We start from the raw sequence: 106,831 nt of genomic DNA, 5'->3' as shown, positions 1-106,831 counted from the left end.
GGTGGGATTAATCACCGGATCCTGGCCTGTTTCTGCCGGCGGCGGAGCCGGATTCCGGGTGCCGCTGCCACCGGCAGCGGCCGCTGCAGCTTCCTTCGCGGCTTCTTCGGAGGCCCGGGCTTCCTGCTGTGCGCGGTAGGTTTCCTCTGCCTGCAGTCCGCTCAACCGCTGCGCTTCGGCCTGTGCACTGCTGTCCCGCAGCTCGGCCAGTTGCTCCAGCAGCACGGCGCTGCGCTCCTCGGTGTCCTGCACTGCCTGGTCCGCTGCAGCCGCAGCTGTTTGTGCCTCAGCCGCCAGCCGCCGGGACGCAGCCACGGATTCTTCCCTGATGTCCAGGGCGGCAGCTTCTCGCTCCTCGAGGCTGCCGAGCACCTGCGCGGCCGAACTGGCCTGCAGCTGAAGGCTGTCAGTGCGGCCGGAGATGGTGTGCAGCGTGGTGAGGCGGTCCATGGCACCCACTGCGGCATCGGCATCCAGCATCAGGAGCAGGCCGGAGTCCATGCCGCCTGTCTTGTAGGTCTGCGCCGCGAGTGCACCCATTTGCCCGGCCAACTCCGAAGCCTTCCGGGACGCTTCCAGCCGCTGGGCAGCAAGGACGTCGATGGCGCGGCGGTTGATCCCGGCCTCGTCCACGGCACGCTGGTGATCGGCTGCCGCCTGGACAGCCCTGGTTCCCGCACTTCCCGCCTCGGCAGACAGTTCGCTAAGGAGGACCTCAATTTCCGCGGCCTGCGCTTGTTTGGCTTCAACGCTGAGCTTGGCCTGCTCCACCTGCTCCCAGGAGGGAAACCCGGTACCGGAGGCGGGGGCAGCACTAAAGACCGAGGCGGCAAGCACCCCGGCCAGCACGGCGGAACCCGCGGTAAGACGGGTGAACTTCTTCCCCGGCAGCAACAGAGTCAACATTGTGGCCCAGCATACGTCACTGCATCAGGTTTGCCCCGGGGTTTCTACCACTCATCCTCGGGGTGCGCTTCAAGCACATCGCCGATGATCTCGTTGACCACCCGGTATCCCACCGACGGAGGATATCCCTTGCGGGCCAGCATGGAGACCAGCCGCTTTGCCTGCTTATCCCGGGCCGCCCGGTCCGTGAGGTTCACTGACGACTGCAGCTTCCTCCGCGCCAGCGCGCGGGCCGCCTCCAACTCATCCTCGTCGCTGACCTGTTCCAGGGCTTCGGCTGCCAGCTCCCCCGAAATACCCTTCTCGGCAAGCTCCCGTTTCAGCGCACCCCGGGCGAGGGACTTGGAACGCGACCTGCTGTCCACCCACATGCGGGCGAACTCAGCGTCGTCCACGAGCCGGACTTCCTCAAAACGGTCAAGGACCGCCTCGGCGACGTCCTGCGGGATGTCCTTATCGGCCAGCTTCACTGCCAATTGATGCCGGCTCTTCGGGGCACTTGTCAACTGCCGCAGCACAATCGTGCGTGCAGCGCCGTACGGGTCGCGCATCTGCTCCCGCGGCGCTGCGTCCGAGTCCCCCGACGGTCTGTCTGCCGGGGGAAATCCGCTGGTTTGCTGCTGCATGATGCCTAGGAGTTCTTCGGAACGGCCTTGAGTTTCGCCTCGGCGGGAGTTTCCTCGCCGGCCGGTCCGCTGATGCCCAGCTTTTCACGCAGCCGGCGTTCCAGCTCATCTGTCAGTTCCGGATTGTCGCGCAGGAACTTCCGGGCGTTCTCCTTGCCCTGGCCCAGCTGGTCACCGTCATAGGTGAACCAGGCGCCGGACTTTTTAACGAAGCCGTGCTCCACACCCATATCGATCAATCCACCCTCGCGGGAAATACCCGTGCCGTAGATGATGTCGAACTCGGCCTGCTTGAACGGCGGGGCCATTTTGTTCTTGACGATCTTGGCGCGGGTGCGGTTACCCACGGGAACCGTACCCTCCTTCAGCGTCTCGATGCGCCGGACGTCGATGCGCACGGAGGCATAGAATTTCAGCGCCTTGCCGCCCGTGGTGGTTTCCGGGCTGCCGAACATGACGCCGATTTTTTCGCGGAGCTGGTTAATGAAGATGGCCGTGGTGTTGGTGTGGCTTAGCCGGCCGGCGATCTTGCGCAGGGCCTGGCTCATGAGCCGGGCCTGCAGGCCCACATGGCTGTCTCCCATGTCGCCCTCGATTTCGGCGCGGGGAACCAGTGCGGCCACGGAGTCGATGACCACCACGTCAACCGAACCGGAACCGATCAGCATGTCCATGATTTCCAGTGCCTGCTCGCCGGTATCCGGCTGGGACACCAGCAGCGAGTCCGTATCCACGCCGAGCCGTGCGGCGTAGATGGGGTCCAGGGCATGCTCGGCATCGATGAATGCGGCAATGCCGCCGCTCTTCTGTGCGTTGGCAACAACATGCAGCGCCAGGGTTGTCTTACCCGAAGATTCCGGGCCGTAGATCTCCACGACGCGGCCGCGGGGAAGCCCGCCTATGCCAAGTGCCAGGTCCAAGGCGATCGAACTGGTGGAGATGGTCTCCGCCGGAGCGCGGACCTCGTCTCCAAGCCGCATGATCGAGCCCTTGCCGTACTGCTTATCGATTTGGGCCAGCGCTGCTTCAAGTGCCTTTGCGCGGTCGACTGCTGCTGCCATTCTTCACCTCGGTTGTTGTGGTTTTACGTGGCCCGGAGGCCGGTTGTCCTGCTCACCTACGACCATATGCGGCGGCACTGACAAAACAGCGGAGCGGACTGCCGTGGGGATATCCGGGGCAGGTTTGCGGTCGGTCGGCCCCTGTGTAGGAGCTTAGCCTTATCCGAACAGGTATTCGAATATTCCCTTCGGCGTGTCTCCCGTTTAAGGCGGCCAGCCTCATTTCCGGGGTGGGATATCCCGCCCCAGCCGCCGTTCCGCCGGGACATCCTGGACATCGCAGACCGCCAGCCACACAGACTTGGGTTCCATTCCCCGGCTGAGGGCTTCCGTTGCCGTCCTCCCGCCCAGGGAGCCGAGAACGAGGTCCGCGGCAAGCACCCTGGAGTAGGCCGGCCCAAACTCATCATCCATGAGCCGCCAGAAATCACTGAGTCGCATCGCTTAATCTTCTCATGACCGTGCGCCTCTAGAATGGAGTCCATGACCGAGCAGGAATCCTCCCCAGAAGCAGGGCGCCACGAAGCGGCCATCGACACCTTGGAGCAAGCCCTGTCAGTGCTGTGGCGCCGGGCACGGTCCAACTCCTACAAGGTGGCCCGCCAGGTGCATCCGGATATGGAACCGGCAGCCTACGGACTGCTGGTCCTGCTGCAGAAGCAGCAGGACATGAGACTGACGGACATTGCCGCCAGTATCGGCATCGGCAAGCCGTCCGTGAGCCGGCAGATTGTCATGCTGGAATCACTGGGCCTGGTCCAGAAGCACGCGGACCCGCTGGACGGACGCGCCCAGTCCATTTCCCTCACCGCTGCCGGCTCTCAGGCACTGGCCAAGACGCAGTCCGCCCGCAAGGAACTGTTCCGGACGCTGCTGGAGGACTGGGACGATGGGGAGCTGGAGCAGCTCGGTTCCCTGCTGACCAAACTCAACCATTCCTACGCCCGCGAACGGTGATGCCTCCCCGCCCTGCCCCGCGGCGGCACAGACTCAACGGCCGCTGACCAGCCAAAAAAGACCCCGCCGTTTCGGCGGGGTCTCTTCTTGGCACTGGGCAGGCTGCCCGTTGGAGCGGCAGCACTGCGGATGTAGGTCTACGGAGTGCGGGCCAGGTCCCGAGCCATGTCCTCCGGGAAATCGCGGGCAAACTCGCGCGAGAATTCCGACGGCACGGTATCGGGTATGGCGATGCCTTCGGCGCTCGCCACCCGGTCACTGACCTCACGAAGCATCAGGGACAAGGGCACATCAAGCGCGGTGCAGATTGACGACAGAAGTTCTGATGATGCTTCCTTCTGCCCCCGCTCCACCTCGCTGAGGTAACCAAGTGAAACGCGTGCGCTATGCGATACCTCGCGCAGGGTGCGGCCCTGACGCTGGCGTACATCGCGCAGTACGTCGCCAATTTCATGACGAAGAACAACCATTTTGCGCTCCTTTGGTTCCCGGTGTGCATCTTCCGCCAACCCTACATCCCGCCAGCGAATAACGCCGTTCACGGATACGGGTTGCTTAACCATCTGTATCGTCCTGCTCCCTATGTGGTCCGGCTGCGGCTGTCCCGCAGATATCTAGAGATCGTAATTGGGAAACCTTGGTGCTTCCTGATACTAACAACTCAGCGTCCCCGGGATTTGTTCCCGGCACCATTTGCCCTCTCCCGGGTGCTTATTTTTCCGGCCCGTGATCGGGCCGCTCAGCCAGGAGACGGGCAAGCAGCAACAGTGCTTCGTCGCGGGCCTGCCCGCGGATGGCTGCCCGGTCCCCGGAAAAGGAAAACTCGGAAACCAGCGACCGGTTAGCTGACACTGCCGCGATAAACACGCAGCCCACAGGCTTGCCGTCGTGCGGTTCGGGCCCGGCAACCCCGGTAGTGGAGACCCCGAGGTCGGTCTCAAGAACGCGGCGGACGCCGTCGGCCATTTGGCGGGCCACCTCGGCATCCACCGATCCCGCGGCGTCCAGCAGACCGGCATCCACGCCCAGGACTTTTTTCTTCACAAAGTTGGAGTACGCCACCACTCCCCCGGCCAGCACGGCTGACGCGCCGGGAACGGTGCCGAGCTCCGCCGCCACCATGCCGGCGGTCAGCGATTCGGCGGTGGCCAGCGTCAGACCGGCCGCTGCGGCGGCATGCACCACGGCTGCGGCATCGGCGGAGCCGGAGGCTCTCCCCGTTGCGGGCAAGGTCACCGGCCATCCCGGTTCCGCAGCGCGCTGCGGCGCAGCTGGACCGCCTTGATGACGTAATCGATGCCCGTGACCACGGTGATCACCAGGGCGGCAGCCATGACAACGGCACTGATCCACCAGGCCCAGCTTCCGAGCCACGTTGTCAGCGGCAGGAGGTAGAGGAAGATCGCCAGGGTCTGCACCACGGTCTTGAGTTTTCCGCCGCGGGAGGCCGCCATCACTCCATACCGGATCACCACGAACCGCATGAGCGTGATGCCGATTTCGCGGACCAGAATCACGATCGTCACCCACCACCACAGCTCGCCCAGCGCCGACAGCATGACCAGGGCCGAGCCGATCAGCAGCTTGTCGGCAATCGGGTCGGCAATCTTGCCGAAGTCTGTGATCAGCCCCCGGCTGCGGGCCAGATCGCCGTCAAGCTTGTCGGTGTAGATGGCGACGGCGAACGTGGCGACTGCCAGCCAGCGGTACAGGCCGTGGCTGCCGTCATCGGCCAGCAGCAGCCAGATAAACAGCGGAACCATCAGGATCCGCACAACCGTCAGGACGTTGGCGATGTTCAGGAGGGGGGCGTTGCCGGTAGAAGAATTGCTCACACTTCCAGCCTAGCGGGGATTCACCGCCCGGTCAGACTCCATGCATCTTCGGAACCGCCGTCGTCGTCGCCTTCGCCGTCGTAATACTCGGTGGCCTGCTGCCTTCCCTCCAGGTCCTGGGCCACCAGGTCCACGGGCCCGTCCGCGGGTTCGGTTCCGAAACCGTGGTTGACGTTGGCGTTGTCCGCCAGGGCCGCCGTTTCAGCGGAGGCGGGGCCGTTGGCGGCCTCTCCCCCGCTGATGGCCGCCAGCGTTGCCGCCAGGTCATCGGGCTTGACCAGCACGTCGCGGGCCTTGGACCCTTCGGAAGGTCCGACGACGCCGCGCGACTCCAGCAGGTCCATCAGGCGTCCGGCCTTCGCGAACCCGACCCGCAGCTTGCGCTGCAGCATGGAGGTTGAACCGAACTGCGTGGTGACCACCAGCTCTGTGGCCTGCAGCAGGACGTCCATGTCATCGCCGATGTCGTCTTCGATCTGCTTCTTGGGCGCAGAGACGGTGACGTCTTCGCGGTAGACCGCGCCCAGCTGGCCCTTCACATGCTCCACCACCCGGTGGATTTCCGACTCCGTGACCCAGGCGCCCTGAACACGGATGGGCTTGTTGGCTCCCATGGGCAGGAACAGGGCGTCACCCTGGCCGAGCAGTTTTTCTGCTCCCGGCTGGTCCAGGACCACGCGGGAGTCGGTGACCGACGACGTCGCAAACGCCATGCGCGAGGGCACGTTTGCCTTGATCAGGCCGGTGACGACGTCGACGGACGGCCGCTGGGTGGCAAGCACCAGGTGGATTCCGGCGGCGCGGGCGAGCTGGGTGATGCGGACAATGGAATCTTCGACGTCGCGCGGGGCAACCATCATCAGGTCGGCCAGCTCGTCCACGATCACCAGCAGGTACGGGTAGGCCTTGACCACGCGCTTGGACCCTGCCGGCGGAATGACCTTCCCGAGCTTGACGGCCTTGTTGAAGTCATCGATGTGCTTGAAGCCGAAGTTGGCGAGGTCGTCGTAGCGGGTGTCCATTTCCCGGACCACCCACTGCAGGGCCTCGGCGGCTTTCTTGGGATTGGTGATGATCGGAGTGATCAGGTGCGGCACGCCCTCGTAGGCGGTCAGTTCCACCCGCTTGGGGTCCACCATCACCATGCGCACTTCGTCCGGCGTGGAGCGCATCAGGATGGAGGTGATCATGGAGTTCACGAAAGAGGACTTACCGGCACCGGTGGCACCGGCCACCAGCAGGTGCGGCATCTTCGCGAGGTTGGCGACCACGAAGCCGCCCTCCACATCCTTGCCCACACCCATCACCATCGGGTGTTCGGTCTTCCGGGCTGCATTGGAGCGCAGCACGTCGCCCAGGGCCACCACTTCTTTGTCAGCGTTCGGAATTTCGATGCCGATGGCGGACTTGCCGGGAATCGGAGACAGGATGCGCACGTCCGAGGAGGCGACCGCGTAGGAGATGTTCTTGGACAGCGCGGTAACCCGCTCCACCTTGGTGCCCGGGGACAGCTCAATTTCATAGCGTGTCACCGTGGGTCCGCGGCTGAAGCCGGTCACGTGCGCCTCCACCTTGAACTGGTCCAGGGTATTGGTCAGGGCCTCCACCACGAGGTCATTGGCTTCGGAGCGTTCCTTGGCCGGCGGTCCGGCCGGCAGGAATTCCGACGGCGGCAGGGTGTATGTGACGTCGCCCGAGAGCTGAAGCTGTTCCGTGCGCTGCGGGATGGGCGTGGCGGGCGTGAGGTTCCGGACAGTCCGTGCCGGGACCGGCGGCACGGCAGGCGCAGCGGGCACGGCCGGCAGCCCGGGGGCGGCAAGGGCCTCGGCGGCTTCGGGAACCGTGGAAATGGCCTCGGTGGGCGGCTCGGCGCCGTCGAATCCGTTGTCCACCGGAAGTCCCTGCTGGCGGCGGATCTTCTGCGTGGCCAGTTCGGACCGGGTGGGCCGCCGGACTCCGGGCGGGACGGCGGGCGCGGCCTTGGCCGCTGCTGCCGTTGCTTCCTCGTCTTCGTCGGCCAGGACAGCGCGCTCGAACGCTTCGTCCCCGGCGAAGCCTTCAACAGGGATCTGCTCGCCCGCTTCGGCGTTGCGGCCGAACATCCGTGACTTCTTTTTCGGTGCCTTGGCCGGCCGGCGGTCCCGTTCGTAGAGGTAGCTCTGGTCATGTGCCTCGGGATCGTCCGGGGCGAGGTCCTGGCCCATGAGGTGCTCATACAGGCCGCGCAGGCGCAGCGGAATATGGCGGAAGGGGGTGGCCGTGATGATGAGCAGGCCCACGAAGACCAGAAAACCGAGCAGGATTGCCACCGGCCAGACTGTCAGTGCAGCAGAGAGCGGTCCGGCGACGAGGAAGCCGACAATGCCGCCCGAGGCCCACAACCGGTCAAAGCCGTCCGTCAGGGAGGGGGAACCACCCACGATGTGGGTGATGCCGGATCCGGCGAAAAGTATCAGGGTCAGCCCGATGCTGATGCGGCTGTTGGCACGGTGGCGTTCCGGGTAACGGAAGAGCCGAACGGCTCCGGTGAGGAGCAGGAAGGGCAAGACGACGGCCATCCAGCCGAAGGTGCCGGCCGCGCCTGCATGGATGACGTCCGCTACCGGACCGCGCAGTGCCCACCACTCAACCGTGGCCACGGCCAGGGCGGTGAGGATCAGAAAGAATCCGGTGCCGTCCCGGCGGATGTCGCGGTCGGGGCTGACGTCGGCACCGAGTTTGCGGATGCCTGCACCGGCGAGGCGCGCCATTCCCATCCAGGCGCCCTGAACGGCGCGCAGCGGAAGCGGCACCTGTTCGGCGTTTGCCTGCGCTTTGCCGGCACCGCCTGAGCGGCTGGTTGCCTTACCCCGGGGCTGGGTTTTACCGGAGCTTTTTCCTGAGGTGCCCCCGGTGTTCCGGCTGGTGGTCCGGCCGGAAGCACCGCCGCGCGCGGCAGGGGAAGTACGAGTGGCCATACGCTCCACCGTACCCGATGGGGGCGGGCAATCCGCGGATTTGGGCGTCTGCCCGACCCCGTAGGAGTTCATCCCGGCCGCCTCCCGGGAGGATTCCGGCTTAGGCTTCCAGGACCACCGGAACAATCATCGGGCGCCGGCGCAGGCGCCGGTTGACCCAGGTGCCCACCACGCGGCGGACCACCTGCTGGAGCTGGTAGGTGGTGTGGTCCTTGTTGGAAGTGACGGCTTCTTCCAGGGCGGCGCTGATCTTGGGCCTGATTTCGTCGAACACCGCATCGTCCTCCGCGAAGCCCCGGGCATGGATCTCCGGGCCGGAGACAATGGTGCCGGTGCTGCGGTTGACCACGGTGATGACCGAAATGAAGCCTTCCTCGCCGAGGATGACACGGTCCTTGATGTCGGTGTCGGTGATCTCGCCGACGCTGGAGCCGTCCACGTAGACAAAGCCGCACTCCACCGCGCCCACAATCCTCGCTTTGCCGTCGCGCAGGTCCACTACCGTGCCGTCGTCGGCCAGGATGACGTTTTCAGCGGCCACGCCCGTGGCCTCGGCCAGTTTGCCGTTGGCAATCAGGTGCCGGGTCTCACCGTGCACCGGCATGGCGTTTTTCGGCTTGAGGATGTTGTAGGTGTACAGCAGCTCGCCGGCCGAGGCGTGTCCGGAGACGTGGATCTTGGCGTTGCCTTTGTGCACCACGTCCGCGCCCAGCTTCATCAGACCGTTGATCACCCGGAAGACGGCGTTTTCATTGCCCGGGATCAGCGACGACGCGAGGATGACGGTGTCTCCGCGGCCCACCCGGATCCGGTGGTCGCCGTTGGCCATGCGGGACAGGGCCGCCATGGGCTCGCCCTGCGACCCGGTGGACATCAGCACCAGCCGGTCATCCGGTATTTCATCCACGTTCTTGAGATCCACCAGGATCCCCTCGGGAACGTTCAGGTACCCGAGCTTCTCGGCAATGGCCATGTTGCGCACCATGGACCGGCCCACGAAACAGACTCTGCGGCCGTGCACCGCCGCAGCGTCCAGGACCTGCTGGACGCGGTGGATGTGCGAGGAGAAGGACGCCACGATGATGCGCTTCTTGACCTTGCCGAAAAGCGCTTCCAGCACCGGGCCGATTTCCCGCTCTGCCGTCGTGAACCCCGGAACATCGGCGTTGGTGGAGTCCGCCATGTACAGATCCACGCCTTCCTGCCCCAGCCGGGCGAAGGCACGCAGGTCGGTGATCCTGCCGTCCAGCGGCAGCTGGTCCATCTTGAAGTCGCCGGTGTGCAGGACCGTGCCGCCGGCGGTGCGGATGAACACGGCCAGGGCATCGGGAATGGAGTGGTTCACGGCCACGAATTCGCACTCGAACGGCCCGAACTGTTCCACCTGCCCCTCGGTAACGGTGAAGCTGAACGGTTTGATGCGGTGTTCCTGCAGCTTGGCCTCCACCAGGGCCAGGGTCAGCTGGGAACCGATGAGCGGAATGTCCTGCTTCAGGCGCAGCAGGTACGGAACGGCACCGATGTGGTCCTCGTGGCCGTGGGTGAGGACCACGCCCACCACGTCATCCAGCCGGTCCTCAATGTAGGAGAAGTCCGGCAGGATCAGGTCCACGCCCGGCTGGTTCTCCTCCGGGAAGAGGACCCCGCAGTCCACGATCAGCAGTTTGCCGTTGATCTCGAAGACCGCCATATTGCGGCCGATCTCGCCGAGGCCGCCAAGCGGAACAATCCGCAGGGTGTCCTCTGCCAGGGGCGGCGGGGTTCTCAGGGCAGGTTCCGCTGTTTCGGTCATGATGCGTTACGCCTTGCTCTCGGAGCGGGCACGGGAGAAGTCCCAGCCGGCTTCGGCCAGGTCCGTCAGGATCGTCTCCATTTCGACGGCGTCCGGGCCTACGAGCGGCAGCCGGACGGTCGCGTCGGGGATAACTCCCTGCATCTTCAGGATCTGCTTGGCGGACACGGCGCCGGGAATGTGGGTCATGACAGCGCGGATGACGGGATCCAGCTCGAAGTGGATGCGACGGGCGGTGGCGAAATCGCCCGCTGCAGCGGCATCAACCAGGGCACGGAACTGGACGGTGGCGACGTGGGCGCTCACGCTGACCACGCCCACGGCTCCGGCGGCCATCCACGGCAGGGTCAGGCCGTCGTCGCCGGCGTAGACGTCAAGGGTGGTGTTGGCCAGGACGCGGGTAACGGCGGCGAAGTCCGCCTTGGCATCCTTCAGCGCCAGGACCGGGGGGATGTTGGCGAGCCGGACCAGGGTGTCCGTGGAAAGCGCGATGCCGGCGCGGCCGGGGATGTCATAGATCATGATCGGCAGGTCGGTGGCGGCAGCAACGGCTTCGAAGTGCGCGACGACGCCGGCCTGGGTGGGCTTGTTGTAATACGGCGTCACGACAAGCTGGCCGTCCGCCCCGGCCCGGAGCGCCCGGCGGGCCATTTCCACGGAATGGGACGTGTGGTTGGTCCCGGTTCCGGCAATAACTTTCGCCCGGCCGCCCACGGTTTCGGCGACGACCCGGAAGAGGTCTTCCTTTTCGCTGTCCTCCAGGGTGGACGTCTCGCCCGTGGTTCCGGACACCACCAGCCCGTCACAGCCGTCTTCCACCAGCTTGTTGGCAAGGCGGGCCGCGGCATCAAAGTCCACGGCTCCGTCCTCGGTGAACGGGGTCACCATTGCGGTGACGAGGGTTCCAAACGGAAGTGCACGAATATCAGAGTCAGCCATGGGTAAAACGTTACCTGTTGCACGCATCCTTGGGACAATGCGCACTCCGTTCGCGGCACCCGGGGTGCCATACCGGCGGCGCTCCGGAAGTCGGGAGCCGCTGTGAGACGATCAGATCATGATCGGACGGCGGCTTACGGGTATCGACGCGGCCCGGGGCGTTGCGCTTCTGGGCATGATGGCGACCCACATCTTTTCCCTGTACAACGAGCAGACGGGTGAGCCGAGCTGGACCGGACTGGTGTTTTCCGGCCGTTCCTCGGCCTTGTTTGCGGTAGTGGCCGGGATTGGCCTTGCACTGCTCACCGGAGGCAGCCAGCCCCGCTCCGGCCGGGCGCTGTCATCGGACCGCCGCGGCATCGCCGTGCGTGCCCTGATCATTGCCCTGATCGGATTGGCCCTAGGGGGCCTGGACACCACCATCGCCGTCATCCTGTTCCATTACGGCATCCTGTTCCTGCTGGCCCTGCCGTTCGTGGGCCTGCGCGCCTCGAAGCTGGCCCTGTGGGCCGGCGGCTGGCTGCTGCTCTCCCCCGCCGTGGCCTATCTGGTCCGGCCGTGGCTCTACGCCTCTGTATCTCCGGCAACGCTGGGCAGCAACATTACGTGGGAGGCGTTTCTGCAGCCGGCCACACTGGCCGCGGATGTGTTTTTTACCGGCTTTTATCCGGTGTTCCAGTGGTTAAGCTACCTGCTGGTTGGGCTGCTGATTGGCCGGCTGAAGCTGGCGGACCTGGCGGTCCAGGTGGGTCTGGTCGCGGGCGGGATTGTTGCCGCGGCGGGAGCAAAGTTCCTCAGTTATTACCTTCTGCTGGAGCAGGGCGGACTGGACGCCGTCCTGGAGACCAATTCCGGACGCATTTGGCCCCTGGCGCAGATGATGGAGGTCAACCTGGCGGGTGTGGAACAGACCGGATCCTGGTGGTGGCTCGCAGTTAGCGGCCCCCACTCGGGAACGCCGCTGGATCTGCTGCACACCGCCGGAACCTCGGCCGCCGTCGTGGGTGTGTGCCTGCTGCTGACACGTGCCCGCCCCAACCTGCTGCTCCCGCTGTCCGCCGCCGGGGCCATGACCCTGACCCTGTACAGCCTTCATGTGTGGGTCATGTCCGTCACGGATGCCTCAGCGGCGCCGCCGGACCCGGTGCTGCTGTTTTGGCTTTCAGCAGCCGCGGCTGCCGGCATCGGCATCGGCTTTGCCAGGCTTGGTTCCCGCGGACCGTTGGAAATGGTGACCCACGGCGCCTCGCAGCTGGTCCGGCAGAGCTCACGGACCGGCAAATAGCTCCATCGTCCCTCCCGCACGGGACGGGACCGGGGCAGGTTTACCTGTAGAGGCTCCCGGCGCGGCGCATGGCACTGCGCGCGCGCTTCCGGTCCCCGGCGGCGTCGTAGGCGCAGGAAAGACGGAACCAGGCACGCCAGGACCCCGGTTCAGCCTCAACCTCGGCCTGGTACTTCGGGAATTCCGCATCGGCCGCCTCCCGGATGATCCGGCCGCCGGGCGTACGCGGGAGGTTGTCCACCGGCAGCCCGCCCTCGTCAGCGAGTACGTGCGCCATTTTTTCGGTCTTGGCACCAAACTGCAGTTCGCGGATCAGCGCCCAGGCCCCCACGATCGGGAGCACCAAGTACGCTGCGCCGAGTGCCTTGGCGCTGAGCTCGTCAGCGGTCAGCAGCGTCCAGCCGCGCTGAAAGGCGACCACCATGTAGAACACCAGAAGGAGAGTGACCAGCGCAACGCCGATCTTGGCTTTGTTCGTGAAAAGCCCGGAGAAGAAAGACAACGTGTTCCTTAGCGATCAGGGTATGGTGCGGCGTTTAGGAGGAGGAAGCGCTGAGATTGAGGTAGCCGTCAAGGCCGACCGTCAGGCCCGGATGGGCTGCGGCCCCGCGCACTCCCAGCAGCACGCCGGGCATGAAGGACGCCCGGTCGAAGGAGTCGTGGCGGATGGTGAGCTGCTCCCCCGCTCCGCCGAAGAGCACTTCCTGGTGGGCCACCAGTCCGCGCAGCCGCACTGAGTGCACCCGGACGCCGTCAATGTCCGCGCCGCGGGCACCGGGAACCTCTTTGGCGGTGGCATCCGGGGACGGGTCCACTCCCGCTTCGGCACGGGCCTGCGCAATCAGCGCTGCCGTGCGGACCGCGGTGCCGGACGGTGCATCGATCTTGTCCGGGTGGTGCAGCTCGATAACTTCCACCGATTCGAAGTACCTGGCAGCCTGGGCGGCAAACGCCGTGGCCAGGACTGAGCCGAGGGCAAAGTTCGGAGCGATGAGCACTGCAGTGCCGGGGTGCTCCTCCAAAAGGGCTGAGAGGCGTTCCAGCCGGTCCGCGTCCCAGCCGGTGGTGCCGACGACGGCGTGCATGCCGTGCTCGACGGCGAAGCGGACGTTGGCTTCGGTGCTGTCCGGGACCGTGAGGTCAATAACGTACTGCGCACCCGAGGAAACAAGGGTGTCCAGCGAATCGCCGCGGCCAAGCGCCGCCACCAGCTTCAAATCAGGCGCAGCTTCAACAGCTTTCACGGCTTCGGATCCCATGCGGCCGCCGGCCCCGAGGACGGCTACGGCTAGTTGCTCAGTCATGCCTCCAGATTACCGGTCACAGCGGAGCCCCGGTGACAGGGCCGGGTCAGCCGCTGACGCCCACCCATTCGGTGGTTCCGTCCTGGAATCCCTGTTCCTTCCAGATGGGCACCCGCTCCTTGACGGTGTCCACCAGTTCGGAGCATGCGCTGAAGGCCACGCCGCGGTGCGCGGCGGCGACGGCCGCCACCAGGGCTGCGTCGCCAATCTGCAGCGGACCGGTCCGGTGTCCCACCCAAACCCGAACGCCGTCATATTTAGCCGCAATGTCAGCCGCCACTGCGGCAATCACCTCTTCAGCGCTGGGATGCGCACTGTAGGACAGGCTGGCAACGTCCCTTCCGCCGTCGTGGTCGCGGACAATTCCGCTGAACCCCACCACGGCGCCGCAGGCCGGCGACCAGGCGGCGCTGTTCGCATGCTCTGCGTTAAGGGGCAGGTCGGAGACGGTGGCGTTAATGACTTCCGAGGCGGTTTCCGACCCGTTGCCGCCTGTTGTGTCAGTGCTCATGATGTCCTTCCAACTGTCCGCAGATATGTCCGATGACCGGTTCCAGCACCGCCAGGCCGTCCGCGACGGCCCCGGGCGAGCCGGGCAGGTTCACGATGAAGGTCCGTCCGGCGGTTCCGGCGTGGCCGCGGCTGATGGCGGCCATGGGGGTCTTGGTGCGCCCGTCCGCCCGCAGCGCTTCCATGATCCCGGGGACTTCCCGGTCCAGCAGCGGGAGTGTTTGTTCGGGGGTGCGGTCATCGGGGCTCAGACCGGTGCCGCCGCTGGTGAGGATCACGGCCGGTTCCAGCGCAAGCATCCGGCGCAGCGCCTCCCCCACCTCGTCGCCGTCGGGCACCACCTCGGCGAGGACAACGTCGTACCCGAGCGCATAGAGCCAGTCCGCTGCCAGGGGACCGCATTCATCCTCGTAAATGCCGCGGGCGGCCCGGGTGGAAGCAATGAGAACGGCCGCCGTGCGGCGCGGCTGCTGGTGCGGGGGCTGCGGGACGTCAGGCAGGGCGCTCACAGGCTCCAGTCTCCGCTCTCGCCGCCGGATTTGGCGAGCACCTGGATATCGCTGATGGAGGCATGCTTGTCCACCGCTTTGATCATGTCGTAGAGGGTAAGGGCCGCCACCGTAGCGGCGGTCAGGGCTTCCATTTCCACGCCGGTGACGGCCCTGGTCTTCGCTGTGGCACGGATGACGACGTCGGCCTCCCCGGTTTCGAAGTCCACCGTCACCTTGGTGAGCGGCAGCGGATGGCACAGCGGAATCAGGGTGGACGTTTGTTTGGCCCCCATGATTCCCGCGACTCGGGACACGGCCAGGGCGTCCCCCTTGGGCAGTCCGCCCGCGGACACCAGCTGCACCACGTCGGCGGTGGTGCGCAGCCGGGCCTGCGCCGTGGCCTCGCGCGTGGTTTCGGACTTGGCGGAGACATCCACCATGTGGGCGGAGCCGTCTTCACGGACATGGGTGAGCCCGAGCTGCTGCTCGTCGCTGCCGGCCATGAGTAGTTCCCTTCGTGGGTGGAGCTGGCTCCACCGCTGGTCTTGATGCTGGTCTTGGACTCTTGGTGCGGCCGGAACCCGGGTTCGGGCTAACGGTCCAACAGCCATACTGTCACTTTGGTGCCGGCGGGGAAGGACTCATGTCCCGCAGGCAGGTGAACCAGGGCGTTGGATGAGGCCAGGGCATGGACGAGATGGGAGCTGGCTCCGCCCACCAGTTCCACCTGCCCTGTCCCGCCGGGTTCGGCGGGAGGCAGATACCGGCCGCGCCGGACCTGATGCTTGCCGGCAGGGCTCTGAACGCCCCCGGTCAGCACCGCCGGCAGTTCCGGGCGCGGGCGGGGCAGGCCGGTCACCGAACCGAGCGCCGGGCGCAGGAACATTTCAAAGGACACCACACAGCTGACCGGGTTGCCGGGAAACGCCAGGAACGGGATGCCGGACACCCTGCCGATCCCCTGCGGGCCGCCTGGCTGCATGGCCACCGGCAGGAACTGCACCTCCTGGTCTGCCAGCCCCTGCTTGACCACTTCATAGGCTCCCTTGCTGATGCCGCCCGAGGTGATCACGAGATCAGGCTGCAGGGAGATGAGGTCCGCCTGGAGCCCGGTCCGGAACTCCTCCGGCGAGTCTGCCAGTACCCGGGTTAGCAGCACGGTGGTTCCGGCTTCCTCCAGCAGTGCCCGCAGCAGGGTGGTATTGGCATCATGGATCTGTCCCGGCTGCAGCGGCCGGCCCGGTTCCACCACTTCATCCCCTGTGGTCAGCAGGAGGATCCGGGGCCGGATCCGCACCGGCACACGCGCCAGGCCGAGCGCGGCCAGCAGGCCCAGCTGACCGGGGCCGAGGATTGTCCCGGCCGGCAGGGCCAGGCTCCCGGCGCGGATGTCGCTGCCGGCGCCGCGCACATACTGTCCGGCGGGAACACCGCCCGGGAGCGCTACCGTGGGCCGGTCTGCCGCCAGGGGCGTGGTGTGATCCCGCAGGGCCGGTGCTGCCGGTGGAAATGAATCCGGTACTGCCTGCTCAATGGGCACGACGGCGTCCGCCCCGGACGGGAGCATGGCGCCGGTCATGATGGGTGCGGCTGTGCCCGGCGCAAGGGCTTCCGGTTCGGAGCCTGCCGGAATGGCTGCCGCGACCGCCAGTTCAGCACGCCCCGGCACCCCGGCCAGATCAGCCGAGGAAACCGCGTACCCGTCCATCTGCGAGTTCGCGAAGGGCGGCAGGTTTCCGGGCGCAGCCACGTCAGCTGCCAGGATCCGTCCCCGGGCACCGAGGAGATCCGTGTCCTCCCGACCAGGCGGGCGCTCGCGGAATCCGGCCGAGAGCAGGTTCAGCACTGCCTCCTGGTGTTCGGCCACACTGCGCGGGCTGCCCGGTCCGGCCGGCCGGGCACCCGGCGCGTCTGCTGGCGGGCTGGTGGGTGTGGAAGACACCGGACTCCTTGGGACGGGCGGAATGAGCTGGACGGGAACAGCTGGTGTTACTTGGCGTTCACTCGAATTGTATGCAGTCCGGTGGCACCGTCGGGTACCACCGGACGCTGTGTTTCATCCTGTTCGGTGCCGTTGGCGTCAATGGCCCGGACAGTGATGGTGTGTTCACCCGGACCCAGGTCAACGCCGGCGGACCACTGCACCCAGGTGTCCGCGGAGATTGCCCTGGCCAGGTCAGCGTCCTGCCAGCGGCCGTCGTCGACCCGCACCTGGACCCCGCGGATGCCGGTGTGCTGCGCCCAGGCCATGCCGGCCACAGTGGTGTTTCCGGCGTCCAGGGAAGCACCCCGGGACGGAGTGTCGATGCGGGAAGACAGTTTGACGGGTCCGCGTTCGGTCCAGCCCCGCTGGGTCCAATAGGCAACTTCGTCGCTGAACCGGGTGACCTTGAGTTCTGTCACCCATTTGGTGGCAGACACGTATCCGTAGAGGCCGGGGACCACCAGCCTCACCGGGAAGCCGTGTTCCAGCGGCAGCGGTTCCCCGTTCATGCCCACCGCCAGCAGGGCGTCGCGGTTATCCGTCAGTGCTTCCAGCGGAGTCGAAGCCGTCCAGCCGTCCCGGCTGGTGGACAGCACCATGTCCGCGCCGCCCTGGACTCCGGCGGCAGCGAGCAGGTTACGGACCGGCCAGCCCAGCCACCTGGCGTTGCCAATCAGGCTGCCGCCCACCTCGTTGGAGACGCAGGCCAGCGTAACGAAGCTTTCCTGCAGGGGTTTGGCCAGCAGTTCGGCAAAACTGATCTCCACTTCACGGTCCACCAGGCCCGTGACCTTAAGCTTCCATTCGTCGGCATTGACCAGCGGGACACTCAGCGCGGTGTCGATGCGGTAGAAATCCGCAGCCGGTGTCACCACGGGGTGCAGCCCGGTGATCCCCAGGTCCGCTCCGGCGGGGACCGCCGCTGCCGGGGTCACGGCGGAGGGCAGTACCACGCCGTCGCGCAGGGCTGCCGTGTTCACCTGTCCCACCCGTGAGCCGCCGGCCAGAGCGCCCGCCACCACGCCCACCGCTGCCCCGCCGCCGAGGGTCATGAGTACATCGCGGCGCCGGGTACCGGATTCTTCGGGGAGCGCATCACGCCACCGTCCGAGCCTGGCTGTCAGCGCCCGCAGCACCAGGATTCCCACCACGGCCGCCAGCAGCGGCGGCAGCAGGGACAGCACGCTCATCTGCGGCCGGGTGAGCACGGCAGCCAGACCGGCCGCACCCAGCAGTCCAACAACGACGGCGCCTGCCGGCGGGCGGCGCAGCTGCAGGACACCGGCGGCAGCACCGCACAGCGCGATAACCGCGGACATGGCCACCAGGAACGCGGCCTTGTCGGCAGTCCCGAACAGGCCGATGGCCCAGTCCTTCACGGGTCCGGGCATAGCGTCAATCACCACTGAACCCACGGCGCTCACGGGAGAGAGCGAGGGACTCAGCAGCGCGGCCGCCAGTTCCCCGGCAACCACGCCGAGGCCCGCGGCCACAACACCGGACACTGCAGCCCACAGGGAGAATTTCCAGGCCGTGTGTGTCATGCCGCTCGCTTCTGTTGATCCTGCGCTGCCTGATGAACGGTTTTAGCCCATCATGTTTGCTTCCCTGCTGGTCTGTTGTACCGTGACCGGCTGGGCGGATCCTGAGAGCCGGTTTCCGTCCGGTGTTTCCGCAGGCCAGCGGCGGTCACCGCGGGATCAGCAGGGCCACCCCAAAGCGGGCCAGCGCCAGCAGCACCAGGTAGAGCGAGATCAGGATCAGGCAGATGCCCAGCGCGATTTCCGGCTGGTTGGAATTCAGGCTGAGCTCAATCTGCAGCGGCAGCGTCCGGGTGCGTCCCTCGACGCTGCCGGCAAAGGTGATGGTGGCGCCATATTCGCCCAGGGAACGGGCGAAGGCGAGGAGCGCCCCCACAATGATGCCGGGCAGTGCCAGCGGAACGGTGATGTAGCGCAGGATTGCCGTGGGCCCTGCTCCGGAAGTGGCGGCTGCCATTTCCAGGTCATGGTCAACCGCACGCAGGCTGCTCAGCGACGCCACCACAAAGAACGGCAGCGAGACAAACACCTGCACAATCAGGACTGCCGCGGGCGAATATCCCACGCCTGCTCCGACGGATTCCAGCACCCGGCCGATGACGCCCTGGCGTCCCCAAAAGTAGAGCAGGGCAATGCCCGAGACCACTGGAGAGAGCACCAGCGGAACAAGAAGGATTCCGCGCAGCAGCTGCATCCAGGGTCCGGACAGCTTGCTGAACAGCACCGCCAGCGGCAGCCCCAGCGCCACACAGATAAGCGTGGAACCCACGGAGGTGGCCAGGGACAGTCCCAGCGCGGTCCGGGCCTCGGGAGCGGTGAGCAGAGTGCCCAGCGAGGTCCAGGGCACATTGAGCAGGAGCGCCGCCACCGGACCGGCGCAGAACAGCAGCGCCAGTGATGCCGGAATCCAAAGCCAGGCCGGCGTGGTGGCCCGCGCCTCCCGGTTCATCGCGCCGCCCCGTTCCGGCTCACGGTTCCGGTCACCGCGCCTGCCGCTGCCCTGGTCATTGCCCCGGAGGACGGAAGCCCGCTGCACGGAAGATACGGGCTGCATCGTCCCCGGCGAGCCACTCATAGAATCGGACAGCTGCCTCATGCTCTGCTCCCTCCACGGTCAGGGCCGCGGGGTACTGGTTGGGTTCGGGATCACTCAGTTCAAGATACGTCACCCCTTGGTTCGCCGCGGAGAGCGCGTCGGTTTGGTACACCAGCCCGGCATCCGCCTGCCCTGTTGTTACCTTCGTCAGGACGGACCGAACGCTGTCTTCCCGGCTTTCCCCGCGCAGCGCCACTCCGGCGCTTTCCAGGACACGCGTTGCTGCCCGGCCGCACGGCACCGACGCTGCGCAGACCGCCGACTGGACGTTGTCCGAGGACAGATCCTCCAGCGCCGTCACCTCCCCCGGGTTGCCCGGAGCCAGCGCCAGGACAGTCGAATTTCCCGCCACCACCTGTTCGGCAGCAATGAGCCCCTCCCCGCGAACAGGATCCAGTGCTTCCAGATCAGCAGTAATAACGACGTCGGCCGCAGCACCGGACACCAACTGGCCGCCGAGCTGGGCGCTTGAGCCGAGGTTGATGCGCAGCCGGCCCCCGCCGTCGTAGGCTTCATTCATGGCGTCGATCACATCGGTGAGCGAAGCCGCGGCGAATACCGTAATGTCGGGTCCCTGTGTTCGTGTGCCGCTGTCAGCCGGCGCGGAGCAGCCGGCCACCACCGCCATCAGGGCAGCGGAGGCCACCAGGGTTGGCCCGTGTCGTCGGATAAAACGCATTGATAGAGCCTAACCGTGAAAGGGCGTAACCTCGACCCATGGGTATCCAGCTGGGAATGCCGTCCATCGGCTCGCCGCCAACCGCGGCCGGCTCCTCCGGGTGTGCCGTTTCGGGTGCGAATGACACCGGAGCACGTTCCGCCGGAGCGGAAGCCAACGGCTCGGCCGCAGCGGCCGGGGTCAGCGCTGCTGACGGGCTGCTGGACCGCTACGGGCGCCGCGCCACCGACATGCGGCTATCACTGACGGACAAATGCAACCTTCGCTGCACCTACTGCATGCCGGCCGAGGGACTGGACTGGCTGGCCAGGGACAAGGTGCTCAGCGGCGCTGAGATCATCCGGCTGGTACGGATCGGCGTGGACGTGCTCGGAGTCAGGGAACTGCGCCTCACCGGAGGCGAACCGCTGGTGCGTGCCGATCTGGTGGACATTGTGGCCGGCATCCGCAGCAACCATCCGGACCTTCCCATCTCCATGACCACCAATGCCCTGGGCCTGGACAAGAAAGCCCAGGCGCTCAAGGACGCCGGCTTGACCCGCATCAATGTGTCACTGGATTCCCTGCATCCGGATACGTTCGCCCAGCTGACCCGCCGGCCTTTCCTGTCCCGGGTGCTGGCCGGGGTTGAGGCAGCGGCCCGGGTGGGGCTGGGGCTGATCAAGATCAATGCGGTGCTGATGCGCGGCATCAACGACGTCGAATCCCCTGACCTGCTTGAATGGGCTGTCAGCCGCGGCTTCGAACTGCGTTTCATTGAGCAGATGCCGCTGGATGCGGACCACGGCTGGACCCGGGACGGAATGATCTCGGCGGCGGAAATCCGCGGCTGGCTGGAACGGGACTTCATCCTCACTCCCGATCCCAGGCAGCGCGACGGCGCCCCCGCCGAACGCTGGGAAGTCCGGCGCCGCAGTGCACCCGACACGGTTGCCGGCACCGTGGGCATCATCGCCTCAGTCACCGAACCGTTCTGCACGGACTGCCGGCGCACGCGGATTACTGCTGAGGGCAAGGTGCGCAGCTGCCTGTTTTCACACGAAGAGACCGATCTGCTGGAACTTCTCCGCACCGAGGGAATGACCGATGACCAGGTGGCAGCCCGCTGGCAGGATGCCATGTGGGGCAAGCCCAAGGCCCACGGAATGGACCATGCCGGTCTGGGTGACGCAGACTATGTGCAGCCGGACCGGACCATGAGCGCGATAGGCGGCTAAGTGCAGATTCGATATTTTGGTGCCGCCAAGGCGGCATCGGGCATAGACGAAGAAACCCTTCCCGGGCTGGAACCCGGCGTGGACGGAGTATCCGACGGTGCTCCGCTGGGCGAGCTGCTGGACTTCCTGGCTGCCCGGCATGACCCGGCGCCGGAGGGCGTTCCCCCGCTGAAAAGCGTCATTTCGCGCAGCACGTTCCTGGTCAACGGGTTCGCCGCCCGGGACCGGTCCCTGCCGCTGGCTGCCTCGGACACCGTGGACATCCTGCCGCCCTTCGCCGGCGGCTAACCGTCAGCCCGATCTACGCAAAGGAGCACCTCCCGGTAATGGGAGGTGCTCCTGCTGTTGGTGGCCGCTAGGGAAACGAGAAAGGCTAGAAGCCCAGCTCCTCTTTCGAAGAGAACGGGCCCACAACGGTGATGGTGCGCGGTGCGGCGGCCAGTTCGGCGGCCAGCGCCTGCACTTCCTCCGCCGTGACGGCCCCGATGCGGGCCAGGGACTCGTCAATGTCGATGAACTCTCCGCTGACCAGCTCCGCCCGGCCCAGGCGTGACATGCGCGAGCTGGAGTCTTCCAGCGCCATGACCATGCCGCCGGCGATCTGGCCGCGGGCCTTCTTCAGCTCGGCTTCATCCACGCCGTCAGCCGCGAGGCGTTCCAGCTCGGATCCCATCAGGTCGATGACCTGGCGGGTCTTGGCCGGTGAACAGCCTGCGTACATGCCGAAGTAACCGGCGTCGGCATACGACGCCGAGAACGAGTAGGTGGAGTACACGAGTCCGCGCTTTTCCCGGATTTCCTGGAACAGGCGCGAGGACATGCCGCCGCCCAGGATGGTGTTCAGGACGCTCATGGCAAAGCGGCGGTTATCAGTGGCTGTCAGCGACGGGCAGCCCATGACCACGTTGGCCTGTTCCACCGGGCGGTTGATGACCTGGACGCCGGCTGTGCCGGTGATGACGGCGGGTTCGGTGCTGCGGCGGGGTGCGGGTGACGCATCCTCGGACAGATCCCAGCCGGCCTTCTTCAGGGCGTCGAGCACCAGGGCGCAGACGTCGTCGTGCTCCAAGCCGCCCGCCGCGGTGACCACCAGTTCGGTGGGCCGGTAGTAGCGGCGGTAGTGCTCCAGCACGGCCTCGCGGGGAACGTTCATGATGGCCTCGGGAGTGCCGCCGATGGGCCGGCCCAGGGCGTGGTCGCCCAGGACTGCCTCGGCAAACTTTTCGTGGCACAGGTCCGCGGGATCGTCGGCATCCATGGCGATTTCTTCCAGGATGACGTCGCGTTCCTGTTCCAGTTCCTCCGGGTCCAGGACCGCGGAGGTGATCATGTCGGTGATGACGTCAATCGCCATCGGCAGATCGGTGTCCAGCACCCGCGCGTAGTAGCAGGTGCTTTCCTTGGCCGTCGCGGCGTTGGACTCGCCGCCAACCTCGTCAAAGGCCAGCGCAATGTCCAGCGCGCTGCGGCGCGTGGTGCCCTTGAACAGCAGGTGTTCAAGGAAGTGTGTGGAGCCGTGCCGGCCCGCGGCTTCATCCCGCGAGCCGACACCTACCCAAAAGCCGATGGTCGCGCTTCGCTGGCCGGGCATCGCCTCGGTCAGTACGCGCACGCCGCCCGGAAGGACGGAACGGTGCACGACGGCGCCTCCCGGAGTTCCCATCACAAGGGACGTTTCGCCGGGAAGAGTGGTCAGCGGAAGGCGGACAACCGTCCCGGATGCCGGAGCATGTCCGGCATCGGGACGGTTTCCATCAGCAAGGAGTGACATTTACTCTGCGGACTCGGTTTCTGCTGCTTCTTCGCCTTCGGCGTTTTCGGCAACCACCGGAGACAGGGAGAGCTTTCCGCGGTCATCGATCTTGGTGATTTCCACCTGGATCTTCTGGCCGACGGAGACAACCTCGTCAACGTTGTCCACGCGCTTGCCGCCGGCGAGCTTGCGCAGCTCGGAGATGTGCAGCAGGCCGTCCTTGCCCGGGGTCAGGGAAACGAAGGCACCGAACGTGGTGGTCTTCACAACCGTACCCAGGTAACGCTCGCCGATCTCGGGGACCTGCGGGTTGGCGATCGCGTTGACCGCCGCACGGGCAGCCTCGGCGGAGGTGCCGTCGGTTGCACCGATCAGGACCGTGCCGTCATCTTCAATGGAGATGTCAGCGCCGGTGTCTTCTTGGATCTGGTTGATCATCTTGCCCTTCGGGCCAATGACCTCGCCGATCTTGTCCACGGGGATCTTCACCGAGATGATGCGCGGGGCGTACTCGGAGAGTTCGTCCGGGGTGTCGATCGCAGCGTCCATGACGCCCAGGATGTGCAGGCGGGCTTCCCGGGCCTGCTTCAGTGCTGCTGCCAGCACGGAGGCGGGGATGCCGTCGAGCTTCGTGTCCAGCTGGATGGCCGTCACGAACTCGGAGGTACCGGCAACCTTGAAGTCCATGTCGCCGAAGGCATCTTCGGCGCCGAGGATATCGGTCAGGGCGGCGTAGCGGGTTTCGCCGTCAACCTGGTCGGAGACCAGACCCATGGCGATGCCGGCAACCGGAGCGCGCAGCGGGACACCGGCATTGAGCATGGACAGCGTCGAGGCGCAGACCGAACCCATGGAGGTGGAACCGTTGGAGCTCAGGGCTTCGGAGACCTGGCGGATGGCGTACGGGAATTCTTCACGCGAGGGCAGCACCGGCATGAGCGCACGCTCAGCCAGGGCGCCGTGGCCGATTTCGCGGCGCTTGGGTGAGCCCACGCGGCCGGTTTCACCGGTGGAGTACGGCGGGAAGTTGTAGTTGTGCATGTAGCGCTTGCGCGTTACCGGCGACAGCGAGTCGATCTGCTGTTCCATCTTCAGCATGTTCAGCGTGGTGACACCCAGGATCTGGGTTTCACCGCGCTCGAAGATGGCCGAACCGTGTACGCGGGGCAGAACCTCAACCTCGGCGGTGAGCTGGCGGATGTCCGTCAGGCCACGGCCGTCGATGCGGACCTGGTCCTTCAGGATGCGCTGGCGCACAACCTGCTTGGTGACGGAGCGGAACGCTGCGGAGAGTTCCTTCTCGCGGCCTTCGAACTGCTCGGAGAGCGAAGCAACAACTTCGTCCTTGAGCTCGTCGGCAGCGATGTCACGCGCCTGCTTGTCGGCGATCGAGAAGACCTTGGCCAGCTTGTCAGCGGCTGCGGCTTCCACGGCTTCGAAGACGTCGTCCTGGTAGTCCAGGAAGATCGGGAACTCGACGGTCGGCTTGGCAGCGCGGGCTGCCAGGTCGGCCTGTGCCTCGCACAGGGCCTTGATGAACGGCTTCGAGGCTTCGAGGCCTTCAGCAACAACCTCTTCGGTCGGGGCGGTGGCGCCCTCTTCCTTGATGAGGTTCCAGGCGGCGTCGGTGGCTTCGGCTTCCACCATCATGACGGCGACGTCGTCACCGGCGATGCGGCCGGCAACCACCATGGAGAACACTGCGCGCTCCAGTTCGGAGTGCTTCGGGAAGGCAACCCACTGGTCGTCGATCAGGGCAACGCGGACGCCGCCGATCGGACCGGAGAACGGCAGGCCGCTCAGCTGGGTGGACATGGAGGACGCGTTGATGGCAACAACGTCATACAGCACATCGGGGTTGATCGCCAGGACGGTGACAACAATCTGGACCTCGTTGCGCAGGCCCTTCACGAAGGCGGGGCGCAGCGGGCGGTCCATCAGGCGGCAGGCCAGGATAGCTTCGGTGGACGGGCGGCCTTCACGGCGGAAGAACGAGCCCGGGATGCGGCCGGCGGCGTACATGCGCTCTTCGACATCCACGGTCAGCGGGAAGAAGTCAAAGCCTTCGCGCGGGGACTTGCCGGCGGACGTTGCCGACAGCAGGACGGTGTCATCGTCGATGTAGACAGTGGCTGCACCTGCAGCCTGCTGGGCCAGACGGCCGGTTTCAAAGCGGATGACGCGCTGGCCGTACTTGCCGTTGTCAATGACGGCTTCTGAGAACTGAATTTCGGGACCCTCCATACGAGAGTCACCTCCGTTTCTTCGTTGGCGGAGGCATCCAGCATCGTCCCAATAAACGCGTGCACCGCCGTGAAGCGGGTCGGTTCAACACCCGGTCTTCGATCGAGGTCCACGGGCGGAAAACTCCCGGAGACCACTACCGAGGACCGCGAATGCTGCGATGCTGGCTGACTCCTGTTGATGTGGCTGTTACTGCTGTGGTGCTCTTGGTGCTGTTACTGCTGGTGTACCTGAAACTGCGGTAGTGCCTGGATCATTCGACGGCAGGTGCGCTTCCGGTCGGGCCGGTGTCCATGTCTGCCTGAAAAAGGGCGGCTCCCACGAAACGCAGGGGCCGCCCTCTCCAAAGACTACTTGCGCAGGCCGAGGCGCTCAATGAGCGCACGGTAACGGGTGATGTCCGTTTCTTTCAGGTACGAAAGCATACGACGACGGCGACCAACCAGGGCCATCAGGCCGCGGCGGGTGTGGTGGTCGTGCTTGTGCGTCTTCAGGTGTTCCGTCAGGTCGAGGATGCGGCGCGACAGCACTGCAACCTGCACCTCGGGCGAACCGGTGTCGCCTTCGGCCCGAGCGTATTCCTTGATGATTTCCTGCTTGACTACGGGGTCAAGTGCCAATGTAACTCTCCTAGAGTTGTGCCGTGAGGCCCGAATCAGCACTTCGCTGCCGGGAATCTTGGCCCCGAAGGGGATGAACCCTCCGAACGCAAAGAAATTCAGCCGCCACGGACCGCAGCCGAATTTGATAACAGTTTACCTGTCCCCGCTGCTATCTGTCGAAAGCACCGCCCTGGTGCGCGCCACGTCAAGGCGCATCTGCTCAATCAGTGCTTCGGGACCGGTATATGCCACCATGCCGCGGAGCCGTTCCACGAATTCCACCACCACGTGCTGTCCGTACAGATCAAAATCGGTGATCTTTTCGTCGGGGCGGTCAATGACGTGGGCTTCCACCTGCCGGCTCACACCGTCGAAGGTGGGATTGGACCCCACGGAAATGGCCGCAGGCCAGCGCGTTCCCGCTTCGTCCACCAGCCAGCCGGCGTAAATGCCGTCGGCGGGGATGAGGCCGGTGGCTTCAGGTGCCAGGTTTGCGGTCGGGAATCCGAGCTCGCGGCCGCGGGCAGCGCCGTGGATGACTTCGCCGCGCATGCGGTGGGTGCGTCCGAGCAGGCGGGACGCGGTGCGCACATCCCCGCTGCGCAGGGCTTCACGGATCCAGGTGGAGGAGCAGCGCCGGCCGCCGGTCGCTGCGGGACCGTCGGGCAGGGCACCGAAATCCTCGACTGCCTGGACGTCAAACCCGAGTTCTGCGCCCAGCTGGCGCATGGTCTCAAGGTCACCGGAGTTGCCGCGCCCAAAGCGCACGTCGTGGCCAATGACGACAGCGCTCACCTGCAGTCCGTCCACAAAGACCTGCCGGACAAATTCCTCGGGAGTCAGGGACGCCAGCTGCAGGTTGTAATGCAGCATCAGGAGCCCGTCCAGCCCGGTGGCTGCCAGTGCCTCGCGGCGGTCCAGCGGGCCCATGATCAGTTCAGGAGCTGTTTCGGGCCGGTGCACCTGCGCCGGATGCGGATCGAAGGAGATGGCCACGGCTGCGGCGCCCTTTTCGCGGGCCACCTTCACCAGGCGGTCCAGCACGTGCTGATGTCCCAGATGGACGCCGTCGAAATTGCCGATGGTGACTACTGTCGGGCCGATCCCGGCGGGAACCTCGGCCAGGCCATTCCAGTAGTGCACAAAAGCTCCTTCAAACGGGTGGTTCGGGGTGCGGCGGGGCCGCAGGAAAATGCCCGGAGCAGCGGGACGCCGCACCGGACCTTTCCATTATTGCCGAAAAAGAATCAGCCCTGCGCCGCGTCGGCGGATGAAGCGCTTCCGCGGGCGGCGCCGCCTTCACTGTATTCGCGCTTGAGTTCACTGGTCTTGGCGATGAAACGGTGCCACACCAGCAGCGCCGGCGGGAAGGCCAGTTCCAGGATCATCAGGATGATCATCGTAAAGTGCGGCGTGCCGCTGAAGGCCCAGGACAGCACGCGCCCAATGCCGCCAAGGAACACCATCAGGCACACCAGCCACAGCATGTTCGCCCACTGGAACTTCACGGCGATGGCGATGAAGGCCGCGCCGACGCCCACCATCATGGCCGAGAAGAAACGGAACTGCGACTCCAGCGAGGCGTTGATTTCCCCGCCGCCTGCGTCAGCGACGCCCGAGGTCCCGGTCACGAGATAGTAGCTCCCGACGCCGGCAATAAGGATTCCGACCCCGATGACGACGGCGCGGAAGACACCCCAGTCATCGCTGCTCTTATACGGTTTGGCCTTGGATGCGGCTGCTTCCTTTCGGCCCTTGGCGGCGGGGGCCGGTGTCCGCCGGCCGGCGGGCGGAACCTCCAGCTTCTCGGTGGTCCGGGCCGGCTGGCCGGCGGCCGGAACGTGCGGCTTCCTTCCGGCCGCTCCGGCCTGGGCTTGCTGGGCCTGCTGGGCCTGGGACTGCTGCCCGGCCGGCTGGGCCGAGGGAGCCTGAGCAGGTTGCGGGGATCCGTTTCCCTCGTGGCGGTCGCCTGGTGTCGAAGCCGGGTTGCTCATTTTTCCCCCTGAAGGAATGGAAAAGGTGAAAGGACGCATTCTTCTGCCATCGTCTCACGCATCACACCGCACCGGCGCGCCCCCGCGCCTGCGGGTTTCAACGGGTTCAGGCTCAGGGGCGCGCAGCGGCATCGGCGCGGTGGCGGTAGAGCCACCACAGGCCCAGCACGGGAAGGATCAGCGGAACGTAGCCGTACCCGGCACCGAAACCGGACCAGACCGTATCGTCGGGCAGCGCAGCCGGATCCACGAGGCCAAAGATGCCCACTGCCAGCACGCCAATCATTTCAATGCCCACGGCAGCCACTGACACCTTGTAGGAACCGGAACCCGATTTCGCCAGCCCCACCATTGCAACGATGTAGACAACGGCAGCGAAGGCGGACAGCAGATATGCCACCGGGGCCTCGTCAAATTTCGTGGCAATCTGGAATACCGCGCGTGCGGTGGAGGACAGCGCAAAGACGGCGTAAACGGCGACCAGCAGGCGCCCCGGCCCCGCGTTGCGGGCTGATCCGGCTGCCGCAGGCTCGGGTGAGGCCCCGGGGCGGGATTTGTTCAGATTCATGCGGGTACTGCTCCGTCCCAGATCTGTTCCATCCGGAACAGCATGACAAATACGGTGATGCCCACGGCACCAAGAACCAGGTTGGACCAGCGGCTGCGGTCCATGAGTGACCACCAGACGGCACCCACGGGAATGAGGAGGGCAGTAAAGAGGTAGCCCCAGAATTCCCAGACCTCTCCGGCGACTCCTTCCCCGCCCACCTGGCGGATGACGGCAGCGACGCCGTAAACCAGCAGGAACAGCTCCACCGCGGCGGCGGAAAGAATGGTGAGGTCATTGGGTCCGTGCTTGAGGATGGCTGCACCTATGCACAGCACCACGGATACCAGGCACACAACGGTGCCCACAATGAACAGCGGATCGACAACCACTTACGCTGCCTCGCTTCCGGGCGCGAAGACCAGCAGGGCCTTGGCGTAGGCGGCGGGGAATTCGGCGCCTGCCTGGCCCCTGTTTTCGAGCAGGCCCACGAGGGTGCCGGACGGCGCGAAGGCCGCCACCGGGGTGCGGGCATCAGTGCCTGCGATGTCAGTCGGCGGGATCCGGCGTCCGTGGGACAGGTCAAGGGCCTCTTCGGCACTCAGCTCGCGGACCGGGAACAGTGCCCGCGCGGCGTCGTCGAGCTCCAGCAGCTGGAGGTCATTGGCCAGCTGCTCCAGCGTGGCCGCCTGCGCCAGGCTGTACGGACCCACACAGGTACGGCGCAGGGCAGTCAGATGCCCGCCCACGCCCAGGGCGGCGCCCAGGTCCCGTGCCAGTGCCCGGATATAGGTTCCGGAGGAGCAGTCAACAGTGACGTCAACATCGCGCAGCTTGCCGCCGGCTTCGCGGCGGATGGCATGGACCTCGAAGCGGGACACGGTGACCGGGCGGGCAGGCAGGTTAACCTCACCGCCGGCACGTACCTTGGCGTAGGACCGTTCGCCGTTGACCTTGATGGCGCTGACGCTGCTGGGCACCTGCATAATGTCGCCGGTCAGATCCGCGACGGCAGCCATGATCTCTTCATCGGTGACCGCAGCGGCGATGGTTTCCGCAGTGATCTCACCCTCGGCGTCGTCCGTCACGGTGGACTGGCCGAGCCGGATGGTTGCTTCATACGTCTTGGAGGTGCCCACAATATAAGTCAGCAGCCGGGTGGCCTTATTGATGCCGACCACCAGCACACCGGTGGCCATCGGGTCCAGCGTCCCCGCATGCCCCACCTTTCGGGTACCCGCCAGTTTCCGCAGGCGGCCAACCACATCGTGGCTGGTCCATCCCTGCGGCTTGTCCACAATAATCAGCCCTGAACGGACCTGCCCTGAATTCACGCCTTTCAGTATATGCGGCCTTGGCCGGCGGTTCCTGACCGGGCTCCTCCGTCCGGAAGTTACTCCCCGGAGGTTCCGGGAAGGATACGATGCGGGTATGCCAGAGCTCTCACCCCATGTCCGCACCGCTCCCGCCAATCAGATCCGTGAGATTACGCAGGCGGCCTGGGCCCGGCCAAACTCGATTGTGCTCAGCATCGGCGAGCCGGGATTCCCCACTCCCCCGCACATCCTGGAAGCTGCGGAGGCCACGCTGAAGCGTGATGAGACCGGTTACACGCCCAACGCCGGCATCATGCCGCTGCGGGCGGCTTTTGCCGAGCAGGCGGGACGGCACAGCGGCGTGGAGGTGGCACCCGGCAGGGCATTCGTAACGGCGGGCGCACAGCAGGGCCTGCATCTGGCCATGAGCATGCTCCTGGACGCCGGGGACGAGATTCTCATCCCCAACCCCGGCTACCCGACCTTTGCGATGACGGCCGGGCTCCTGCACGCCGCTGCGGTGGAGTATCCGCTGTACCCCGAGCATGACTTCCAGCCGCGGATAGCCGACATTGAGGCACTGATTAGCCCCCGCACCCGGGTGCTGCTGCTGAATTCGCCGTCAAATCCGCTGGGTGCCGTGTTCAGCGAAGACCTGGTGGCCGAACTGGTGCAGCTGGCCCGGCGCCGGGACCTGTGGATCATCTCCGACGAGTGCTACGAGGCGTTTACCTACGACGTGCCGCATGTCAGCCCGCTGAAATTCGACGGCGGAGGGGCGGGTTCCGGTGCAGCGGCCGGCGGTGAACGCGTCATTGCGTCCGTGACGCTGTCCAAGACCTACGGGCTGACCGGGCTGAGGATCGGCGCCCTGATCACACCGGCCGGCCTGGAGAAGCAGATGAGTACGGTGATGGAGTCGATCGTGTCCTGCGTGGCGTCGCCGTCGCAGTACGCCGCCCTTGCCGCACTCACGGGACCGCAGGACTATGTCGCGGAGGCAGCGGCGCATTACCGGGCCAACCGTGACGCCGCCGCATCAGTGCTGGACGGCAAGGGAATTCCCTACCTCAAGGCACAGGGGGCGTTCTACCTCTGGGCGGATGTCTCCCATGCCACCGGCGGCGATGTGCGGACCTGGACGCAGAAGTTCCTCGCGGAGCAGGGCGTTGCCGTGGCACCGGGCACAGCGTTCGGTTCCATTGGTGAGGGCTGGATCCGGGTTGCCCTGTGCGGTGACAGCGGAGAGCTGGTCACCGGACTCGAGCGCCTGCCGGCCCGCACTCCGGATTAGGCCCTGCCCAACCGGATTGACCCGGCTCCCCCGCTGCCGGCTCCCCGGCCGGGAGCCGGATGACCGCTGGAACAGGGAAGAGGGCGGCTCCCCGAAGGGGAACCGCCCTCAACACATCACTGCAGACACACTATTTGGCGTCGGAACCGGCCGCAGGAGTTTCCTCGTCTTCGTCCTCGTCAAAGTCCTCGTCCTTGCGGTACGGATCAGCGTCACCGGCATAGGTGGCGCCTTTCTTGAGGGCTTCAAGCTCTGCATCGCGTGCCTTGGCGGCACGGATCAGTTCTTCGAGGTGGCTGGCGTTCACGGGGATTTCGTCCGGGACGAATTCCAGCGTGGGCGTCAGCCGCACCGTGATGTTCTTACCAACCTCGGCGCGCAGGATTCCGCGGGCGGACTCCAGTGCAGCCTTGGTGTCGGCCTGCTGCGCCTCGTCACCGAAGACGGTGTAATACAACGTTGCGTGCTGCAGGTCATTGGTGACGCGGGCGTCGGTGAGGGTCACAAACCCCAGCCGGGGATCCTTGATCCGCCGTTCCAGCGCCTGGGCAACCACAACCTTGATTCGGTCAGCGAGCTTTGCAGCGCGTGCTGGATCTGCCATTACCTCTCCTTAACTCAGTTTTTGGGAATCGCACACAACGACGGCGCAAGGCCGTTCCATCGTGTACGTCAGGCGTCGGTTAGGCGCAGGAAAGCTGCGGGCCGGACCGACAGGCCTCAGCGGACGGGCCGGCACCGTGGTGCCGGCCCGTCCGCCGGGGCGGAGCCGCCGGAATGCCGGGGGCCCCGCCGGGTGACTGCTAGACGCGCGGCTTCTCCCGCATTTCGAAGGTTTCGATGATGTCGCCTTCCTTGACGTCGTTGAACGAACCGAGGCCAATACCACACTCGAAGTCCGTGCGGACCTCGGTGGCGTCGTCCTTGAACCGCTTGAGCGAGTCGACGGTGAGGTTGTCACCGATAACCTTGCCGTCGCGGGTGACGCGTGCCTTGGCGTTGCGCCGGATAACACCGGAGCGGACGATCGAGCCGGCAATGTTTCCGAACTTGGAGGAACGGAAGACTTCGCGGACCTCGGCGGTGCCGAGCTGAACTTCCTCGTACTCCGGCTTGAGCATGCCCTTGAGTGCAAGCTCAATGTCATCGATTGCTGCGTAGATGACGGAGTAGAAGCGCATGTCCACGCCTTCACGCTCGGCCAGGTCGGCAACGCGCTCGGCCGGCTTGACGTTGAAGCCAATGATGACGGCGTTGTCCACCGTCGCCAGGTTGACGTCATTCTGCGTGATGGCACCGACGCCGCGGTGGATGACGCGCAGCTGCACGCCTTCGCCAACGTCGATCTTGAGCAGCGAATCTTCCAGGGCTTCCACGGCACCGGAAACGTCACCCTTGAGGATGAGGTTAAGGGTGTCGACCTTGCCGTCAGCGACAGCCTGATCGAAGTCCTCGAGGCTGATGCGCTTGCGGCGCTTGGCCAGTGCAGCGTTGCGGTCCGCAGCTTCACGCTTTTCAGCGATCTGGCGGGCAGTGCGCTCGTCGTCGGTCACGAAGAACGTGTCACCGGCGCGGGGAACGTTGGACAGACCCAGCACCTGCACCGGACGGGAAGGTCCGGCTTCGGTGACGTTGACGCCGTTCTCGTCGAACATGGCGCGGACGCGGCCATGGGCCGTGCCGGCAACGATCGTATCGCCGACCTTCAGCGTTCCGGACTGGACCAGGACGGTGGCAACTGCACCGCGGCCCTTGTCCAGGTTCGCTTCGATCGCAATACCGCGGGCGTCCTTGTTCGGGTTGGCTCGCATGTCCAGGGCAGCGTCTGCGGTGAGCAGCACGGCCTCGAGCAGGGCGTCGATGTTGAGGTTCTGGCGTGCAGAGACCTCCACGAACATGGTGTCGCCACCGTATTCTTCGGGAACCAGTCCGTATTCGGTCAGCTGGCCGCGGACCTTCTCCGGGTTGGCGCCTTCCTTGTCGATCTTGTTCACTGCGACCACAATCGGCACATCTGCTGCCTGGGCGTGGTTCAGTGCTTCAATCGTCTGCGGCATTACGCCGTCGTCGGCTGCAACAACCAGGACGGCGATGTCGGTGACCTTGGCACCTCGTGCACGCATGGCAGTGAATGCCTCGTGACCCGGGGTGTCAATGAAGGTGATCGGACGCGTGGTGCCTTCGTGATCAAACTGGATCTGGTAAGCACCGATGTGCTGGGTGATGCCGCCGGCTTCACCTTCAACCACCTTGGTGTTGCGGATGGCATCCAGCAGGCGGGTCTTACCGTGGTCAACGTGACCCATGATGGTGACTACCGGAGGACGTGCCTCCAGCTGGTCGTCGCCCTCGGCTTCAAGCTCGGCATCGAAGTCGATGTCGAACGTGCTCAGCAGTTCGCGCTCTTCGTCTTCCGGCGAGACAACCTGGATCTTGTAGCCCAGTTCCGAACCGAGGACACCGAAGGTCTCCTCGTCCAGTGACTGCGTGGCCGTTGCCATTTCACCGAGGTGGAACAGTACGGTCACGAGTGCTGCCGGGTTGGCCTCGATCTTGTCGGCGAAGTCCGTGATGGACGCGCCGCGGCGCAGACGGACAACAGTGTTGCCGTCGCCGCGGGGTACTGAAACGCCGCCCAGCGACGGAGCTGACATCTGCTCCAGTTCCTGCCGCTTTGCCCGCTTCGACTTGCGCTGCTTGCCGCGTCCTGCGCCGCCCTTGCCGAAAGCACCGGCTGTGCCGCCGCGTCCGCGGCCACCCTTGCCGAAGCCGCCGCCAACGGGTGCGCCGCCGCCTGCACCGGGAGCTCCGCCCGGAGCGCCGCCCGGTCCGCGACGGGGACCGCCGCCTGCACCGCCGCGTGCCGGGGCTGCCGGACGCTCGGTGCGGTTGGGCATCATGCCCGGAGTCGGGCGGGGACCGCCGGGACCTGCCGGACGTGCCGATGCCGGACGCGGGGCGCCCGGACGGGGTGCACCCGGACGCGGTGCGCCCGGACGGGGACCACCGGAACCGGCTGCGGGACGGGGGCCGCCTGCGCCTGCTGCTGCCGGACGCTCGGTGTTCTCGTCACGGCGTCCCGGACGGGGCATGCCCTGGGACGGAGCAAACGGGTTGTTGCCCGGGCGCGGTGCGCCCGTTCCCCGCTCGTTCTCGCCGCGGCCACGGGGGCGCGGCATGCCCTGGGAGGTAGCAAACGGGTTGTTGCCCGGCCGTGCTGCCGGACGCGGAGCGCCCGGACGGGGCGCGTTGCTGCGTCCGCCGTCGGTGGAAGCTGCAGGCTTCTCAGCCTCCGGAGCCTTGGGGCCCGGACGTGCACCGGGCTTGGCGCCCGGCGACGGTGCGGCAGCAGTGTCCGCGGCCGGAGCTGATGCTGCCGGGGCAGCCGGTGCCGGCGCTGCTGCTTCGGCAGGAGCCGGAGCAGAGGGGGCCGGAGCAGCGGGAGCCGGAGCTGCCGGTGCGGCTGCCGCAGGCGCAGAAGGAGCCGGGGCAGGTGCGGCCGGTGCCGGAGCAGCGGGCGCTGCCGACGGGCGGGGGCCGGGTGTTCCGGCCTTCTCGGCCGGCTTGGATTCGGGCTTTGATGCGGACGCCGGGAAGGCGCCGCGAAGCTTCTTGACTACGGGTGCCTCAATTGTTGATGAGGCGGAACGGACGAATTCGCCCAGTTCCTGCAGTTTTGCAACTGCGTCCTTCGAGGTGATGCCGAGCTCTTTGGCGAGCTCGTGTACGCGGACCTTGGCCACATTTCTCCTGTCTCGGTCCGCACCGAGCCAGGTACGAACCGTCTATTTCCTGCGGGCTTCCACTGCAGGTGCAGCAAAGCCCATCACAGAGCACAACAAAGCACTCATCGCTGGGTACTCATCGGGTTTCCATCAGATTTCTGACCCGCTTTCAGGTTGGACGGTTTCGAGTCCGCTCCCGGTCGGAGCGTCCTCAAGAGCCTTGAACCAAGCTTCCGCGTCCGCCGTGTCCACCGAACCCCGAAAGGCCCGGTTGAAGGCGTGTCGCCGAAGCGCTGCTGCAAAGCATGCTGTCCCGCGGTGCACCCAGGCCCCGCGGCCAGACATACGACGGCGTTCGTCAACCCGGACGGCAATCCTGCCTTCCGCGCCAACTGCTGCCAACCGCATCAGTACGGCCTGGTCATCCGTTTTCCTGCACCCTATGCATGTCCTTATCGGGACGTGCGCTGCAGCGCCTGAGGCTGCAGGGGACAAAAAGAAAGCGGAGGGTGACCCGGCCTCGTCCATTCTAACGCGTTTCTCTCCCTGTGCCGCATCCACGCGCAAGAGCCTCGTGCTTAGGCGCTCTTGGCGTCGGAAACGATGTCAATTCGCCAGCCGGTCAGCTTTGCCGCCAGCCGGGCGTTCTGCCCTTCCTTGCCGATGGCCAGCGAAAGCTGGTAATCGGGAACAACCACCCGTGCCGAACGTGTATCTTCGTCGGTGATGGTGACGGAGTTCACGCGCGACGGCGAGAGGGAGTTGGCAATGAAGGTCGCCGGGTCTTCGTCGAAGTCCACAATGTCGATCTTCTCGTCATGCAGTTCAGTCATGACCGCACGGACGCGCGACCCCATCTCGCCGATGCAGGCACCTTTGGCGTTGATGCCGGGGACGTGGCCCTTTACGGCGATCTTGGTCCGGTGGCCTGCTTCGCGGGCCAGGGCAACAATCTCGACGCTGCCGTCGGCAATCTCGGGAACCTCCAGCTCAAAGAGCTTGCGTACCAGGCCCGGATGGGAGCGGGACAGCGTAATGGACGGACCCTTGAAGCCGCGGCGCACATCAACCACGAAGGCACGCAGCCGGGATCCGTGGGTGTACTTCTCGCCCGGGACCTGCTCCGTGGGAGGCAGCAGCGCCTCAACGGAACCCAGGTTGACCTGGATCATGTGCGGGTTGTTGCCCTGCTGGATCTGGCCGGAGACGATTTCCCCTTCACGGCCCTTGAACTCACCCACAATGGCGTCATCTTCGACGTCGCGCAGCCGCTGCAGGATGATCTGGCGCGCGGTGCTTGCAGCAATGCGGCCGAACCCGGTGGGCGTGTCATCGAACTCACCCACGGCCTCGCCGTCGTCGTCCAGCTCCGTGGCCCAAATGGTGACGTGCCCGTTCTTGCGGTCCAGCTCTGCGCGGGCCTTGTCCTGCGCCCCGGCCGTCTTGTGGTAAGCCACCAAAAGCGCCTGCTCGATGGTCGGAATCAGCAGATCCAGGGGGATCTCCCGTTCGCGTTCCAGCAGCCTCAGCGCACTCATATCAATATCCATTTAGGCCTCCTCAGCTGTGGTTTCTTCATCACTGTCGGCGTCGCCGTCCAGCGGTACGTCGTCTATGTGCGCAAATTCGACCTCAACACGTCCTTTGCGGATGCTGCCGAACGGCAGCGTGGTCTGCGCACCCTGCTTGGGCTTCATGCCCTTCTTGACCGGCAGTTCCGGGATCAGCGTGATTCCGCTGTCCTCAACCGATACCAGGCGGCCCATCACGTCGTCGCCGTCCACAATGTTCACGCTGACCATCCGCCCGACGTTGCGGCGCCAGTGGCGCGGCTCGGTCAGGGGACGGGACACACCGGGAGAGGAAACCTCCAGGTGATAGGGGCGTCCGTCATCGTTGGGGTCCGCATCCATGGCTTCGGAGACTGCGTGTGCCACGTCGGATATCCGGTCCAGGCTCACGCCGCCGGCCTCTCCCTCGGGCAGGTCCACAATAACGTGCACCGTGCGGGAGGCACCGGCCATTTTGATCTCGATGTCCTCGAGGAAAAGCTGCTGCTGTTCAACCGTGGGGGCGAGGTAGTTCTTGAGACGCTGGGTTTCAGCGGTAATTTCTGCGTGCATGGCCTTCTTGCGGTAATCCGATGACGTGTCTTTTTTGGGGCTGGGCCGAACCGCCATAGGTGCCTCCCACTAGATGATGTTGTACGTACTAGCGTACCGACTTTCCAGAGTCCCCACGGCATCGCAGCAGACGGGGGCCTGTTTCATGGCATCATCAGAGGTTGTGAACAAGTCCCCGTCCCGCGCAGCGCCCGCGGCCGGCCGCGCCGGACGGGCGGCGGCGGTCCTGGGCAGCGTGAGGCGCACCACTGTGCTGCTGGTCCTGGCAGCCGTGGTCCTCAGTTTCAACATGGTCGCCGGAAACAGAACCGCCGAGGACCGTCCCGCGAGTTTTTCCGAGATTGCGCAGGCCGACGCGCGGGCCGCGGCAGCGTACCTGGCACGGCAGGCGCGTGAGTTATCCGTTTCCCCGGCCCAAGACTCCCCCGGCACCGTGCCGGCCCGCGGGGAGGCTGAGCCCCGCATTGACGAGTTCAGTGCCCAGGCCGAGGTCCTTGCCGAGCAGTCGGTCCTCCTGGCCCGCGCCGGCAGTCTCCGGAGCGGCAGCGTGCCCGCCGGGGTTTCGGCGGCAGGATCGGCATCCGGTGCGGACACTGCCCCCGCCGCCGCATATGTGCAGGCACTGGCGGCGTCTGCCCGAAGCAGCCTGGATGCGGCAATCCGGGCCGATGCCGGCACCGCCCGGCTGCTGGCTTCCACCGGCGCCGCACAGCAGGTCCTGGCCCTTCGTGCCGCCGGGGCCGCGGGGCTTGATGTCCCCGCAGCATGGGACCCCCCCGGGGTGGCCGGCACAACCGGCAAATGCCCGGACACAACGGCAGGCTCCGGTGCCGCCCCGCCGCGGGCGCATGAATCCCCGGAAGCCGCGGCAGCGGACCGTCCCGATGCCGCCGGCGCCCTTCAGGGTGCCGTTGATGCGGAATACGGCGCGGCGTACGCCTACGAGGTCGCCATGGCCCGCACGTCCGCAGATTCCCGTGCCGTCCTGGCCGCCGAGCGCGAAGCCCATCTGGCTGCCGGTGAGGAGGGCGTGGAGCTGCTGCCTGAACTCTGCCTGCCGGCGCTGGCCCCTGCGCCCGCATACTCCCTGCCGGCGTCGTTCCGCGGTGATCCCGCCGGGGCACTGGCGGATCTGGAGGCGTCGCTGCCCGCCGTGTATGCGGATCTGGCCGCCCTGGGAACGGGCAGCGTCCGGGTATGGGCCATTGACCGGCTGACGGAGCTGAGCACGGCTCTTTACCGGGACGGAACCCCTGCGCCGGTGCTGCCCGGGGTGGATGCCGGAACTGGAGGGCTGCCGGCGGCAGTCGGCACCCCTTAGCCTGTAGTCATGCCCCATAGCTCGCTCTGCCTGTCCCGCTCCCCTGCCCGTGCTGCCTGCAGGAAGCCGTGACGGCGCCTGTCCCCGTGCCTGCGGCCCTGCAGCGGCAGTACGGCGTCTCCCGGGGCGGCCGCCAGTGGCTCGCAGGCCTTCCGCAGGCGGTTTCCGAGGCCATGGAGCGCTGGGATCTCACCCCGGACCTGGCCCCGGGAACCGAACCGTGGCACGGCCACGGAGCGCTGGTGCTCCCGGTATCCTCTCCCCGCGGTCCCGCTGTCCTGAAAGCCGCCTATCCACACCCGGAAGCGCTGACCGAGCCGGCAGCCCTGGGTCTATGGTCCGGACACGGAGCGGTCCGGCTGCACGCCAGCCATTCCGGCAGCGGTACGCTCCTGCTGGAAAGACTGGACCACCGGCGAAGCCTGGCCGGAACGGATATGGACACAGCCGTGGAGGTCTGGGGCAAGCTCGTCCGGATGCTCTCCCTGCCGGCAGGGCACTCCCCCGATTGGGCCGGCGTCCCCTCCCTGGCCGAACGCGTGGAGCAGCTGTCAGACGAGCTGCCAGCTGACTGGGAGGATCTGGGCCGGCCGTTTGACCGGGCCCTGCTGGAAGCCGCCCTGGAGGTCTCCCAAACCCGCGGCGCGGTGGGCAGGCGCAGCAGCAATGACGTGCTGATACATACCGACCTGCACTTTGGGAACATCCTGTACCGTGACGGCAGCGCCGGCGGCGAAGAGGGTTTTGTTGCCATCGATCCGCAGGCCATGGTCGGCGAGCCGGAGTTTGCTGCGGCCCCCATGCTCTGGAACCGCTTGGAGGAGCTGGACGGTGACCGGCCCCGGACGGCGCTGCGGCGAAGGCTGGCAGGGCTGTGCAGCGCTGCGGAACTGGACTATGAAGCTGCCCGGCAGTGGAGCGTGCTCCGGGAGGTGGAGAACGCCCTGGATTACACCCGGACCGGACAGCGGGACAGCGCCCAACGTTCGGTGTGGGTGGCTGCCTCACTCGCCGCGTGAGCGTGCCCTAACCGCGGATGTTCTCCACCCACACGTCGTAGCCGAGCTTGCAGATCAGCGCGCTGACCACCACCAGGAACACCACGCGGATGAACCTGCTGCCCTGTTTCACTGCCATTCGCGCGCCGATGTAGCCGCCGATCATGTTGGCAAAGCCCAGAACCAGGCCGATCCCCCACAGCAGCGCTCCGTTGGGCAGGAAGAACGCCAGCGCCCCAAGGTTGGTTGCCATGTTCACGATCTTGGCCTTGGCGCTGGCCGCCAGGAAGTTGTAGCCCAGGAAAGTCACCATCGCGATGATCAGGAAGGACCCTGTGCCCGGGCCGATCAGCCCGTCATAGAACCCGATCGCCAGGCCAATGCCGGCGGCAGTTCCGTAGTGCCGCCGCCCGGTGTGCCTGAGCTTGGTCAGCTCCCCCACCGTGGGCCGCAGGGCGGTGAAGACCGCCACTGCAATCAAGGCGATGACAATGATGGGTTTGAACACCGAGGACGGCAGTGAAACCGCCAGCGCTGCGCCGCCAAAACTGCCCACGAGCGCGACGCCGGCCATTGGCAGGGCTGTCTTCAGGTCCGGGTGGGCGCGGCGGTAATAGGTGACGGCGCTGGTGGTGGTACCGAAGATGGATCCCATCTTGTTCGTTGCCAGGGCCTGCACCGGGGTGATGCCCGGGATCAGCAGCAGGGCGGGGAGCTGCAGCAGCCCCCCGCCTCCCACTACCGCGTCAATCCAGCCTGCGGCGAGGCCCGCCGCCACCACCAGGAGGATGGTGGCGAACTGAATCTCCTCGAGACCGGAGACCACGCGGCGTCGTTACTGTGCAGCTGCACGGCGCACGTATTCCACCGCTTCAGCCACCGGAACGTTTTCGGCATTGCCGGTGGCACGGTCCTTGATTTCCACGACGCCGTCGGCCAGCCCGCGGCCCACCACCAGGATGGTGGGAACGCCGATCAGCTCGGCATCGCCGAACTTCACGCCCGGAGAGACCTTGGGGCGGTCGTCGTAGATGACCTCCAGGCCGGCGGCTTCCAGTGCTTCGGACAGCTCGGCAGCGGCGGTGAAGATTTCCTCGCCGCGGCCGGTGGCGACCACATGGACGTCGGCCGGAGCCACGGCGCGCGGCCAGATGATGCCCTTGTCATCATGGTTGGACTCGGCCAGTGCGGCAACGGCGCGGGTGACGCCCACACCGTAGGAGCCCATGGTCACGGTGACCAGCTTGCCGTTCTTGTCCAATACCTTCACGCCGAGCGCCTCAGCGTACTTGCGGCCCAGCTGGAAAATGTGACCCATCTCGATGCCGCGTGCGGCTTCCAGGGGACCGGATCCGTCCGGAGCCTCATCGCCTTCGCGGACTTCCACGGCCTCGATGACGCCGTCCCAGGTGAAGTCGCGGCCGGCCACCAGACCAATGACATGCTTGCCTGCAGCGTTGGCACCTGTGATCCAGGTGGTGCCGGAGACCACGCGCGGGTCCACCAGGTACAGCAGGCCGGTGGACGACTCGGTGCCCAGGACTGACTCTTCCAGGGACAGTCCCGGGCCGATGTAACCCTTGACCAGGCCCGGGTGCTTCCTGATGTCCTCGTCGGTGGCTGCTTCCACCTCCAGTTCACCGCCGATTTCCACGTGCGCACCAATGTTGGCTTCGATGCGCTTGAGGTCCACGGCGCGGTCACCGGGAACGCCGACGACGACGATCCGGCGTTCGCCGGTGGGCAGGGTAACGGCCAGGACCACGTTCTTCAGGGTGTCAGCGGCGGTCCACTCGCCGGATTCCCGGCCAAACCGCTCATTGGCCACGGCCACCAGCGTTTCAATGGTGGGCGTGTCCGGGGTATCAACAACCTGTGCGGCCGGAGCACCGGTGTAGTCGATCTCGTCCGGGACGACGCTGGTGACGGCTTCAACGTTGGCTGCGTAGCCGCCGGCGGAACGGACATAGGTGTCCTCGCCCACCGGTGTCGGGTGCAGGAACTCCTCGCTCTTGGAACCGCCCATGGCGCCCGAGACAGCGGACACCACCACGATGTCCAGGCCGAGGCGCTCGAAGATCCGGAGGTAGGCACCGCGGTGGGCCTGGTAGCTGGCCTCCAGGCCGTCGTCGTCGATGTCGAAGGAGTAGGAATCCTTCATGATGAATTCGCGGCCGCGCAGCAGGCCGGCACGCGGCCGGGCTTCGTCGCGGTACTTGTTCTGGATCTGGAACAGGGAGACCGGCAGGTCCTTGTAGGAGCTGTACAGGTCCTTGACCAGCAGCGCGAACATTTCCTCGTGCGTGGGGGCCAGCAGGTAGTCGTTGCCCTTGCGGTCCTGCAGGCGGAACAGGTTATCGCCGTACTCGGTCCAGCGGTTGGTGGCCTCGTAGGGCTCGCGCGGCAGCAGTGCCGGGAAGTGGACTTCCTGGGCGCCGATGGCAGCCATCTCCTCGCGGATGATGGTTTCGACCTTACTCAGGACGCGCAGGCCCAGCGGCAGCCAGGAGTAGATGCCGGGGGCGGCGCGGCGGATATAGCCGGCGCGCACCAGCAGGCGGTGGCTGGCAACCTCGGCGTCGGAGGGATCATCACGCAGGGTGCGCAGGAAAAGGGTGGAAAGTCGAAGGACCACGCTGGGTATCCGTTTCTGCAGCCGGTGGCTGCATTCATGCTGGGACAAAGAAGGAAATACTGCTCCCTTCTAATCTAGCGCCTGCTGCCGCCGCCTCCGGACAGGCGGACGACGGCGGCGGGGGCGGGGGCCCGGGCCGCAGCCCTTACTTCTCCAGCTCGGCGAGCACTTCGTTGATGATCGTCTCCGCCTGGGCTACGGCTTCCCCGGACTCCGCGGCACCCGACAGTCCGCCGGTCATGCTGACCTGCACATTGGTGGTGCCGGATACTGCGCTGACCTGAATAACGTCAGTTACCTGCTCGGCGGCGGTAACCGTGGTCCGGAATGCCTGGGTGGTTTCTCCGTCCGTGGACGCATCGACGGAGTCCACTTCAGCGCTGATGACCTGCCCGCCGGCTTCCATCCGGAACTGCGCGCACTCATCCAGCAGCCGGGCGTTCTCTTCCACCTGCTTGTCCATGATGGCTGCCTCCGGGTGGCTGGCAATGGTCAGGGTGTCTGTGTCACTGAGCATGATCATTGCCATGTTCGCGCTGTCCAGCGCGGCGCCAATGTCAGCGGAGGCCAGGACGTCGCACTGTTCCGGAGTGATCACCACGCCGGCCAGCTGATCAGGGGCACCTTCCAGCATGGGAGCCAGGTCCTGCTGGGTGATGACTTCACCCGACATGCCGCGGTCAGCCAGGACGGCAGCCAAGGCGGCTTCAAGCTCGGCCGGCGTGTACTGGTCCTGGCCCACGGCCAGTGTTGGCGTGGGGGTGGGTGCTGCGGTTGCCGACGGCAAGGATTCGGCTGCGGATCCGCTGCCCTCGTCTGAACCGCTGCAGCCGGAAAGTGCAAAAACGCCGGCTACAAGCAGTGCTCCGGCTTTCATGGATTTGTTCATGGTGATCCCCAATGTGTTCTGCTGACGGATGACACCCGCCAGCGCTGATGGTTCCGGCACCTTCTGGCTGCGAAGGCACCGGGAGGCTGAAGCGGTGCTTACTTCTGAAGCTCCGCGAGGACTGTGTCGATGAGCTCGGCGGCCTGGGCCGCTGCTTCCTCGGGGTCCGTTGCGTTGCTGTTGGTGACCACGATGCCGGTGGTGCCCGAGGCGGCGGAAACCTTCACTCCGCTCAGGGTGGTGCCCTCGGCAGTCAGCGTCAGGCTGAAGGCCTGCGTGGCAGGTGCCTCCGTGGAGACATCAAGGCGCTCAGTGGTGCCGGCGGCGGTGAATTCCTCGTCGCCCATCTCAAACTCGACACAATCGCCCAGCAGGTCCTCGTTGTCCCGCATCTGAGTGTCCGGGACAGTCGCATCCGGATGGCTGACCAGTGTGAGTTTCTGGTCGTCACCGAGCCTCAGGGACGCCATATGGGCCTGCTCCACGTCACCGAAGAAGGTTGCGAAGCCTGCGATTTCCTCACACTGAGCAGGGGTGATCGCGATGCCCTCAGGAAGGGACTGATCAGCCAGATACTGGCGGAAGGCCGCCTCGTCGGAAACAACGCCGGTTCCGCCCTCAGCTGCGTTTACTGCTTCGACAGCCGTCAGGAGTTCCGCTTCGGTGTACTGCTCCTGGCCGACGGCGAGGGCGGCAGCGGACGACGGCGATGCGGACGCTGCCTCCCCGTCCGAGGCGGAAGCCGTCTCGTCGGAACTGCCGCAGGCAGAAAGGGCCAGCATCCCTGCAAGCAGCAGGGTGCCGGCCTTTACGGTGTTTTTCATTTTTCCCCCAGTTTTTGCACCGTTGCCGGCCCGGCCGGCAACGGAACCTGATCGTCTGTGTACCTTCCAGGAAGTGCACTGATGATCCTAGGGTGGTGATGCGTCTCACGCGAAATCACCGGGCGTCAGAAGAGAATAGTGGCGAAGGTGCCAACCTGTTCAAACCCCACGGCTTCATATGTTGCACGGGCAGGCGTGTTATAGGAGTTGACGTACAGGCTGACGAGCGGTGCCACCTGCCGGGCTGCCTCAACTACGGCTGACATGTACGGAGCGCCAAGCCCCCGTCCGCGGTAGGCGGGGTTCATCCACACACCCTGGATCTGGACGGCACTGCTGGAGACCGTGCCGAGTTCCGCTTTGAAGATCACCCGCCCCGAAGCATCGAAGTCCACCAGGGACTGCCGGCGGGCGATGAGGGACTTGACCCGCTGCCGGTAGTGGTGGCTTCCCCCGGAGACGGGCGAGTAGCCCACTTCCTCTTCGAACATGGCAGCGCACGCGGGCAGGAGGACGTCCAGCTCCGACGGCTGGGAATAGCGCAGCCCCGGAGCAGGCTGCACCTTGGACACTCCGGTCATCTGCAGCAGAGGCTGGTCACTGCGCACATCGAAGGGCCGGGGGCTGGCATGCTGCAGTTCCGACCAAATGGACAACACCGCTTCCGCCGGTCCGAAGATCGAGGAGTAGTTGTTTCTGGAACGGCCAAGGAACCGGCCGATCTCGGGACCGTTCTCCGCCGTGACGCCCACCGGAACAATGTTCACTCCCGCCCAGCAGGCTGCGCTGAGTTCCCCGCCGTCGAACATGCCGACAATCCGCCCGCCGGCGGAGGTGGGTGCGGCCGTGCCTGTCGCCTCGAGATGGGACAGCAGGAAAATGTTGGCCACCGGGTCCTGCCCGGCGAGCTCCCGGAGGGCGTCGGTGTCAGCCCTGCCCAGAATGCGGAGCTCACCGGCCGCACCGCCGCGGACGTCGAGTCCGCGGCGGTCAGTTGTCACGGCTTTAGCCGACTGTAACCATGGGGCCACCCGTGCCAGCATTTTCGCCATCGGACTCCCCCATGCTCTCTGCGATCTTCATAGCTTCTTCAATGAGGGTCTCAACGATCTGGTCTTCGGGAACAGTCTTGATGACTTCCCCCTTCACGAAGATCTGGCCCTTGCCGTTGCCGGAGGCCACCCCGAGGTCAGCTTCCCGGGCCTCGCCCGGTCCGTTGACTACGCAGCCCATGACCGCGACGCGGAGGGGAACTTCCATGCCCTCGAGTCCGGCTGTGACCTGCTCTGCGAGAGTGTACACGTCCACCTGGGCACGGCCGCAGGACGGGCAGGACACGATTTCCAGCTTCCGCGGGCGCAGGTTCAGCGACTGCAGGATCTGGTTGCCCACCTTGATTTCCTCCACCGGCGGGGCCGACAGGGAGACGCGGATGGTGTCGCCGATGCCCTTGGACAGGAGCGCACCGAAGGCGGTTGCGGACTTGATGGTTCCCTGGAACGAGGGACCGGCTTCGGTCACGCCCAGGTGGAGCGGCCAGTCGCCGCGTTCCGCCAGCAACTCGTAGGCACGCACCATGACCACCGGGTCATTGTGCTTCACTGAAATCTTGAAGTCGTGGAAGTCATGCTCTTCGAAGAGGGACGCTTCCCAGACTGCAGATTCGACCAGCGCCTCGGGGGTCGCCTTGCCGTACTTGGCCAGCAAACGGGGATCCAGCGAGCCGGCATTGACACCGATGCGGATGGACGTTCCGTGGTCCTTGGCCGCCTGCGCGATTTCCTTGATCTGGTCATCGAACTTGCGGATGTTGCCCGGGTTCACCCGAACCGCGGCACAGCCGGCGTCAATGGCCGCGAAGACATACTTCGGCTGGAAGTGGATGTCTGCGATCACCGGAATCTGGGACTTCTTCGCGATGATCGGCAACGCCGCGGCGTCATCGGCGCTGGGGCAGGCGACACGCACGATGTCACAGCCGGACGCCGTCAGCTCTGCGATCTGCTGCAGGGTGGCGTTGATGTCCGTGGTTGGCGTTGTCGTCATGGACTGGACGCTGATGGGGAAATCGGATCCGACTCCAACTGAGCCCACTTTGATCTGACGGGTTTTTCGCCGCGGGGCCAGGGTGGGCGGCGGTGCTGCTGGCATTCCAAGGTTGACCGAGGTCAAAACGTCCTCCATGTGCCTTTTCGGCATGTATTCGGCAAAAGCGCGGTACGGATCCGCGCTAGTCCATTATCCACCCGGACAAGCGCCGGGAGTACGAATATCGTTCAGGGCTTAGACGAGATGCGCGAAGGCGCCCACTGCCGGTGACCACTGAGTGGTTTTCATTCCGGAAATGGCCCCCACCGAAGCGAAGGGATCCTGTTTGAGCAGGGAGAGCAGGTCCGACTCGTCTTCAGCGGTGAAAATCAGCAGTGCTCCCGCTCCGTCCGCGAACGGACCCGATGCCAGGACGCGGCCCTCCTCCACCAGACCGGACAGCCACTCGCGGTGGCGGGGGCGGTGCTCCTCGCGGATGGAGTTGGAATCGGCGTCGTACACGTATTCAACTGCGAAAATGCTCATTGACCCAGCCTAAGGGATGCGTTTCTCACAGCAGGAAGGCGCGCGCTGCGGTGGCGACCGCCACAGCCCACAGCATGGAGGTGAGGGTGCCGATGATGAAACGCTCGGCCGCTGCGGGTGTTTCCTTCAGCTCGGCATACCGCCCCAAGCCCTTGATAGCCACCACGTAAGCGATGGCGACCGGTTCGGAGGCGAGGATGGCACCCGCGACGGCGAGCCGTTCCAGGACACCGATGACCAGTCCGCCGCGGAGCACGGAACCCGGAACGGGGCTGCCCGACCGCAGCCCGGGAGCGGCACTGGACCCCGGCGGCCGGATCACGCCCGGATCTGCCCGGCTGCCCGAGGCGAGTTCCGCATCGAGGTTTTGATCGGCAGCCGGATCTGCTTCGGAGAACGGAGGGCCGGAGTTTTCCACGGCCCGGGCCAGCCTCAGCACTGCGGCGGTAACGGGCCACCCGCCTGCTGCGGCTGCCAGCAGAGCCAGGACAACCCACACGAAGTCCATCACCGGAGCGCCCCTTCGCCGCTGGTTGGCCCAGATCCAATGCTTGGGCGTGCCGGGTCCTCAAGACGTGCCGGGTCCTCAAGACGTGCCGGGTCCCGGGAACCGGCCTGTTCATCGGCGCGGGCCAGCAGCACCGCCGCCGCGGGACGGGCAGCCCATTCTTCCTGCCACCCGGCCCGTGCCGTGGTTTTACCCACGGACTGCGGGCTGATCCCGAGCTTGCGCGCCGCTGCGCTCTGGGCGCCCCAGATTCCGGGCTCCACATGCTCCAGGATGCGCCACTGTTCCGGGGTGCGGTCCCGGATCAGCCGTCCGATCAGTACCAGAACGGCTTCGGCGTCAGCTGCTCCGGGCGCCCCTGCCACTGCCAGGGGCGGGCGGTCGCCGGTTTTCTTGGCCCGGTCCACTGCTTCACGCGCTGCCACGAAGGCCGGTCCTGAGGCTTCCCGGGTGCTGGCCGGCAGCGGCAGGTCAACCGCGCCAACGCCGATCCCCACCGACCAGTGGCCGCTGCGCAGGGCGATGAGGGCGGCCTCCACCGCTGCACCGGCATCATGGGTGATTCCCTGGACTTCATCGCCGACGGATCGCTCAAAGGGCCGGTCCATTGGCACCTCCGCCAACAGCTCCAGCAGGTCCGGCACCCGGTCACGGCCCTTGCGGCTGCCTTTTTGGTCGATCGTCAGCACAAACATGTTGAAACCGTATGCGGTTGTAATTGAAATAACAACCGTTTTCGGATTCAATTTCCGGGCAGCCGGCGCCAACGCACGGCGCGGGCACTAGTTGAAGAGGCTTACCGGTTTCACGATGTCCGCGTAAATCAGCAGCACGCTCATCCCCATCAGCAGGGCGAACACCACGTACGTGACCGGCAGCATTTTCGCCAGGTCAAAATGCCCCGGGTCCGGCCGCTTGAACACCTTCGCCGCCCGCCGGCGCAACCCTTCCCAGAGGGCTCCGGCCACGTGGCCGCCGTCCAGCGGCAGCAGGGGAATCAGGTTGAAGACGAACAGTGCCAGGTTGACGCTCGCCACCAGGCCAACGAGGGTGGCCACTTTGCTGGCTACCGGAACTTCCTCGAGTGCCGAGATTTCGCCGGCGATCCGGCCCACGCCCACCACGCTGATCGGCCCGTTCGGGTCCCGTTCCTCCGAGGAGAATGCCGCCTGGGCCACGTCCACCACGCGCTGGGGCAAATTAATGACCACCCCTGCAATGCTGCGCAGGTTGTCCCCCACTGCAGGCAGGACCGCGCTGCCCGGCTGCCGGACCAGTTCGGTGGCCGCAGCCACGCCAATGAATCCAACTTCCCTGGTGACCGGGTTGCCTGCGTCATCGGTGACGGGAGCGCCGTCGTCGTCCGTGACGGGACGTTCGGTGAGCAGCGGCGTGATCGTGGTGTCCTGCTCGACGCCGTCGCGCAGGTAGGTGACGGGTACCGGCCGGCCGGCTGCTTCCCTGATGCGCGCCGAGAGGTCGTTCCAGCCGTCCACCGGCTGTCCGTCGAAGGCGATGATGGTGTCTCCGGGCAGCAGCCCCGCGTCATAAGCGGGGGCGGCCGGATCCGCGTCGGTGCACTCCGTCTGTCCCTGTGCCGCCTGGTCGGACGTGATGACGCACTGGTTAACCTCGGCGAGCCGGGTGGTGCTCTGCGCCGTGCCGAACCCCATGAGCAGCACGGCGAAAAGCACGACGCCGATCAGCAGGTTCATGAAGGGCCCGCCGAGCATGACGATAATGCGCTTCCAGATTGGCAGGTTGTAGAACATGCGGTTTTCGTCGCCGGGCTGCAGCTGCTCGGCGGCCGCTGCACGGGCATCAGTGGCCAGCTGCTGGAACATGCCGGTACTTGATGTGCGCACCGTGCCGTCGCCGTCGTCGGCCTTGTTCGGCGGGTACATGCCCACCATGGACACGTACCCGCCCAGCGGCAGCGCCTTGACGCCGTATTCTGTTTCGCCGCGGCGCCGGGAGAACACCGTGGGACCAAACCCGATCATGTACTGCGTCACCCGGACTTTGAAGGCCTTCGCCGGCACCAGGTGCCCCACCTCGTGCAGGGCAATGGACACGGCGATGCCCACCGCCACGAACAGGACGCCCAGGATGAAGAGCAGAACGGTCAACGGTTTTCCTTAGGTTCAGCGGAACTGGGGGTCATGGGTTAGCGTCCGCACCGTTTCCGTGCGGCCGCGCGGGCCCACTTCTCGGCGGCCAGCACCGATTCCAGCGTCAACGGCGCGGTGTCGGTGTGTTCAGCCAGTACGGCGGCGATCGTATCAACGATGTCTGTGAATCCGATGAGACCGTCATGGAAGGCGTCTACGGCTTCTTCATTGGCGGCGTTGTACACGGCCATGCCGGTTCCGCCGGCGGCCGCCGTGTGCTTGGCCAGCGCGACGGCGGGAAAAGCCTCCTCATCCAGCGGCTCGAACGTCCACTCCGCGGCCTTGGTCCAGTCGCACGCTTTTGCGGCTCCCGGAACACGGTGCGGCCAGCCCATGCCCAGGGCAATCGGCAGGCGCATGTCCGGCGGCGAAGCCTGGGCAATGGTGGAGCCGTCGACGAACTGCACCATGGAGTGCACCACTGACTGCGGATGAACAACCACGTCGATCTTCTCCAGCGGGACATCGAAGAGCAGGTGCGCCTCAATGACTTCCAGGGCCTTGTTGACCATGGACGCCGAATTGGTGGTGACCATCCGGCCCATCTTCCAGGTGGGGTGGGCCAGCGCCTGGCCGGGGGTGACATTCTCCAGCTCTGAGCGCTTCATGCCGCGGAACGGCCCGCCGGAGGCCGTGACAATCAGCCGGTCCACTTCTTCGGGTGCGCCGGAACGAAGTGCCTGGGCCAGCGCGGAGTGTTCGGAGTCCACGGGTACCAGCTGGCCCGGGGCGGCGGCCTTCTTGACCAGCTCGCCGCCGACGATCAGGGATTCCTTGTTGGCAAGGGCCAGGAGGTGACCGGCGGCCAGGGCTGCCAGGGTGGGTTCCAGCCCGATGGAGCCCGTGATGCCGTTAAGGACTACTTCGGCCTCGGGCCAGGCGGCAATGGCGGTGGCAGCGGAAGGACCGGTGAAGAGCTCCGGATCGTAGCCCGTCACGCCGGCCCCGCGGGCGGCCTCCTGCACAGCTTTGTGCAGGGTGGCGTTGTCCGTCAGGGCACAGCCGACGGCGGCGGCCCGGGTGTGGACGGCCTGCCGGGCCAGCAGCTCCAGGTTGGACCCCCCGGCGGCCAGCGCAACGATGGTGAAGCGGTCCGGGGCAGCGTCCGCCACGTCAATGGCCTGGGTCCCGATGGATCCGGTGGACCCCAGAAGCACTACCCGGCGGGGCACGCCCTCCGTGCCGCCGAAGGGGCGGGCGGTGGCTGCGGACGGGGTGCCTGAAGTTTCTGGAAGCTGCATGCTTCCAGTATCGCGCACCGTCCGGGTCCGGGAGGTGTGGGTCCCGGACCCCACACCAATCCTTCGTGCAGATAGCGGGTTCATTTATGGGCGTTCAGCCCGAACAGGCTCCCGATCCGCACGAAGGATCTTGGCAAGGTCCGTTATCTGCACGGAGGATCCGGCACGGGCGGCGAGGGAGCAGCTTTGGCGGGTTCCTGCTGCTGCCGCGGGCCCATCCGCAGCGCAGGAATGCCGCTAGAGCGCAACTGGCAGCGACGCCACGGCATCCGGGATGTTCGACGTTCCGGACACCACTTCCAGGATCTGCCGGCCCCCGCGGCCGCTGTTGACCAGCTCGGCCAGGACCGCGGCTGCGTCATGCCGGGGAATACTGCCCTCCTCCACCGACGGCGCCAGATCCACCCTGCCCAGCGCCGGGCCGTTCGTCAGCCTGCCGGGCCGGAGGATGGTCCATTCCAGATCCCGGGTCACCAGGTCTTCTTCGGCCGCCAGCTTTGCGGTGAGGTAGGCGTACATGACGTCATCCAGGCCCTCCGGCCGGGCACCGTCCCGGACCGCGTCCAACCCCACGGAGGAGATCTGCACGAACCGGGCCACGCCGGCCTGCTCTGCGCCCTCGGCCAGGAGCACAGCGGCGCCCCGGTCAACCCTGTCCTTCCGCTCTGCCCCGCTGCCCGGCCCCGCACCCGCGGCGAACACGGCTGCATCGGCTCCGGTCAGCACCTGGATGACATCGTCCAGGATGCTGTTCTCCAGGTCGATCACCACCGGCGCCACGCCGTCCGCCTCGAGGTCCGCCGCCTGATCCGGGTTGCGGATCAGGCCGGCGACATCATGGTCGCGGGCCACGAGCAACCGGCCCAGTTCGCGGGCAATCTGTCCATGGGCTCCTGCTATGACTATGCGCATCTTTCGAAGGTAGCGCAGCACACCGCAGGTGTCCCGGGTGGACAGCGCAAACCGGGCTCACACAGTGCAGTCGTTCACAGGGACAGGGGCAGGATCAGCGGCCCGCCCGGTCCAGCGTTTGGCGTGCCTGCTTCAGCAGCGGGCCGTCGATCATCTCACCCCGGAAGTTGAAGACCCCGCCGTGGTTGGCGGCTTCGGCAATCACGTCTGCAGCGTAAGCCACCTCATCCTCGGACGGGGCATAGGCTGCCCGCACGGAGGCCACCTGGCCGGGATGGATACAGGCTTTGGCGGCGAACCCGGACGCCGCGGCGTCGCGTGCTTCCGCTTCCAGGCCCTGTGTGTCACCAATGTTCCCGTAGATCGAGTCGATGGCACCCTTGCCGAACGCGCCGGCGGCCAGCAGCACCGCTGCACGGGCGTGCCGGGCAACGCCCCGGTAGGTACCGTCCGGGCCGCGGCTGGAGTCTCCGCCCAGGGAGGCCATCAGATCCTCTGCGCCCCACATCAGTGCGGCAACACAGGACAGCTGGGCAATCTCCGGCGCCCGGACCACGCCCAGCGCGGTTTCCAGGAGCGCGACGACGGTGAAGTCGGCGAGCGCTTCCCCCATCGCGGACGCGTCTTCGGATTTGGCCACCATCAGGGTCCGGTACGGTGTCCGGCGGACGGCCGCCAGATCCTTTTCGAAGTCTTCGGTTCCCACGGGGTTGACGCGCACCATGGTGGTGGCCGGCTCAAGGGTGGAGGCGATGAGGTTCCTGCGGGCGGCTTCCTTGTCTGCGGGAGCAACGGCGTCTTCCAGATCCAGGATGACCGCGTCCGCCCGGTCCGCTGCCTTTGCGAACCGTTCCGGCCGGTCGCCCGGGCAAAAGAGCAGTGCTGGTCCCATGGAAAATGTGGTCACGCGGAGATCTCCTTCAGTTTGGTTCGTTGCTTCAACCTATCTCAGCGCCCGTTCCGGCGGCCCGGGTCCACACCAGCGCGGTCCGGGTGCACCGCCCCACCACTTTGCCGTCCTGGTTCCTGCCCGTGTGGGCCAGGGTGACAATCCCCTGCCCCGGCCGGGAGCCGGAGAGCCGCTTGTCCAGCACCTCGGTTTCCGTGTACAGGGTGTCCCCGTGGAACAGGGGATGCGGGAAGCTGATATCCCCCAAACCCAGCTGGGCTACGAGCGTGCCCTGGGTCAGCTGACCCACGGATTGTCCCACCATGGTGGCCAGGGTGAACATGGAGTTCACGAGCCGCTGCCCAAACGGCTGGTCCGCACTGTAGGCGGCGTCCAGGTGCAGGCCCTGGGCGTTCATGGTCAGGGTGGTGAACAGAACGTTGTCCGCTTCGGTGACGGTGCGCCCCGGCCGGTGCCGGTACACCGTCCCCGGCTCGAACTCCTCAAACCAGAGACCGCGCTGTTCAACCACCCTTGGCGCCATGGCCAGCTCTTCGGTGCCGGCGTCCGGTTCCTCATACGTCAAGGAGAACCTCCAGGGGTGCACCTGTGGCCGCGACAACCTCATCCACACTCACTCCGGGCGCGGTCTCGCGCAGGATCAGCCCCTCCGCGCCCACCTCAATGACGGCAAGGTCGGTGACGATCAGGTTCACGCAGGCCCGTCCCGTCAGCGGCAGGGAACACTCGGAGACAATTTTCGGATTGCCGCTGCGGTCTGTGTGGTCCATCATCACGATCAGCCGCTTGGCGCCGAACACCAGATCCATTGCGCCGCCCATGCCCTTGACCATCTTCCCCGGAATCATCCAGTTGGCGAGGTCCCCGTTGGCGGCTACTTCCATGGCCCCCAGCACGGCCACATCCACGTGTCCGCCGCGGACCATGCCAAACGACGCCGCGGAATCGAAGAACGATGCGCCGGAGTTCACCGTCACCGTTTCCTTGCCGGCGTTGATCAGGTCCGGGTTCAGGTCCTCTTCCAGCGGATAGGGCCCGACGCCGAGCACCCCGTTTTCGGAGTGCAGCACCACTTCCACTCCCTCGGGAATGTAGTTGGGAATGAGGGTGGGCATGCCGATGCCGAGGTTGACGTACTGGCCGTTTTCCAGTTCGCGGGCCACCCGGGCGGCCAGTTCTTCACGGGTCAGGGCCATGTCAGGCCTCCTTCGGGGACGCTGCGGCGGCGGGACGGACAGTTCGCTTTTCAATGCGTTTTTCTCCGGGTCCCACCTCCACCACGCGCTGGACGAAGATTCCGGGGACGTGGACGGATGCCGGGTCCAGCTCTCCGGGTTCCACCAGCTCTTCAACTTCCGCGATGGTGATCTGTCCTGCCATGGCGCAGAGCGGATTGAAGTTCATGGCGGTGGCGGAGAAGACCAGGTTTCCGTGCCGGTCCCCCTTCCAGGCATGCACCAGGGCGTAGTCCGGGGTGAGCGATTCTTCCAGCACAAACGGGGCGTCCCGGAAGGTGCGCACCTCCTTGGGCTCCGATGCCTGCACAACCGCACCGCCGGCGTCGTACTTCTGCGGCAAACCGCCCTCGCTGACCTGTGTGCCTACGCCGGCGCTGGTGTAGAAAGCGGGGATGCCCGCGCCGCCGGCGCGCAGCTTCTCGGCCAGCGTGCCCTGGGGGGTCAGGACGACTTCCAGTTCCCCGGCGAGGTACTGGCGGGCGAACTCCTTGTTCTCACCCACGTAGGAGCTCACTGTGCGGCGGATGCGGTGATCGGCGAGGAGCCGGCCCAGGCCCCAGTCATCCACGCCGCAGTTGTTGCTCACCGTTTCCAGATCGGTGGCCCCCTGATCATGCAGGGCGTCAATCAGCGCCACGGGAATCCCGCACAGCCCGAAGCCGCCCACGGCGAGCGACGCGCCGTCGGGGATGTCGGCCACGGCTTCGGCCGCCGTGGCTATCACCTTGTCAATCATCAATGTGTCCGTTCGTTAATCGTCCTTGACCAACCTGCCGTGCACTCCAGCAGAGTGTTCCGCCTATCCTAGAGCCCCAGTTCGCGGGCAATGAGCATCAGCTGGACCTCGGTGGTGCCCTCGCCGACCTCCAGGATCTTGGAATCGCGGTAGTGCCGGGCCACGCGGTACTCGTTAATGAACCCGTAGCCGCCGAAAATCTGCGTGGCGTCGCGGGCATTGTCCATGGCCGCCTCACCGGCAACCAGCTTGGCCATGGCAGCCTGCGTCTTGAACGGCTTGCCGGCCAGCATCCGCGCCGCGGCGTCATAGTAGGCCAGGCGGGCGGTGTGGGCGCGGGTCTGCATCCGGGCAATCTTGAAGGAAATGGCCTGGTTGGTGCCGATGGCTGCACCGAACTGTTCCCGTTCCCGCGCGTACCGCAGTGACTCCTCCACGCAGCCCTGTGCTGCTCCCGTGGCGAGGGCGGCGATGGCGATGCGTCCTTCATCGAGGATCTGCAGGAAGTTCGCATAGCCGCGACCCTCTGCACCGAGCAGGTTGGCTTCCGGGACACGCACGTTGTCCAGCGTCAGCGGATGGGTGTCCGAGGCGTTCCAGCCCACCTTGTTGTAGGCCTTTTCCGCGGTGAATCCCGGTGTGTCGGTGGGGACCAGGATGGTGGAGATCTGCTTTTTGGTCCGGGTTCCGCCCTGCCCGTCCGGGATTTCGGAGCTGCCGGTCACAGCGGTGACGGTGACCAGGCGCGTGATGTCGGTCCCGGAGTTGGTGATGAACTGCTTGCTTCCGTTGATCACCCATTCCCCGTTGTCCCGCTCAGCCCTGGTCCGGGTGCCGCCGGCATCGGATCCGGCTTCGGACTCCGTCAGGCCAAAGCCGGCGAGGGCTTCACCGGAGGCAAGCACCGGCAGCCACTGCTGCTTCTGCTCCTCGGTGCCAAACCGGTAGACGGGCATGGCGCCCAGGGAAACCCCGGCCTCCAGGGTGATGGCCACCGACTGGTCCACCCGTGCCAGCTGCTCCAGCGCCAGTGCGAGGGCAAAGTAGTCCCCGCCCATGCCGCCGTATTCTTCCGGGAAGGGCAGCCCGAACAGGCCCATCTCACCCATCTGCGCCACCACCTTGTAGGGGAAGCTGTGCTCCTCGTCGTGCTGGGCGGAGACGGGGGCCACCACGGTGTCCGCGAAGTCACGGACCATGTCCACCAGGTCCTGGTAGTCCTCACTCAGTTCAAAATCAGGCATGTCCTGCTCCTTCGAGCGGTTCGGCGGTCCCGGCGGCGGAAGCTGCGGCCGGGGATGCTGCGGGTGCTTCGGGTTGTGCGGGTGCTGCAGGGTCTGCGGGTACGGCCGGATCCGCATCAGGCGTTACGACGGCCAGCACCTGATCGGCCTTGACCAGGTCGCCGGGGCGCAGGTTCAGGGAGACGACGCCGTCTGCCGGAGCAACAAGCTGGTGCTCCATCTTCATGGCTTCCACGCTGAGCAGCGGCTGGCCGGCGGTGACCCGGTCACCGTCGGCCGCTGCCACGGCCACCACGGTTCCGGGCATCGGCGAGCGCAGCACCGGATCGGCGGCGCCTTCGGCCCGTCCGGCGGCCGCCCGGTCCGCAGCCAGCAGCTCGGCCCGGGACCGTCGCCGCAGGGGTGCGGCATAGCCGGCGTCGGCGGTCCACAGGACCGTCCCTGCGCCGTCCGCGCCGGGCAGGGAGGCCAGCATCAGCGGATGGACGACGCCGTCAAGCGTCACCAGCGCACGGTTCCCGTCCCGGCGCAGCGAGGCCAGCCGCTCGGGACCGCCGTTGACGGTGACCGCGGCGTCGGAGGCAACGCCGCGGAGGATGACGACGTCGTCGGGCAGCTCGGGATCCGCCGCGGCGAACATGAGGGTCAGCGCTGCCCGGGCTCCGGACCGCCAGCCGTCGGCCCGGTCCCAGGGAGAGGCACCCGCTGCCAGGTCCGCCGCCGTCGCCAGTGCTGCGGCAGCCAGTTCAGCCTCTCCCGGCCGGCGGAACTCCAGATCGGGAAGCTTACGCTCGATCATGGTGGTGTCCAGGCGTCCGGCCCGCACGTCCGGGTCATTGATGAGCAGGCGCAGGTATTCAATGTTGGTGCCGATGCCCAAGACAACGGTCTGTGCCAATGCCGCGTCCAGCCGTCGCAGGGCGGTGTCCCGGTCCGGTCCCCAGGCAATGATTTTCGCCAGCATCGGATCGTAGCTGGACGACACCTCCAGGCCGGGCAGCAGTGAGGAGTCCACCCGGATGCCTTCCCCCGCCGGCTCCTGCAGGACATGCACCCGCCCGGAGGTGGGCAGGAAGTCACGGGCGGGGTTTTCCGCGTAGACGCGGGCCTCCACGGCATGCCCGTCCAGGCGGATTCCGGACTGGTCAAGGGTCAGCTTTTCGCCGGCGGCAACGCGCACCTGCCATTCCACCAGATCCAGTCCGGTCACCATTTCCGTCACCGGGTGCTCCACCTGAAGCCGGGTGTTCATCTCCATGAAGAAGAACTCGCCGGGGGCCGCATCGGAGACCAGGAACTCCACCGTGCCGGCACCGGTGTAATCCACCGACCGGGCAGCTTCACAGGCGGCTTCGCCGATCCGGGCACGCGTGGCCTCATCCAGCAGGACCGAGGGGGCTTCCTCAATGACTTTCTGGTGGCGGCGCTGCAGCGAGCATTCCCGCTCCCCCAGATGAATGACGTTCCCGTGCGTGTCTGCCAGGATCTGGACCTCGATGTGGCGGGGCACCGCGATCAGCCGTTCCAGGAAGAGGGTGTCATCGCCGAAGGCCGAGGCCGCCACCCGGCGTGCGGTGGGCAGCACTGACGGGAGCCGGTCAGCGCGTTCCACCACGTGCATGCCCTTGCCGCCGCCTCCGGCGGAGGGCTTGATCAGCAGCGGGAACCCCACGTCCGCCGCGGCGGCAATGAGCTGTTCATCACTCAGGCCCGGCTCCGCGATGCCGGGAACCACGGGGACCCCGTGGGAGGAAACATGGTTCTTGGACCGGATCTTGTCCCCCATGAGTTCCAGGGCCTTCACCCCGGGGCCGATGAACACAATTCCGGCCTCGTCCAGGGCGCGGGCAAAATCCAGGGACTCGCTGAGGAAGCCGTAGCCGGGGTGGACGGCCTGCGCGCCGGTGGCCCGGCAGGCGGCCAGGACGGCATCGGCATTGAGGTAGCTTTCCCGGGGTGCGGCCGGCCCGAGCCGGACGGCCACGTCTGCTTCGCGCACGTGGCGGGCATCGGCGTCGTCGTCGCTGTACACGGCAGCGGAGCGGATGCCCATCCGCCGCAGGGTGGCGATGATGCGGCAGGCAATCTCGCCGCGGTTGGCTACCAGGACGGTGTCAAACAGCTGTTCGGTCATTTGTGGCTCACATCCGGAAGAGGCCGAAGGAAGTCTCCGGCAGCGGGGCGTTGGCGCAGACATCCAGAGCCAGGCCCAGGACGGTGCGGGTGTCCGCGGGGTCGATGACGCCGTCATCCCACAGCCGGGCCGTGGAGTAGTACGGGCTGCCCTGGGTTTCGTAGGTGTCGCGGATGGGTGCCTTGAACGCTTCTTCGGCGTCGGCCGGCCATTCCCCGCCGCGGGCTTCAAGCTGGTCGCGCTTGACGGTGGCCAGGACCGAGGAGGCCTGGGCGCCGCCCATGACCGAGATGCGGGCGGCGGGCCACATCCAGAGAAAGCGCGGCGAGTAGGCCCGTCCGCACATGGAGTAGTTGCCGGCACCGAAGGAGCCGCCCACAATCACGGTGAGCTTGGGAACCCGGGCGGTGGCGACGGCGGTGACCATCTTGGCGCCGTTCTTGGCAATGCCGCCCGCCTCGTAGTCCCTCCCCACCATGAACCCGGAGATGTTCTGCAGGAAGATCAGCGGGATCCCGCGCTGATCGCACAGTTCAATGAAGTGCGCACCTTTGAGCGCTGATTCGGAGAACAGGACCCCGTTGTTGGCCACGATGCCCACGCGGTGTCCGTGCAGCCGGGCAAAACCGGTGACCAGCGTGGCTCCGTACTCTTTCTTGAACTCGGAGAATTCACTGCCGTCCACCATGCGCGCGATCAGTTCCCGCACGTCATAGGGGGTCTGCAGGTCCGCAGGCACCGCACCGTAGATCTCCTCCTCGGAGTACGACGGCGGCCGCGTCGGCAGGATTTCCCAGGCCGGGGTTTGTTCGGGCAGGGTTTCCACGATGGTGCGCACGATTTCGAGGGCGTGGGCGTCATTGTCGGCCAGGTGATCGGTCACGCCGCTGATCCGTGAGTGCAGGTCTCCGCCGCCAAGCTCTTCGGCGGTGACGATTTCGCCGATGGCGGCCTTCACCAGGGGCGGGCCGCCGAGGAAGATGGTGCCCTGGTTGCGGACGATGACGGTTTCATCGCTCATCGCCGGGACATACGCTCCGCCGGCGGTGCAGGAACCCAGCACCGCTGAGATCTGCGGGATCTTCCGGGCGGACATCTGCGCCTGGTTGAAGAAGATCCGGCCAAAGTGCTCCCGGTCCGGGAAAACGTCATCCTGCCTGGGCAGGAACGCGCCGCCGGAGTCCACCAGATAAATGCACGGGAGACGGTTTTCCAGCGCTATTTCCTGGGCCCGCAGATGCTTTTTCACGGTCATCGGATAATAGGTGCCGCCTTTAACGGTGGCGTCATTGGACAACACCATCACGTGGCGGCCCTGTACCAGGCCAATCCCTGCGATCAGGCCCGCCCCCGGGCATTCGTCGTCATACATGCCGTTGGCGGCCAGCGGCGAAATCTCCAGGAACGGGCTTCCCTCATCCAGCAACCGGTCCACGCGTTCCCTCGGCAGCAGTTTCCCGCGTGCGGCATGGCGTTCCCTTGATCGCTCGGGTCCGCCCAAAGCAGCCTGCGCCAGGCGTTTGCGGAGGTCCTCGGCCAGGTCAGCCTGGGCGACGGCGTTGGCGGCGTATTCGGGTGAAGCGGGATCGAGCCTGGTTGCAAGGGTCTCCATTGACGTCTCTCTGCTTGGTGCGGGCAGCCGGCCGGCACATGTGCCGGAAGCTCCATCGCCGGTTAATGACGGCTAACTCAAATCAGGTTATTGGTTATTAACTCAGGTGTCCACCACAATAGAAGATGCTTGGAAATCACATTTGCAGGAAAGGGTGGCATGAACGCGGCCAAAGAAGGAACAACGCCAGCAGCCCCTTCGCAACCCGGGACATCTGTGTCCGCCCCCCGAACCACCGGACGCAGCCTGGCCAAGGCCTCCCGCAGGGCAGTCATGCTGGAGGCGGCCGCCTCCCTTTTCGCCGAACGAGGTTACAACGGCGTTTCCATTGAAGAACTCGGCGCCGCCGCCGGTGTCAGCGGACCGGCCGTCTACCGTCATTTCAGCGGCAAACCCGCTGTTCTGTCCGCGCTGCTTGTGGGAGTCAGCGAGGACCTCCTGGACGGCGGGAGGGCGGTCGTGGCGGAGTCCGCCAACGCTGAGGCAGCACTGCGGGGACTGGTGGAATTCCAGGTGGATTTCGCCCTGCGGCAGGCCGACGTGATCCGGGTCCAGGACCGGGACCTCAACAGTCTGCCCGCCGACGATGAACGCACGGTGCGGTCCCTGCAGCGCCGCTATGTGGAGGTGTGGGTTGACGCGCTGTCCGCCCTGCACCCCGACTGCGGGGTTCCGCAGCTGCGCCACCGGGCACAGGCGGTCTTCGGACTGATCAACTCCACTTCGCACACCCTGCACAACCAAATGAAGTCCGGGGAGACCCTGCGGCTTCGCTCACTCCTCGAAACAATGGCTTGGGCCGCCCTGAATGCCTAGTAGTCTGATTGAAACCCCTCGAGCAGAAAGACCTGCTGTGATTGAGCTTCGTGCCGTAGTTCCCGCCGACCTGGATGAATTCTTCTCCCATCAGCTGGACCCAAGTGCCAACCATATGGCCGCGTTTGCCGCCAAGAACCCGTCAGACCGCGGTGTCTTTGACCACCACTGGCAGACCATCCTGAACGATCCCAGCGTGACAGTCCGCACCATCGTGGCCGACGGCGACGTGGTGGGCGGCATCATGGCCTACCGCGACGGCGGTGTTCCGGAGATCAGCTATTGGATTGACACCGACCGCTGGGGCCAGGGCATCACCACCAAGGCCGTAGGCCAGTTCCTTGAGGAATTCTCGGAGCGGCCCATCCGGGCGCGGGCCGTTGCGGACAACGCCGGGTCCATCGCCATCCTGGAGAAGTACGGCTTCACCGTGGTGGGCGAGGCTCAGGGTTTCTCCAATGCCCGCGGCGCCGTGGTGCGCGAACTCGAGCTCGAGCTGCGCTAACCGCCGCCAAATACAGGCAGCACGCAAGAGCATGAAACCCGCACCCCCGGGAAGGGGATGCGGGTTTTCTGCCGTCCGGCGGTACTGCACCGCCGCCACGGGCCGGGAACTACATCATTGCAAGCGCCATTGCAGGTTCCTCCAGCACCGCTCCCACGTCGCTCAGGAAGCGGGCACCCTGTTCGCCGTCCACCAGCCGATGGTCGAAGGACAGGCTGAGGGTCATAACCCGGCGCACTGCGAGCGCGCCTTCGTGCACCCAGGGCTGCCGGCGAACGGCACCGAGCGCCAGGATTCCTGCCTCACCGGGGTTGAGGATGGGCGTCCCGGCGTCAACGCCGAAAACCCCCACATTGGAAATCGAGAACGTTCCGCCGGAGAGGTCAGCCGGCGTGGTTTTGCCGGCCCTCGCGGTCTGTGCCAGCGTTCCCACGGCGGCAGCGAGCTCACGCAGCCCCAGCGCCTGGGCATCCTTCACATTGGGAACCATCAGTCCGCGCGGTGTGGCCGCCGCGATTCCCAGGTTCACATACCGGTACTGCACGATTTCGCGGGCGGCCTCGTCCCACCGCGAGTTCAGTGACGGATGCCGCGACAGCGCCAGGCACACGGCCTTTGCCGCCAGTGTCAGCGGTGTCAGCTTTATGCCCTCGAACGTCTTCTGTCCGCGGAGCCGCTCCAGCAGCTCCATGGACTCGGTGACATCGACGGTCAGGAAGACGGTCACGTGCGGCGCGGTGAAGGCACTGGCCACCATCGCGGCAGCCGTGTGCTTGCGCATCCCGGCGATGGGAACCCGTTCCTCGCGGACCCCGGGCGTTCCGCCCCCGGCTGAGCCCATGTTGGCCGACGGCGGCGGCAGCAACCGGGTGCCGGCGTTCGGCTCTGCCGCATCGCCCAGGACATCGGCTATATCGGCTGTGTTCTCTTCCGCCGCACGGGTGACATCGGAGCGGACAATCAGACCGTCCGGCCCGGTTCCGCTGATGTCCGCCAAATCGATTCCCAGATCCCTGGCGAGCTTGCGCACCGGAGGGGTGGACCTCGGCCGTTCGGCAGTCTGCTGCGGCTGTGCAGACTCTGCTGCAGGGGCAGGGTCTGCTGCAGGGGCAGGCGCGGGCACCGAATCAGTCATCGAAGCAGCAGCGGCAGAAGGAGCAGCAGCCCGGCCGTCGGTCAGCCAGCGCCGGCGGGCCGGCCGTCCGGTCTTTTCCGGCACGGCACCGTAGCCCACGAGGTTGGGCGTCCGCTTCGTCGGCTCTTCCGGGGTGAACACCGCAGGGGCAGTGCCCTGAGCCGTGGCCCCGGACGCGCCGGTCCGGCTGCCGGCGTCCCCTCCGGCTACCTCGAAGGACACGATGGGCGCCCCCACCTCCACGACGGTGCCGGCGTCCTCATGCAGCCGGGCAACCGTTCCGGCATAGGGTGAGGGCAGTTCCACCACGGCTTTGGCGGTCTCGACATCGGCAATGACCTGATTCAGGGTGACGATGTCACCCACGGCCACATGCCACGTGACGATTTCAGACTCGGTCAGTCCTTCACCCAGATCAGGCAGCAGGAATTCCTTGATCACAGACCGGCCCCTTCCAGCACGGGAGCGGCGGCAGCGCCGAACGGACTCTGCGAGTTGGGGCGGCGCATGGCCCGGTCCACGCCGTCCAGGATCCGGTCCAGGTCCGGCAGGTGGTGGTGCTCCAGCTTGGAGGACGGGTAAGGAACATCGAAACCGGTGACCCGCACCGGTGCGTGCTCCAGATAGTCGAAGCAGCGCTCCGTGATGCTGGCGGAGATCTCCGCGCCCACGCCGCCGGACTGGCCGGCTTCATGGGTGATGACCAGGCGCCCGGTCTTGCGGACGGAGGCCTCCACCGTGGCGAAGTCCACCGGCGAGAGCGACCTCAGGTCAATGACCTCCACTGAAACACCCTCGTCCGAGGCGGCCACGGCCGCATCCACGGCGGTCATGACCAGCGGCCCGTAGGTCACCAGGGTGACGTCGGTCCCCTGGGCAACAACGCGCGCCGAACCCAGGGGCATCGCCCCGTCCAGCGTCTCATTGACTTCGCCCTTGACGTGGTACCGGCGCTTGGGTTCGAAGTACAGCACCGGATCGTTGGACGCGATGGCCTGCTGGATCATGGTGTAGGCATCCTGGGGGTTGGACACGCTGACAACGCGCAGGCCCGATGTGTGGGTGAAATAGGCTTCCGGGGATTCCGAGTGGTGTTCGGGTGACCCGATGCCGCCCCCAAACGGCACCCGGATGGTCAGCGGTATGTTGACCGTTCCGCGGCTGCGGTAGTGCATCTTGGCAACCTGGCAGACAATCTGGTCAAAGGCCGGGTAGATGAACCCGTCAAACTGGATTTCCACCACCGGGCGGTAGCCGCGGAAGGCCAGCCCGACGGCGGTGCCCATGATTCCGGATTCCGCCAGCGGCGTGTCGATGACCCGCTGTCCGCCGAAGTCCTTCTTGAGCCCGTCGGTGATGCGGAAAACTCCGCCGAGGGTGCCGATGTCCTCACCCATCAGGACAACCTTGGGATCGGCCTCCATGGCGGCGCGCAGGCCGGCGTTGATGGCCCGGCCAAAAGTCATGGTGCTCATGCGGATTCTCCGTTCGCTCCGGCGCCTTTCGCCGGGATGGTGCCGCCGTCGCCCTCTGCGCCGTACAGGGCGAGATAGCGTTCATAGTCCGCCCGCTGGGTTTCCAGCCAGGAGTTGGGTTCGGCATAAACGTGGGCAAAGATGTCCAGTGCCGGCGGTGCAGGCATATTGATGCAGGAGCTGCGCAGCTCTGCGGCGACGGCATCCGCAGCGGCGGCTACCGAGGCGGCAAACTCGTCGGTGAAGAGACCTTCGTTCCGCAGCAGCGCTTCGATCCGGGTGATGGGATCCTTGGCACGCCATTCCTCCAGCTCCGCTGCATCGCGGTACCGGGTGGGGTCATCGGCGGTGGTGTGCGGGCCCATCCGGTAGGTGACGGCCTCAATGAAGCTGGGGCCTCCCCCGGTACGTGCCCGGTCCAGGGCCTCACGGGTCACGGCCATGACGGCGAGGACATCGTTGCCGTCCACCCGGACGGAGGGAATGCCGAAGCCCGGCGCCCGGTTGGCGATCGGAACCTGAGCCTGCAGGCCCACCGGCTCGGAGATGGCCCACTGGTTGTTGGTGCAGAAGAAGACGACGGGCGTGTGGAAGCTGGCCGCGAAGACCATTGCCTCATTCACGTCCCCCTGGCTGGTGGCACCGTCGCCGAAGTAGGTGATGACGGCGTCGTCCGTTCCGTCTGCAACCACGCCCATGCCGTAACCGGCGGCGTGCAGGGCCTGCGCACCGATGATCACCTGCGTGGGAGCCATGTTGACACTGAACGGATCCCAGCCGGCTGCGGCATTGCCGCGCCAGACACGCATCAGGGATTCCGGATCCACGCCGCGGCACCAGGCAACACCGTTTTCGCGGTAACTGCCAAAGACGAAATCGCTGGCGCGAAGGGTGCGGGCGGAGCCGATCTGGGCAGCTTCCTGTCCCAGCAGCGGGGGCCACAGGCCCAGCTGGCCCTGGCGCTGGAGAGCGGTGGCTTCAGTGTCGATCCGGCGGATGACCACCATGTCTTCATAGAGGCTGCGCAGTTGATCGGCGTCCACATCCGACACCCAGTGGTCGTACGAGGAGGGTGTCCGGGAACCGTCGGGGCGAACCAGCTGGACGTAGGGGCCGGACGCGGTGGCGCCGGCGTCATGCGGGGGTCTGACAGGAGTATGCAGAGACACGTCGGTACGCATCCTTCCGTGTTGGGCCCCAGGGATGGCGGGACCGAACCGATGCCCGGGCGACGTTGCCCGGATAGATGTGACACTACTCACACTTATCAACTGGCACAACCATCGGTGCGATCACTGAGCACTATGCCCTATAAGCCGCCGGCGGGGCGTGCTAATCTTTCGCACTATGCGCCTGCTGGACAGTACCGACACCCGCCTGCTTCTGGCGATGGCCAAGGACCCGCGGCGCACTGTTGTTGCGCTGGCCACCGCCCTCGGCATCTCCCGCAACACCGTCCAGGCGCGCCTGACACAGCTGGAAAAGAGGTCGGTGTTCCTGTCCTTTGAGCGCCGGATCAGCCCGGCCGCCCTGGGCTATCCGCTGATGGCCTTTGTCCACGTCCACGTGCAGCAGCAGCAGCTGGCCGAGATCACGGCACAGCTGGCCGGCATCCCCGAGGTGGTGGAAGCGCACGGACTGACCGGCGACGCAGACATCCTGCTGCGCGTGGTGGCTGAAGATGCCGAGGATCTCTTCAGGGTGAACAAGGCGATCCTGGCCGTTCCCGGCGTCGAACGCTGCGACACCAACCTCGCCATGGGCGAACTGATTCCCTTCCGCGTGTCACCGCTGCTGGAACGCGGCGAGTCCGGGGCCTGAACCCAAAAACACCCGGGTTCCGCACCGAAGTACGGAACCCGGGTGCCCCGGCATTTTGAGGCCGGACCGCTTTAGTGGTCCACAGCCTTCTCCGCGCCCACGCCGGTCAGCGAGCGGACTTCCATTTCCGCCTGCTTCTCCGGCGACTCGTTGTCCTTGCCCAGGACGGTTCCGAGCCAGCCGAGGAAGAAGGCCAGCGGGATGGAGACCAGTCCCGGGTTGTTCAGCGGGAAGATGGAGATGTCGATGCCGGAAACCATTGACGTCTCTGCGCCCGAGAAGACCGGCGAGAGAAGGATCAGCACAATGGCCGAGATCAGCCCGCCGTACATGCTCCAGACGGCGCCCTGGGTGTTGAAACGGCGCCAGTAGAGCGAGTACAGGATAGTGGGCAGGTTGGCACTGGCCGCCACCGCGAAGGCCAGGGCCACCAGGAAGGCCACGTTCTGCCCCTGGGCACCGATGCCGCCGAGGATGGAGACGATGCCGATGACGATCACCGTGCGGCGGGCCACCTTGACCTCGCCGTCGGCATCCACTTTGCCCTTGCGGATGACGTTGGCGTAGATGTCATGGGCGAAGGAAGCAGCGGCAGTGATGGTCAGTCCGGCCACGACGGCCAGGATGGTGGCGAAGGCCACCGCGGCGATGAGCCCCAGCAGTACGGGCCCGCCGAGGGCGAAGGCCAGCAGCGGAGCGGCGGAGTTCACGCCGCCCGGAGCGGCCTTGATGGTCTCCGCCGGGATGAGTGCGGCGGCGCCGTAGCCCAGGATGAGGGTGAACAGGTAGAAGATGCCGATCAGCCAGATGGCCCAGACCACGGAGCGGCGGGCTTCCTTGGCCGTAGGCACCGTGTAGAAGCGCATCAGCACGTGCGGCAGCGCCGCAGTTCCCAGCACCAGGGCCATGCCCAGGGACACGAAGTCCAGGCGCGTGGTTCCGGTCTTGCCGTACGCCAGGCCCGGGTTCAGGATGTCCGGGTTGCCGGACATGCTCACTGCATTGCCCAGCAGTTCGGAAAGGTTGAAGCCGTTGAGGGCCAGGACCCAGATGGTCATGATGCCGGCACCGGCAATAAGCAGGCAGGCCTTGATGATCTGGACCCAGGTGGTGCCCTTCATGCCGCCGATCAGTACGTAAATGATCATCAGACCGCCAACAACGGTGATGACCAGGGACTGGCCGATCTTGGAGTCGATGCCCATCAGCAGGGAAACCAGGCCGCCGGCGCCGGCCATCTGGGCCAGCAGGTAGAAGAAGCAGACGGCAAGAGTGGTGATGGCGGCAGCGATCCGGACCGGGCGCTGCTTCAGGCGGAAGGACAGCACATCGGCCATGGTGAACTTACCGGTGTTGCGCAGCATTTCAGCCACCAGGAGCAGGGCTACCAGCCAGGCCACCAGAAAACCGATGGAGTAGAGGAAGCCGTCATAGCCGTTGATCGCGATGGCACCGACGATGCCCAGGAAGGACGCCGCAGACAGGTAATCACCGGCAATGGCAGTGCCGTTCTGCGGTCCGGTGAAGGACCGGCCGGCAGCATAGTAATCAGCCGCAGTCTTGTTGTTGCGGCTGGCCCGCAGCACCACAATGAGTGTCACTGCCACAAACAGGCCGAAAATCAGCATGTTCAGCCAGCCGGTATCCCGGACTGCCTCGGCGGACACCTCAACCGCCTCGATGTTCATGGTGCTCATTTGGTCTCCTCCGGACGGCGGACGCCCTTGGCCTCAAGTTTTTCGCGCAGGTCCGCGGCGATGGGGTCCATCCTGCGGTTGGCGTAGCTGACGTACCACATGGTGATGCCGAAGGTGGTGACGAACTGCAGCAGGCCCAGGATCAGCCCGATGTTGATGTTGTCCCAGACCTGGGTGGACATGAAGTCGTGGGCGTAGTCAGCCAGCAGCACGTACGCGAAGTACCAGAGCAGGAAAAGAACGGCCATCGGGAAAATGAAACTGCGCTGCCGCTTGCGCAGCTCCTGCAGCTCGGGAGATTTTTGAACCTCCCGGAAATCAACCGGTGCCGCATGTGCGCCGGATCCGGCGGGTTGCTGTGTTGCCATCGCTCCTCCTTGAGTTGGGCACGTCCCGGCAACCGCCCCCTGGGGACAACCGGCTCCGGACAGCACGCACGTACAAATTGTGATCAGCATCACCTTGCTATGAATGGCGGCGGTGCACCAGATTCTCCGGTCCCGCCTCGCTGAACGGTCATTTCCCTGCGGTGAGCGGTCCGGGAGGGTGCGGCTGGCGGCGCCCTTTCCACCTCCGGCTAGGCTTAGGGGCATGATCAGCCCCGCCGTCGACATCGCCGTGATCTGCGCTCTCGCGGTGTTTACCGTGGCGGCCATAGCGGTGCTTGGCTACCGCCTCAGCCGCTCACAGCGGGACCTCGGTTCGGACACTGAACGGGCTGCCTATGCGGCGCTCCACACCGCAACCCTTGCCTCGCGCCATCTGCGCACCGGGCTCACGGCCTCCGGCGCCGGCAAAGCGGCCCGGCACCTGCGCGCGCTGCTGGGCTGCGACACGCTGATCCTTGCCGACGCGGCCGCTGTCCTGGCCTGGGAGGGAACGCTGCCGGACGGCCCCGCCCCGCGTGCCAGGCTCCTGGCAGCGTCCGCCGCGGTGCTGGAGAGCGGCCGCACCCGGGTGTTCCGCGGCGCTTCGCTGCGGGCGCTGGGGTTCGACGACGCCGGCGGCCAGCTGCTGCTGTGCCCGCTGCAGGTAAACCGCCAGACCGTGGGCACCCTGGCCGTATTTGCGCCCGCCGTCAGCGCCGGACTGGTCCGGGCGGCCAATGACGTTGCCGGCTGGGTGGCTGCCCAGATGGAGCTGGCGGAGCTGGACACCTCGCGCACCCTGCTGATGGAAGCCGAGGTGCGGGCACTGCGGGCACAGATCAGCCCGCATTTTATCTACAACTCGCTCAACGCGATTGCCTCCTACATCACCACGGATCCGGTGCGGGCGCGGGAACTGGTGGTGGAATTCGCGGACTTCACGCGCTATACGTTCCGGCGCAGCGGAAACTTCACCACTGTCGCCGAAGAACTGCAGGCCATTGACCGGTATCTCCTGCTGGAACGTGCCCGTTTCGGTGAACGCCTGAAGATCAGCCTGCAAATCGGCCAGGAGGTTCTCGGCACTGCCATCCCCTTCCTGTCGCTGCAGCCGCTGGTCGAGAACTCGGTGCGCCACGGACTTGAAGCCGCGGACGGCGAGGGCCACATCACCATCACGGCCACCGATGCGGGAGCCATGGCGGTCATTACCGTCGAAGACAACGGCGTGGGCATGGACCCCGGCTACCTGCGCTCCGTCCTGGCCGGGCATGCCGACGGCGACCATGTTGGCCTGCGCAACGTCGACGTCAGGCTGCGCCAGGTTTATGGTGATGACCACGGGCTGGTCATCGATACCGCCCCCGGTGCGGGAACCCTGATCACCATGCGTATCCCCAAGTCGCAGCCGGGCCACCGCACCTGAGTCTTGTAATCTGGTTCACATGTCCGTTCAAGGTAAACCCGGTTCCCGGCAGATTTCCGTGGTGGTGGCCGATGATGAGCTGCCCGCCGTCAACGAACTGGCGTTCCTCCTGGGCAAGGATTCCCGGGTAGGCGACATCCACCGGGCCTCCAGCGGCGCCCAGGCGCTGAAGCTTGTGGAAGACCATGCCGTGGACGCGGTGTTCCTGGACATTCACATGCCGGCGTTGTCCGGGCTGGACATTGCCCGTGTGCTCGGCGGCAGGGAACGCCCGCCGGCACTGGTATTTGTCACGGCGGATGAGGAACAGGCGCTGGCGGCCTTCGACCTCGCCGCGCTGGACTACCTGCTCAAGCCGGTCCGTCCCGTGCGGCTTGCTGAATCGGTACGCCGGATTTGTGACCTGGCGGCGGAGGCGGCGGCCGGGGACAGCGACGTCGTCACGGTGGTTCAGGGCGGAACCACCCGCATCATCCGGCGTGAAGACATTCTCTATGTGCAGGCGCAGGGCGACTATGCGCGGCTGCATACGGACACTGCTTCCTACCTGATCCGTGTTCCCCTTACCGAGCTGGAAGAGCAGTGGGCGGAAGCTGGTTTTGTCCGCATCCACCGCTCCTATCTGGTATCCCGTGCGCATATCCGCCAGGTGCGGGCAGCCGGGAGCCGTGCCAGCATTACTGTGGGATCTGCCGAACTGCCGGTGAGCAGGCGCCATTTGCCGGGGGTGCGGAGCACGCTCTCCGCCAGCCGGGTGCGTGCCCGTACATGACCGGCGAACCGGCCGCCGGCGCTTCCGCTCCTTCCTCCGTCCCTTCCGCCGAATCCTCCCCCGCACCCGGCAGGCCGCCGCAGCGTGTGCGGGTCACCGCTGCCCGGTCCGTTCCGGCGTCCGCTGCGCCCTACACGGTGTCCCGGGAACTGGACGAGCAGACCGAAGTGGGTGAAGTGTTCATCGGATCCCTGATCCGCTCCCAGCTGCGGCTAGCCCTGGTGGTGGGCGGAGGTTTCATGGTGATCCTGCTGGGCGTTCCGGTGCTGCTGGCGTTCCTCCCGGTAATTTCCGGCCTGACCCTCCTCACTGTCCCGCTGCCCTGGTTCCTGCTCGGAGTGGGCGTCTACCCGCTGGTGATTGTCTGCGGTGTGCTGTATGTCCGCAGTGCTGCACGGAACGAGCAGAGGTTCCTGGATTTGGTTGATGATGCCTGATGCCAAGACTTCCTAAGCCCGGACGGGCGGCATGAACCCGGCCGCGGGCTATGCGGCTCTGGCAGCGGTCACCGCCGCCACGCTGCTGATCGGCGTGTACGGCCTGCGCATTTCCCGCACCACGGGGGATTTCTACGTTGCCTCGCGCACCGTGCGTCCATGGTGGAACGCCTCGGCCATCGGCGGAGAGTACCTGTCCGCCGCGAGCTTCCTGGGCGTGGCCGGGCTGATCCTGGTGTCCGGCGTGGATGCCCTCTGGTTTCCCATTGGCTACACGGCCGGCTACCTGATGCTGCTGTTGTTCGTCGCCGCACCGCTTCGCCGGTCCGGGGCGTACACCATTGCCGACTTTGCCCAGGTCCGGCTCGAATCGCTGCCCGCCCGCCGCATCACCACCCTGCTGGTGATCGCCGTCGGCTGGCTGTACATCGTGCCGCAGCTGCACGGAGCCGCCCTCACCATCCGGATCACCACCGGACTGCCCGGCTGGATAGGCTCCGTGGCCGTGGCGGTGGTGGTCTGCCTGAGCGTAATGACCGGCGGAATGCGCTCCATCACCTTTGTCCAGGCGTTCCAGTACTGGCTCAAACTGGCGGCCATCGCGGTGCCCGTGATCTTTGTCCTCCTGCGGCTGTCCCGGGAAGGTCTGCCGTGGACCGACGGCGGCGCAGCCTTCGCCGCCGCGCTGGATCCGGAGACCAACGCATCCCTTTACCGGAACATCTCGCTGAGCATCGCCCTGCTCTGCGGTACCCTCGGCCTGCCGCACGTCCTGGTGCGGTTTTACACCAACCCCGACGGAGGCTCCGCCCGGCGGACCACGCTGATCGTGCTGGGGCTGCTCTCGCTGTTTTACGTGTTCCCCATCATTTACGGGGTGCTCGGCCGCATCTACACGCCGGATCTGGCAGCCGGCGGAGCGGACTCCACAGTGCTGCTGCTGCCGGGCCGGGTATTCGACGGCGCCTTGGGGGACCTGCTCTCGGCGCTGGTTGCAGCGGGCGCCTTCGCGGCCTTCCTGTCCACCACGAGCGGACTCGTGGTGTCATTGGCCGGAGTCATCAGCCAGGATCTCTTCCGCGGCAGTGTCGGCGGGTTCCGGCTCTCAGCTGTACTGGCCGCCGTCGTACCCCTGGGACTGGCGCTGCTGACCAGCTCACAGGCACTGGCGGGCACCGTGGGCATGGTGTTCGCTTTTACCGCATCAACCCTGTGTCCGCTGCTGCTGCTGGGCATCTGGTGGCGGGGGCTTACCGCTCCCGGAGCCGTAGCGGGCATGGTCACCGGAGCGGTACTGTGCGGGGGCGCCATGGTGGCAGGCGGCGTGCTGGGCACTGCCGCCCGAACGGTGCCGGCGTGGCTGGAGCAGCCGGCCGCCTGGACCGTCCCTGCCGCGTTCCTGGTGACTGTGGCGGTCTCCAGGCTGCGGCCGGACCTGGCTCCTGCAGGCGCCGCCAAAATCCTGGCACGGCTGCACACACCGGAACGGCCGCACCCCCGGGAGCGGCGCAGCTAGTCGATCGACGCCATCAGTTCCACCACGCGGTCAAGGAACACGTCAACCTGCGTTTCCTCATACCCTTCGGGACCCTTGGCTTCGCGGAATACGGCACGCCGCACCACGTCCACGCTCAGCGGCTTGTCATTTTCGAAGTATCCCAGCAGTTCGTCGCAGAGCGCATCGACATCCTGGACGTCGTAGCTGGGCACCTTGCGCCGGGTGGGGCGGCGGAACCGTTCCCCGGGCTTGCGGTGGAGCCGTCCGCGCAGGACGGCCGAGGTGCGGCTAATCTGCAGCAGCCAGGCTTCCTCACCCTTGTCCTGGATCATTTCGTTTTTTTCGCGCTGGGCAAAGACATCTTCCAGCCGGTCCAGCGCGGCGTCCACGGCCTGCGGTTCATACCCGGCCTTGGCGGGATCAAAGGCCATGGACCGGACGTTTCGGCTGGTAATGGCCTTCTCGGCGGAGCTTTCGCCGTTGTAGCAGCTGCGGGCTTCCGCCAGAAACTCGTCAACCTGACGTGTGTTGTACCCGTATTCCCGACGCCCCACACGCTCGAAAGGGGCGCCGGCCTGCCGCGCTTCATCCATGTCTTACTGTTCCTCTGTGGTCATGCCGCTCGCCGAGACTGATCGAAAACCTGTCACTATCCTACGTTGCCGCACCTCAGGGACCTGTGCGGCCCGCCACAGCGGCTGACGGGTGCGGGGTGATCCGCCGGCGCTACGTTCCGGGGATCAGAAGCACCGACAGCAGGAAGACCACCGGTGAGGCAAAGACAACCGAGTCCAGCCTGTCCATAATTCCGCCGTGGCCGGGCAGCAGGTTGGACATATCTTTGACGCCGAGTTCGCGTTTGATCATGGACTCGGAGAAGTCCCCCGCAGTTGCCGCAGCAACGGTGGCGACGGCAAGGACAAGACCGAACCACCACGGCTGGTCCAGGAAGAAGAGGGCTGCAACAACTCCCACCACGGTGGCTCCGGCAGCCGAGCCCGCAAATCCCTCCCAGGATTTTTTCGGACTGATCTTGGGCGCCATCGGATGCTTTCCGAAGATTGCCCCCACGAGGTACCCGAACGTGTCATTGGAAACCACCAGGAGCAGCAGTACGGCAACACGGATCTGGCCGTCGGGCTCCCCCAGGACCAGCAGGGCGAAGCTCAGCAGGAAGGGCACCCACAGCAACACGAAAATGCCGGCGAGGATGCTCTGCACGGCATGCTCCGCCGTGTCGATGGTGCGCCACAGCAGGAGCGCCACGACGGACGCCACGAGGGCAAACGCCAACGCCTCGCTGCCGCCGAAGTAGGCGGCAAAGGGCAAGGCGACAGTTCCCGTCAACACCGGAACCAGGGGGACCTTGATGCTCCGGACTTCCAGCGCCCGGCTCACCTCCCAGACACCCACCGCGGCAAAAACCGTGGCGATCGCTACGATTGCCAACGGAAAGAAGAGCAGCCCGGCCAGGAGCGAACCGAGCAGGATAACGCCGACGGCGATGGCCGCCGGCAGGTTGCGGCCGGCTTTGGACGGCTTTGCCGGCGCCTTGGCCGCTGTGCCTTTTCCGCGCTTGGACGGCTTTCCCGGTCCAGGAGAACCGGTTCCTTCGGTAGCACTCATGTCCGTGGCCTTTGCTGCCGGATCAGTCTCAAGGGACGCACCGCCAGCCTTGCTGGGAGGCTGGTCGTTCCTCATCAGACCTCGAGCAGCTCGGCTTCCTTGCGCTTGAGCAGATCGTCGATGGCCTCGGTGTGGGCCTTCGTCTGCGCGTCGAGGTCCTTCTCGGCACGGGCGCCGTCATCCTCGCCAATCTCGCCGTCTTTAACCAGGCGGTCCAAGGCGTCCTTCGCCTTGCGGCGGATGTTCCGGACCGACACCTTGGCATCTTCGCCCTTGGTCTTGACGATCTTGACGTATTCCTTGCGGCGGTCCTGCGTCAGCTCCGGCATGACAACCCGGATAACCTTGCCGTCGTTGGACGGGTTGGCGCCTACCTCGGAATCGCTCAGGGCACGCTCAATGGCACGCAGGGCGGTGACGTCATACGGGGTGATCAGCAGGGTGCGCGCATCGGGCGTCGCGAAGGACGCCAGCTGCTGCAGCTGGGTGGGAGATCCGTAGTAGTCCACCAGGACCTTGGAGAACAATGCCGGGGTGGCACGGCCGGTGCGGATCGTCGAGAAATCCTCCTTGGCCACTTCCACCGCCTTGTCCATTTTGTCGGTGGCCTCGGCCAGGGTTTCTTCGATCATGATGTCTCCTAACACGCAAAAATTTCCACGCGGTGGTGGCTGGGCTCTCTTATTCATCCTAAGCCAAAAGCCCCGCGGTTCCCTGCACGGGCCTGCGACGCCGAGAGCAAATCCTCCCCGCCTCGCCATCGGGCGACGGCGTGGGGGCGGGAGGCAGCAGGGACCCAACCGGCCGGGGAGGCCCTGGAGGCGCCTGCGGGTGCTGGAAGGCGGGGTGCCTCGACCGCCCCGGAGGGTCTGGAGGAAGGCGGCTTTATTATTCCGGAGGCCGTCCGCGGCCGACGGAATATCGTTGCCGCCGCTCCAGGCCCGCAGGCGCCCGGCCCGGAACCACGGCAACACGGTGAAGCAGTAACGCTAGTTGGAAACGATGGTGCCGATCTTTTCGCCGCGGATAGCGCGGGTGACGTTTCCTTCGCCTTCCATACCAAAGACCACCATGTTCAGGTCATTGTCCTTGCACATGGTCATGGCCGTCTGGTCCATGACGCGGATGTCCTGGCGCAGGGCGTCGTCGTAGGTCAGGGTTTCCAGACGGGTGGCATCGGGGTCCTTGTTGGGGTCCGCGGTGTAAACGCCGTCCACCCCGCTCTTGGCCATCAGGACCTCATCCGCGTGCACCTCAAGGGCACGCTGGGCCGCCACGGTGTCGGTGGAGAAGTACGGCAGCCCTGCACCCGCACCAAAAATCACCACGCGTCCCTTTTCCAGGTGCCGGATGGCGCGCCGCGGAATGTAGGCTTCGGCAACCTGGCCCATGGTGATGGCGCTCTGGACGCGGGTTTCGACGCCGGCCTGTTCCAGGAAGTCCTGAAGGGCCAGACAGTTCATGACGGTGCCCAGCATGCCCATGTAGTCCGCTCGGGAGCGGTCCATGCCGCTCTGGGAGAGTTCAGCTCCGCGGAAGAAGTTTCCCCCGCCCACAACGATGGCGACTTCCACTTCACCAACCGTCGCTGCGATCTGCTTGGCGACGGCGCGGACAGTGTCGGGGTCGACGCCCAGCTTCCCTCCGCCGAAGACTTCCCCGGACAACTTGAGCAGTACGCGGCGTCGCGTCGAATCGGTGTCTTTCAGGACGTGGGCCATGGTGCCTCCCGGGCGTAAGCAGTTCTTAGTACAGAATTTTGAAAAAGGTTTTGGGCAAACAAAAGGGGCGGCCACCAAGGTGACTGCCCCTTTTGTTCATGATGACGTGTCCGTCAGGTCCAGTGCCTTGTGGGCTAGGCGCCTACGCGGAAACGGGCGAAACCGGACGGTGCGGTCCCGGCCTCTTCGAGGACCTTCGCAACGGTCTTCTTGGCGTCCTTCGCGAACGGCTGGTCCAGCAGGACGATTTCCTTGAAGAAACCGGTCAGGCGGCCTTCGACGATCTTGGTCAGCGCGGCTTCGGGCTTGCCCTCGGCGCGTGCCGTCTCGTCGGCGATGCGGCGTTCGTTCTCCACGGTCTCGGCGGGAACTTCTTCACGCGTCAGGTAGGTGGGAGCGTAAGCAGCGGTGTGCACGGCGATATCGTGTGCAGCAGTGCGTGCATCATCGCTGTCGCTGTCGACGGCGAACAGGACGCCAACCTGAGCAGGCAGGTCCTTGGACGTCTTGTGCAGGTAGGCGTCAACGGTCTTGCCCTCGATGCGGGCCACGCGGCGGACGACAACCTTCTCGCCCAGGATTGCGCCTTCTTCGACAACAACCTCGGACAGCGGCTTGCCGTCAACGTTGTAGGCAAGGAGGGTTTCGGCGTCGGCAGCACCGGATTCAACAGCGGCAGCCAGAACCTTGTCAGCCAGTTCGATGAACTTGGCGGACTTGGCCACGAAGTCAGTTTCGCAGTTCAGCTCGATCATGACGCCGACGGTGCCGTCGATAACCTTGGCAGCCACCAGGCCTTCTGCGGTGGAACGGCCTTCACGCTTGGTTGCGCCCTTGAGGCCCTTGATGCGGATGAGCTCCATGGCCTTGTCGGCATCGCCGTTGGCCTCGTCCAGAGCTTTCTTTACATCCATCATGCCGGCGCCGGTGCGCTCGCGCAGTGCCTTGATGTCAGCAGCGGTGTAGTTCGCCATTTGGACTCCAGTCCTCCCGTTATAAGTTTTGGTGAGATTCCGCCAGAGCGGCTGGCCGGAAAGATCCGGCCAGCCGCACCAGCAGATACCCCGGATCACCGTTGCCGGGCAACGGTGATCCGGGAACTTCTATTTACTTCTCTGTTGCGTCCGCGGCGGGGGCAGCAGCCTCGGCCGGAGCTTCTTCAGCGGCAGCTTCTGCAGCCGGAGCTTCAGCGGCGGGTGCAGCTGCACCTTCGAGGAGCTCGCGCTCCCACTCAGCCAGCGGCTCAGCCGCAGCTTCCGTGTTGCCGGACTTGTTGTGGCGGGCGATGAGGCCCTCAGCAACGGCGTCGGCGATAACGCGGGTCAGCAGGTTGACGGAGCGGATGGCGTCGTCGTTGCCCGGGATCGGGAAGTCGACGTCATCGGGATCGCAGTTGCTGTCCAGAATGGCAACAACGGGGATGTTCAGCTTCTTGGCCTCGTCAATGGCGAGGTGTTCCTTCTGGGTATCAACGATCCAGACCACGGACGGAGCCTTGGTCAGGTTGCGGATGCCGCCGAGGTTGGTCTGCAGCTTGGTGAGCTCGCGCTTCAGCAGCAGCAGTTCCTTCTTGGTGTGGCCGGAACCGGCAACATCGTCGAAGTCAATCTCTTCGAGTTCCTTCAGACGCTGGATGCGCTTGGCAACGGTCTGGAAGTTGGTGAGCATACCGCCGAGCCAGCGCTGGTTCACGTACGGCTGGCCAACACGGGTGGCCTGCTCGGCGATGGCTTCCTGAGCCTGCTTCTTGGTACCGACGAACAGTACGGTTCCGCCGTGTGCAACGGTGGCCTTGACGAACTCGTAGGCGCGGTCGATGTAGGACAGCGACTGCTGCAGGTCGATGATGTAGATGCCGTTGCGCTCGGTGAAGATGAAACGCTTCATCTTCGGGTTCCAGCGACGGGTCTGGTGTCCAAAGTGGACGCCGCTGTCGAGCAGCTGGCGCATTGTAACGACGGGCATGTCGTCACTCCTTCCGGCAGCAGTCAGGGCCGAAGCACATGGATCCTGCTGCCAATTGACGGTTGATAGCTGTACACCCGGGCGGGTGAAGCTCCTGGTGCCCATCAGCTGGATCAGCATGCATCTCCTGCCGGCTTACCGGACCGATGGAGAGGCACCCCGGCATTTCCTGAGGAAGGGCCGGAATAATTGGGGCACGCGTAGTCAGATTCCAGTGCCGGACACATGCCTGGGTTTCGGTGAAACACGGGCGGCATCCCCCTGCGGGCAGGGAACATGGCACAGCAAACTGCTTCGTCAACTATACACCAGCTGCGGGGCACTTCCGTCCTCCCCAAGAGTCGGCACCGCAGGCGGTGGGCCGGGTTTTCCACTGCCTGGCCGAAAGTCCCGCTCGGCGCAGGGCTGCCGGTTCACGATGGGGCATGAAGATTCAATCCCGGGGCTGGAGCCTGCTGGTTGCTCTTACCCTGCTGCCGGTGCCCGCGGCGGTGCCGTTCGAAGTCCTGAGCCTGCCTTCAGCAGCCGAAAGATTCACTGGCGGCACCGCTCGCGTCCCGACAGGACCCTACGAGCCTGCATGGAGCTGGCCCCTCTCCCCTGCGCCGCAGGTCATCCGGGCCTTCCGGGCGCCGCCGCAGCGCTGGCTGGCCGGCCACCGGGGAGTTGACCTCGCCGCGGTGCCCGGAGCACCGGTGCTCAGTCCGGCAGCGGGGACTGTGGTCTTTGCCGGCTGGGTGGTGGACCGCCCCGTCATGACGGTTGATCTGGGCGGCGGACTCCTGGCGAGCTTTGAACCGGTGGACGCCTCCCTGTCCATCGGTGATCCGGTCACTGAAGGCGAGGTGGTCGGCCTGCTGGCAGGTGCAGGCGCTTCCGGCCACTGTGCCCGGTCCTGCCTGCACTGGGGCGTGCGGCTGGACGGGGAATATGTGAATCCCCTTGACTACGTGACGGACCGCAGGCCCTCAGTGCTGCTGCCGCTGCGGCGGTCCCCGGGCTGATCCGCAACGGAGGACTGCGCTGCTGCGCAGTCGAGAGGGTGATGCAGCGGACCTTTAGTGCAGCGGTCCCTTAACGCAGTGCGGCCAGCCCCCTCGGGGACTGGCCACACATCCGCTCACATCAGGTCTAGACGAACGCCGCTACCCCGGTGATCGCACGGCCGGTCACCAGCGTGTTGATCTCGTAGGTTCCTTCGTAGGAGTAGATCGCTTCGGCATCGGCGAAGATCTTGGCCATGCCGTAGTCCGTGACGATTCCGTTGCCGCCGAGGATGCTGCGGCCCAGGGCCACCGACTCTCGCATGCGTGCCGTAGTGAAGGCCTTGGCCAGCGCGGACTGTTCATCCTTGGCGCGGCCAAGGTCTTCCAGCTGCGCCAGGCGGACCATCATGCCCATGGAGCTGACAGTGTTGCCCAGGATCTTCACGAGCTGCTCCTGGACAAGCTGGAAGGAGGCAAGCGGCTTGCCGAATTGCTGACGCTCCACGGCATATTTGCGGGCCACGTCGAAGGCCGCCATCTGCTGGCCCACTGCCTGCCAGGCCACGGCAAGGCGGGTGACCTTGAGGACCTTGTTGGTGTCCTTGAAGCTGTTGGCGCCCTTCAGGTGGAAGTCATCGCTGACTACCACGTTGTCCAGGACAATGTCGGCGTTCTGCACCGTGCGGAGGGCAATCTTGTTTTCGATCTTCGTGGCACTGTAGCCCTCGGTCTTGGTGTCCACAAGGAAACCCTTGACCTGGTTGTCCGCAACGTCGCGGGCGTAGACGACAACCCAGTCTGAGAAGGTGGCGTTGCCGATCCAGCGCTTTTCGCCGTTGAGGATCCACTTGTCACCGTCACGGCGTGCCGTGGTACGGGTTCCGCCGGCAACATCGGATCCGCCCAGCGGCTCGGTCAGGCCGAAGGCACCGATCTTCTTCATCGAATAGATATCCGGCAGCCAGGCTGCCTTCTGCTCCTCGGAGGCCAGTGCCTCAATGGAGCCGGTGAACAGGCCGTCATGCACACCCAGGAACGTTGCAAAGGACGTGTCGGCACGGGTGAACTCGGCATGGCAAAGGCCGGCGAAGAGGTTCGAGTGGCCCTGGCGGTAGACCGGGCTCATGACATCCAGCTCGGCGATCCTGGGGATCATGTGGTGCGGGAACTCACCGGCGTTCCACCAGTCCGCAGCGTGCGGGGTGACCTCTGCCTTCAACCAGGCGCGGACCTCAAGAAGGCGGTCCCGCTCCTTGTCGGAGAGGAGCTCCTCGAATGCGTAGAAGTCGCCGTCCGCGTACGGGAGATTGTCGACGTCGATAGTTGCCATGGAAATATCCTTCGCTGCTGATCATCAGTGATCTGTAGGCTGTGAAGCCGGTCTCATCCATGTTACCCGCCAGTAACATGATGTACAACACGATTGTCTCCGGCTGGACGACGGTCAGCCGCGGGGCAAAAGAAAACACCCCGGTCCGAAGACCGGGGTGCTACCCGTGCCGCAGCTCATCCGTAAACGATGTCCCGGCTCATTACACAAAGTAGGGCTGGTGGGGCTTGAACCCACGACCCACGGATTATGAGTCCGCTGCTCTGACCAGCTGAGCTACAGCCCCTCAACGCCCGCATGCGGGCGGTGCTGCGACGAACGCAACATGGACATCCTAGTGGCAGGAATGTCCCTCCCACCAATCCGGCGGGAGGGATGCGCTGTCAGCTAGAGGGCTCCCTGGCCCAGCGGCCGTCCGTAGTACAGGTCCTCAAAGGTGGACAACGTGGCGTCCAGGCTGTGACGCTCCACCATGCAGCGGCTGTGCGCGCCCATGGCGGCGCGTTCCTCGGAGTCCAGCTCAAGGATGGACGTCAGCCGCTCACCGAGCTCATCGCTGTTGCCCGGTTCAAACAGGTAACCGTTGCGTCCCGGGTCGACCAGGTGCGGCAGGGCCATCGCATCAGCCAAAAGCACCGGGGTGGACGCGGACATCGCCTCAAGCGTCACCAGTGACTGGAGTTCAGCGGTGCCCGGCATCACGAACACATCCGCCCGGAGGTAGGCCTTCCGCAGGTCAGCGTCGGACACGAGGCCGTGGAACACCACCCGGTTTTCCAGGCCCAGCCGCTTCACCTGTGCCTGCAGGCTGCTCTTGACCTCGCCGCCGCCAATGATGTCAGCGTGGACGTTCAGGTGGGCCGGAACCTTCGCGACAGCGTCGATCAGCACGTCAACGTGCTTTTCCTCCGCCAACCTGCCAACAAACAGCACGGTGGGGTGATCGCGGGGTTCGATCCATTCCCCGGGCTGCAGTTCGTAGACCGATGCGTCGATTCCGTTGGACAGCGGCAGCACATCATGCAGGAAGGCGTGGTCATGCATGGCCTTCGCAGCCAGCGGCGTGGGCGTGGTGACAACTGCGGCACGGCCCATGACCTTACCCATGTCCTTCCACGAGTTCTTGGCAACGATGTTCTTGAACCAGCGCGGGAACGGCAGGAAAGGATCGAGGTTCGCGGGCATGAAGTGGTTGGTGGCAATGACGCGGATCCCCCGCTTCTCCGCCTCGTACAGCGTGTACTCCCCCACCATGTAATGGCACTGGATGTGGACCACATCCGGCTGCACCCGGTCAAAGAGCAGGCTGATTTCCTTCTTGATCTCCCACGGCAGGCAGATGCGCCAGTACTCGTGGGTTGGGACACCGTGGGACCGAAGCCGGTGCACGGGCCAGTCGCCGTCCAGATCGCTGCGGCTGGGGCCGTCGACGTCGTTGGGAGCCAGGACGTGAACGTCATGGCCCCGTCCGTTCAATCCGCGGGCCAGCCGGTAGCCGAACTGGGCGGCTCCGTTCAGGTGCGGCGGGTAGGTGTCGCACGCAATGAGGATGGTCAGCGGTTTGTCGGCCGATGCGTCGTCGGTCACAGGGAGCCCCTCTTTTGGTCTTTCGATGTTTTTGCAGCACCTTGCTTTTGCCGGCGCCGTGCCTCTGCCCGCCTTTGGATGACGTCCGGATGGTACCGGGACAGGGCAACGACCCCCACGATAGCAATCAAAGCTGCGACCCCCATGGCAACGCCCGCCACGGCGGGCACGTCAGGGACGAGCTCATGAAGCACCCCGATACCGATGGCGATGCCCACCATCGGATCGATCACGGTCAATCCGGCGATCACGAGATCGGGCGGGCCGCTGGAGTAGGCGCTTTGCACGAACCAGGCCCCGAGCCCGCCGGCGACGGCGATGCCCAGGAGCGTGTACCACGGAACGTTGAACAGGAACCGGCCGTTGGGATTGAACAGATCCGCCGCAATGACTTTGGTCAGCACCGCCACAAAACCAAACAGGACTCCGGCGCCCACGATGAAGCCGATCGCGCCGATCCGCCGCCCGAACAGTACGTTTAATGTGCCGAAAAACACCACGGCCACGGCGAGGAGCATCACGATGGTCAGCTCCTGTCCGGGCCGGACCTCGCGCTGGCCACGGGTGACGCCGACGGCGAGGGAGACAAAGAGGGCGCTGCCCACCACGCACGCCACGATGGCTACGACGGTGATGCGGTTCATCCGCAGGCCCTGGTCCCTGGAATTCACAATGGTGGTGATGACCAGCGCAATGGAGCCGATGGGCTGGACCACCGTCAGCGGAGCCAGCGTCAGCGCCGTGACGTTCAGGGCGGTGCCCACCCCCAGGAGAAACAGTCCCAGGAGCCAGCGGGGATTGCGCAGCAGCCGCAGCAGCTGCGATGAGCGCAGCTCCAGCCCGCCGGTGTCGGCGCTGACCGCGCTTCCCTGCCTCTGGGCGCCGAAAGCCAGGAACACCGCGCTGGCCAGAGCACACGTGATGGCAATGCCGACCATTAGCCGTTCCCGGCCGCAACGCGTTCCCGGGCATGCTTACGCCAGGCCGCGCGCAGATAGCCTGCCCCTGCAAGAACGTGGCCAATGCAGCCGAGCAGAATCACTGCCGTCCCCGCCGCAGACAGCCAGGGGTAATCGAATCCCGGAACCCGCTGGAGCAGCAGCATCGGAGCGCCGAGCAGCAGCAGGGCAGTCCGGATCTTCCCGATGTTGCTGACGGGGAGGTTGGGGCTGCCGCGGAACAGCACCAGAGCGTTGACGATGAGGACGGCATCCGGAATCACGATCGACAGGACCAGCCACGACGGTGCAATCCCGTCCACTACGAAGGTCACCGCTACAACGATCAGTGCCAGGCGGTCAGCCACCGGGTCCAGCCATTTGCCGACCCGGGACACCTGCCCCAGCCGGCGCGCCAGATATCCGTCCACCCAGTCAGTGGAACCTACGGTTACAAGGGTGATGAACGCCGGCCCGTACTCGTCACGGACAATGAACCAGACAAACAGCGGTACTCCGAAAAAGCGAAGGACCGTGATCAGGTTCGGAACGGTCCAGAAGGTGTCCAGTTCCGCTGGCGCGCGGCCCGGACGCGTCCCCGCACCGATCAGTCTGATCACGGCCCACTCCCCTTGTCAGCGATAACGGGACCTATTTTTGCGAGAGCCTGCGCAGCATAATGACCAGGGCGAGCAGCGATGCCGCCAGCACCGTCAGAGGCTGCCAGCGTTCCTTGATCAGGGCCATGATTTCGTCGCTGGACGACGCCGTGCCCTTCCCCTCGGAGCCGGAGCTGCGGTGCTGGGCGGCACGGCGCGCCTTGAGTTCCTGGATCTGTTCCTTGATGTCGGCCTTCTCGCCCAGTCCGTCCCGGACGGCAGCCATGTGTTCGCGGCGCTGCCGGGTGCGGGTGCGCAGTTCCTCGGGCGTGGCCTGCTTGGGGGCGTCGTCGTCGTTCTTCTTCTTGTCTTTGTCCTTATTCTTGTCCTTGGGCTCCGCAGGCTTCTTCTCCAGCGTGGCCGGGTCAAAGCTGCGTCCTTCCTTAAGGACCCCAAGGTCATACCGAAGGCCGTAGATCGCTTCCTCGGGAAGAAGCGGCAGGGTCTTCTTGAACCGGCTGTAACCGATCAAACCGCCCGCTGCGGCAATGATCAGGAACAGCAGGGCCACCAGCAGGGCGGCAAGCCACCCCGACATGATGGTGCCAAGGCCAAGGATGGCGGCGACAACCAGCGCAACAGCCAGGCCCGCGATGAAGAGCAGCGCAACCACCATGAATGCTGCGGCGATTCCGGCCTTGACGCCCTTCTGCTTCATTTCGGCAGAGGCCAAACCAAGCTCATCCGTCAGCTGGCGGGGGGTCAGCCGGGCCATGACTTTCGCTAAACCGACCAGCGAGGAATTCCCTGCGGTCCTTCTTGTACTAGCGGAGCGTTTCATTCGCCCAGCCTCCGTCCCCTGATTATTCTTCGCCGTTGCCATTACCCAAAATTACCATTGTCCACAGCTTTCACATTGTGAACAGCGGGATCCCGTCTAAGTGGTTTCCAGCCCTTCCCGATCCTCAAGGTCCCGGCCGGAGAACTCCGGCAGCTTTGTCTTGACGAACCAGAACGAGATCACGGCAAAGATGGTGAAGATGGCGTACATGATCCAAACCCCGAAGTTGTCGCTCACCCAGGGGAAGGACAGGGTGACGATGAAGTTGAAAATCCAGTTGACCATCGCGCCCAGACCGAGGGCCAGGGAACGGATATTGTTCGGGAAGATCTCACCGAGGGTGACCCACATGACAGGCCCCCAGGTGGCGGCAAAGAAGATGACGAAAAGGTTTGCGCCCACGAGGGCTACGGGTCCCCAGATACCGGCCAGTTCGACGCTGTCGCCAACGCCTTCGGCCTGAGAGAAGGAGACCGTTGCCATCAGCAGGCCCACGAACATGCCCGCGGAACCAATCATCAACAGCTTGCGGCGTCCAATCCGGTCCACGAAGGCAATGGCGACGATGGTCATGACGACGTTGATCACGGATGTGATAACAGACGTCGTGAACGAGTCGCTTTCGCTGAATCCAACGGACTTCCACAGCGTTGTGGAGTAGTAGAAGATCGCGTTGATACCCACCAGCTGCTGGAATGCTGCAATGGCCATGCCCACCCAAAGAATGGGCTGGAGACCGAACTTGGGTCCGCGCAGATCCCTGAACGTGGGCTTTTCAGTGTTGAAGCTCTGGCGAATCTGCCGGATTTTCAGGTCTGTGTCCCGCACCCCGGAAACGGAGCGCAAAACCTTGGCCGCATCCTCGTCCCGGTTGTGGCGCACAAGATACTGCGGGGATTCGGGGATGGTCAGGGCCAGCACGCCGTAGACAGCGGCGGGAACGACGCCCACCAGCAGCATCCACCGCCAGGCAGCCAGTCCCCACCACAGGTCGCCAAGAGCACTGCCGGCTGCATCGGCCAGGAACGCGTCGGACAGCAGGGCGGCAAAGATGCCGAGGGTAATCGCCAGCTGCTGCACGGAGCCCAGCGCTCCGCGCCATTTGCTAGGGGCAACCTCCGCAATGTAGCCGGGTGCAATGACCGACGCCGTGCCGATGGCGAGGCCGCCGACAAGGCGCCACCACATCAGGTCCCACTCGCTGAAGGCGTAGGCGGAACCCACTGAGTTGGCGGCAAAAAGTATGGCCGCACCCACCATGACTTTCTTCCGTCCCAGCCTGTCCGCCAGCTGACCGGCGAACCAGGCACCCACGGCGCAGCCCAGAAGGGTGATAGCCACGGTGAAGCCCAGCACGCCCGGGCTCAGGGTGAATTCTTCTCCGATGGCGTCCACGGCACCGTTGATGACCGCGGTGTCAAAACCGAACAGCAGGCCGCCCACTGCAGCCGCCACGGTAACTGCGATCACTTTAAACGGGTGGGCCACCTTCTCGGCTTCGCCCGGATTAGGCCCTGGCTGGCTTGCGCCCATGGAAGGTTCCCCTGTCTCTCGTATTGGCTGTGTGGAGTTCCGCCCCAAACCTACTAATCCTACGCATAACCCTAGGCACGGAAGGCCTGCGTGGGAACAGGCCGGAAGGCAGACCCATTCCCAGCACAGAACTCCAGCGACCCGCCTGCGGCCCGGGTGGCCCTCCCGCAGGCAAAAAAATGGCCCCCTGGCAGGCAGGATCTGCCGTTCAGGGGGCCTCTTGCTCCTCCGACTGGACTTGAACCAGTAACCCTTCGATTAACAGTCGAATGCTCTGCCAATTGAGCTACGGAGGAAAGCGCGAGTTCTACTATACAGGGTTTTTGGTGTGCACATGCACATCTTGGTGTGTTTCGAATCTCATGTGCGGATATCAATACCAATATCAGCCCCGGGCCCGCAAGGGCAAGAGACGGGTGGGTTTATCCGTCAACAACAGGTGTTTCTGTTGACCCGGCCGGCGGGCGTTCATACCGTTCCCCACGGCGCTGCGCGCGCTTCGAGCCTAACGCCAACTGTGGCTGCCGTCCCGGCGGTCCCGCACTGTACTCAAGGGAGAGTTCCATGAAGACACCGCGTTTACTCACCGCTCTTTTTCTCACCTCGGCGCTGGTTCTGCCGACGGTTCCGGCGGTGGCCGTGCAGCAGGACGGCAAAGGTCCGCCCGGGCAGTCCAAACATGACACCCTGCGCAAAGCTGCGCCCAAGGACTTCAAGATTGGTTCAGCCGTTGCCGGCGGAGGCCATCACGAGACCCAGGACTACCCCGACCCATTTACCTACGACAAGGAATACCGCAGGAAACTCGCGTCCGAGTTCAATTCAGTGTCACCGGAGAACCAGTCGAAGTGGGAATTCATCCATCCGGAGAAGGACGTCTACCGCTTCGCTGAAATGGATTCGATTGTCCGGTTCGCCCAGAAGAACAAGCAGGCGGTCCGCGGCCACACTCTCTTCTGGCACAGCCAGAATCCCCAGTGGCTGGAGCAGGGAGACTTCACGAAGGACGAGCTCCGCGCGATCCTCAAGGACCATGTGCAGACCGTGGTGGGCAGGTACGCCGGCAAAATCCAGCAGTGGGACGTAGCCAATGAGATCTTCAACGACGACGGGACCCTGCGCAGCACCGAAAACATCTGGCTCCGGGAGCTGGGACCGGACATCATTGCCGACGTCTTCCGTTGGGCACACGAGGCGGACCCGTCGGCGAAGCTGTTCTTCAACGACTTCGGGGTCGAAGACATCAACGCCAAGAGCAACGCCTACCTCGAACTCATCCCCCGGCTCCAGGCGCAGGGCGTGCAGGTTGACGGCTTCGCCATCCAGGGGCACCTGAGCACCCGTTACGGTTTCCCCTCACAGTTGCAGGCCAACCTGCAGCGCTTTGACGACCTGGGGCTGGAAACCGCAATTACGGAAATAGACGTCCGGATGGATGTTGCGGCCGGCACCGAGCCGACGGCTGAGCAGCTTGAGCAGCAGGCGGATTATTACCAGCGTGCCCTCAAATCCTGCCTGTCGGTTGAGGACTGCAACTCTTTCACCATTTGGGGCTTCACGGACAAGTACTCCTGGGTCCCGGTGTTCTTTGCCGGAGAGGGCGAGGCAACCGTCATGGAGGAGGACTTCACGCGGAAGCCGGCGTACTACGCCCTGAGGAACACCTTGAAGGATCCATCTTCTGTTCCTGATGAAGGCGGACCGCAGCCGCCAAGCCCGGATCCCGCCTTCATCCCCGGGGGTGCCGAAAACCCGACGACGACGCCGATCGCAGCCTCACGCGGCACGGGCAACTCCGTGTCGCTCACCTTCGATGACGGGCCCAATCCCGGTGAAACCGACGTTGTCCTCGATTTCCTCAAGGACAAGGGCATCACCGCAACCTTCTGCGTCATCGGACAGAACATCAAGGCCCCCAATGGAGCCGAGCTGCTGAAGCGGATGGTCAGTGAGGGCCACACGCTGTGCAACCACGGCACCACATACGCGGACATGGGCTCGTGGACCCGGGAGCAGATTGAAACTGACCTCTTGGAAAACCTCCGTATCATCCGTGAAGCCGCAGGCACGCCTGATCTGCAGGTCCCCTATTTTCGGGCACCGAACGGAAGCTGGGGAGTCACCGGCGAAGTCGCTGCTGCGCTGGGCATGCAGCCGCTGGGGCTCGGCAATGTCATCTTCGACTGGGACGGCAATGACCTCAGCGAAGCTACCCTCACGGCGAACCTCCGCACCGCGTTCACTCCCGGCGCGGTGGTGCTGGCGCACGATGGCGGAGGAGACCGGGCCAATACGGTGAAGGCAGTTACTACGGTTGTGACCGAGAAGCTCGCCCAAGGGTGGACGTTCGCCCTTCCGGAGGGCGGCGCCGCAGAGGAAACTCCCGGCGGTGTGTCCTCGGATTTCGAGACCGGAACCGACGGCTGGACCCCGCGCGGGGACGGCGTGCTGCTTGCACAGAGCACTGATGCCCGCACCGGGACCGGAAGCCTGCTGGTCACGAACCGTTCCCAGGACTGGCACGGCGCGGCACTCGACGTTACCGCCGCTCTGCCTGCCGGCACCGCTGTCCGCATCTCCGCCTGGGTGAAACTCGCCCCCGGACAGCAGCCGGCGTCGCTGAAGATCTCCGTCCAACGTGACAGCGGGGGCGGCACCGCCTATGAGGGCGTTGCGGGTGCGTCTGCCGCTGTCACTGCCGACGGCTGGACCGAGCTGACGGGCACCTACACCCTTGCTGCGGCAGTGGACAAAGCACAGGTGTACGTCGAAGGACCGGCCGGGGCGGATTATTTGATCGATGATTTTAGCCTCGCGGCGGTTCCCGAAATCCCCATACAAACCGATGTCCCCGCTTTGAAGGATGTCCTCGGGGCGCAGGGAATTGAACACGTGGGAGCGGCGATCGACGCACGCGAGACAACAGGCAGCGCAGCGAACCTCCTGCGGAAGCATTTCAATGCCTTCACGCCGGAGAACACCGCCAAGCCCGAAAGCGTGCAGCCCGTTGAGGGGCAGTTCACTTTCACCCAGCTGGATCAGCTGCTGGATTTCGCGGACGCCAACAACGTGCAGGTGTACGGGCATGTGCTGGTGTGGCATTCCCAAACCCCGGAGTGGTTCTTCAAGGACGGCACCCGGGACCTGACCCGCAATCCAGCCGACCGCGCACTGCTGAAGGCCCGCATGGAGGCCCACATCAAGGGCATCGCGGATCACATTAACGCCCGCTACCCGAACGGGGACAGCCCCATCTGGGCCTGGGACGTGGTCAACGAAACGATCGCTGACGGCGACACGGCCAACCCGCACGATATGCGGGACAGCCGCTGGTTCCAGATCCTTGGTGAGCGCTACGTAGATGAAGCGTTCCGGCTGGCCGACCGGTACTTCCCGGAGGCCAAGCTCTTCATCAATGACTACAACACCGAAATGCCCGCAAAGCGCGCGGACTATCTTGATCTGATCCGTTCGCTGGAGGCCCGGGGCGTGCCCATTGACGGCGTGGGGCATCAGGCCCATGTCGACGTCGCCCGCCCGGTCCAATGGCTCGAGGACTCAATCCGGGCTGTTGAAAAGATCAACCCTGATCTTCTTCAGGCCATCACTGAACTCGACGTGAACGCCTCCACCGAGAACCAGGGTGCGGATGTTGGCGGAGCTCCCGTGGATCCCTACAAGCCGGCCTTCGAGAACGACGCCGATGCCGCAGCCGAAGTGGGTTATTACTACCGTGACCTGTTCGCCATGCTGCGCCGGCAAAGCGCGGCAATCGATTCGGTGACGTTCTGGGGCATCAGCAATGCACGCAGCTGGCTGCGGACATGGCCGATGGCCCGGCCGTGGGAGCAGCCGCTCCCGTTCGACGATGACCTGCAGGTCACACCGGCCTACTGGGGAATCACGGACCCGTCACAGCTCCCGGCGAGGCCCGCTGACGTCCTGGCTCCGCGGATCGCCGACCAGCCGGACGTGGTGGCTTACGCCAAGCGTGCCGGCCGCGTGAAAGTGTCCTACCCGCTGCCCTCGGTGATCGACACCGTTGACGGAAGGGTGCCGGTGAACTGCTCTCCGCGACGCGGCGGTTCCTTTGCCGTGGGAACAACCACTGTCACCTGCACAGCTACGGATGCAGCCGGGAACACTAGGACCAACAGCTTTGACGTGGTGGTGAAGCGCAGACACCACGGAAGGCACTGACCCCCGGCCTGAAGTTCGATTCGCAGGACTCCCGGTAACCCAGAAAAAATGAGGCCCTGACCGGCACACCCGGTCAGGGCCTCATTCATTTGCTCCTCCGACTGGACTTGAACCAGTAACCCTTCGATTAACAGTCGAATGCTCTGCCAATTGAGCTACGGAGGAAAGCGCGAGTACTACTCTACAGAGGTTTTGCGGGGAAGCGAAATCGGCGCCTGCCGCCGGCTCCTACTGGTCTCCCCGCAACGCCCTGCGCTGCATTTCCAGCTCCATCAGCTCCCGGTTCAGCTGCTGGAACAGCGCCGGATCCGCCGACGGATCCAGCCGCTGCAGCTGGCCCAGTTTCTCGGCCTTCAGATGTGTCACCTGCAGTTCGAAGAGACGGTTGAGGATATCCCGGCAGTACCGCTGAAGGGCGTCATTGTCACGGGCATGCAGCGGAGTGACCGCCAGCTCGCTGACGATGTCCCGCAGGGTGTCCGGCAGTTCCTGGCGAACCTGTTCCACCCACTGTGCCGGAGCCGTGCCTGCGTGCCCGGCGGCGATAATGGCGTTGTGCACCGCCAGGTACGCCGGCACGGAGAAGCGGGCCGCTTTGAAGCGTTCCCACTGCCCCTCATCCAGCAACCCGGGCTGCTGCAGGGCAACTTCCAGTGCCTGACGCTCCATCCGGGCCGCCGGATCCCGGGGGTCCGGGCGGGAGAAGGCCGGCTGTTCCAGGACCGGTTCCGGCACGGCCTGGCGGTAACCGCCGCCGTTGTCCCGGGCCTGTTGGTAACCCGGGCGGTTCCCCTGCCGGTCCTGCTGCTGGCCCCGGCGGTCCCGGGACTCGTGCTGGGAGCCGCGGGCGTCGTCGTGCCCGGAAGACGGAGCGGTTTTGCTGTGCACACCGCCTTCCCGCAGCCGCTTGGCTGCGGAGGACACGGCGCGGGTCACGTCGTCGACGTCGGTGCCCAGCCAGCCTGCGAGCTCGCGGGCATAGGCCGGGCGCATGGCTGGATCGCGGATTTCCGCCACCACCGGTGCCGCGGCGCGCAGCGCCTGAACCCGGCCCTCGACAGTGTTGAGGTCGAATTTGCGCAGCGTCGAGCGGATCGAAAACTCAAACAACGGACGCCGGGAGCGGATGAGCTCTGCCACGGCGGTGTCCCCGTGCTTTTGCCGGATGTCACACGGGTCCATGCCCTCCGGGTCCACGGCAACATAGGTCTGTGCTGTGAAACGCTGGTCCAGGTCGAAGGCCCGCAGGGCGGCTTTCTGGCCTGCGGCATCGCCGTCGAAGGTGAAGATCACCTCTCCCCCGGAGCCGTCGTCGGACAGCAGCCGGCGGGCAATCTTGACGTGATCCTCCCCGAAGGCGGTGCCGCAGGTGGCGACGGCGGTGGTGATGCCCGCAAGGTGGCAGGCCATGACGTCCGTATAGCCTTCGACGACGACGATCTGCCGGTCCTTGGCGATGGAGCGTTTGGCCAGGTCGATGCCGTAGAGGACCTGGGATTTCTTGTAGAGCGCGGTTTCGGGGGTGTTCAGGTACTTGGGTCCCTGGTCATCCTCGTAGAGCTTGCGGGCGCCGAACCCGATCACGGCTCCGGTCAGGTCCCGGATGGGCCAGATGAGGCGGCCGCGGAAGCGGTCATAGAAGCGGGAGGCGTCCGAACCGGTGGAGAACATGCCGGTGCCTGCCAGCTCCTCGCGGGTGAACCCCTTCGCGGTGAGGTGCTTGAGGAGCGTGTCCCAGCCCTGCTGTGCATAGCCGACGCCGAAGTGGGCCGCGGCTGCGGGGTCGAAGCCGCGTTCCTGAAGGAAATCGCGGGCGGCCTGGGCGCCCGGAGTCCGCAGCTGCGCGGCGAAAAACTCAGCGGCAATCTTGTGGGCGTCCAGCAGGCGCTGGCGCTTGCCGACATCCTCGCGGCGCGGGCCGGTGCCGCCGTCTTCATAGCGCAGCTCGTACCCGAGCCGGGCGGCGAGCTTCTCCACCGTCTCCGAAAAGGTGCCGTGGTCCATCTTCTGGACAAAGGAGATGACGTCGCCGCTCTCCCCGCAGCCAAAGCAGTGGTAGGTGCCCACCTGCGGCCGGACGTGGAAGGACGGCGAGCGCTCGTCATGGAAAGGGCACAACCCCTTGTAGGAGCCGATGCCGGCGGACTTGAGGGTGACGTAGCCGTCAATCACGGCCTTGATGTCGGTGCGGGAGCGTACTTCGTCAATGTCTTCGCGTTTAATCAGGCCGGCCATGACCCCAGTCTATTCTTCCTGCTCTGCCCGTAGCCCCGGGGTGAGGCGCGGCACGCCCGGCAGCAGCGGGCGAGCCCCTCGCACTCCACCCCCTCCGCTGTCCCTGCCGCCGAACAAACGCTGCCGAACAAACGCCGCCGAACAGCCGAACAAGGGGATCCCGCGCAGCCGGCGGCTGCGCGGGATCCCCTTGACCTGTCCGGATAACTACTCCGGTCTATTGCTGATCCATACCGTTGTCCTCCGCACGGTTGGACCTGCGGCGGCTGGCCGCCAGGGCGAGGCCGCCCGCGAGGAGCAGTCCGGCCCCTGCGGAGAGGAAGCCGAGGGTTCCGTTGGCACCGGTGGAGGGCAGGTCCGGCCGGGTCGGCTTCACCGGAGCCGGGGTCGGAGCAGGGGTCGGTTTCGGCGTCGGAGCGATCACCGGGCTGTAGGTGTTGATGACAGTTGCCTCAACCCCGCCTCCGGCAGGAACGACAACCGGCTCCGGAAGCTCCGCCGCCACGGTCACCGCGCTGGTTCCTCCGCCGGCAGGCTCGGTGACCGTGCACTCGGTGCCGGTGGGCAGGCCCTCGAACCCGGTGCTGACATTTCCGGTGGTACCGGACGGGATGCTCACCGTTTCGTCCAGAATCGTGCCGTCCGGACCGCACCGCACCCGCAGGACAACCTCGCCCTGCGCGCCCGCCGCGTCACCGGTGATGACCTTGGTGACCACCAGGGTTCCCGGCGTGAACGAGTAGGTGTTAGTGACCGTGGCCGCAACGGATCCGCCAGCCGGAACCGTCACCGGATCCGGCAGATCGGTGGCCACGGAAACCTCGGTGGTGGCCCCGCTGACAGGTTCGGAGACCGCACATTCAGTCCCGGCCGGAAGATCCTCAAACGTGGTGCTCACGTCTTCCTGCGTCCCTGCCGGAATGGTCACCGTCTCGTTGAGCACTGACCCGTCCGGACCGCACAGAACCTGCAGGACTACCTCACCCTGCTGCCCTGCCGCCTCACCGGCAATGGACTTCGTAACCGCCAGGGACCCGGGAGCCAAGGTGTAGGTGTTGGTTACCGTAGCTTCGGTCCCGTCGCCTGCCGGAATGGTCACCGTCTCCGGGAGGACCGTACTGACCTGCACCGTCTCCGTAGCCCCTGTTGTCGGCTCCGTGACCGTGCACTCCGTATCGGCAGGGAGATCATCGAAGACTGCCGGCTCCGGAACAACCGTGCCCGCCGCTATCGTCACCGTCTCATTCAGCACCGATCCGTCCGGACCGCACTGGACCAGCAGGACAATCTCTCCATGCTCAAGTGCAGCCGCCCCGTCGATGGTCTTTGTGACCGTCAAGGTCCCCGGAGCGAAGGTATAGGTGTTGGTCAGAGTGGATTCAACAGTCTCGCCGGCAAGAATTGTCACCGGGTCAGGCAGGATGGTTTCCACCAGGACCGAGTCGGTTTCGCCGGTTTGCGGCTCCGTGACGTCGCAGGACGCTCCGGCCGGGATGTTGGTGTACCGGCCCGAGCTCTGTCCGGTGGCTCCGGCAGGCGCCTGGAATACCTCGTCCAGCACCGTAACCCCGTCCGAGGTGCAGATGACACGGACCTGGATCGTGTCCTGTTGGCCGGCTGCTTCGCCCGTGATCACCTTGGTGGCTACGAATATGCCGGGCCTCAGCGTGTAGGTGTTAGTCACCGTTGCAGTTGCCGTGGCTCCTGCAGCAATGACGACGGCGGTGGGCAGGTCAACGGAGACCTCGATGGTCTCGGTCTCTCCGGTGACGGGTTCCGTGACGGCGCAGGTGCTGCCTTCCGGAATGCCGGCAATGGGGGTGGCGATGGTGCCGGTGGCCTGCGCATCAATGGTGACGGTCTGCTCCAGGGTGGTGGCGCCGTTCAGGGTGCAGGTCACGAGAACCTCCACCTGGCCCTGCTGCCCCGCGGAAGCGCCGGCAATCACCTTGTTCAGGGTGAGCGCGCCGGGATTGACCGTGTAAGTGTCCGTGACAGTCACTTCCACGCCGTCGCCCGCCGGTATGGTGATGGTTCCTCCGGCGGGATCGATCACTGTGGTAACGCTGACCTCAGCGTTGGTTCCGTCCGTGGTTTCCGTGACCGTGCAGCTGGTTCCCGCCGGCAGGTTCTCATATTCCTCGGTGGTCGGTTCAGTGGTCCCCGCAGGAATGGTGATGGTGTCGCTGAGGCCGGAGGTGCAGGTAACCGTCAGGACCACTTCACTCTGGCGTCCGGCGCCGTCCCCGGCGATGTCCTTGCGGACCGCGAAGGTTCCGGGACGGAACTCGTAGGTATCGGTGATGGCGGCTTCCACACTGCCGCCTGCGGGGACAGTAACTGTGCCCTCCCCCGTGACAGTGACGCTGACTGCTTCTGTTTCACCGTTCACGGACTCCGTCACCGTGCACTCCGTGCCTGCGGCGAGGCCGGGGAACTCCGAAGCTTCCGGCTCTGTCTCACCGGCGGCAATGGTCACGGTGGTGTCCAGGACGGTGCTGCCCTCGGACGTGCACACTACGGAGATCTGCACTTCGCCCTGGGCTCCTGCAGCAGTTCCGGTCACGATCTTGCGGACTGCCAGGGTTCCGGGAGTAAAGGTGTAGGTGTCAGTCACGGTCGCCGTGACCGTGTCTCCCGATGTAATGGTCTGGGGCCCCGGCAGGTCCGTGAGGACCGAGACGCTGGTGCTGGAACCGTTGGTTGGCTCGGTGATGGTGCAGACCGTATCCACCGGGATGTCAGTGAACGTCTCGGAGGTCAAGGATCCGGTGCTTCCGGCAGGCACAGTAAAGGTGAACTGATAGTCCGGGCCGCAGTCAATGTTGATGACCACATCACCTTGGCTGCCGGCAGCGGCACCGGCGATGGTCTTGGTGACCTGGAGGGAACCTGTTTCGAAGAATTCGGCCGATGCCGTGGCGTTGGCACTGAGAACCTGCGTGTCGGCCAGGATGAGCTTTTGGGCGGCGGCTGTGCCCGGGGTGTTTCCGTCGTAGAGGAACACGTTTCCTGTGGGCACTGTCACTGCGGCCCGCGCGGTGAGTTCGGCGGGCCCGGTGCTTCCCGAGTCGCTGCGAACCCAGACCTGCGTACCGCTGGGAACAGTCTCCGGAAGCGGAACGGTTCCTGCGGCATCAGCATAGAGACTGAAGCCGTCATCCACGATGAGAGTCACCTCAGCAGCGTTTTCTGCGGCCACCGTGTACGGTCCGGCAACGCCGTTGACGGGGCCTTCAGCGCTGACGGGGGTGATGGTGACATTGGGGACCGCCGGTTCGGGCAGAGGCCCGTCGGCAATAGTCGCGGCCACAATGCTGGATACGGCAGAGTAGAGCGGATGCTGCGGGTTTACGACAAAACCGTCTGTAAAGAACCAGATTGCCGCCTGCACGGCGGCAGCCTTCCCATTGATATCCAGGTTCTCAGGAGCATTCGTAGCGGGGTAATACGTGTTCAGGATCCTTTCCACGTACCCGATGTTCGGCACATTGGATTCATCCCATGTCCCGTTCGTGTACCCGATCCCCACCCGGGTTTCCGTCCGCAGATCAATGCAGTACATCTGTGCAGTGTTTTCACCCGTGACATCTTGGGTATTGATGATGCCGGCGAAGTCCACGTCCTCCCGCTCGTAGGTTGAAGGGATTGCGGTGGGGTATTCCGTGATCGGCCAGTCGGTTCCCAACGGGGGCAGGGCGCCGGTGACAGATCGTCCTTCGCCCGTTGAGCTGATGGTGATGTCCGTCACCTCGGTTGGGGGGGAGTCTCGTACCGGACCATCCGGTGTGGCGTTCGCCGGGCCCGCCATCGGGACGAAGAACATCAGGGAGAGCAGGGCGGCCAGCAGGATGCCCCACCGGCTGCGGCTCCGGGAAGGCTGCGGAGGCCACCCGCGGCGGCGGCGGACGTTGAAATGTGGCTGGTCGCTCATGAAGAGTCCCCCGTGAGAGTTGTCCGGAAGAGGTGCTCCTGCGGCCAGTGGTAACCGAAGGGGTGGATGTTACACCTCAGAGCCGAAACACTAACGAGACACTCCGGGCCCCGCCAGAGTCACCGGGCTTTTTTCATCCAGACAACCGCATGTTCTTACCAGAGTGCCGGAACCGGGCCCACCAGCCGCTCGTGCAGGGCAAGCGCGGACCCGTCGGTGAGTGAGGCGACCTGATCCACGACCACGCGCAGCCGGGCCCCGTCGTCGGCCGCTTCCCGCCAGTCCGCAGCGAACATGGGGTCCAGGTGCCGGTCCCCCGTGGCGGCCAGCTGTGCCACCAGGGCGGTGAGGATTTCGCGCTGCCGCTCATACAGCGGCTGCCGCTGATCAGTGGTCATCACGAAGGTAGTGGCCAGGCCCTTCATGACCGCGATCTCGAGCTTGGTGTCCTCGGGAACCACCATTTCGGCGTTGTAGCGGGTCAGCGGATCGGTGCCGTAGATGCCGCGGGTGGCTTCCAGGGCGCTGTTGCAGAACCGGCCGATCAGCTGGCTGGTCATGTCCTTGAGTGCGGCCATGGACTTGCGGCTGCCGTCCGACTCCCGGACCCACACCGACTCGGCTTCCAATCGTTTGAGGGCCTCGTCGATCGCGGCTCCGTCGGTGCCGGGCAGGTACCACTGCTGGGTGTATCCGATCACCCGGGCGCGCTGGTCCGGGTTGTCCAGCCATTTGAGCTGCACATGGCCGGCCACAATGGCATCCTCGACGTCATGCACGGAGTAGGAAATGTCATCGGCCAGGTCCATGACCTGCGCCTCGAGGCAGGAGCGGCCGGCGGGGGCACCGTCGCGCAGCCAGGTGAAGACGGGCAAATCGTCTTCATAGACACCGAACTTGGTGGTCCGGTGCCCGTTGACCAGCGGAGCGTCGGCAATGGACCACGGGTATTTGCACGCGGCGTCCAGGGAGGCGCGGGTCAGGTTCAGGCCGGCCGGGCTGCCGTCGGGTGCAATGATTTTGGGTTCCAACCGGGTCAGCAGGCGCAGGGTCTGCGCGTTGCCCTCGAACCCGCCGATGGCGTGCGCAATGTCGTTCAGCGCGGTTTCCCCGTTGTGGCCGAACGGCGGGTGCCCCAGGTCATGGGACAGGCAGGCGGCGTCGACGACGTCGGGATCACATCCCAGCGCATTGCCCAGTTCGCGGCCCACCTGGGCCACTTCCAGGGAGTGTGTCAGGCGGGTGCGGACAAAGTCATCCGTGTCCGGAGCAACCACCTGGGTTTTGGCCCCGAGCCGGCGCAGCGCCGAGGAGTGCAGCACCCGGGCACGGTCCCGGCCAAACTGGGTGCGGTTGGTGTTCTTGGCAGGCTCGGTGACCCAGCGTGCAAGGTCAACATCGGTATAGCCTGCGGTTTGGAAAGCCTGCGGAAAGGTCATGGGTGTTTAGCCGCCTGAGATGTTGAGTTCAGCTGCGGAAATGATCGACTTTTGCGCGGCGTTGAGCTCCCGCGATTCCAGCCAGTTTTCCGGCAGCGCTGTCTTTTTGGGTGAGCCCGCACGGCCGCGCGGGCCTTCTGCGTCAACGCCGGGATACGGGGCCTCGGGGTCCAGCTGGTCCAGCAGTTCGCGCAGCACGGCCAGCGTTGGCACGGTGGCCAGCTGCGCACGGAGGTCTCCGCCCACTACGTAACCCTTGAAGTACCAGGCCATGTGCTTGCGGATGTCGCGCAGGGCCATCATTTCCCCGCCGAAGGTTTCCACCAGCAGTTCGGCGTGCCGGTAGACGCTCTCGGAGACTTCCTTCAGGCCCGGGCGGTGGCGGGTTTCGCTGCCCTCGAAGGCTGCCTGCAGGTCGCCGAAGAGCCACGGCCGGCCCTGGCAGCCGCGGCCTATAACGACGCCGTCGACGCCGGTCTGGCGCACCATGGCGATGGCGTCCTCGGCGGACCAGATGTCCCCGTTGCCGAGCACCGGCACGTCCGGCAGGGCCTCGCGCAGCTCGGCAATGGCGTTCCAGTCAGCCTTGCCGGAGTAGAACTGCGACGCCGTGCGGCCGTGGAGGGCAACGGCGGCAACACCGGAATCCCGGGCGATGCGGCCGGCCTCGAGGAAGGTCAGGTGGTCCTCGTCGATACCCTTGCGCATCTTGATGGTGAGCGGGATGTTGGCCTTGGAGGCTTCCTTCACCGCGGTTTGCACGATGGCGGTGAACAGGTCCAGCTTCCAGGGCAGGGCCGATCCGCCGCCCTTGCGGGTGACCTTGGGTACGGGGCAGCCGAAGTTCAGGTCAATGTGGTCCGCCCGGTCTTCCTCCACCAAGATGCGGATGGCGGCACCGACGGTCACCGGGTCCACGCCGTACAGCTGGACGGAGCGGACCTTTTCGTCTTCGTCGTGCTCAATGATGCGCAGGGATTCCGGCGAGCGCTCCACGAGGGCACGCGAGGTGACCATTTCGGAGACGTACAGACCGCCGCCGTATTCGCGGCAGAGCCGCCGGAACGCCTTGTTGGTAATGCCGGCCATGGGCGCCAGGATCACCGGCGTGTCCACGGTGATGGGTCCCAGCTGCAGCGGGGGCAGCTCGAGCTTGAGTTCTGGGGATGAAACAGTCACACCCCCATTCTCGCAAGTCCGTGCAAATCCTGCTCGGATTGTGGGTTTCCCGTCCCTGGCCGTTTTTGGTTTGACCTCAAGGGCATGCCTTGCCTCACTCTTCGAGCGGTCTTGAGGGCTTCCCGGACCTCACCGTTTCAGTTGCCCTGAGGACTTCCTTGGGAGCTTCCTGACGGTGTGGCCGTACGGGATGCCGCTGAAGGAGCGGTTGTGTGGCTTTCACATCCCGACAGCCTTCTCTTGAGCAGGTGCCGGCCATTCAGGGCTTCCAGATCCGGTCCATCGTGCAGATAACGGGCCCAAAAGCCGGTTTTCGGGCAGTTTGAGCCCCGGATCTGCACTATGGATTTCGGGAAGTCCCCTGATGTGCACGAAAGATGTTGGACCTACTCCCCGCTCCAACCGTGCCGGCCCGCGGCTGAGCCGGATCGGCAGACGGCTTATGACCCCCGGGCGCAGTGGTAGACTGACTGGTCAGATTACGCTGACCGGTCAGTACAAAAACACTGGACCGGTCTTCACCGGGAGTTCTCCCGGATTCCCTGAAAGGCACCTGTGCAACCGGTTATTAGAGCGGAAGGCCTCAGCCTGACCGCCGCCCGCGGCCCCGTTTACGGCCCGCTGAACATCGACGTCGACGCCCCCCTCAATGTGCTTTACGGCCCCGCCGGAAGCGGCCGCACCAGCCTGCTTCTGACGCTGGCCGGCCGGATGAAGGCGGAAAACGGCGGCCTTGAGGTCCTGGGCCATACCCTCCCCGGGAATGCCCGGGAAGTCCAGAAGCGCACGGCCATCGCCGGCTTTGCGGATATCGACGGCCTTGAGCCGGGCGTCACCGTCGGTCAGGCCGTCCGGGAACGCCTCGCCTGGCTGGCCCCCTGGTGGTCCTTCCTCGGCAAACCCACCGACCGGCAGGTTGCCCGCGTTTGTGCACCCGTCTTCGGCGAGGCCGAAGTTCCCGCCGCTTCCACGGTGATCTGGAACCTCGGCGAGGCCGAGCATTTCCTCCTCCGCCTGTCCCTGGCCATGCTCAGCGGACCCGGCATCCTCTTCGTTGACGACATCGAACAGGTACACAGCGCGGACGCCCGCCGCCTGGTCTGGGAACGCCTGGCCGCCGTCGCCGCATCCGGCACCACCGTCATCGTTGGCGCTGCTTCCCTTGAACCCGGCCTGTGGGAGGGCCTGAACCCCCAGCCATCCGCTCTGCTGCTCGTCCAGGAGGCCATCTGATGTTTGCACTGTTTTCGCCCGGCACCGAGCTGGCGCGGTTCCGCCGCGGCACGCTGCCGAAGATCGCCGTAGTGGTAATGCTCTTCATTCCTCTGATCTACGGTGCGCTGTATCTGTGGGCTTTCGACTCCCCGGACAAGCACGTGGACGGGCTCTCCGTGGCCCTGGTCAATGAAGACGCAGGCACCACCAAGGACGGCGAGCCCCTCAACGCGGGCGACGAGCTGGTGGACAAGCTCCTGGACGGAGCGGACCTCGAGTGGCACGCCACTGACGCTGCCGACGCGCAGCAGGGTGTTGAGGACGGCACCTACTACCTCTCCCTCACGATTCCCGAAGACTTCTCCGCCAATGCCGTGTCTGTCGGTACTGACAACCCCGTCCCGGCCCGGCTAAACGCCACGTACAACGACTCCAACAACTTCCTGGCCGGGGTGCTCGGCAAGCAGGCCATGGCTCAGGTCCAGGCGGCCGTCTCCTCGGAGCTCGGCGGGCAGGTGGCCTCCACCCTGCTGGTCGGACTGAACGACGCCGGCACCGGGCTCCGCGACGCCGCCGACGGCGCGCACGAACTCAGCACGGGCATTGACTCGGCAGTGGACGGTGCCGGTCAGCTGGTGACCGGCCTGGACAGTCTCGCCTCCGGCACCGTCACACTCCAGGACGGAGCGCTCCGGCTCTCCTCCGGCGCCGGCGAACTGGCCTCGGGACTCTCTACGCTCTCAGCGGGAACGTCGTCACTGTCAGCCGGCAGCAGCGACCTGTCCACCGGTGCGGGGTCACTCGCCGCCGGAACCGCCACCCTGTCCGAGGGTGCCGGCAGCGTCGCCTCCGGCGCGGCCACACTGAATACCGGCCTCGGAACACTCTCGGAGAAGCTCACTGCAGCTGTTCCCCAGGCTGAGACTCTTTCCGCCGGGGCGTCCCAGGTCTCCGCCGGGCTGGACCAGGTTGTTGCCGGGCTCCAGGCCGCAGACCCGGAGAACCCGCTCCTCGCCCAGCTCCAGCCGCTGGCCGCCGGAGCTCAGCAGGTATCCGCAGGCAACGCCACCCTCCAGTCGGGCATCTCCGATGCCGCTGCCGGAACCGGGCAGCTCGCGGCAGGCAGCTCTGCGCTCGCCGCAGGGGCCGGTGACGTGGCCGCCGGCGCGCAGTCGGCCGCAGCCGGCGCCGCCCAGTTGTCCGCCGGCGCAGCGGATCTTGCCTCCGGCGCCGCACAGGTGGATGCCGGAGCACACAGTGCAGAAGCCGGAGCCGGAGAACTTGCTGCCGGCGCCGCCACGCTCAGCGGCGGCACCAACGACCTCGCTGCCGGCGCGGGTGAATTGCGCGACGGCGGCACTGCATTGTCTGCAGGGGCCGAGGAGCTCTCGGCCGGCAGCCATACCCTTGCCGACGCCCTTGCCGACGGCAGCGCAGCGCTGCCGCAGGATTCCAGCGACATGATTGATACCAAGGCCTCAGTCGCCGCCAACCCGGTGGAGTTGGACGCCGAGTACTCCACGGAAGCAGCAAGCTTCGGTGAAGGGTTTGCCCCCTTCTTCCTGGCCCTTGCCACCTTTGTGGGGGCGCTGATCACCTGGCTGCTTCTGCGTGCCCTCCCAACCCGTGCCCTGGCCGCCGGTGTTTCCGGTTTCCGTGCGCTGGCCACCGGACTCGTGCCGGCACTGGCGATCGGGCTCGGCCAGGTGGTCATCATGATGGCCGTCCTCGTCTGGGGCCTGGATATCCATCCTGCCTACCTCATCGGCACCGGTGCGTTCCTGTACCTGACCACGGTCGCGTTCCTGGCCCTGCAGCAGATGCTGATCATCGTGCTCGGCACAGCGGCCGGACGCGTTGCCTCCCTGGTCCTGCTGATGCTCCAGCTCAGCTCCTCCGGCGGAACCTATCCCGTGGAAACCACCCCGGGCTTCTTCCAGGCACTGCATCCGTTCATGCCCGCAACCTACGTGGTCAACGGCCTCCGTGCCCTGATCACCGGCGGCGTGGACGCCCGGATGTGGATTGCCGTCGCATTCCTGGGCATTCTGGCCCTGGTCTGCATCGTCATCAGCTCGGTAACGGCCGGCCGGCAGCGCATGTGGACGATCAAGCGGCTTCATCCGGAGCTGCACCTCTAAGATCAAAGGGAACCAACGCTCAACAAAGGACAACATTCGATGCCACGCGTATCAGGCACCAAGCGGTCTATCCTCGATGCCGCCTTGGAGCTGGCGTCCCTGAACGGGATCACCGGCACCACCATGGAGGACGTGGCCGTGCGTGCCGGCGTGGCCAAGGGCAGCGTCTATTACAACTTCTCTTCCAAGGACAAGTTGTTTGAACAGCTGCTGCTCGACGGCGTTGGTTCCCTTGCCGAAACGCTGCGCTCGGCCCGTGCCGGCAAGACCGGTGCCGCAGCGCTCGGCGCCATGGTGAACGCCATGCTGGAGGCCATTTCCGAAAACCAGCCGCTGGCCAAACTGATTGCGGCCGAGATCTTCAGGACAGACAGGTCCTGGCAGACACCGCTGCAGCTGGTGCGGCGCGAGGCACTGGCGGAGCTGGTGGAAGTGATCCGGCAGGCACATCCGGAGCGCAGGGACGCCGAACTGGTGGCCGGCACCATCTTCGGTGCGGTCCTGGTGGGCGGCATCGAGTGGCTGGTCTTCAGCCCGGACCGTTCCCTGGCAGAGGTTGCCGATTCGGTCATGTTCAGCCTTTCCGGCCGGCTGACCCGCTAGGGCTTCCAGTCCGACCCCGCCGCCCCCTGTCCGGAACAGGCAGATCCGGCCCTGTTACGGCCGGTTCCGCAGTGAGCGGCGGGTCGGCGGGGCGGTGGGGGCGGTACCGGCATCGGACGGTTGCCCGGGGTAACCCGGCCCGGCTGAACCCGCAGCAGCAGGCTCGGCACCGGCGGCTGGAGCCTTGATGCCCACTGCCTTGACCACCAGGACGGCGATGGCCGTGGTGACCGGGATGGCGAGCACCAGGCCCACGGAGCCGACGAGCGTGCGGATCACTTCCTCGGCCAGTTCGCCGCTGGTGATGCTGTCCAGGAATGCCCGGTCGTAGAGCGAAACGAGGATCAGCACCGGAAGCGCCGCTCCGGCATAGGCAAAGGCAATGGTGTAGACGGTGGAGGCAATGTGGTCCCGGCCCACCCGCATGGCGCCGGAAAACAGCCGCTTGGCGCTCGCCCCGGGGGCCAGCTCATACATTTCCCACACGGCGGAGGACTGCGTGATGGTGACGTCGTTGAGGACACCGAGGCCGGAAATGATCAGTCCGCACAGAATGATGCCGGACACCGAGATGTTGTCCGAGGAATTGATGAGCGTGTACGCGTTCTCGTCGTCGACCCCCACCAGATGGGCGGCATCGGTGGCCCATGCGGCCAGGCAGGCCGTGATGGACAGTCCGAACAGCGTCCCCAGCAGCGCCGTAGAGGTCCGTGCCGTCAGGCCGTGCGCAAAGTACAGGACCCCGAACATGATCACGCTCGAACCGATCAGTCCGAGCAGCAGCGGCGGTTTGCCCTCCACCAGGCCCGGCAGGATGAATCCGGCCACCACGGCGTAGGCGCCGGCGAGTCCGATCAGGGCCCGCAACCCCCTCCAGCGCGCGACGGCGATCACCACGCCCGCGTACAGCACGGTCAGCGCGGCCATGGGAATGGACCGGACAAAGTCCACGAAGACGTACGGCGGTGCGCCGCCGCCCTGGGCCATGATGGCTTCCAGGTTCAGGTAGCGGATGGTGTCTCCGGCTTCAATCGCTCCGCCTTTGGCGATCTCGGGCGGAACTTCCACCTGGATGGTGGCGCCGCCGGAACCGGGCACCGTGTAGGCCACCAGGCACTGCTGGGCGGTACCCCCGGCATCGACCAGTGCCTGCGAGGACGGACAGTCCTCCTCGCTGACACGCTGAACCTTGCCGGTGTCGAAGGTGACTCCGTCGGCGGTGGCGTAGGGATCGGACACCGTCACCCCGGTGCGGTCCCCGGAGGGCCAGAGCAGCACCATGCCAATGACGGCGAGCAGCCCCAGCGGAACCAGGATCCAGGTCAGCAGGAGGTTCGCCCGGCGCCGGACAACCAGCGCTGCCGGGGAGGGCGGCTCATCGGAATGCGGGGCATGGCTGTGTCCCATGGGAGGAGTCCTTCGGCTTTGGCGGGGAGTTGAAGCGGAGGCAGTACGGGGTTGCAGCACCGGGGAACGGGCGCAGAAACACGGATCCGCATCATTCTCCCAAGTCCGCACGGTTTCTCCCAAGTTAGCTGATCCGGACGGGCCGGCGCCGGAAATGCCGCGCTCAACGCGGACCTCTAAGATCGAAGCAGGCCGTCACGAAGAAAGCCGTCATGAAGAAAAGGGAACGTTCCATGCCACGCCAGTCAGGTACCAAGCGCGCAATCCTCGATGCCGCGTTGCAGCTGGCCGCGGACAACGGCATCACCGGAACCACCATGGAAAACGTTGCCGAACGGGCCGGTGTCGCCAAGGGCAGCGTCTATTACAACTTCACGTCCAAGGACCGGTTGTTCGAGGAGCTGCTGCTGGAGGGTGTCGGGGTGCTGGCGGAAACGGTGCGCAGCGCCCGCTCCGCGCTGACCGGATGGCCGGCCCTGCAGGCCATGGTCCGGGCGCTGCTGGAAACGGTGGCCGACAACCGCGCCCTGGCCCGGCTGCTCGCCGCGGAAATCTTCCGGACGGACCGCGCCTGGCAGCCTTCCCTGGAGCTGCTTCGCCGTGAAGTCCTGGGCGAGTTCATCATTCCCATCCGGGAGACCGCTCCACCGGCGGAGATGGAGGGCAGGCTGGAGCTGGTGGCCGGCAGCGTGTTTGGCGCAGCTCTGACCGGCGGACTTGAATGGCTGGTCTTCAGCCCCGGGCGCTCGCTGGATGAAGTGACCGAGTCGGTCTTGTACGGGATTTCCGGCCGGCTCGCTGACTAGGCCGGCCGGGACTCTTTAGGCCGTTCCAATACTCGCTAGGGCAGATCATGGGCCTAAATGTGGCTTATGGGCCCGATATCTGTTCTGCAGACGCGGCCACGGGACCCGACACGCGGCCGACGCACCTCCGGGACGACGACGGCGGGTGCCGGCCCCCGAAGGAACCGGCCCCCGCCGTCGTCGTCATGTACCCGCTAGCTGCTGACGATCTCCGTCGCCGGGCCAACCTCGCGGGCGGCACCCTTCTCCAGCAGAGCCTGGATGATCCGTGCTACGGGAGCCATGGATTCATCCACTTCCAGCTGCACCGGATACTGGTACGTGAGCATGGCCAGCAGCGATTCCAGGGCCGCTTCCTGCTCGGACCGTTCCAGCTTTGTGTCGTAGCCCAGGAACACGTCGGCGGGCTCATCGGTGCGGTTGTGCGTGTAGCTCACGGCAAACGCAGCAATCTTTCCGCCCTTGGCCTTGGGCGCGTCGCGCAGCACCACCGCGCCGGCGGCACCCGTGGCGTCATTGAGCAGCATCTGCTGGGCCCGGCCCAGCGTCATGTCTGCCCGGTCCCAGCCGTGCACGCTGTTGTAGAAATCCGCCACGGCCTGGGTCAGTTCCACCGATCCGGTGGCTGCTTCCTCCAGCTGGGGCCCGGCGTCGTCCTGGAACACGGGCAGACTGATCCGGCCCGGTTCCACCACGACCACCCGGGACCGCTGGATCCGGGAGAACCCGGCGGCTGCGGCAAAAGCAGCACCGGACGTGCCCGGCTCCACCTTCGCCCGCAGGGCGGTAACGCCCGACGGCGCCAGCTCGGCTTCCTTGCGCAGCATCGCCAGCAGGGTTGAACCGAGGCCGGCGCGCCGGTTTTCCCGCGCCACTTCCACGTAGATCCACAGCCGGTCCGGATGCAGGGATGTTTCGTAGACGACGCCGGCGGCCACGGGAACGCCGTCATCCTCGGCCACTATGCAGCGGCTCCAGGGCTCGTTGGAGGACGGCCGCAGCACAGCCCGGAACTGTCCGGACTGCACCGTTTCCGGATCGCCCCACAGCTGGTTCAGCTTGAGGTCGTCATCTTCGCGCCATTCGCGGAACGTCAGTGCCATTACGCTCCGATCAACCGGGCGGCGAGGTAGCCCTCGACCTTGTCCAGGCTCACGCGCTCCTGGGCCATCGAGTCGCGTTCGCGCACGGTGACGGCCTGGTCTTCGAGGGTGTCGAAGTCCACGGTGATGCAGAACGGGGTCCCGATTTCGTCCTGGCGGCGGTACCGGCGGCCAATGGCGCCGGCGTCGTCGAAGTCGATGTTCCAGTTCCGGCGCAGCTGCGCGGCGAGGTCCTTAGCCTTCGGGGACAGGTCCTCGTTGCGGCTCAGCGGCAGCACGGCGGCCTTGACCGGTGCCAGGCGCGGATCCAGCTTCAGCACGGTGCGCTTGTCGACACCGCCCTTGGCGTTGGGGGCCTCATCCTCGGTGTAGGAATCCACCAGGAACGCCATGAAGGAACGGGTCAAGCCGGCGGCGGGCTCAATCACGTACGGAGTGAAGCGCTCGTTGGTGGCCTGGTTGAAGTAGCTGAGCTCAGTGCCGGAGTGCTTGGAGTGCGTACCGAGGTCGAAGTCGGTGCGGTTGGCGATGCCTTCCAGCTCGCCCCACTCGGAGCCCTGGAAACCGAAACGGTATTCGACGTCGGTGGTGCCCTTGGAGTAGTGGCTCAGCTTTTCCAGCGGGTGCTCGAAGAGGCGCAGGTTCTCCGGGTCAATACCCAGGTTCACATACCAGTTGAACCGGTTTTCGATCCAGTATTTGTGCCACTCCTCGTCCGTGCCGGGCTCAACGAAGAATTCCATCTCCATCTGCTCGAACTCGCGCGTGCGGAAGATGAAGTTGCCCGGCGTGATTTCGTTGCGGAAGCTCTTGCCGATCTGGCCGATGCCGAACGGCGGCTTCTTGCGTGAGGTGGTGAGCACATTGTTAAAGTTCACGAAGATGCCCTGCGCGGTTTCGGGGCGCAGGTAGTGCATGCCCTCTTCATTGGCTACCGGGCCGAGGAAGGTCTTGAGCAGGCCGGAAAATTCCTGCGGCTCGGTCCACTGTCCCTTGGTGCCGCAGTTGGCGCAGGCGATGTCGGCCAGGCCGTTTTCCGGGGCGTGGCCCTTCTTTTCCTCGTAGGCCTCTTCGAGGTGGTCTGCGCGGTAACGCTTGTGGCAGCTCAGGCATTCAACCAGCGGATCGGAGAAGACCTCAACGTGGCCGGAGGCCTCCCAGACCTGGCGCGGGAGGATGACGGCGGAGTCCAGCCCGACGACGTCGTCGCGCCCGCGGACCATGTGCTGCCACCACTGCTTCTTGATGTTTTCCTTGAGTTCGACGCCCAGGGGGCCGTAATCCCATGCAGAGCGGGACCCGCCGTAAATCTCACCCGACTGGAAGACGAACCCCCTGCGCTTGGCGAGGGAGATGATCGGATCCAGTTTGGATTTGGTCGAAGCCATGGAATGGTACCGCCGTTCTTTCGTGTCTGCGCAGGCCGCTGGGTGCGGTCCGCCTATGGTCCCGTTGCAGTGTGCACCGGCAGGTTGCGCGGCGAGGAACTGCAAAAGGCAAAAAGCTACAACTACCAGCTTAAGGTCACTGCGGCCAAAGCCCGGCACCGGGCACGTGGAACCGGAACAGCCGGCCCGTCACACGGCACCCTTTAGCGGCGGCGCAGCACCCCGGGCATGTTCCAGGGCAGGGTGGCCACCACAATGGCGGCGAGGGTCAGCCCGGTGCCCAGCACCGTTGCGGCGACGACGACGGTGCCCGGCGCGGGCAGGAAAATGTCCAGCAGCAGCGAGCCCACCAGCTGCCCGCCGATCATGCCCAGGCTGGTCAGCAGCACTCCCAGGCTGCGCACCAGCAGGGCGCTCAACCCGATAAACACGCAGCCCAGCGGACCGCCAAGGTACAGGTACCACTCCCCCGGCAGCGGATCACCAAACCCGGACACGGCCACCTTGATCAGCCAGCAGACCAGCAGGACGGCGGCACCGGAGATGAAGTTCACGAGGGTTGCGGTGATCGGCGTGCCGTAATGCATGCCCGTGGTGCCGTTCATGGCGTACTGGAAACTCATCAGCATCCCCGCGGTCAGGGGCAAAAGGACCGGCAGAAGGTCTGCGGCCGAGGATCCACCGCTGAGCTTGGGACTCACGGCCCAGGCGACGGCGGCGATGGTCAGCACCGCCCCCACCACCCGCATCACGGTCAGGGCTTTCTTGCCTGCGGGCCCGATGCCCAGCCGGTCCACCACCAGCCCGGTCATGGTTTGGCCCGCGACGGCGGCCACGGTGAACACAGCAACGCCGAGCACCGCCACAGTGAGGGTTTGGGAGAGCACGAAATAGCCGCCAATGGCGCCGGCCAGCACGTAGTAGCGCGGAAACCGGCGTTCCCGCAGGGCCGGGATTAGCTGGGCGGCTCCGGCGCGACCCTTAGGCAGCACTACGGATATAACGATCATGAGTAACAACCCCATGGAGAAAGCGATGAGGGCCGCCGCCAGGCCGTCGTCAATCCTCTCGCGCAGGGCGCCGTTGGCACGCGCCTGCGCGGGAATGGCCGTCCCGGCCAGGACAGCAAGGGGCAGACCGATCAGCGGATTGATTCGCACAGCATTTGGCACGGACTTACCCTACGCCAGGGCCGCCGCACGGCCGGAATCGGCGGGGAACAATATCCGGCAGAATGGAGGGATGAGTAATACCGACCCCCAAGACCTTCCCATCCGCGACGAAATGATCCGCCTGGGCCAGCTGCTCAAGCTGGCCGGCCTGGCCGAAGACGGCATCCAGGCCAAGCAACTGATCGAAGACGGCCTGGTGAAGGTCAAC

96 protein-coding genes, 3 tRNA genes and 1 pseudogene are annotated in these 106,831 nt (G+C 65.6%); 21 read left to right on the top strand and 79 right to left on the bottom strand.

What is annotated here, in order from left to right:
* The 4 genes and pseudogenes from QMA10_RS06945 to QMA10_RS06930 form a co-directional block, all read right to left on the bottom strand.
* A pseudogene (locus QMA10_RS06945) lies at positions 1-906 on the bottom strand (hypothetical protein); the annotation flags it as partial.
* Between the two features lie 44 nt (positions 907-950).
* Complete coding sequence (locus QMA10_RS06940; protein WP_290167105.1) at positions 951-1,457, bottom strand: regulatory protein RecX; 507 nt, start codon at positions 1,455-1,457, stop codon at positions 951-953.
* A gap of 80 nt (positions 1,458-1,537) precedes the next feature.
* Positions 1,538-2,593, bottom strand: a complete 1,056-nt coding sequence (gene recA, locus QMA10_RS06935) for a recombinase RecA (protein ID WP_290167092.1) — start codon at positions 2,591-2,593, stop codon at positions 1,538-1,540.
* 219 nt (positions 2,594-2,812) lie between these two features.
* The gene (locus QMA10_RS06930; RefSeq protein WP_290167091.1) at positions 2,813-3,034 is read right to left on the bottom strand and encodes a DUF3046 domain-containing protein; all 222 of its coding nucleotides are present in this window, start codon (positions 3,032-3,034) and stop codon (positions 2,813-2,815) included.
* A 42-nt stretch (positions 3,035-3,076) separates the two neighbouring features.
* Between QMA10_RS06930 and QMA10_RS06925 the strand changes: the two genes are divergently transcribed.
* Positions 3,077-3,550, top strand: a complete 474-nt coding sequence (locus QMA10_RS06925) for a MarR family winged helix-turn-helix transcriptional regulator (protein ID WP_290167090.1) — start codon at positions 3,077-3,079, stop codon at positions 3,548-3,550.
* A 137-nt stretch (positions 3,551-3,687) separates the two neighbouring features.
* Here the strand turns inward: QMA10_RS06925 and QMA10_RS06920 are convergent, their stop codons facing one another.
* The 6 genes from QMA10_RS06920 to dapA all read right to left on the bottom strand — a co-directional run bounded on the left by QMA10_RS06920 (position 3,688) and on the right by dapA (position 11,073).
* Positions 3,688-4,113: a helix-turn-helix transcriptional regulator gene (locus QMA10_RS06920; RefSeq protein ID WP_290167089.1), complete on the bottom strand. Its 426-nt coding sequence runs from the start codon at positions 4,111-4,113 to the stop codon at positions 3,688-3,690.
* Positions 4,114-4,261: 148 nt separating this feature from the next.
* On the bottom strand, positions 4,262-4,735 hold the full coding sequence (locus QMA10_RS06915; protein WP_290167104.1) for a nicotinamide-nucleotide amidohydrolase family protein: 474 nt from the start codon (positions 4,733-4,735) through the stop codon (positions 4,262-4,264).
* 47 nt (positions 4,736-4,782) lie between these two features.
* Entirely contained in the window at positions 4,783-5,385 is a 603-nt protein-coding gene (gene pgsA / locus QMA10_RS06910; protein WP_290167088.1) for a CDP-diacylglycerol--glycerol-3-phosphate 3-phosphatidyltransferase, read from the bottom strand.
* A gap of 20 nt (positions 5,386-5,405) precedes the next feature.
* Positions 5,406-8,342, bottom strand: coding sequence for a DNA translocase FtsK (locus tag QMA10_RS06905; protein WP_290167087.1), 2,937 nt, complete (start codon positions 8,340-8,342; stop codon positions 5,406-5,408).
* A 100-nt stretch (positions 8,343-8,442) separates the two neighbouring features.
* The gene (locus tag QMA10_RS06900; protein WP_290167086.1) at positions 8,443-10,134 is read right to left on the bottom strand and encodes a ribonuclease J; all 1,692 of its coding nucleotides are present in this window, start codon (positions 10,132-10,134) and stop codon (positions 8,443-8,445) included.
* A 6-nt stretch (positions 10,135-10,140) separates the two neighbouring features.
* Positions 10,141-11,073 (bottom strand): 4-hydroxy-tetrahydrodipicolinate synthase, encoded by a 933-nt coding sequence (gene dapA / locus QMA10_RS06895; RefSeq protein ID WP_290167085.1) that lies wholly within the window; start codon positions 11,071-11,073, stop codon positions 10,141-10,143.
* A gap of 118 nt (positions 11,074-11,191) precedes the next feature.
* Here dapA and QMA10_RS06890 point away from each other — a divergent pair, with 118 nt between their 5' ends.
* A complete protein-coding gene (locus tag QMA10_RS06890) occupies positions 11,192-12,358 on the top strand; it encodes a heparan-alpha-glucosaminide N-acetyltransferase domain-containing protein (protein ID WP_290167084.1) in 1,167 nt (388 codons plus the stop codon).
* A gap of 40 nt (positions 12,359-12,398) precedes the next feature.
* Here QMA10_RS06890 and QMA10_RS06885 read toward each other — a convergent pair whose 3' ends face one another.
* The 9 genes from QMA10_RS06885 to modA form a co-directional block, all read right to left on the bottom strand.
* A complete protein-coding gene (locus tag QMA10_RS06885; RefSeq protein WP_290167083.1) occupies positions 12,399-12,860 on the bottom strand; it encodes a hypothetical protein in 462 nt (153 codons plus the stop codon).
* Between the two features lie 34 nt (positions 12,861-12,894).
* Positions 12,895-13,662: a 4-hydroxy-tetrahydrodipicolinate reductase gene (gene dapB / locus QMA10_RS06880; RefSeq protein ID WP_290167082.1), complete on the bottom strand. Its 768-nt coding sequence runs from the start codon at positions 13,660-13,662 to the stop codon at positions 12,895-12,897.
* A gap of 46 nt (positions 13,663-13,708) precedes the next feature.
* Positions 13,709-14,173, bottom strand: coding sequence for a molybdenum cofactor biosynthesis protein MoaE (locus QMA10_RS06875; RefSeq protein ID WP_290167081.1), 465 nt, complete (start codon positions 14,171-14,173; stop codon positions 13,709-13,711).
* Positions 14,163-14,681 (bottom strand): MogA/MoaB family molybdenum cofactor biosynthesis protein, encoded by a 519-nt coding sequence (locus tag QMA10_RS06870; protein ID WP_290167080.1) that lies wholly within the window; start codon positions 14,679-14,681, stop codon positions 14,163-14,165. The genes QMA10_RS06875 and QMA10_RS06870 overlap by 11 nt, the downstream gene beginning before the upstream one ends.
* Positions 14,678-15,166, bottom strand: a complete 489-nt coding sequence (gene moaC, locus QMA10_RS06865) for a cyclic pyranopterin monophosphate synthase MoaC (protein ID WP_290167079.1) — start codon at positions 15,164-15,166, stop codon at positions 14,678-14,680. Before moaC ends, QMA10_RS06870 begins: the two co-directional genes overlap by 4 nt.
* A gap of 89 nt (positions 15,167-15,255) precedes the next feature.
* Positions 15,256-16,530: a gephyrin-like molybdotransferase Glp gene (glp, locus tag QMA10_RS06860; protein ID WP_290167103.1), complete on the bottom strand. Its 1,275-nt coding sequence runs from the start codon at positions 16,528-16,530 to the stop codon at positions 15,256-15,258.
* 122 nt (positions 16,531-16,652) lie between these two features.
* Complete coding sequence (locus QMA10_RS06855) at positions 16,653-18,191, bottom strand: molybdopterin-dependent oxidoreductase (protein WP_290167078.1); 1,539 nt, start codon at positions 18,189-18,191, stop codon at positions 16,653-16,655.
* Positions 18,192-18,336: 145 nt separating this feature from the next.
* Entirely contained in the window at positions 18,337-19,242 is a 906-nt protein-coding gene (locus QMA10_RS06850; RefSeq protein ID WP_290167077.1) for an ABC transporter permease subunit, read from the bottom strand.
* Entirely contained in the window at positions 19,193-19,963 is a 771-nt protein-coding gene (gene modA / locus QMA10_RS06845) for a molybdate ABC transporter substrate-binding protein (RefSeq protein ID WP_290167076.1), read from the bottom strand. Before modA ends, QMA10_RS06850 begins: the two co-directional genes overlap by 50 nt.
* A 38-nt stretch (positions 19,964-20,001) precedes the next feature.
* Here modA and moaA point away from each other — a divergent pair, with 38 nt between their 5' ends.
* Positions 20,002-21,180 (top strand): GTP 3',8-cyclase MoaA, encoded by a 1,179-nt coding sequence (moaA, locus tag QMA10_RS06840; RefSeq protein ID WP_290167075.1) that lies wholly within the window; start codon positions 20,002-20,004, stop codon positions 21,178-21,180.
* Positions 21,181-21,468: a MoaD/ThiS family protein gene (locus QMA10_RS06835; RefSeq protein WP_290167074.1), complete on the top strand. Its 288-nt coding sequence runs from the start codon at positions 21,181-21,183 to the stop codon at positions 21,466-21,468.
* A gap of 85 nt (positions 21,469-21,553) precedes the next feature.
* Here the strand turns inward: QMA10_RS06835 and QMA10_RS06830 are convergent, their stop codons facing one another.
* From QMA10_RS06830 to truB, 8 genes are all read right to left on the bottom strand, one after another.
* Complete coding sequence (locus tag QMA10_RS06830; protein WP_290167102.1) at positions 21,554-22,843, bottom strand: pitrilysin family protein; 1,290 nt, start codon at positions 22,841-22,843, stop codon at positions 21,554-21,556.
* A 108-nt stretch (positions 22,844-22,951) separates the two neighbouring features.
* Entirely contained in the window at positions 22,952-25,177 is a 2,226-nt protein-coding gene (locus tag QMA10_RS06825; RefSeq protein WP_290167073.1) for a polyribonucleotide nucleotidyltransferase, read from the bottom strand.
* Positions 25,178-25,527: 350 nt separating this feature from the next.
* Positions 25,528-25,797 (bottom strand): 30S ribosomal protein S15, encoded by a 270-nt coding sequence (gene rpsO, locus QMA10_RS06820; RefSeq protein ID WP_290167072.1) that lies wholly within the window; start codon positions 25,795-25,797, stop codon positions 25,528-25,530.
* Positions 25,798-25,932: 135 nt separating this feature from the next.
* On the bottom strand, positions 25,933-26,922 hold the full coding sequence (locus QMA10_RS06815; RefSeq protein WP_290167071.1) for a bifunctional riboflavin kinase/FAD synthetase: 990 nt from the start codon (positions 26,920-26,922) through the stop codon (positions 25,933-25,935).
* A 104-nt stretch (positions 26,923-27,026) separates the two neighbouring features.
* A complete protein-coding gene (locus QMA10_RS06810) occupies positions 27,027-27,773 on the bottom strand; it encodes a DUF4345 domain-containing protein (RefSeq protein WP_290167070.1) in 747 nt (248 codons plus the stop codon).
* A 112-nt stretch (positions 27,774-27,885) separates the two neighbouring features.
* On the bottom strand, positions 27,886-28,341 hold the full coding sequence (locus tag QMA10_RS06805) for a hypothetical protein (RefSeq protein ID WP_290167069.1): 456 nt from the start codon (positions 28,339-28,341) through the stop codon (positions 27,886-27,888).
* Positions 28,338-28,712: a hypothetical protein gene (locus tag QMA10_RS06800; RefSeq protein ID WP_290167068.1), complete on the bottom strand. Its 375-nt coding sequence runs from the start codon at positions 28,710-28,712 to the stop codon at positions 28,338-28,340. The genes QMA10_RS06805 and QMA10_RS06800 overlap by 4 nt, the downstream gene beginning before the upstream one ends.
* Positions 28,713-29,654, bottom strand: a complete 942-nt coding sequence (truB, locus tag QMA10_RS06795; protein ID WP_290167067.1) for a tRNA pseudouridine(55) synthase TruB — start codon at positions 29,652-29,654, stop codon at positions 28,713-28,715.
* Positions 29,655-29,751: 97 nt separating this feature from the next.
* On the opposite strand from truB, the gene QMA10_RS06790 reads away from it, so the two are divergent.
* Positions 29,752-30,930: a pyridoxal phosphate-dependent aminotransferase gene (locus QMA10_RS06790; protein ID WP_290167066.1), complete on the top strand. Its 1,179-nt coding sequence runs from the start codon at positions 29,752-29,754 to the stop codon at positions 30,928-30,930.
* A gap of 130 nt (positions 30,931-31,060) precedes the next feature.
* On the opposite strand, the gene rbfA is transcribed toward QMA10_RS06790, so the two are convergent.
* The 5 genes from rbfA to rimP all read right to left on the bottom strand — a co-directional run bounded on the left by rbfA (position 31,061) and on the right by rimP (position 36,835).
* Complete coding sequence (rbfA, locus tag QMA10_RS06785; RefSeq protein WP_290167065.1) at positions 31,061-31,534, bottom strand: 30S ribosome-binding factor RbfA; 474 nt, start codon at positions 31,532-31,534, stop codon at positions 31,061-31,063.
* A 199-nt stretch (positions 31,535-31,733) separates the two neighbouring features.
* Positions 31,734-34,673: a translation initiation factor IF-2 gene (infB, locus tag QMA10_RS06780; RefSeq protein WP_290167064.1), complete on the bottom strand. Its 2,940-nt coding sequence runs from the start codon at positions 34,671-34,673 to the stop codon at positions 31,734-31,736.
* Positions 34,674-34,805: 132 nt separating this feature from the next.
* Positions 34,806-35,183 (bottom strand): YlxR family protein, encoded by a 378-nt coding sequence (locus tag QMA10_RS06775; protein ID WP_290167101.1) that lies wholly within the window; start codon positions 35,181-35,183, stop codon positions 34,806-34,808.
* 50 nt (positions 35,184-35,233) lie between these two features.
* Positions 35,234-36,205, bottom strand: a complete 972-nt coding sequence (nusA, locus tag QMA10_RS06770; RefSeq protein ID WP_104055377.1) for a transcription termination factor NusA — start codon at positions 36,203-36,205, stop codon at positions 35,234-35,236.
* Entirely contained in the window at positions 36,206-36,835 is a 630-nt protein-coding gene (rimP, locus tag QMA10_RS06765) for a ribosome maturation factor RimP (protein WP_356834048.1), read from the bottom strand.
* A gap of 88 nt (positions 36,836-36,923) precedes the next feature.
* Here rimP and QMA10_RS06760 point away from each other — a divergent pair, with 88 nt between their 5' ends.
* Together QMA10_RS06760 and QMA10_RS06755 are read left to right on the top strand one after the other, a co-directional pair.
* A complete protein-coding gene (locus QMA10_RS06760) occupies positions 36,924-38,099 on the top strand; it encodes a DUF4439 domain-containing protein (protein WP_290167063.1) in 1,176 nt (391 codons plus the stop codon).
* A gap of 68 nt (positions 38,100-38,167) precedes the next feature.
* On the top strand, positions 38,168-39,118 hold the full coding sequence (locus tag QMA10_RS06755) for an aminoglycoside phosphotransferase family protein (RefSeq protein ID WP_290167062.1): 951 nt from the start codon (positions 38,168-38,170) through the stop codon (positions 39,116-39,118).
* Between the two features lie 7 nt (positions 39,119-39,125).
* Here the strand turns inward: QMA10_RS06755 and QMA10_RS06750 are convergent, their stop codons facing one another.
* The 19 genes from QMA10_RS06750 to QMA10_RS06660 form a co-directional block, all read right to left on the bottom strand.
* Entirely contained in the window at positions 39,126-39,923 is a 798-nt protein-coding gene (locus tag QMA10_RS06750; protein WP_290167061.1) for a TSUP family transporter, read from the bottom strand.
* 9 nt (positions 39,924-39,932) lie between these two features.
* Positions 39,933-41,732: a proline--tRNA ligase gene (locus tag QMA10_RS06745; protein WP_290167060.1), complete on the bottom strand. Its 1,800-nt coding sequence runs from the start codon at positions 41,730-41,732 to the stop codon at positions 39,933-39,935.
* 145 nt (positions 41,733-41,877) lie between these two features.
* Positions 41,878-42,621 (bottom strand): hypothetical protein, encoded by a 744-nt coding sequence (locus QMA10_RS06740; protein WP_290167059.1) that lies wholly within the window; start codon positions 42,619-42,621, stop codon positions 41,878-41,880.
* A gap of 98 nt (positions 42,622-42,719) precedes the next feature.
* Positions 42,720-43,445 (bottom strand): hypothetical protein, encoded by a 726-nt coding sequence (locus QMA10_RS06735; protein ID WP_290167058.1) that lies wholly within the window; start codon positions 43,443-43,445, stop codon positions 42,720-42,722.
* 125 nt (positions 43,446-43,570) lie between these two features.
* Positions 43,571-44,446 carry a GNAT family N-acetyltransferase gene (locus tag QMA10_RS06730; RefSeq protein ID WP_356834041.1) on the bottom strand — a complete coding sequence of 292 codons (876 nt, stop codon included), beginning with the start codon at positions 44,444-44,446 and terminating at the stop codon, positions 43,571-43,573.
* Positions 44,447-44,450: 4 nt separating this feature from the next.
* Complete coding sequence (ispG, locus tag QMA10_RS06725; RefSeq protein WP_290167057.1) at positions 44,451-45,617, bottom strand: flavodoxin-dependent (E)-4-hydroxy-3-methylbut-2-enyl-diphosphate synthase; 1,167 nt, start codon at positions 45,615-45,617, stop codon at positions 44,451-44,453.
* A 111-nt stretch (positions 45,618-45,728) separates the two neighbouring features.
* Positions 45,729-46,019 carry a YciI family protein gene (locus QMA10_RS06720; protein ID WP_290167056.1) on the bottom strand — a complete coding sequence of 97 codons (291 nt, stop codon included), beginning with the start codon at positions 46,017-46,019 and terminating at the stop codon, positions 45,729-45,731.
* Positions 46,020-46,044: 25 nt separating this feature from the next.
* The gene (locus QMA10_RS06715) at positions 46,045-46,527 is read right to left on the bottom strand and encodes a hypothetical protein (RefSeq protein WP_290167055.1); all 483 of its coding nucleotides are present in this window, start codon (positions 46,525-46,527) and stop codon (positions 46,045-46,047) included.
* Positions 46,527-47,222 carry a MarR family transcriptional regulator gene (locus tag QMA10_RS06710; RefSeq protein WP_290167054.1) on the bottom strand — a complete coding sequence of 232 codons (696 nt, stop codon included), beginning with the start codon at positions 47,220-47,222 and terminating at the stop codon, positions 46,527-46,529. Before QMA10_RS06710 ends, QMA10_RS06715 begins: the two co-directional genes overlap by 1 nt.
* 87 nt (positions 47,223-47,309) lie before the next feature.
* Positions 47,310-48,656, bottom strand: coding sequence for a site-2 protease family protein (locus QMA10_RS06705; protein ID WP_290167053.1), 1,347 nt, complete (start codon positions 48,654-48,656; stop codon positions 47,310-47,312).
* A 38-nt stretch (positions 48,657-48,694) separates the two neighbouring features.
* Positions 48,695-49,939: a 1-deoxy-D-xylulose-5-phosphate reductoisomerase gene (gene dxr / locus QMA10_RS06700; protein ID WP_290167052.1), complete on the bottom strand. Its 1,245-nt coding sequence runs from the start codon at positions 49,937-49,939 to the stop codon at positions 48,695-48,697.
* A 237-nt stretch (positions 49,940-50,176) separates the two neighbouring features.
* Positions 50,177-50,851, bottom strand: coding sequence for an NAD(P)H-binding protein (locus QMA10_RS06695; protein ID WP_290167051.1), 675 nt, complete (start codon positions 50,849-50,851; stop codon positions 50,177-50,179).
* 94 nt (positions 50,852-50,945) lie between these two features.
* The gene (locus tag QMA10_RS06690) at positions 50,946-51,743 is read right to left on the bottom strand and encodes a CoA ester lyase (RefSeq protein ID WP_290167098.1); all 798 of its coding nucleotides are present in this window, start codon (positions 51,741-51,743) and stop codon (positions 50,946-50,948) included.
* 46 nt (positions 51,744-51,789) lie between these two features.
* Positions 51,790-52,284: a MaoC family dehydratase gene (locus tag QMA10_RS06685; RefSeq protein WP_290167097.1), complete on the bottom strand. Its 495-nt coding sequence runs from the start codon at positions 52,282-52,284 to the stop codon at positions 51,790-51,792.
* A 31-nt stretch (positions 52,285-52,315) separates the two neighbouring features.
* Entirely contained in the window at positions 52,316-52,957 is a 642-nt protein-coding gene (locus tag QMA10_RS06680) for a CoA transferase subunit B (protein WP_290167050.1), read from the bottom strand.
* 1 nt (position 52,958) lies between these two features.
* A complete protein-coding gene (locus tag QMA10_RS06675; protein WP_290167049.1) occupies positions 52,959-53,735 on the bottom strand; it encodes a CoA transferase subunit A in 777 nt (258 codons plus the stop codon).
* A 68-nt stretch (positions 53,736-53,803) separates the two neighbouring features.
* A complete protein-coding gene (locus QMA10_RS06670) occupies positions 53,804-54,979 on the bottom strand; it encodes an acyl-CoA dehydrogenase family protein (protein ID WP_290167048.1) in 1,176 nt (391 codons plus the stop codon).
* Positions 54,972-57,113 carry a biotin carboxylase N-terminal domain-containing protein gene (locus tag QMA10_RS06665; protein ID WP_290167047.1) on the bottom strand — a complete coding sequence of 714 codons (2,142 nt, stop codon included), beginning with the start codon at positions 57,111-57,113 and terminating at the stop codon, positions 54,972-54,974. The genes QMA10_RS06670 and QMA10_RS06665 overlap by 8 nt, the downstream gene beginning before the upstream one ends.
* Positions 57,114-57,120: 7 nt before the next feature.
* Positions 57,121-58,725: a carboxyl transferase domain-containing protein gene (locus QMA10_RS06660; protein ID WP_290167046.1), complete on the bottom strand. Its 1,605-nt coding sequence runs from the start codon at positions 58,723-58,725 to the stop codon at positions 57,121-57,123.
* A gap of 273 nt (positions 58,726-58,998) precedes the next feature.
* Here QMA10_RS06660 and QMA10_RS06655 point away from each other — a divergent pair, with 273 nt between their 5' ends.
* Together QMA10_RS06655 and QMA10_RS06650 are read left to right on the top strand one after the other, a co-directional pair.
* Positions 58,999-59,541 carry a TetR/AcrR family transcriptional regulator gene (locus QMA10_RS06655; RefSeq protein WP_290167096.1) on the top strand — a complete coding sequence of 181 codons (543 nt, stop codon included), beginning with the start codon at positions 58,999-59,001 and terminating at the stop codon, positions 59,539-59,541.
* A 37-nt stretch (positions 59,542-59,578) separates the two neighbouring features.
* Positions 59,579-60,046 (top strand): GNAT family N-acetyltransferase, encoded by a 468-nt coding sequence (locus QMA10_RS06650; protein WP_104055357.1) that lies wholly within the window; start codon positions 59,579-59,581, stop codon positions 60,044-60,046.
* Positions 60,047-60,155: 109 nt separating this feature from the next.
* On the opposite strand, the gene QMA10_RS06645 is transcribed toward QMA10_RS06650, so the two are convergent.
* From QMA10_RS06645 to pdhA, 3 genes are read right to left on the bottom strand one after another with little or no spacing between them, the layout of a single operon-like run.
* Positions 60,156-61,622, bottom strand: coding sequence for a dihydrolipoamide acetyltransferase family protein (locus QMA10_RS06645; RefSeq protein ID WP_290167045.1), 1,467 nt, complete (start codon positions 61,620-61,622; stop codon positions 60,156-60,158).
* Complete coding sequence (locus tag QMA10_RS06640; protein WP_290167044.1) at positions 61,619-62,656, bottom strand: alpha-ketoacid dehydrogenase subunit beta; 1,038 nt, start codon at positions 62,654-62,656, stop codon at positions 61,619-61,621. Before QMA10_RS06640 ends, QMA10_RS06645 begins: the two co-directional genes overlap by 4 nt.
* A complete protein-coding gene (pdhA, locus tag QMA10_RS06635; RefSeq protein ID WP_290167095.1) occupies positions 62,653-63,819 on the bottom strand; it encodes a pyruvate dehydrogenase (acetyl-transferring) E1 component subunit alpha in 1,167 nt (388 codons plus the stop codon). Before pdhA ends, QMA10_RS06640 begins: the two co-directional genes overlap by 4 nt.
* Positions 63,820-64,003: 184 nt before the next feature.
* Here pdhA and QMA10_RS06630 point away from each other — a divergent pair, with 184 nt between their 5' ends.
* Positions 64,004-64,477 carry an Lrp/AsnC family transcriptional regulator gene (locus tag QMA10_RS06630; RefSeq protein ID WP_290167043.1) on the top strand — a complete coding sequence of 158 codons (474 nt, stop codon included), beginning with the start codon at positions 64,004-64,006 and terminating at the stop codon, positions 64,475-64,477.
* A gap of 71 nt (positions 64,478-64,548) precedes the next feature.
* Here QMA10_RS06630 and QMA10_RS06625 read toward each other — a convergent pair whose 3' ends face one another.
* Positions 64,549-66,174, bottom strand: coding sequence for a cation acetate symporter (locus QMA10_RS06625; RefSeq protein WP_290167042.1), 1,626 nt, complete (start codon positions 66,172-66,174; stop codon positions 64,549-64,551).
* Complete coding sequence (locus QMA10_RS06620; RefSeq protein ID WP_290167041.1) at positions 66,171-66,542, bottom strand: DUF485 domain-containing protein; 372 nt, start codon at positions 66,540-66,542, stop codon at positions 66,171-66,173. The genes QMA10_RS06625 and QMA10_RS06620 overlap by 4 nt, the downstream gene beginning before the upstream one ends.
* A 223-nt stretch (positions 66,543-66,765) precedes the next feature.
* Here QMA10_RS06620 and QMA10_RS06615 point away from each other — a divergent pair, with 223 nt between their 5' ends.
* From QMA10_RS06615 to QMA10_RS06600, 4 genes are read left to right on the top strand one after another with little or no spacing between them, the layout of a single operon-like run.
* On the top strand, positions 66,766-67,968 hold the full coding sequence (locus tag QMA10_RS06615; protein ID WP_290167040.1) for a histidine kinase: 1,203 nt from the start codon (positions 66,766-66,768) through the stop codon (positions 67,966-67,968).
* 19 nt (positions 67,969-67,987) lie between these two features.
* Entirely contained in the window at positions 67,988-68,740 is a 753-nt protein-coding gene (locus tag QMA10_RS06610; RefSeq protein WP_290167039.1) for a LytTR family DNA-binding domain-containing protein, read from the top strand.
* On the top strand, positions 68,737-69,177 hold the full coding sequence (locus QMA10_RS06605; RefSeq protein ID WP_290167038.1) for a hypothetical protein: 441 nt from the start codon (positions 68,737-68,739) through the stop codon (positions 69,175-69,177). Before QMA10_RS06610 ends, QMA10_RS06605 begins: the two co-directional genes overlap by 4 nt.
* Positions 69,178-69,208: 31 nt before the next feature.
* Positions 69,209-70,693: a cation acetate symporter gene (locus QMA10_RS06600; RefSeq protein ID WP_290167037.1), complete on the top strand. Its 1,485-nt coding sequence runs from the start codon at positions 69,209-69,211 to the stop codon at positions 70,691-70,693.
* Here the strand turns inward: QMA10_RS06600 and QMA10_RS06595 are convergent.
* From QMA10_RS06595 to rpsB, 6 genes are all read right to left on the bottom strand, one after another.
* Entirely contained in the window at positions 70,690-71,268 is a 579-nt protein-coding gene (locus QMA10_RS06595) for a DivIVA domain-containing protein (protein ID WP_290167036.1), read from the bottom strand. The genes QMA10_RS06600 and QMA10_RS06595 overlap by 4 nt on opposite strands.
* Positions 71,269-71,401: 133 nt before the next feature.
* Positions 71,402-72,301, bottom strand: a complete 900-nt coding sequence (locus QMA10_RS06590) for a phosphatidate cytidylyltransferase (RefSeq protein ID WP_290167035.1) — start codon at positions 72,299-72,301, stop codon at positions 71,402-71,404.
* 74 nt (positions 72,302-72,375) lie between these two features.
* Positions 72,376-72,933, bottom strand: coding sequence for a ribosome recycling factor (frr, locus tag QMA10_RS06585; protein ID WP_290167034.1), 558 nt, complete (start codon positions 72,931-72,933; stop codon positions 72,376-72,378).
* A 357-nt stretch (positions 72,934-73,290) separates the two neighbouring features.
* A complete protein-coding gene (gene pyrH, locus QMA10_RS06580; protein WP_290167033.1) occupies positions 73,291-74,022 on the bottom strand; it encodes a UMP kinase in 732 nt (243 codons plus the stop codon).
* Between the two features lie 134 nt (positions 74,023-74,156).
* The gene (gene tsf, locus QMA10_RS06575; protein WP_290167032.1) at positions 74,157-74,996 is read right to left on the bottom strand and encodes a translation elongation factor Ts; all 840 of its coding nucleotides are present in this window, start codon (positions 74,994-74,996) and stop codon (positions 74,157-74,159) included.
* A gap of 133 nt (positions 74,997-75,129) precedes the next feature.
* A complete protein-coding gene (gene rpsB, locus QMA10_RS06570) occupies positions 75,130-75,987 on the bottom strand; it encodes a 30S ribosomal protein S2 (RefSeq protein ID WP_290167031.1) in 858 nt (285 codons plus the stop codon).
* A gap of 425 nt (positions 75,988-76,412) precedes the next feature.
* On the opposite strand from rpsB, the gene QMA10_RS06565 reads away from it, so the two are divergent.
* Entirely contained in the window at positions 76,413-76,991 is a 579-nt protein-coding gene (locus tag QMA10_RS06565; RefSeq protein ID WP_290167030.1) for a M23 family metallopeptidase, read from the top strand.
* Between the two features lie 127 nt (positions 76,992-77,118).
* Here the strand turns inward: QMA10_RS06565 and QMA10_RS06560 are convergent, their stop codons facing one another.
* The 8 genes from QMA10_RS06560 to QMA10_RS06525 all read right to left on the bottom strand — a co-directional run bounded on the left by QMA10_RS06560 (position 77,119) and on the right by QMA10_RS06525 (position 84,097).
* A complete protein-coding gene (locus QMA10_RS06560; protein WP_290167029.1) occupies positions 77,119-78,303 on the bottom strand; it encodes an acyl-CoA dehydrogenase family protein in 1,185 nt (394 codons plus the stop codon).
* 212 nt (positions 78,304-78,515) lie between these two features.
* Positions 78,516-78,589, bottom strand: a tRNA-Ile gene (locus tag QMA10_RS06555).
* 101 nt (positions 78,590-78,690) lie between these two features.
* A complete protein-coding gene (locus QMA10_RS06550) occupies positions 78,691-79,890 on the bottom strand; it encodes a glycosyltransferase (RefSeq protein ID WP_290167028.1) in 1,200 nt (399 codons plus the stop codon).
* Complete coding sequence (locus QMA10_RS06545) at positions 79,887-80,828, bottom strand: DMT family transporter (protein ID WP_290167027.1); 942 nt, start codon at positions 80,826-80,828, stop codon at positions 79,887-79,889. Before QMA10_RS06545 ends, QMA10_RS06550 begins: the two co-directional genes overlap by 4 nt.
* Complete coding sequence (locus QMA10_RS06540) at positions 80,828-81,448, bottom strand: CDP-alcohol phosphatidyltransferase family protein (protein WP_356834016.1); 621 nt, start codon at positions 81,446-81,448, stop codon at positions 80,828-80,830. Before QMA10_RS06540 ends, QMA10_RS06545 begins: the two co-directional genes overlap by 1 nt.
* A gap of 31 nt (positions 81,449-81,479) precedes the next feature.
* Positions 81,480-82,268 (bottom strand): phage holin family protein, encoded by a 789-nt coding sequence (locus QMA10_RS06535; protein WP_290167026.1) that lies wholly within the window; start codon positions 82,266-82,268, stop codon positions 81,480-81,482.
* 96 nt (positions 82,269-82,364) lie between these two features.
* Positions 82,365-83,738, bottom strand: coding sequence for a sugar porter family MFS transporter (locus tag QMA10_RS06530; RefSeq protein WP_290167025.1), 1,374 nt, complete (start codon positions 83,736-83,738; stop codon positions 82,365-82,367).
* Positions 83,739-84,024: 286 nt separating this feature from the next.
* Positions 84,025-84,097, bottom strand: a tRNA-Asn gene (locus tag QMA10_RS06525).
* Positions 84,098-84,365: 268 nt separating this feature from the next.
* On the opposite strand from QMA10_RS06525, the gene QMA10_RS06520 reads away from it, so the two are divergent.
* Positions 84,366-88,001: an endo-1,4-beta-xylanase gene (locus tag QMA10_RS06520; protein WP_290167024.1), complete on the top strand. Its 3,636-nt coding sequence runs from the start codon at positions 84,366-84,368 to the stop codon at positions 87,999-88,001.
* Between the two features lie 92 nt (positions 88,002-88,093).
* On the opposite strand, the gene QMA10_RS06515 is transcribed toward QMA10_RS06520, so the two are convergent.
* The 5 genes from QMA10_RS06515 to dusB form a co-directional block, all read right to left on the bottom strand.
* Positions 88,094-88,166 (bottom strand) — tRNA-Asn (locus tag QMA10_RS06515).
* Between the two features lie 63 nt (positions 88,167-88,229).
* On the bottom strand, positions 88,230-90,236 hold the full coding sequence (gene dnaG / locus QMA10_RS06510) for a DNA primase (protein WP_290167023.1): 2,007 nt from the start codon (positions 90,234-90,236) through the stop codon (positions 88,230-88,232).
* Between the two features lie 217 nt (positions 90,237-90,453).
* Positions 90,454-94,170, bottom strand: coding sequence for a thioester domain-containing protein (locus QMA10_RS06505; protein ID WP_290167022.1), 3,717 nt, complete (start codon positions 94,168-94,170; stop codon positions 90,454-90,456).
* Positions 94,171-94,325: 155 nt separating this feature from the next.
* A complete protein-coding gene (locus tag QMA10_RS06500) occupies positions 94,326-95,609 on the bottom strand; it encodes a deoxyguanosinetriphosphate triphosphohydrolase (protein WP_290167021.1) in 1,284 nt (427 codons plus the stop codon).
* A gap of 6 nt (positions 95,610-95,615) precedes the next feature.
* A complete protein-coding gene (gene dusB, locus QMA10_RS06495) occupies positions 95,616-96,788 on the bottom strand; it encodes a tRNA dihydrouridine synthase DusB (RefSeq protein WP_290167020.1) in 1,173 nt (390 codons plus the stop codon).
* Between the two features lie 555 nt (positions 96,789-97,343).
* Here dusB and QMA10_RS06490 point away from each other — a divergent pair.
* Genes QMA10_RS06490 through QMA10_RS06480 form a run of 3 tightly spaced genes read left to right on the top strand, consistent with a single transcriptional unit; the run spans position 97,344 to position 100,747 of the window.
* The gene (locus QMA10_RS06490; protein ID WP_290167019.1) at positions 97,344-98,021 is read left to right on the top strand and encodes an ATP-binding cassette domain-containing protein; all 678 of its coding nucleotides are present in this window, start codon (positions 97,344-97,346) and stop codon (positions 98,019-98,021) included.
* Positions 98,021-100,144 carry a YhgE/Pip domain-containing protein gene (locus QMA10_RS06485; RefSeq protein ID WP_290167018.1) on the top strand — a complete coding sequence of 708 codons (2,124 nt, stop codon included), beginning with the start codon at positions 98,021-98,023 and terminating at the stop codon, positions 100,142-100,144. Before QMA10_RS06490 ends, QMA10_RS06485 begins: the two co-directional genes overlap by 1 nt.
* 39 nt (positions 100,145-100,183) lie before the next feature.
* Complete coding sequence (locus QMA10_RS06480) at positions 100,184-100,747, top strand: TetR/AcrR family transcriptional regulator (RefSeq protein WP_290167017.1); 564 nt, start codon at positions 100,184-100,186, stop codon at positions 100,745-100,747.
* A 54-nt stretch (positions 100,748-100,801) separates the two neighbouring features.
* On the opposite strand, the gene QMA10_RS06475 is transcribed toward QMA10_RS06480, so the two are convergent.
* Entirely contained in the window at positions 100,802-102,154 is a 1,353-nt protein-coding gene (locus tag QMA10_RS06475; protein WP_290167016.1) for a YibE/F family protein, read from the bottom strand.
* Between the two features lie 233 nt (positions 102,155-102,387).
* On the opposite strand from QMA10_RS06475, the gene QMA10_RS06470 reads away from it, so the two are divergent.
* Complete coding sequence (locus QMA10_RS06470) at positions 102,388-102,960, top strand: TetR/AcrR family transcriptional regulator (protein ID WP_290167015.1); 573 nt, start codon at positions 102,388-102,390, stop codon at positions 102,958-102,960.
* A 194-nt stretch (positions 102,961-103,154) separates the two neighbouring features.
* On the opposite strand, the gene QMA10_RS06465 is transcribed toward QMA10_RS06470, so the two are convergent.
* The 3 genes from QMA10_RS06465 to QMA10_RS06455 form a co-directional block, all read right to left on the bottom strand.
* Positions 103,155-104,063, bottom strand: coding sequence for a GNAT family N-acetyltransferase (locus tag QMA10_RS06465; RefSeq protein WP_290167014.1), 909 nt, complete (start codon positions 104,061-104,063; stop codon positions 103,155-103,157).
* Positions 104,063-105,451 (bottom strand): glycine--tRNA ligase, encoded by a 1,389-nt coding sequence (locus tag QMA10_RS06460; protein ID WP_290167013.1) that lies wholly within the window; start codon positions 105,449-105,451, stop codon positions 104,063-104,065. Before QMA10_RS06460 ends, QMA10_RS06465 begins: the two co-directional genes overlap by 1 nt.
* A 203-nt stretch (positions 105,452-105,654) precedes the next feature.
* Positions 105,655-106,623 (bottom strand): DMT family transporter, encoded by a 969-nt coding sequence (locus QMA10_RS06455; protein WP_290167012.1) that lies wholly within the window; start codon positions 106,621-106,623, stop codon positions 105,655-105,657.
* Between the two features lie 70 nt (positions 106,624-106,693).
* Between QMA10_RS06455 and QMA10_RS06450 the strand changes: the two genes are divergently transcribed.
* Positions 106,694-106,831, top strand: a 138-nt coding sequence (locus tag QMA10_RS06450; protein WP_290167093.1) for an RNA-binding S4 domain-containing protein, incomplete at its 3' end; no start/stop codon positions are given.

Origin of the sequence: Arthrobacter sp. APC 3897 (assembly GCF_030407495.1) — a bacterium.
In the GTDB taxonomy this organism is placed as follows: domain Bacteria; phylum Actinomycetota; class Actinomycetes; order Actinomycetales; family Micrococcaceae; genus Arthrobacter_B.
Note: the sequence above shows the minus strand (reverse complement) of the source record. Positions and strands in the feature narration are given on the sequence as shown.

What these genes read in the sequence shown, in the direction of transcription:
- QMA10_RS06735 (WP_290167058.1), bottom strand. Translation starts at nt 43,445, where the DNA reads ATGAAAAACACCGTAAAGGCCGGCACCCTGCTGCTTGCAGGGATGCTG.
- QMA10_RS06500 (WP_290167021.1), bottom strand. Translation starts at nt 95,609, where the DNA reads ATGACCTTTCCGCAGGCTTTCCAAACCGCAGGCTATACCGATGTTGAC.
- QMA10_RS06695 (WP_290167051.1), bottom strand. Translation starts at nt 50,851, where the DNA reads ATGCGCATAGTCATAGCAGGAGCCCATGGACAGATTGCCCGCGAACTG.
- QMA10_RS06640 (WP_290167044.1), bottom strand. Translation starts at nt 62,656, where the DNA reads ATGAGCACCATGACTTTTGGCCGGGCCATCAACGCCGGCCTGCGCGCC.
- QMA10_RS06855 (WP_290167078.1), bottom strand. Translation starts at nt 18,191, where the DNA reads ATGACACACACGGCCTGGAAATTCTCCCTGTGGGCTGCAGTGTCCGGT.
- QMA10_RS06930 (WP_290167091.1), bottom strand. Translation starts at nt 3,034, where the DNA reads ATGCGACTCAGTGATTTCTGGCGGCTCATGGATGATGAGTTTGGGCCG.
- rimP (WP_356834048.1), bottom strand. Translation starts at nt 36,835, where the DNA reads ATGGCGGTTCGGCCCAGCCCCAAAAAAGACACGTCATCGGATTACCGC.
- frr (WP_290167034.1), bottom strand. Translation starts at nt 72,933, where the DNA reads ATGATCGAAGAAACCCTGGCCGAGGCCACCGACAAAATGGACAAGGCG.
- dnaG (WP_290167023.1), bottom strand. Translation starts at nt 90,236, where the DNA reads ATGGCCGGCCTGATTAAACGCGAAGACATTGACGAAGTACGCTCCCGC.
- QMA10_RS06905 (WP_290167087.1), bottom strand. Translation starts at nt 8,342, where the DNA reads ATGGCCACTCGTACTTCCCCTGCCGCGCGCGGCGGTGCTTCCGGCCGG.
- QMA10_RS06600 (WP_290167037.1), top strand. Translation starts at nt 69,209, where the DNA reads ATGAACCCGGCCGCGGGCTATGCGGCTCTGGCAGCGGTCACCGCCGCC.
- QMA10_RS06470 (WP_290167015.1), top strand. Translation starts at nt 102,388, where the DNA reads ATGCCACGCCAGTCAGGTACCAAGCGCGCAATCCTCGATGCCGCGTTG.
- QMA10_RS06925 (WP_290167090.1), top strand. Translation starts at nt 3,077, where the DNA reads ATGACCGAGCAGGAATCCTCCCCAGAAGCAGGGCGCCACGAAGCGGCC.
- QMA10_RS06560 (WP_290167029.1), bottom strand. Translation starts at nt 78,303, where the DNA reads ATGGCAACTATCGACGTCGACAATCTCCCGTACGCGGACGGCGACTTC.
- QMA10_RS06625 (WP_290167042.1), bottom strand. Translation starts at nt 66,174, where the DNA reads ATGAGCACCATGAACATCGAGGCGGTTGAGGTGTCCGCCGAGGCAGTC.
- QMA10_RS06810 (WP_290167070.1), bottom strand. Translation starts at nt 27,773, where the DNA reads ATGAGCAACCCGGCTTCGACACCAGGCGACCGCCACGAGGGAAACGGA.
- QMA10_RS06760 (WP_290167063.1), top strand. Translation starts at nt 36,924, where the DNA reads ATGGCATCATCAGAGGTTGTGAACAAGTCCCCGTCCCGCGCAGCGCCC.
- QMA10_RS06480 (WP_290167017.1), top strand. Translation starts at nt 100,184, where the DNA reads ATGCCACGCGTATCAGGCACCAAGCGGTCTATCCTCGATGCCGCCTTG.
- QMA10_RS06670 (WP_290167048.1), bottom strand. Translation starts at nt 54,979, where the DNA reads ATGCCTGATTTTGAACTGAGTGAGGACTACCAGGACCTGGTGGACATG.
- QMA10_RS06615 (WP_290167040.1), top strand. Translation starts at nt 66,766, where the DNA reads ATGATCAGCCCCGCCGTCGACATCGCCGTGATCTGCGCTCTCGCGGTG.
- rbfA (WP_290167065.1), bottom strand. Translation starts at nt 31,534, where the DNA reads ATGGCAGATCCAGCACGCGCTGCAAAGCTCGCTGACCGAATCAAGGTT.
- QMA10_RS06520 (WP_290167024.1), top strand. Translation starts at nt 84,366, where the DNA reads ATGAAGACACCGCGTTTACTCACCGCTCTTTTTCTCACCTCGGCGCTG.
- QMA10_RS06605 (WP_290167038.1), top strand. Translation starts at nt 68,737, where the DNA reads ATGACCGGCGAACCGGCCGCCGGCGCTTCCGCTCCTTCCTCCGTCCCT.
- QMA10_RS06830 (WP_290167102.1), bottom strand. Translation starts at nt 22,843, where the DNA reads ATGGGAACTCCGGGAGGCGCCGTCGTGCACCGTTCCGTCCTTCCGGGC.
- dapA (WP_290167085.1), bottom strand. Translation starts at nt 11,073, where the DNA reads ATGGCTGACTCTGATATTCGTGCACTTCCGTTTGGAACCCTCGTCACC.
- QMA10_RS06890 (WP_290167084.1), top strand. Translation starts at nt 11,192, where the DNA reads ATGATCGGACGGCGGCTTACGGGTATCGACGCGGCCCGGGGCGTTGCG.
- QMA10_RS06940 (WP_290167105.1), bottom strand. Translation starts at nt 1,457, where the DNA reads ATGCGCGACCCGTACGGCGCTGCACGCACGATTGTGCTGCGGCAGTTG.
- dapB (WP_290167082.1), bottom strand. Translation starts at nt 13,662, where the DNA reads ATGACTGAGCAACTAGCCGTAGCCGTCCTCGGGGCCGGCGGCCGCATG.
- dxr (WP_290167052.1), bottom strand. Translation starts at nt 49,939, where the DNA reads ATGCAGCTTCCAGAAACTTCAGGCACCCCGTCCGCAGCCACCGCCCGC.
- QMA10_RS06655 (WP_290167096.1), top strand. Translation starts at nt 58,999, where the DNA reads ATGCTGGAGGCGGCCGCCTCCCTTTTCGCCGAACGAGGTTACAACGGC.
- QMA10_RS06535 (WP_290167026.1), bottom strand. Translation starts at nt 82,268, where the DNA reads ATGAAACGCTCCGCTAGTACAAGAAGGACCGCAGGGAATTCCTCGCTG.
- QMA10_RS06715 (WP_290167055.1), bottom strand. Translation starts at nt 46,527, where the DNA reads ATGGACTTCGTGTGGGTTGTCCTGGCTCTGCTGGCAGCCGCAGCAGGC.
- QMA10_RS06545 (WP_290167027.1), bottom strand. Translation starts at nt 80,828, where the DNA reads ATGGTCGGCATTGCCATCACGTGTGCTCTGGCCAGCGCGGTGTTCCTG.
- QMA10_RS06660 (WP_290167046.1), bottom strand. Translation starts at nt 58,725, where the DNA reads ATGGAGACCCTTGCAACCAGGCTCGATCCCGCTTCACCCGAATACGCC.
- moaA (WP_290167075.1), top strand. Translation starts at nt 20,002, where the DNA reads ATGGGTATCCAGCTGGGAATGCCGTCCATCGGCTCGCCGCCAACCGCG.
- QMA10_RS06675 (WP_290167049.1), bottom strand. Translation starts at nt 53,735, where the DNA reads ATGATTGACAAGGTGATAGCCACGGCGGCCGAAGCCGTGGCCGACATC.
- QMA10_RS06850 (WP_290167077.1), bottom strand. Translation starts at nt 19,242, where the DNA reads ATGCAGCCCGTATCTTCCGTGCAGCGGGCTTCCGTCCTCCGGGGCAAT.
- modA (WP_290167076.1), bottom strand. Translation starts at nt 19,963, where the DNA reads ATGCGTTTTATCCGACGACACGGGCCAACCCTGGTGGCCTCCGCTGCC.
- QMA10_RS06465 (WP_290167014.1), bottom strand. Translation starts at nt 104,063, where the DNA reads ATGGCACTGACGTTCCGCGAATGGCGCGAAGATGACGACCTCAAGCTG.
- tsf (WP_290167032.1), bottom strand. Translation starts at nt 74,996, where the DNA reads ATGGCGAACTACACCGCTGCTGACATCAAGGCACTGCGCGAGCGCACC.
- QMA10_RS06485 (WP_290167018.1), top strand. Translation starts at nt 98,021, where the DNA reads ATGTTTGCACTGTTTTCGCCCGGCACCGAGCTGGCGCGGTTCCGCCGC.
- QMA10_RS06565 (WP_290167030.1), top strand. Translation starts at nt 76,413, where the DNA reads ATGAAGATTCAATCCCGGGGCTGGAGCCTGCTGGTTGCTCTTACCCTG.
- QMA10_RS06710 (WP_290167054.1), bottom strand. Translation starts at nt 47,222, where the DNA reads ATGTTTGTGCTGACGATCGACCAAAAAGGCAGCCGCAAGGGCCGTGAC.
- recA (WP_290167092.1), bottom strand. Translation starts at nt 2,593, where the DNA reads ATGGCAGCAGCAGTCGACCGCGCAAAGGCACTTGAAGCAGCGCTGGCC.
- QMA10_RS06680 (WP_290167050.1), bottom strand. Translation starts at nt 52,957, where the DNA reads ATGGCCCTGACCCGTGAAGAACTGGCCGCCCGGGTGGCCCGCGAACTG.
- QMA10_RS06720 (WP_290167056.1), bottom strand. Translation starts at nt 46,019, where the DNA reads ATGAGCATTTTCGCAGTTGAATACGTGTACGACGCCGATTCCAACTCC.
- QMA10_RS06590 (WP_290167035.1), bottom strand. Translation starts at nt 72,301, where the DNA reads ATGAGTGCTACCGAAGGAACCGGTTCTCCTGGACCGGGAAAGCCGTCC.
- nusA (WP_104055377.1), bottom strand. Translation starts at nt 36,205, where the DNA reads ATGGATATTGATATGAGTGCGCTGAGGCTGCTGGAACGCGAACGGGAG.
- QMA10_RS06920 (WP_290167089.1), bottom strand. Translation starts at nt 4,113, where the DNA reads ATGGTTAAGCAACCCGTATCCGTGAACGGCGTTATTCGCTGGCGGGAT.
- QMA10_RS06475 (WP_290167016.1), bottom strand. Translation starts at nt 102,154, where the DNA reads ATGGGACACAGCCATGCCCCGCATTCCGATGAGCCGCCCTCCCCGGCA.
- QMA10_RS06775 (WP_290167101.1), bottom strand. Translation starts at nt 35,183, where the DNA reads ATGGACGAGGCCGGGTCACCCTCCGCTTTCTTTTTGTCCCCTGCAGCC.
- QMA10_RS06595 (WP_290167036.1), bottom strand. Translation starts at nt 71,268, where the DNA reads ATGGATGAAGCGCGGCAGGCCGGCGCCCCTTTCGAGCGTGTGGGGCGT.
- QMA10_RS06610 (WP_290167039.1), top strand. Translation starts at nt 67,988, where the DNA reads ATGTCCGTTCAAGGTAAACCCGGTTCCCGGCAGATTTCCGTGGTGGTG.
- QMA10_RS06690 (WP_290167098.1), bottom strand. Translation starts at nt 51,743, where the DNA reads ATGGGACCAGCACTGCTCTTTTGCCCGGGCGACCGGCCGGAACGGTTC.
- QMA10_RS06630 (WP_290167043.1), top strand. Translation starts at nt 64,004, where the DNA reads ATGCGCCTGCTGGACAGTACCGACACCCGCCTGCTTCTGGCGATGGCC.
- QMA10_RS06740 (WP_290167059.1), bottom strand. Translation starts at nt 42,621, where the DNA reads ATGAACAAATCCATGAAAGCCGGAGCACTGCTTGTAGCCGGCGTTTTT.
- QMA10_RS06620 (WP_290167041.1), bottom strand. Translation starts at nt 66,542, where the DNA reads ATGGCAACACAGCAACCCGCCGGATCCGGCGCACATGCGGCACCGGTT.
- QMA10_RS06505 (WP_290167022.1), bottom strand. Translation starts at nt 94,170, where the DNA reads ATGAGCGACCAGCCACATTTCAACGTCCGCCGCCGCCGCGGGTGGCCT.
- QMA10_RS06825 (WP_290167073.1), bottom strand. Translation starts at nt 25,177, where the DNA reads ATGGAGGGTCCCGAAATTCAGTTCTCAGAAGCCGTCATTGACAACGGC.
- QMA10_RS06805 (WP_290167069.1), bottom strand. Translation starts at nt 28,341, where the DNA reads ATGAATCTGAACAAATCCCGCCCCGGGGCCTCACCCGAGCCTGCGGCA.
- QMA10_RS06900 (WP_290167086.1), bottom strand. Translation starts at nt 10,134, where the DNA reads ATGACCGAAACAGCGGAACCTGCCCTGAGAACCCCGCCGCCCCTGGCA.
- QMA10_RS06460 (WP_290167013.1), bottom strand. Translation starts at nt 105,451, where the DNA reads ATGGCTTCGACCAAATCCAAACTGGATCCGATCATCTCCCTCGCCAAG.
- QMA10_RS06790 (WP_290167066.1), top strand. Translation starts at nt 29,752, where the DNA reads ATGCCAGAGCTCTCACCCCATGTCCGCACCGCTCCCGCCAATCAGATC.
- QMA10_RS06685 (WP_290167097.1), bottom strand. Translation starts at nt 52,284, where the DNA reads ATGGCGCCAAGGGTGGTTGAACAGCGCGGTCTCTGGTTTGAGGAGTTC.
- moaC (WP_290167079.1), bottom strand. Translation starts at nt 15,166, where the DNA reads ATGGCCGGCAGCGACGAGCAGCAGCTCGGGCTCACCCATGTCCGTGAA.
- QMA10_RS06875 (WP_290167081.1), bottom strand. Translation starts at nt 14,173, where the DNA reads ATGAGCACTGACACAACAGGCGGCAACGGGTCGGAAACCGCCTCGGAA.
- pyrH (WP_290167033.1), bottom strand. Translation starts at nt 74,022, where the DNA reads ATGGCCCACGTCCTGAAAGACACCGATTCGACGCGACGCCGCGTACTG.
- QMA10_RS06665 (WP_290167047.1), bottom strand. Translation starts at nt 57,113, where the DNA reads ATGACCGAACAGCTGTTTGACACCGTCCTGGTAGCCAACCGCGGCGAG.
- rpsB (WP_290167031.1), bottom strand. Translation starts at nt 75,987, where the DNA reads ATGCCCGTCGTTACAATGCGCCAGCTGCTCGACAGCGGCGTCCACTTT.